The sequence below is a fragment of the Flavobacterium sp. genome (genome assembly GCF_027484205.1).
In the GTDB taxonomy this organism is placed as follows: Bacteria; Bacteroidota; Bacteroidia; order Flavobacteriales; family Flavobacteriaceae; genus Flavobacterium.
This window is the reverse complement of the sequence record NZ_JAIXUB010000026.1, coordinates 285830-389676: the sequence shown is the minus strand read 5'-3', so window position 1 is coordinate 389676 and position 103847 is coordinate 285830. Positions and strand designations below refer to the sequence as shown.

Annotated in this window: 112 protein-coding genes; 40 read left to right on the top strand and 72 right to left on the bottom strand. The window is 30.7% G+C overall.

Features of this window, described 5'->3' with window-relative positions; translation table 11 throughout:
• Positions 1 to 207: 207 nt before the first annotated feature.
• From Q0049_RS15780 to Q0049_RS15745, 8 genes are all read right to left on the bottom strand, one after another.
• On the bottom strand, positions 208 to 1065 hold the full coding sequence (locus Q0049_RS15780) for a TerC family protein (protein WP_298121920.1): 858 nt from the start codon (positions 1063 to 1065) through the stop codon (positions 208 to 210).
• Between the two features lie 41 nt (positions 1066 to 1106).
• A complete protein-coding gene (locus Q0049_RS15775) occupies positions 1107 to 1493 on the bottom strand; it encodes a DNA topoisomerase IV (RefSeq protein ID WP_298121918.1) in 387 nt (128 codons plus the stop codon).
• A 9-nt stretch (positions 1494 to 1502) separates the two neighbouring features.
• Positions 1503 to 2078 carry a DUF1572 family protein gene (locus Q0049_RS15770; RefSeq protein WP_298121915.1) on the bottom strand — a complete coding sequence of 192 codons (576 nt, stop codon included), beginning with the start codon at positions 2076 to 2078 and terminating at the stop codon, positions 1503 to 1505.
• Positions 2065 to 2292: a DUF6095 family protein gene (locus Q0049_RS15765; protein ID WP_298121912.1), complete on the bottom strand. Its 228-nt coding sequence runs from the start codon at positions 2290 to 2292 to the stop codon at positions 2065 to 2067. The genes Q0049_RS15770 and Q0049_RS15765 overlap by 14 nt, the downstream gene beginning before the upstream one ends.
• A gap of 1 nt (position 2293) precedes the next feature.
• Positions 2294 to 2752, bottom strand: a complete 459-nt coding sequence (locus Q0049_RS15760) for a hypothetical protein (RefSeq protein ID WP_298121910.1) — start codon at positions 2750 to 2752, stop codon at positions 2294 to 2296.
• 295 nt (positions 2753 to 3047) lie between these two features.
• Positions 3048 to 3860, bottom strand: coding sequence for an N-acetylmuramic acid 6-phosphate etherase (gene murQ / locus Q0049_RS15755; protein ID WP_298121907.1), 813 nt, complete (start codon positions 3858 to 3860; stop codon positions 3048 to 3050).
• A gap of 77 nt (positions 3861 to 3937) precedes the next feature.
• Positions 3938 to 4645, bottom strand: a complete 708-nt coding sequence (locus tag Q0049_RS15750) for a ZIP family metal transporter (protein ID WP_298121904.1) — start codon at positions 4643 to 4645, stop codon at positions 3938 to 3940.
• A gap of 79 nt (positions 4646 to 4724) precedes the next feature.
• Entirely contained in the window at positions 4725 to 5486 is a 762-nt protein-coding gene (locus Q0049_RS15745) for a class I SAM-dependent methyltransferase (RefSeq protein ID WP_298121902.1), read from the bottom strand.
• A 138-nt stretch (positions 5487 to 5624) separates the two neighbouring features.
• On the opposite strand from Q0049_RS15745, the gene Q0049_RS15740 reads away from it, so the two are divergent.
• Positions 5625 to 6821, top strand: coding sequence for a THUMP domain-containing protein (locus Q0049_RS15740; protein ID WP_298121899.1), 1197 nt, complete (start codon positions 5625 to 5627; stop codon positions 6819 to 6821).
• 62 nt (positions 6822 to 6883) lie between these two features.
• Positions 6884 to 7117 carry a hypothetical protein gene (locus Q0049_RS15735; RefSeq protein ID WP_298121896.1) on the top strand — a complete coding sequence of 78 codons (234 nt, stop codon included), beginning with the start codon at positions 6884 to 6886 and terminating at the stop codon, positions 7115 to 7117.
• Here Q0049_RS15735 and Q0049_RS15730 read toward each other — a convergent pair whose 3' ends face one another.
• From Q0049_RS15730 to rlmD, 3 genes are all read right to left on the bottom strand, one after another.
• On the bottom strand, positions 7118 to 7849 hold the full coding sequence (locus tag Q0049_RS15730) for a DUF6048 family protein (RefSeq protein ID WP_298121892.1): 732 nt from the start codon (positions 7847 to 7849) through the stop codon (positions 7118 to 7120).
• Entirely contained in the window at positions 7830 to 8318 is a 489-nt protein-coding gene (locus Q0049_RS15725) for a DUF6452 family protein (protein WP_298121889.1), read from the bottom strand. Before Q0049_RS15725 ends, Q0049_RS15730 begins: the two co-directional genes overlap by 20 nt.
• 65 nt (positions 8319 to 8383) lie before the next feature.
• On the bottom strand, positions 8384 to 9799 hold the full coding sequence (gene rlmD / locus Q0049_RS15720) for a 23S rRNA (uracil(1939)-C(5))-methyltransferase RlmD (RefSeq protein WP_298121887.1): 1416 nt from the start codon (positions 9797 to 9799) through the stop codon (positions 8384 to 8386).
• A 330-nt stretch (positions 9800 to 10129) separates the two neighbouring features.
• Between rlmD and tnpA the strand changes: the two genes are divergently transcribed.
• The 7 genes from tnpA (at position 10130) to Q0049_RS15685 (ending at position 15277) form a co-directional block, all read left to right on the top strand.
• Complete coding sequence (tnpA, locus tag Q0049_RS15715; protein WP_298121885.1) at positions 10130 to 10591, top strand: IS200/IS605 family transposase; 462 nt, start codon at positions 10130 to 10132, stop codon at positions 10589 to 10591.
• Positions 10592 to 10788: 197 nt separating this feature from the next.
• Positions 10789 to 11082, top strand: coding sequence for a hypothetical protein (locus Q0049_RS15710; RefSeq protein ID WP_298121882.1), 294 nt, complete (start codon positions 10789 to 10791; stop codon positions 11080 to 11082).
• Between the two features lie 13 nt (positions 11083 to 11095).
• Positions 11096 to 11641, top strand: coding sequence for a DUF1697 domain-containing protein (locus Q0049_RS15705; RefSeq protein WP_298121880.1), 546 nt, complete (start codon positions 11096 to 11098; stop codon positions 11639 to 11641).
• 408 nt (positions 11642 to 12049) lie between these two features.
• Complete coding sequence (locus tag Q0049_RS15700) at positions 12050 to 12460, top strand: OsmC family protein (protein ID WP_298121877.1); 411 nt, start codon at positions 12050 to 12052, stop codon at positions 12458 to 12460.
• Positions 12461 to 12588: 128 nt separating this feature from the next.
• Positions 12589 to 13290, top strand: coding sequence for a DUF1003 domain-containing protein (locus tag Q0049_RS15695; RefSeq protein ID WP_298121875.1), 702 nt, complete (start codon positions 12589 to 12591; stop codon positions 13288 to 13290).
• Between the two features lie 208 nt (positions 13291 to 13498).
• Complete coding sequence (gene rocD, locus Q0049_RS15690) at positions 13499 to 14779, top strand: ornithine--oxo-acid transaminase (RefSeq protein WP_298121873.1); 1281 nt, start codon at positions 13499 to 13501, stop codon at positions 14777 to 14779.
• A gap of 39 nt (positions 14780 to 14818) precedes the next feature.
• Positions 14819 to 15277: a hypothetical protein gene (locus Q0049_RS15685; protein WP_298121872.1), complete on the top strand. Its 459-nt coding sequence runs from the start codon at positions 14819 to 14821 to the stop codon at positions 15275 to 15277.
• 73 nt (positions 15278 to 15350) lie between these two features.
• On the opposite strand, the gene Q0049_RS15680 is transcribed toward Q0049_RS15685, so the two are convergent.
• Both Q0049_RS15680 and Q0049_RS15675 read right to left on the bottom strand, forming a co-directional pair.
• A complete protein-coding gene (locus Q0049_RS15680; protein ID WP_298121869.1) occupies positions 15351 to 15683 on the bottom strand; it encodes a CCC motif membrane protein in 333 nt (110 codons plus the stop codon).
• A gap of 17 nt (positions 15684 to 15700) precedes the next feature.
• Positions 15701 to 15982, bottom strand: a complete 282-nt coding sequence (locus tag Q0049_RS15675) for a DUF2752 domain-containing protein (protein WP_298121866.1) — start codon at positions 15980 to 15982, stop codon at positions 15701 to 15703.
• Between the two features lie 94 nt (positions 15983 to 16076).
• On the opposite strand from Q0049_RS15675, the gene Q0049_RS15670 reads away from it, so the two are divergent.
• Positions 16077 to 16253 carry a hypothetical protein gene (locus Q0049_RS15670; protein WP_298121864.1) on the top strand — a complete coding sequence of 59 codons (177 nt, stop codon included), beginning with the start codon at positions 16077 to 16079 and terminating at the stop codon, positions 16251 to 16253.
• Positions 16240 to 16803 carry a Smr/MutS family protein gene (locus Q0049_RS15665; RefSeq protein ID WP_298121861.1) on the top strand — a complete coding sequence of 188 codons (564 nt, stop codon included), beginning with the start codon at positions 16240 to 16242 and terminating at the stop codon, positions 16801 to 16803. Before Q0049_RS15670 ends, Q0049_RS15665 begins: the two co-directional genes overlap by 14 nt.
• A gap of 108 nt (positions 16804 to 16911) precedes the next feature.
• On the opposite strand, the gene Q0049_RS15660 is transcribed toward Q0049_RS15665, so the two are convergent.
• Positions 16912 to 17868 carry a hypothetical protein gene (locus Q0049_RS15660; protein ID WP_298121859.1) on the bottom strand — a complete coding sequence of 319 codons (957 nt, stop codon included), beginning with the start codon at positions 17866 to 17868 and terminating at the stop codon, positions 16912 to 16914.
• An 88-nt stretch (positions 17869 to 17956) separates the two neighbouring features.
• Here Q0049_RS15660 and Q0049_RS15655 point away from each other — a divergent pair, with 88 nt between their 5' ends.
• Both Q0049_RS15655 and Q0049_RS15650 read left to right on the top strand, forming a co-directional pair.
• Positions 17957 to 19078: a cysteine desulfurase family protein gene (locus Q0049_RS15655; protein WP_298121858.1), complete on the top strand. Its 1122-nt coding sequence runs from the start codon at positions 17957 to 17959 to the stop codon at positions 19076 to 19078.
• 111 nt (positions 19079 to 19189) lie between these two features.
• Positions 19190 to 19618, top strand: a complete 429-nt coding sequence (locus Q0049_RS15650; RefSeq protein WP_298121856.1) for a hypothetical protein — start codon at positions 19190 to 19192, stop codon at positions 19616 to 19618.
• Between the two features lie 50 nt (positions 19619 to 19668).
• Here the strand turns inward: Q0049_RS15650 and Q0049_RS15645 are convergent, their stop codons facing one another.
• The 7 genes from Q0049_RS15645 to Q0049_RS15615 all read right to left on the bottom strand — a co-directional run bounded on the left by Q0049_RS15645 (position 19669) and on the right by Q0049_RS15615 (position 24813).
• A complete protein-coding gene (locus tag Q0049_RS15645) occupies positions 19669 to 20772 on the bottom strand; it encodes a peptidylprolyl isomerase (protein WP_298121853.1) in 1104 nt (367 codons plus the stop codon).
• A gap of 29 nt (positions 20773 to 20801) precedes the next feature.
• Positions 20802 to 21917 carry a peptidylprolyl isomerase gene (locus tag Q0049_RS15640; protein ID WP_298121851.1) on the bottom strand — a complete coding sequence of 372 codons (1116 nt, stop codon included), beginning with the start codon at positions 21915 to 21917 and terminating at the stop codon, positions 20802 to 20804.
• A gap of 8 nt (positions 21918 to 21925) precedes the next feature.
• Positions 21926 to 22480: a gliding motility-associated peptidyl-prolyl isomerase GldI gene (gldI, locus tag Q0049_RS15635; RefSeq protein ID WP_298121848.1), complete on the bottom strand. Its 555-nt coding sequence runs from the start codon at positions 22478 to 22480 to the stop codon at positions 21926 to 21928.
• A 2-nt stretch (positions 22481 to 22482) separates the two neighbouring features.
• A complete protein-coding gene (locus tag Q0049_RS15630; protein WP_298121846.1) occupies positions 22483 to 23487 on the bottom strand; it encodes a bifunctional oligoribonuclease/PAP phosphatase NrnA in 1005 nt (334 codons plus the stop codon).
• Positions 23488 to 23582: 95 nt separating this feature from the next.
• Positions 23583 to 23750, bottom strand: coding sequence for a hypothetical protein (locus Q0049_RS15625; protein ID WP_298121843.1), 168 nt, complete (start codon positions 23748 to 23750; stop codon positions 23583 to 23585).
• 14 nt (positions 23751 to 23764) lie between these two features.
• Positions 23765 to 24136: a fluoride efflux transporter CrcB gene (crcB, locus tag Q0049_RS15620; protein WP_298121841.1), complete on the bottom strand. Its 372-nt coding sequence runs from the start codon at positions 24134 to 24136 to the stop codon at positions 23765 to 23767.
• On the bottom strand, positions 24136 to 24813 hold the full coding sequence (locus Q0049_RS15615) for a DUF805 domain-containing protein (protein ID WP_298121840.1): 678 nt from the start codon (positions 24811 to 24813) through the stop codon (positions 24136 to 24138). Before Q0049_RS15615 ends, crcB begins: the two co-directional genes overlap by 1 nt.
• Positions 24814 to 24922: 109 nt before the next feature.
• Between Q0049_RS15615 and guaA the strand changes: the two genes are divergently transcribed.
• From guaA to yidC, 6 genes are all read left to right on the top strand, one after another.
• Positions 24923 to 26452 carry a glutamine-hydrolyzing GMP synthase gene (gene guaA / locus Q0049_RS15610; protein ID WP_298121837.1) on the top strand — a complete coding sequence of 510 codons (1530 nt, stop codon included), beginning with the start codon at positions 24923 to 24925 and terminating at the stop codon, positions 26450 to 26452.
• An 87-nt stretch (positions 26453 to 26539) separates the two neighbouring features.
• Positions 26540 to 28717: a LysM peptidoglycan-binding domain-containing protein gene (locus Q0049_RS15605; protein ID WP_298121835.1), complete on the top strand. Its 2178-nt coding sequence runs from the start codon at positions 26540 to 26542 to the stop codon at positions 28715 to 28717.
• Positions 28717 to 29121 (top strand): OsmC family protein, encoded by a 405-nt coding sequence (locus Q0049_RS15600; protein WP_298121833.1) that lies wholly within the window; start codon positions 28717 to 28719, stop codon positions 29119 to 29121. The genes Q0049_RS15605 and Q0049_RS15600 overlap by 1 nt, the downstream gene beginning before the upstream one ends.
• Positions 29122 to 29281: 160 nt before the next feature.
• Positions 29282 to 29512, top strand: coding sequence for a DUF3820 family protein (locus Q0049_RS15595; RefSeq protein WP_298121830.1), 231 nt, complete (start codon positions 29282 to 29284; stop codon positions 29510 to 29512).
• Positions 29513 to 29707: 195 nt separating this feature from the next.
• Entirely contained in the window at positions 29708 to 31318 is a 1611-nt protein-coding gene (locus Q0049_RS15590; protein ID WP_298121826.1) for a CTP synthase, read from the top strand.
• Between the two features lie 312 nt (positions 31319 to 31630).
• Entirely contained in the window at positions 31631 to 33523 is a 1893-nt protein-coding gene (yidC, locus tag Q0049_RS15585; RefSeq protein ID WP_298121823.1) for a membrane protein insertase YidC, read from the top strand.
• Positions 33524 to 33846: 323 nt separating this feature from the next.
• Here the strand turns inward: yidC and Q0049_RS15580 are convergent, their stop codons facing one another.
• A complete protein-coding gene (locus Q0049_RS15580; protein ID WP_298121821.1) occupies positions 33847 to 34836 on the bottom strand; it encodes a fasciclin domain-containing protein in 990 nt (329 codons plus the stop codon).
• Positions 34837 to 34963: 127 nt separating this feature from the next.
• Positions 34964 to 35905, bottom strand: coding sequence for a fasciclin domain-containing protein (locus Q0049_RS15575; RefSeq protein WP_298121818.1), 942 nt, complete (start codon positions 35903 to 35905; stop codon positions 34964 to 34966).
• Positions 35906 to 36177: 272 nt separating this feature from the next.
• Between Q0049_RS15575 and Q0049_RS15570 the strand changes: the two genes are divergently transcribed.
• From Q0049_RS15570 to pafA, 6 genes are all read left to right on the top strand, one after another.
• Complete coding sequence (locus Q0049_RS15570; RefSeq protein ID WP_298121816.1) at positions 36178 to 36885, top strand: hypothetical protein; 708 nt, start codon at positions 36178 to 36180, stop codon at positions 36883 to 36885.
• Between the two features lie 100 nt (positions 36886 to 36985).
• Complete coding sequence (gene mnmA, locus Q0049_RS15565; protein ID WP_298121814.1) at positions 36986 to 38173, top strand: tRNA 2-thiouridine(34) synthase MnmA; 1188 nt, start codon at positions 36986 to 36988, stop codon at positions 38171 to 38173.
• Positions 38174 to 38228: 55 nt separating this feature from the next.
• Positions 38229 to 39860, top strand: a complete 1632-nt coding sequence (locus Q0049_RS15560) for a S8 family serine peptidase (RefSeq protein WP_298121812.1) — start codon at positions 38229 to 38231, stop codon at positions 39858 to 39860.
• Positions 39861 to 39882: 22 nt separating this feature from the next.
• Positions 39883 to 40821: a nitronate monooxygenase gene (locus Q0049_RS15555; RefSeq protein WP_298121809.1), complete on the top strand. Its 939-nt coding sequence runs from the start codon at positions 39883 to 39885 to the stop codon at positions 40819 to 40821.
• Between the two features lie 28 nt (positions 40822 to 40849).
• Positions 40850 to 41335 carry a hypothetical protein gene (locus tag Q0049_RS15550; RefSeq protein WP_298121806.1) on the top strand — a complete coding sequence of 162 codons (486 nt, stop codon included), beginning with the start codon at positions 40850 to 40852 and terminating at the stop codon, positions 41333 to 41335.
• Between the two features lie 124 nt (positions 41336 to 41459).
• The gene (gene pafA / locus Q0049_RS15545; protein WP_298121803.1) at positions 41460 to 43076 is read left to right on the top strand and encodes an alkaline phosphatase PafA; all 1617 of its coding nucleotides are present in this window, start codon (positions 41460 to 41462) and stop codon (positions 43074 to 43076) included.
• A 55-nt stretch (positions 43077 to 43131) separates the two neighbouring features.
• Here pafA and lysA read toward each other — a convergent pair whose 3' ends face one another.
• The gene (lysA, locus tag Q0049_RS15540) at positions 43132 to 44337 is read right to left on the bottom strand and encodes a diaminopimelate decarboxylase (RefSeq protein ID WP_298121801.1); all 1206 of its coding nucleotides are present in this window, start codon (positions 44335 to 44337) and stop codon (positions 43132 to 43134) included.
• 420 nt (positions 44338 to 44757) lie between these two features.
• Between lysA and sucC the strand changes: the two genes are divergently transcribed.
• Positions 44758 to 45951: an ADP-forming succinate--CoA ligase subunit beta gene (gene sucC, locus Q0049_RS15535; protein WP_298121798.1), complete on the top strand. Its 1194-nt coding sequence runs from the start codon at positions 44758 to 44760 to the stop codon at positions 45949 to 45951.
• Between the two features lie 75 nt (positions 45952 to 46026).
• On the opposite strand, the gene Q0049_RS15530 is transcribed toward sucC, so the two are convergent.
• From Q0049_RS15530 to Q0049_RS15520, 3 genes are all read right to left on the bottom strand, one after another.
• The gene (locus Q0049_RS15530) at positions 46027 to 46221 is read right to left on the bottom strand and encodes a DUF2892 domain-containing protein (RefSeq protein WP_298121795.1); all 195 of its coding nucleotides are present in this window, start codon (positions 46219 to 46221) and stop codon (positions 46027 to 46029) included.
• A 96-nt stretch (positions 46222 to 46317) separates the two neighbouring features.
• On the bottom strand, positions 46318 to 46758 hold the full coding sequence (locus Q0049_RS15525) for a DUF1456 family protein (RefSeq protein ID WP_298121792.1): 441 nt from the start codon (positions 46756 to 46758) through the stop codon (positions 46318 to 46320).
• Positions 46759 to 46818: 60 nt separating this feature from the next.
• Positions 46819 to 47628, bottom strand: coding sequence for an alpha/beta hydrolase-fold protein (locus tag Q0049_RS15520; RefSeq protein WP_298121934.1), 810 nt, complete (start codon positions 47626 to 47628; stop codon positions 46819 to 46821).
• Between the two features lie 53 nt (positions 47629 to 47681).
• Here Q0049_RS15520 and Q0049_RS15515 point away from each other — a divergent pair, with 53 nt between their 5' ends.
• Positions 47682 to 48083, top strand: coding sequence for an excinuclease ABC subunit B (locus Q0049_RS15515; protein WP_298121790.1), 402 nt, complete (start codon positions 47682 to 47684; stop codon positions 48081 to 48083).
• 176 nt (positions 48084 to 48259) lie between these two features.
• On the opposite strand, the gene Q0049_RS15510 is transcribed toward Q0049_RS15515, so the two are convergent.
• The 22 genes from Q0049_RS15510 to Q0049_RS15405 form a co-directional block, all read right to left on the bottom strand.
• Positions 48260 to 48991 carry a M949_RS01915 family surface polysaccharide biosynthesis protein gene (locus Q0049_RS15510; protein ID WP_298121789.1) on the bottom strand — a complete coding sequence of 244 codons (732 nt, stop codon included), beginning with the start codon at positions 48989 to 48991 and terminating at the stop codon, positions 48260 to 48262.
• A 111-nt stretch (positions 48992 to 49102) separates the two neighbouring features.
• Positions 49103 to 49633 carry a hypothetical protein gene (locus tag Q0049_RS15505; RefSeq protein ID WP_298121786.1) on the bottom strand — a complete coding sequence of 177 codons (531 nt, stop codon included), beginning with the start codon at positions 49631 to 49633 and terminating at the stop codon, positions 49103 to 49105.
• A gap of 214 nt (positions 49634 to 49847) precedes the next feature.
• The gene (locus tag Q0049_RS15500; protein ID WP_298121784.1) at positions 49848 to 50309 is read right to left on the bottom strand and encodes a hypothetical protein; all 462 of its coding nucleotides are present in this window, start codon (positions 50307 to 50309) and stop codon (positions 49848 to 49850) included.
• Between the two features lie 153 nt (positions 50310 to 50462).
• Positions 50463 to 51704 carry a S41 family peptidase gene (locus tag Q0049_RS15495; protein ID WP_298121782.1) on the bottom strand — a complete coding sequence of 414 codons (1242 nt, stop codon included), beginning with the start codon at positions 51702 to 51704 and terminating at the stop codon, positions 50463 to 50465.
• 620 nt (positions 51705 to 52324) lie between these two features.
• Positions 52325 to 52681 (bottom strand): helix-turn-helix transcriptional regulator, encoded by a 357-nt coding sequence (locus Q0049_RS15490; protein ID WP_298121780.1) that lies wholly within the window; start codon positions 52679 to 52681, stop codon positions 52325 to 52327.
• 450 nt (positions 52682 to 53131) lie between these two features.
• Positions 53132 to 53902: a hypothetical protein gene (locus Q0049_RS15485; protein ID WP_298121778.1), complete on the bottom strand. Its 771-nt coding sequence runs from the start codon at positions 53900 to 53902 to the stop codon at positions 53132 to 53134.
• Between the two features lie 190 nt (positions 53903 to 54092).
• On the bottom strand, positions 54093 to 54395 hold the full coding sequence (locus Q0049_RS15480) for a hypothetical protein (RefSeq protein ID WP_298121775.1): 303 nt from the start codon (positions 54393 to 54395) through the stop codon (positions 54093 to 54095).
• Between the two features lie 191 nt (positions 54396 to 54586).
• Positions 54587 to 55378 carry a hypothetical protein gene (locus Q0049_RS15475; RefSeq protein WP_298121774.1) on the bottom strand — a complete coding sequence of 264 codons (792 nt, stop codon included), beginning with the start codon at positions 55376 to 55378 and terminating at the stop codon, positions 54587 to 54589.
• 153 nt (positions 55379 to 55531) lie between these two features.
• Positions 55532 to 56146 (bottom strand): hypothetical protein, encoded by a 615-nt coding sequence (locus Q0049_RS15470; RefSeq protein ID WP_298121771.1) that lies wholly within the window; start codon positions 56144 to 56146, stop codon positions 55532 to 55534.
• A gap of 155 nt (positions 56147 to 56301) precedes the next feature.
• Complete coding sequence (locus Q0049_RS15465) at positions 56302 to 56937, bottom strand: hypothetical protein (protein WP_298121770.1); 636 nt, start codon at positions 56935 to 56937, stop codon at positions 56302 to 56304.
• A 166-nt stretch (positions 56938 to 57103) separates the two neighbouring features.
• Positions 57104 to 57625 carry a hypothetical protein gene (locus tag Q0049_RS15460; protein WP_298121768.1) on the bottom strand — a complete coding sequence of 174 codons (522 nt, stop codon included), beginning with the start codon at positions 57623 to 57625 and terminating at the stop codon, positions 57104 to 57106.
• Positions 57626 to 57642: 17 nt separating this feature from the next.
• Complete coding sequence (locus Q0049_RS15455; RefSeq protein ID WP_298121766.1) at positions 57643 to 58263, bottom strand: hypothetical protein; 621 nt, start codon at positions 58261 to 58263, stop codon at positions 57643 to 57645.
• A 156-nt stretch (positions 58264 to 58419) separates the two neighbouring features.
• Positions 58420 to 59106, bottom strand: coding sequence for a DUF2695 domain-containing protein (locus Q0049_RS15450; protein WP_298121763.1), 687 nt, complete (start codon positions 59104 to 59106; stop codon positions 58420 to 58422).
• Between the two features lie 154 nt (positions 59107 to 59260).
• A complete protein-coding gene (locus tag Q0049_RS15445; RefSeq protein WP_298121761.1) occupies positions 59261 to 59680 on the bottom strand; it encodes a hypothetical protein in 420 nt (139 codons plus the stop codon).
• Between the two features lie 180 nt (positions 59681 to 59860).
• Entirely contained in the window at positions 59861 to 60466 is a 606-nt protein-coding gene (locus Q0049_RS15440) for a hypothetical protein (protein WP_298121758.1), read from the bottom strand.
• Positions 60467 to 60619: 153 nt separating this feature from the next.
• Positions 60620 to 61972, bottom strand: a complete 1353-nt coding sequence (locus Q0049_RS15435) for a hypothetical protein (RefSeq protein WP_298121756.1) — start codon at positions 61970 to 61972, stop codon at positions 60620 to 60622.
• Positions 61973 to 62124: 152 nt separating this feature from the next.
• The gene (locus Q0049_RS15430; protein WP_298121754.1) at positions 62125 to 62889 is read right to left on the bottom strand and encodes a hypothetical protein; all 765 of its coding nucleotides are present in this window, start codon (positions 62887 to 62889) and stop codon (positions 62125 to 62127) included.
• Between the two features lie 20 nt (positions 62890 to 62909).
• Complete coding sequence (locus tag Q0049_RS15425) at positions 62910 to 63674, bottom strand: hypothetical protein (protein WP_298121752.1); 765 nt, start codon at positions 63672 to 63674, stop codon at positions 62910 to 62912.
• Between the two features lie 2 nt (positions 63675 to 63676).
• Positions 63677 to 63835 carry a hypothetical protein gene (locus tag Q0049_RS15420; protein ID WP_298121750.1) on the bottom strand — a complete coding sequence of 53 codons (159 nt, stop codon included), beginning with the start codon at positions 63833 to 63835 and terminating at the stop codon, positions 63677 to 63679.
• Between the two features lie 35 nt (positions 63836 to 63870).
• The gene (locus tag Q0049_RS15415; RefSeq protein WP_298121748.1) at positions 63871 to 64443 is read right to left on the bottom strand and encodes a hypothetical protein; all 573 of its coding nucleotides are present in this window, start codon (positions 64441 to 64443) and stop codon (positions 63871 to 63873) included.
• A gap of 8 nt (positions 64444 to 64451) precedes the next feature.
• On the bottom strand, positions 64452 to 65696 hold the full coding sequence (locus Q0049_RS15410) for an OmpA family protein (RefSeq protein WP_298121745.1): 1245 nt from the start codon (positions 65694 to 65696) through the stop codon (positions 64452 to 64454).
• Between the two features lie 132 nt (positions 65697 to 65828).
• The gene (locus Q0049_RS15405; RefSeq protein ID WP_298121742.1) at positions 65829 to 68612 is read right to left on the bottom strand and encodes a response regulator; all 2784 of its coding nucleotides are present in this window, start codon (positions 68610 to 68612) and stop codon (positions 65829 to 65831) included.
• A gap of 327 nt (positions 68613 to 68939) precedes the next feature.
• Here Q0049_RS15405 and Q0049_RS15400 point away from each other — a divergent pair, with 327 nt between their 5' ends.
• Entirely contained in the window at positions 68940 to 69365 is a 426-nt protein-coding gene (locus Q0049_RS15400) for an Hsp20/alpha crystallin family protein (protein WP_298121738.1), read from the top strand.
• A gap of 159 nt (positions 69366 to 69524) precedes the next feature.
• Here the strand turns inward: Q0049_RS15400 and uvrB are convergent, their stop codons facing one another.
• The 4 genes from uvrB to rlmF are packed head-to-tail and all read right to left on the bottom strand — an operon-like array spanning position 69525 to position 73074.
• On the bottom strand, positions 69525 to 71513 hold the full coding sequence (gene uvrB, locus Q0049_RS15395; protein WP_298121735.1) for an excinuclease ABC subunit UvrB: 1989 nt from the start codon (positions 71511 to 71513) through the stop codon (positions 69525 to 69527).
• Positions 71514 to 71516: 3 nt separating this feature from the next.
• Positions 71517 to 71813 carry a type II toxin-antitoxin system RelE/ParE family toxin gene (locus tag Q0049_RS15390; RefSeq protein WP_298121732.1) on the bottom strand — a complete coding sequence of 99 codons (297 nt, stop codon included), beginning with the start codon at positions 71811 to 71813 and terminating at the stop codon, positions 71517 to 71519.
• Positions 71798 to 72028 carry a hypothetical protein gene (locus Q0049_RS15385; RefSeq protein WP_298121729.1) on the bottom strand — a complete coding sequence of 77 codons (231 nt, stop codon included), beginning with the start codon at positions 72026 to 72028 and terminating at the stop codon, positions 71798 to 71800. The genes Q0049_RS15390 and Q0049_RS15385 overlap by 16 nt, the downstream gene beginning before the upstream one ends.
• Positions 72029 to 72066: 38 nt before the next feature.
• Entirely contained in the window at positions 72067 to 73074 is a 1008-nt protein-coding gene (rlmF, locus tag Q0049_RS15380; RefSeq protein ID WP_298121724.1) for a 23S rRNA (adenine(1618)-N(6))-methyltransferase RlmF, read from the bottom strand.
• Positions 73075 to 73235: 161 nt separating this feature from the next.
• Here rlmF and Q0049_RS15375 point away from each other — a divergent pair, with 161 nt between their 5' ends.
• Positions 73236 to 74003: an alpha/beta hydrolase gene (locus tag Q0049_RS15375; protein WP_298121722.1), complete on the top strand. Its 768-nt coding sequence runs from the start codon at positions 73236 to 73238 to the stop codon at positions 74001 to 74003.
• A 2-nt stretch (positions 74004 to 74005) separates the two neighbouring features.
• Here Q0049_RS15375 and Q0049_RS15370 read toward each other — a convergent pair whose 3' ends face one another.
• Genes Q0049_RS15370 through Q0049_RS15355 form a run of 4 tightly spaced genes read right to left on the bottom strand, consistent with a single transcriptional unit; the run spans position 74006 to position 80260 of the window.
• A complete protein-coding gene (locus Q0049_RS15370) occupies positions 74006 to 74668 on the bottom strand; it encodes a thiamine diphosphokinase (protein ID WP_298121719.1) in 663 nt (220 codons plus the stop codon).
• Complete coding sequence (locus Q0049_RS15365; protein WP_298121716.1) at positions 74668 to 77016, bottom strand: T9SS type B sorting domain-containing protein; 2349 nt, start codon at positions 77014 to 77016, stop codon at positions 74668 to 74670. Before Q0049_RS15365 ends, Q0049_RS15370 begins: the two co-directional genes overlap by 1 nt.
• A 41-nt stretch (positions 77017 to 77057) precedes the next feature.
• Entirely contained in the window at positions 77058 to 77882 is an 825-nt protein-coding gene (locus Q0049_RS15360) for a DUF4249 domain-containing protein (protein WP_298121713.1), read from the bottom strand.
• 5 nt (positions 77883 to 77887) lie between these two features.
• Entirely contained in the window at positions 77888 to 80260 is a 2373-nt protein-coding gene (locus tag Q0049_RS15355) for a TonB-dependent receptor (protein ID WP_298121710.1), read from the bottom strand.
• A 135-nt stretch (positions 80261 to 80395) separates the two neighbouring features.
• Between Q0049_RS15355 and Q0049_RS15350 the strand changes: the two genes are divergently transcribed.
• Positions 80396 to 81088 (top strand): hypothetical protein, encoded by a 693-nt coding sequence (locus Q0049_RS15350; RefSeq protein ID WP_298121707.1) that lies wholly within the window; start codon positions 80396 to 80398, stop codon positions 81086 to 81088.
• Positions 81089 to 81135: 47 nt separating this feature from the next.
• On the opposite strand, the gene Q0049_RS15345 is transcribed toward Q0049_RS15350, so the two are convergent.
• The 5 genes from Q0049_RS15345 to Q0049_RS15325 form a co-directional block, all read right to left on the bottom strand.
• Positions 81136 to 82359: an NADP-dependent isocitrate dehydrogenase gene (locus Q0049_RS15345; RefSeq protein WP_298121704.1), complete on the bottom strand. Its 1224-nt coding sequence runs from the start codon at positions 82357 to 82359 to the stop codon at positions 81136 to 81138.
• A gap of 225 nt (positions 82360 to 82584) precedes the next feature.
• Positions 82585 to 82941: a 50S ribosomal protein L19 gene (gene rplS, locus Q0049_RS15340; RefSeq protein ID WP_298121702.1), complete on the bottom strand. Its 357-nt coding sequence runs from the start codon at positions 82939 to 82941 to the stop codon at positions 82585 to 82587.
• Positions 82942 to 83151: 210 nt separating this feature from the next.
• Positions 83152 to 83829, bottom strand: coding sequence for a tRNA (guanosine(37)-N1)-methyltransferase TrmD (gene trmD, locus Q0049_RS15335; RefSeq protein WP_298121699.1), 678 nt, complete (start codon positions 83827 to 83829; stop codon positions 83152 to 83154).
• A 16-nt stretch (positions 83830 to 83845) separates the two neighbouring features.
• Positions 83846 to 84643 (bottom strand): bifunctional 2-polyprenyl-6-hydroxyphenol methylase/3-demethylubiquinol 3-O-methyltransferase UbiG, encoded by a 798-nt coding sequence (locus Q0049_RS15330; RefSeq protein WP_298121696.1) that lies wholly within the window; start codon positions 84641 to 84643, stop codon positions 83846 to 83848.
• A gap of 10 nt (positions 84644 to 84653) precedes the next feature.
• Positions 84654 to 85097, bottom strand: coding sequence for a DUF1569 domain-containing protein (locus Q0049_RS15325; protein ID WP_298121693.1), 444 nt, complete (start codon positions 85095 to 85097; stop codon positions 84654 to 84656).
• A gap of 89 nt (positions 85098 to 85186) precedes the next feature.
• On the opposite strand from Q0049_RS15325, the gene Q0049_RS15320 reads away from it, so the two are divergent.
• From Q0049_RS15320 to Q0049_RS15310, 3 genes are all read left to right on the top strand, one after another.
• Positions 85187 to 86119, top strand: coding sequence for a peptidylprolyl isomerase (locus Q0049_RS15320; RefSeq protein WP_298121690.1), 933 nt, complete (start codon positions 85187 to 85189; stop codon positions 86117 to 86119).
• A gap of 91 nt (positions 86120 to 86210) precedes the next feature.
• Positions 86211 to 86492 (top strand): cytochrome c, encoded by a 282-nt coding sequence (locus Q0049_RS15315; protein WP_298121688.1) that lies wholly within the window; start codon positions 86211 to 86213, stop codon positions 86490 to 86492.
• A 77-nt stretch (positions 86493 to 86569) separates the two neighbouring features.
• Positions 86570 to 87124 (top strand): hypothetical protein, encoded by a 555-nt coding sequence (locus tag Q0049_RS15310; RefSeq protein WP_298121685.1) that lies wholly within the window; start codon positions 86570 to 86572, stop codon positions 87122 to 87124.
• 24 nt (positions 87125 to 87148) lie between these two features.
• Here the strand turns inward: Q0049_RS15310 and Q0049_RS15305 are convergent, their stop codons facing one another.
• Positions 87149 to 88420, bottom strand: a complete 1272-nt coding sequence (locus Q0049_RS15305) for a glucose-1-phosphate adenylyltransferase (RefSeq protein ID WP_298121682.1) — start codon at positions 88418 to 88420, stop codon at positions 87149 to 87151.
• Positions 88421 to 88432: 12 nt separating this feature from the next.
• Positions 88433 to 89659 (bottom strand): glycogen synthase, encoded by a 1227-nt coding sequence (gene glgA, locus Q0049_RS15300; RefSeq protein ID WP_298121681.1) that lies wholly within the window; start codon positions 89657 to 89659, stop codon positions 88433 to 88435.
• A 117-nt stretch (positions 89660 to 89776) separates the two neighbouring features.
• Here glgA and Q0049_RS15295 point away from each other — a divergent pair, with 117 nt between their 5' ends.
• On the top strand, positions 89777 to 90112 hold the full coding sequence (locus Q0049_RS15295) for a tRNA-binding protein (RefSeq protein WP_298121678.1): 336 nt from the start codon (positions 89777 to 89779) through the stop codon (positions 90110 to 90112).
• Here Q0049_RS15295 and Q0049_RS15290 read toward each other — a convergent pair.
• The 3 genes from Q0049_RS15290 to Q0049_RS15280 all read right to left on the bottom strand — a co-directional run bounded on the left by Q0049_RS15290 (position 90109) and on the right by Q0049_RS15280 (position 92587).
• Positions 90109 to 90324, bottom strand: a complete 216-nt coding sequence (locus Q0049_RS15290) for a hypothetical protein (RefSeq protein WP_298121676.1) — start codon at positions 90322 to 90324, stop codon at positions 90109 to 90111. The two genes, Q0049_RS15295 and Q0049_RS15290, sit on opposite strands and share 4 nt — an antisense overlap.
• Before the next feature lie 56 nt (positions 90325 to 90380).
• Positions 90381 to 90761 carry a PUR family DNA/RNA-binding protein gene (locus Q0049_RS15285; protein WP_298121673.1) on the bottom strand — a complete coding sequence of 127 codons (381 nt, stop codon included), beginning with the start codon at positions 90759 to 90761 and terminating at the stop codon, positions 90381 to 90383.
• 68 nt (positions 90762 to 90829) lie between these two features.
• Positions 90830 to 92587, bottom strand: coding sequence for an ABC transporter ATP-binding protein (locus tag Q0049_RS15280; protein WP_298121670.1), 1758 nt, complete (start codon positions 92585 to 92587; stop codon positions 90830 to 90832).
• Positions 92588 to 92781: 194 nt separating this feature from the next.
• Here Q0049_RS15280 and Q0049_RS15275 point away from each other — a divergent pair, with 194 nt between their 5' ends.
• The 4 genes from Q0049_RS15275 (at position 92782) to yajC (ending at position 95730) form a co-directional block, all read left to right on the top strand.
• Entirely contained in the window at positions 92782 to 93885 is a 1104-nt protein-coding gene (locus tag Q0049_RS15275) for a Glu/Leu/Phe/Val dehydrogenase (RefSeq protein WP_298121667.1), read from the top strand.
• 84 nt (positions 93886 to 93969) lie between these two features.
• Complete coding sequence (gene nusB, locus Q0049_RS15270) at positions 93970 to 94908, top strand: transcription antitermination factor NusB (protein ID WP_298121664.1); 939 nt, start codon at positions 93970 to 93972, stop codon at positions 94906 to 94908.
• Between the two features lie 18 nt (positions 94909 to 94926).
• Entirely contained in the window at positions 94927 to 95442 is a 516-nt protein-coding gene (locus tag Q0049_RS15265) for a DUF1573 domain-containing protein (protein WP_298121661.1), read from the top strand.
• Between the two features lie 12 nt (positions 95443 to 95454).
• The gene (gene yajC / locus Q0049_RS15260) at positions 95455 to 95730 is read left to right on the top strand and encodes a preprotein translocase subunit YajC (protein WP_298121658.1); all 276 of its coding nucleotides are present in this window, start codon (positions 95455 to 95457) and stop codon (positions 95728 to 95730) included.
• A gap of 73 nt (positions 95731 to 95803) precedes the next feature.
• On the opposite strand, the gene Q0049_RS15255 is transcribed toward yajC, so the two are convergent.
• Together Q0049_RS15255 and pepT are read right to left on the bottom strand one after the other, a co-directional pair.
• Complete coding sequence (locus Q0049_RS15255) at positions 95804 to 96379, bottom strand: DUF1801 domain-containing protein (protein ID WP_298121655.1); 576 nt, start codon at positions 96377 to 96379, stop codon at positions 95804 to 95806.
• 11 nt (positions 96380 to 96390) lie between these two features.
• Positions 96391 to 97644 carry a peptidase T gene (pepT, locus tag Q0049_RS15250; protein WP_298121652.1) on the bottom strand — a complete coding sequence of 418 codons (1254 nt, stop codon included), beginning with the start codon at positions 97642 to 97644 and terminating at the stop codon, positions 96391 to 96393.
• Between the two features lie 93 nt (positions 97645 to 97737).
• On the opposite strand from pepT, the gene Q0049_RS15245 reads away from it, so the two are divergent.
• On the top strand, positions 97738 to 98775 hold the full coding sequence (locus tag Q0049_RS15245) for a quinone-dependent dihydroorotate dehydrogenase (protein WP_298121649.1): 1038 nt from the start codon (positions 97738 to 97740) through the stop codon (positions 98773 to 98775).
• Here Q0049_RS15245 and Q0049_RS15240 read toward each other — a convergent pair.
• Both Q0049_RS15240 and Q0049_RS15235 read right to left on the bottom strand, forming a co-directional pair.
• The gene (locus Q0049_RS15240) at positions 98758 to 99468 is read right to left on the bottom strand and encodes a DUF3307 domain-containing protein (RefSeq protein ID WP_298121646.1); all 711 of its coding nucleotides are present in this window, start codon (positions 99466 to 99468) and stop codon (positions 98758 to 98760) included. The genes Q0049_RS15245 and Q0049_RS15240 overlap by 18 nt on opposite strands.
• The gene (locus Q0049_RS15235; protein ID WP_298121643.1) at positions 99465 to 100076 is read right to left on the bottom strand and encodes a SatD family protein; all 612 of its coding nucleotides are present in this window, start codon (positions 100074 to 100076) and stop codon (positions 99465 to 99467) included. Before Q0049_RS15235 ends, Q0049_RS15240 begins: the two co-directional genes overlap by 4 nt.
• Positions 100077 to 100285: 209 nt before the next feature.
• Here Q0049_RS15235 and Q0049_RS15230 point away from each other — a divergent pair, with 209 nt between their 5' ends.
• Positions 100286 to 101149, top strand: a complete 864-nt coding sequence (locus Q0049_RS15230) for a hydroxymethylglutaryl-CoA lyase (protein ID WP_298121642.1) — start codon at positions 100286 to 100288, stop codon at positions 101147 to 101149.
• 98 nt (positions 101150 to 101247) lie between these two features.
• On the opposite strand, the gene Q0049_RS15225 is transcribed toward Q0049_RS15230, so the two are convergent.
• A complete protein-coding gene (locus Q0049_RS15225) occupies positions 101248 to 103740 on the bottom strand; it encodes a cation-translocating P-type ATPase (protein ID WP_298121640.1) in 2493 nt (830 codons plus the stop codon).
• Positions 103741 to 103847 lie beyond the last annotated feature (107 nt).

The following is a 103847-nucleotide window of genomic DNA, read 5'->3' as shown; positions in this document are numbered from 1 at the left end:
TTGAATAATGCTTCTTTAAAACTAGTTCTACACATTCTAATTTAAATGTGTAATCATACTTAACTTTTCTTTCCATAAAAAATGCCCCAAATAGTGTCTAACTTTTTGGGGCATGTTCACTGAGGCTCTCGAAGTGACCATTTTTTTATTGTAATGGACGGCAGGAATAGGGTTTTGTGATAAATCCCGAACCATTCGTTCCTGAAATTAATTAGTAATATCAGTATCTTCTAGTTTTTTATCAATGATTTTATTGTTGTGTAATTGAACAGGTTTTTTGCTGCTTTTCTTCATTTTTAAGTTCAAGAATTCTACAAATAGTGAGAAGAAAATGGCAAAATATAGATACCCTTTTGGAATACTATGTACTTCTACGTCATTACCAAATTTGAAGTTTGCTAAATGTGAACCTTCTGCTAAAAGCATTACTCCAATTAAGATTAAGAAGGATAATCCAAGTATTTGTATGGTTGGATGCTCATTTACAAATTTAGAAACTGGTCCAGCAAAGGCAAGCATCACTACAATAGAAAGTACAATAGCAAGAATCATGATTTCGATAGCGCCAGCAGGTCCAAAACCTTTTGGTGGTTCAGCAGAACTTACTAAACCAATTGCTGTTAAAATACTATCGAAAGAGAAAACGATGTTTAATAATGCAATTTGAATGATTGCTGATGACAAACTGTTGCTTGCTTTTCCGTTTGTTGCTTCTTCTTCACCTTCTAATTTATGGTGAATTTCAGAAACTGATTTGTATAATAAAAATAAACCTCCACCAAAGATGATTAAACTTTGTCCTGATATTCCTCCTGAGAAAAATCCTAAGTCAAAATCAAAAAATGATTCTTTCAAACTCATTACCCATGTGATTCCGAAAAGTAAAATGATACGAAAAACCATGGCTAATAATAGTCCAATTCTTCTTGCTTTTGGTTGGTCTTCGGCTCTTAATTTTCCTGATACAATTGATAAAAACACGATGTTATCGATACCAAGAATGATTTCTAAAAAGGTTAAAGTTAAAAGTGCAATAAGTGCATCTGTGGTAAATAATACTTCCATTGGTTAGTATAAAAAATTAATGTTAAAGTGGTTTTACGGAATTAATCGATTTTTGTTACAGTTCCTTGTTGTTTTTTTGCTTCGCCAACAAAAGAATATTCAAAGATATAGGTTTTGTCTTTGGTACTCAAAATTTTCATGGATATTGCTTTTTTCTCTTGCATGTTTTTTGGGTGTAATTTTTGCAAAATAAATTCACAATCGTTAACCCATCGAACAGAAGCTGTGTCTGTTTTTCCGTTGAACGTTTCTATTTGAAGTTTTTCAGTTCTTTCAAAAGTTGAGGTTTGTTTTTTGCCATCAATTTCCTGTGAAAATTCAAATTTTCCGGTTTTAAAATCAGTACAATTACGTTCTTGTTTATCGCAAGAAATTAAAAACAGTAGAATTAAAATATTGGATATTGTTAGTTGTATGTTCAATTTCATTGGTGTTCTTTATTGTAGTTTCTTTAATTCATCGTCAGTAAAATGCTTTAATGTTCGCTCTCTAGAAAATTTATCAGCATTATAACTTGTTGATTTATTTTTAGGAATTGACAAACTTGTCCATTCACTATTTTTCAACATTTTTGCATAGAAAACAATTTGTCCAATGTGATATGGATAATGCGCTAATTGTCTGTTTATGGCATCTAATACAGATTGTCCTTCGTTTCTTATGTATATTATTTTTTCTAAATCGTCAGGTTTTAATTCATTTATTGCATTGAAAAAGCAAGCCCAACCGGCGTTCCAAGTTTGTAAAAGTGCTTCGCGGGTTGCTGTAGATTCTACAAATTCTGCGTCACGATTGCGCCATTCTTTTTCACCATCAGTAGTTAAAAAATCAGTCCATCGTGAAAGCATGTTTCCCGACATATGATTGACGATAGTACTTATAGAGTTGGTATCTTCATTTGTACAATAGAACAATTGACTTTCTTCCAATTGTTCCATGGCTTTTTCAGCAATGGTCTTGTAATAAAGCATTTGCTTTTTGACGCTTTCTAAATAGGAATTATTTATTGTCATTAAATAATGCGTTAGTCATTGTTTTTATTCCTTTAAAGGCTAAAAATACTGAAAGAATACAAATGGCACAACCTATTGTTAATACCAAATAATGCCAATTAGTATGTTTGTTCATAAAAGCATTATACATGACACTTGGTCCAATAAACATTAAGGGTAATGCACCAAATAAATATTTCACTCCTTTTGATAAAAGCTCTTTATTGGTTGCCATTTTAGAATTTTATTTGAATTCCAAATCCTTTTTGATTTGAAATCGCATTGAACTCGAAGTTGTCATTGAAACCTGTTTTCTTTACACCTTCGTTATATAATTCAATTCCTTGTCGCATTTTTTTATTTTTCCCAGATAAAATAGGAATAGAAACAACAATTAAACCAGCACCAATATAAGTTCCAGCGCCAGGATAATCTTCATCAGAAACTAATCCTTTTACTAAATCACCCACAGTGAAAGCAATTCCGAGTCCTAATAATAATGTTCCAGTAGATTCTTTACTTTTTCCTTTTTTGAATAATGCTAATGCTTGCGGATTTGTAGCTAATTTTTCTCTGGTTTCGCGACTTGAAATTTGTTGTCCGTCAACAAAATAACGTCCTCCTTTTATTTCAATTTCCTGAGAGAAAGAAACGGTTGAGAAGAGAATTACAATTAAAAAAAATAGTTTTTTCATAGTATAGTTTTTTGGTTTTTAGCTACTTTGTATTTGTAAACCATGGCAAAAATGAATCCTGCAATGGTATGTGTCATAATAATGTATAAAAATAGGAATATTTTTTTTAATCTATATTCATCGTGCAAGAATATCTTATAATTTGAATAAAAAATAATATAAAAATAAATTGCAATGAGTAAAGCATTGACAATCGTGTAAACAAGAATGTGTTTCCATTTTCTTAGTATAAAGACACTTACAATCCACAAAACGGGAATTAATAACAGAAGAAGATATAGAATATAAATTCCCATTATTTTTTGAAACCATCAACGGCTTTTCTAACGCTACCAAATTCTTTTAACAGTTGGCTTGCCTTTTCATAATCTACAGGAATTTCGCTCATAATCATTTTTACGCCTCTATCTACTAATTTGTCATTGCTCAATTGCATATCCACCATTTTGTTGCCTTTTACTTTTCCTAGTTGGATCATGGTTGCCGTTGAAATCATGTTTAATACTAATTTCTGTGCCGTTCCAGCTTTCATTCTTGAACTTCCGGTAACAAATTCGGGACCAACTACAACAACTATTGGGAAAGTAGTAGTTATTGCTAACGGACTTCCTTCATTGCAAGTAATGCAACCTGTGATTATATTATTTTCATTGCATTTTTTCAAACCTTCAATTACATAAGGTGTTGTTCCTGAAGCGGCAATTCCAATAACAACGTCGTTTTCTGAAATATTTTGTTCTTGCAAATCAATCCAAGCTTGTGTCGTATTATCTTCTGCATTTTCAACTGCTTTTCTAATAGCTTTATCGCCACCAGCAATAATTCCGTTAACCAAATCAAATGGAACACCAAATGTTGGAGGACATTCTGAAGCATCAACAATTCCTAATCGTCCAGAAGTTCCTGCGCCAATGTAAAATAGTCTTCCGCCAAGTTTCATTTTTTCAACTACTTTAGTAACTAAAGTTTCAATTTGTGGCAACGCTTTTTCAACTGCTAGCGGAACGGTTTTGTCTTCGTTATTGATATTAGACAACAATTCTGAAACAGACATTTTTTCTAAATGTTCGTATTTGGAAGATTGTTCGGTGGTTTTAGTGAAGTTCATTTTCTTGCTCGCAAAGGCGCAAAGGCGCAAAGATTAATAAAATTTCTTTTGTCAAATGTAAAAATAAAACTTTGGAATTACATAAAATAAGCCAAAACAATCCCCAAAACAATTACAGATAATTTTGCCAAATTGAATTTGTGTCCTTCGCTACTTTCAAAAATTATGGTTGAGGAAATGTGAAATAAAATACCAATAACAATTCCTGATATTTGTGTATAATAGTTTGTCAAAAACGAAAGATTTTCGGCTACAAAAGTTCCCAAAGGTGTCATAAAGGCAAAGACCAACATGAAAAACAAAATGGCTTTTTTATCCAATTGTGCATTACTGAAAAAGGTTGTCAAAATAATCGCAATTGGAAAATGATGAATCGCAATTCCGTAGGCCAAATGGTTGTGATTGCTAATAGGCATTCCTTCTAAAAGGGCATGTAAACACAAACTGAAAAATAATAACCACGGAATATGAAGCATTTTGTCATGTCCATGAACATGACCGTGTTCGGCACCTTTTGAAAAATATTCTAAAATAATTTGGAACACAATTCCTATCATAATAAAGATTCCAATAGTAGCTTGACCATGTTCGTGTCCTTCATGACTATGTAAATTAGCTTCATAAACTTCAGGAAGCAAATGCATTACGGTTAATGAAAGTAAAAATGCACCACTAAAAGCTAAAAGTAATTTTAAGTTTTTCTTGCTTTTAGGTTTCAAAAATAAAGCAACAATGTAACCTAAAATTACGGCTAATAAAGGTAAAATGTAAATTGGATAATTCATCAATGAAGTTTATGTTCAATATCTATTCTCTATATTCTTTTTTTGTCATCCTGTCCCGAAACTTCAGGAGTCGAAGGACTTACTTAAAAATCATAATTAATCGTTCACTTGTATTCTTGTGAAATTTTTTCAATTTATAATCTCCAAAAGTATCTAAAAGATAAATTCCAGCTTCATCCATCATGTTTTGAAAATCTTCTAAAGCCAATGCTTTTACTTTTTCTGTATAATGATATTTTTTGTTATTGTCTTCAAAATCAATTTCTTTGATGATATGATTATCGGCAACATATCTTTTAATATGAAAATCAATTCCGTCAACAGTTTTAATTTCCTCAGGAACTAAATTTGGAATTACCTGATGTACATTCATGAAATCAATCACAGCAAATCCATATTCGGTAAGACTTTCTTTAATAGCAATTAATGTTTTAAGATTGTCTTCATCGTTTTCAAAATAACCAAAACTTGTAAACAAATTAAAGATAGCATCAAATTTATCTTCAAATGTTTCTCGCATGTCGTGCACTTTGAAATGCAGCGTTGCATTCTCGTTTTTATTGGCTTCAGCGATGCTGTTTTCTGATAAATCGGCACCAAGAACATCATAACCTAATTGATTTAAATAAATCGAATGACGTCCTTTTCCACAAGCTAAATCTAAAACTTTTGCTTTTTCAGGTAAGTTTAAATAATGTGTCAAATTATCCATGAAAATCTGTGCTTCACGGTAATTTCTATCTTTATAAAGAATATGATAGTATGGTGTATCAAACCAAGAAGCGAACCAAGAAGATTGCTGATTGTTGATTTGAGAATGTTGATTTGAGATTTCTGACATTAATTCTTGTTCATAAAATTCCTAGCGTGCAAATTTAGTGTATTTTTGCAGAAGTTATTCCACATTTGGAATTTAGTTAATTATTGAAATTGTAATTGTCCCGACAATTAGGAATTGCAATTGACATTGATATTGAAAATGGAAAATTTTAAAATGATTGCCAAAACCTTTTTTGGTTTTGAAGAAATATTAGCTCAAGAATTACGTGTTTTAGGTGCACAAGATGTTGAAATTGGTACCAGAATGGTTAGCTTTAAAGGTGATAAAGGTTTTATGTATAAAGCCAATTTATCATTGCGAACGGCGCTGAAAATATTAAAACCCATTTATTATTTCAGAGCAAAAACGGATGCTTTATTATACAAAGGAATTCAAGGAATCGATTGGAGTTCGTATTTGAATGCCAATCAAACTTTTGTAATTGATACCACAATTCATTCTGATTTTTTCAAACATTCCCAATTTGTTTCACAGAAAGCAAAAGACGCTATTGTAGATCAATTTCGTGAAAAAACTGGAGTTCGACCAAGTATTGACAAAGAGTTTCCTGATTTAAGAATCAATATTCACATTGATAAAGACCAAGTTTCGGTTGCTTTAGATACTTCAGGAAATTCGTTGCATCAAAGAGGTTACAGAACGGCAACGAATATTGCACCAATAAACGAAGTTCTTGCAGCAGGAATGTTATTGCTATCTGGTTGGGAAGGAAAAACCGATTTTCTTGATCCAATGTGTGGTTCAGGAACAATATTAATTGAAGCAGGAATGATTGCTTGTAATATTCCAGCAAATATCAACAGAAAAGAGTTTGCTTTCGAAAAATGGAACGATTGGGACAACGATTTATTTGATAATATTATTGACGCTTTAATGAAACGAACTCGTGAATTTCATTACACTATAAAAGGTTATGATAAAGCGCCAAGTGCTGTTCATAAAGCAATCGATAATGTCAAAAATGCCAATCTTGATGATTACATAATTATAGAGCAACAAAATTTCTTTGATACTAAAAAAGAAACTTCTGGACCATTACAAATGGTTTTCAATCCACCTTATGGCGAACGTTTAGATATTGATTTAGAACGTTTTTATAGAGAAATGGGCGATACCATGAAACAAAACTATCCTGGAACTCATGCTTGGTTTATCACGGCAAATCTTGAAGCATTGAAATACGTTGGATTAAAACCTTCAAGAAAAATCAAACTCTTCAACGGAAGTTTAGAAGCACGATTGGTAAAATATGAAATGTATGAAGGAAGTAAAAGGACAAAATTTGCTTCGCCTGTTCGCCATGACGGCTCGGGTCAGGTTTCAGAAGAAAGTTAGCAGGTTTCAGATTACAACTTTACATTATACATTTTTACAAAAATACAATATACAATTTTTCAATGAGTAAAAAAACAAAATCATTTATATACAACATGCTAAGTTTTGCAGCGTTCTTTTTGCCGTTGCAAGTTGCTGTTTCAGCATTTACAAATCTAAAAGGAATGTGGGTTTTAGTTGTTGCTTTTATAATTGCAACCATTTTAGCTCCAAAATTTCAAGCCATCAGAACTAAAGAAGGAGAAAAATTGTTCATGAAAGTTATTTTCGTAAAAGGAGTGAAGGAGATAAATTAATTACTTCTTCTTTTTTTCCTTCTTTTCTTTAGCTTTTACAGTCGATTTATACAATGGTAAAAAGTAGGAAACCGTATAATTAAATCCTACACCAAAATCACCATCATAAGTTCTATTAAAACCTGGAATGTAAAGATTATCAAAATTATTTGGTTTTTTATTTGAAAACAAACGATTGACTCTCAAGCTAAAACCTACATAAACATTATTAAAAACCTCTGCTTTTACACCAGCAACAACTTCCATCCATTGAGCAGTTAATCCATTGAATTCTTCACCCGAAACAATTTCTGGAGCTTCATCAAAATATTGATTTGGATTATAAACTTCATAACTATTCAACGTTTGGCTAAATGAACTAAAACCATAACGTAAACCAACGTAAATCATGTTTTCCATTCCAAGCCAATTTTCATAAGCATTGTAGTCAAAACCTGCTTTTATGTACGTTCCGTTTGTTGTAAAATTCAATTGTGTATCGTCAACTGTTTTCTTTTCGTTTCCAATTTCGGCAGCAATATAGTGTTTACGCGTCAGTCGATAATCTCCAACTAATTCCAATCCACGGTAATCTTTATCATAGAAAGAACGCGTCAATTTGAACAAATCTGCTCCAAATCGAATACCATAACGTTCTGTTTTTGGCTTAACAGTATCTGTTTTTGCGACTTCTTGAGCCATTCCCGAAAATGAAATCAGGACTAGTAAAAAACTAAAAGTATATTTTAACATGAACTTCATTTTCGTTGTCAATTGTAGTTGTTTCTATATCAATATCTTTAATCCATTGGTTAGCAACCGAAACCGCATCCGATGCTACAAATGGATTAGTACTTGCTAATTCAAAAACTGTTTTATAACCACATGCTCTTGAAACATAAATATCCTCACGTGAGTAATTAATTTCAATCAAATCTTCATTTGCAAAAGTGGTATCCGTGCTGTTGATAGTAAATGAATATTTAGTTTGGTCAGCAGTAATTCGCAACGGAATTGAAAGTTTATTTCCAGTGAAAACAATTAAAGAATCTGTTTCGCCATCGGCAATAACTTTCATATTACTAACACTTCGTAATTCTGTTCTATCGTCGTTATTATAAAACTCAATAACTAATTTCGATGTTGTGTCTTCTGCACAAATATCATCCTTCTCACAACTTAAAAGTGAAAACAGAACCAATAATAAAAATATCTTTTTCATAAATTTTAATTTCAAAAAATCAACAGAATAAAAATCACTTCCAACTTCCATCTACTAACTTCCAACTATTTTAATTCCAAAAGTACAACATTTTCCACGTGATGCGTTTGCGGAAACATATCAACAGGTCGCACACGTGTCACTTTATACATTTCATCCATCAAAGCCAAATCTCTTGCTTGTGTAGCCGAGTTACAACTCACGTAAACAATTTTCGGAGCACCAGTTTTTAATAACATTTCTACAACGTCTTTGTGCATTCCGTCTCTTGGTGGATCGGTGATGATAACATCTGGTTTGCCGTGTTGCGCTATAAAATCGTCATTGAAAACGTTTTTCATGTCGCCAACATAAAACTCACAATTGGTAATTTCGTTGCGTTTGGCATTTTCTTTAGCATCAGCAATCGCTTCTGGAACGGCTTCTACACCAATTACTTTTTTTGCTTTTTTAGAAACAAACTGCGCAATAGTTCCTGTTCCTGTGTACAAATCATAAACGACTTCATTTCCAGATAATTCTGCAAAATCTCTTGTTATTTTGTATAATTCATACGCTTGGTCCGAATTGGTTTGGTAGAATGATTTAGCGTTGATACTAAATTTCAAACCTTCCATTTCTTCTAAAATGTAATCTCTACCTTTATATAGTTTAATATCTTGGTCGTAAAGTGTGTCGTTAGCTTTGCTATTGATTACATATTGTAACGAAGTAATTTGTGGGAATTTCTCATGAATAAAATCCATCATCAACTCACGATTGGCTTTGTCGTCTTCAAAAAACTGAATCAAAACCATAATCTCGCCAGTCGAAGCGGTTCTAATCATTAAAGTACGCAACAAACCTTCATGATTTCTCGCATTGAAGAACGTCATTCCGTTTTTATCGGCAAATTCTTTTATTGAATTTCTAATATCATTGGATGGATCTTCTTGCAACCAGCATTTTTCAATGTCTAAAATTTTGTCCCACATTTTCGGAACGTGAAAACCTAAAGCGTTTTTCTTGCTCAAATTTTCCTCACTCGATTGAATCTGACTTTCGGTCAACCAACGCGTATCCGAAAATCCGAATTCCATTTTGTTTCTGTAGAACAATTGTTTTTCTGAACCTAAAATAGGTTCAAACTCAGGTAAATCGATTTTACCAATGCGTTTTAGGTTATTGAAGACTTCATTATTTTTGTAAAACAATTGTTGTTCATACTTCATGTTTTGCCATTTGCAACCGCCACAAGCACCAAAATGTTCACAAACTGGTTCTATACGATGCTCAGAAAATGAGTGAAATTTTATCGCTTTTCCTTCAAAATACGATTTACGTTTCTTGAATGTTTGCACATCCACCACATCGCCAGGCACAACGTTAGGTATAAATATTACTTGTCCTTCAGGAGCTTTTGCTACCGAAACACCTTTGGCACCAGCATCAAGCACGGTAACGTTTTCAAATATAATTCTGTCTGTCTTCTTTTTTCCCATGAGGCAAAAATAATGTATTGGTTTGTTTTTTGGATTGGGTTTGGGAAAAATTTTGCAAAATGCGAAAAACCGTAATCGCTACAAGTTTTAATTTTATAAATTTGAGGAAAATAGAAAGGATATGATTTTTAAATTATTAGCGATTAACAAAATCCCGTTAGGGATAAAATTTCGGTAGAAAAATATTATTCATCGCAAGCAAAAAAATAAAAGAACATCAATAAAAGGATTTTTATAGTTTAGCCATTCCTCAAATCCCGTTAGGGATTAAATTTCGGTAGAAAAATATAATTCAATAACACACAAAGTCCCGTAGGGACGATATTAAATATGGCAAATACCTACACACAAATACATGTTCAATTTGTTTTTGCAGTAAAATTCCGTAACGGACTAATTCATGCTTCTTTCAAAGAGGAATTATATCAATATATTTCAGGTATTATTAAAGCAAACAATCATAAATTATTAGCCATTAATGGAATGCCCGATCATTTGCATATTTTTACAGGAATGCGACCAACACAATCAATTTCTGATTTATTGCAAGATATTAAAGGCAGTTCTTCCAAATGGATAAATGAAAAGAAATTTTTAAAAGTTAAATTTGAATGGCAAGAAGGATATGGAGCTTTCTCTTATTCTAAATCACATGTTAATAATGTTATTGAATACATTCAAAATCAAGAGAATCATCATAAGAAAGAATCATTTAACGAAGAATATTTGAAATTTTTAAAAGTCTTTGAAATAGATTATGATGAACGTTATGTTTTTAAAGAGCCAATCTAAATATCATCCCTACGGGATTTTTTTTCTAGGAAGTTACTTTTTTACCCAAATTTTATCCCTACGGGATTCTAAAAACATTTTATAGATTAACTATGTTCATTTCATTGGGTATAGAAAAATATAAATATCAAAATGAAGTCTACACTTTCCTAAAGAAATTTAGGGTATGCGTAAAAAAAAATACTAGCATTTACAAAATGAAAGTTAACGTGTACGGAAGGAAAGTTAGCACCAGCGGAAAGAAAGCCAACGTATGCGGAAAGAAAATAAGTATACAAGGAATGAGAACTAATGTTTGCGGAAGGAAAATAAGTACCTATGGAAAGAAAACTAACGTATGCGGAAAGACAATAATTGCCTACGGAAAGAAAATTAAAATATGCGGAAGAAAAATAAGTGCCTACGGAAAGAAAACTAACGTATGTAGAATGTTGTTTAGTAGCTTTAACACAATAATCCTTCACCACATTTTAGAAACAGTATCTTTATAGTTATCTTTACACCATGAAACACCTAGCATTACTTCGCGGCATTAACGTCTCAGGACACAACATGATAAAAATGGAAGCGCTCAAAACTACGTTAGAAGCCATTGGGTTTACTAATGTGGTTACGTATATTCAAAGTGGTAATGTGTTTGTTGAAACTGAGGAGGAAAGCGGTTTTGGAGTGGGTTTCAAAATCAAACAAGAAATCTTCAAAACATTTGGTCACGAAGTTCCAGTGATTGTAATTGGTAAAAATGATTTGGAGTTGTGTTTTAAAAACAATCCTTTTTTGAAACAAAAAGACGTTGATATTAAAAAGTTGTACGTAGCTTTTATTTCCAAAGAATTGTCAAGTTCAGCCATAAACGAATTAAAAATCAGCCAATTCAAACCCGATGAAGCTGTAATCGATGGCAACAGAATTTTCATAAAATACGATATCGGCGCAGGAAAAACACGTTTAGACCAAAAATACATCGAGAAAAAACTAAACGTCACAGCAACCATTAGAAATTGGAACACCGTTACAAAGTTGTTGGAAATGTATGAAGGAGATGTTTAAAAGTTGTTTTAGCAAATTATTAATTTGCATAACTATGAAATCTATGTAAAGCGAAGCAACTTTATTCACAATCCAAATCCTATGATTCTATGTGGTTAAAAAAAATGAAATAACAAGAAATTAGAATACAGTTACAAAGTTGTTGAAAATGTATGAAGGAGAAGTTTAAAAATTTAAGGGTTTAAGAGTTTAAAAGTTGTTTTGGCAAACTATTGATTTGCATAACTATGGAATCTATGTAAAGCGAAGCAACTTTATTCACAATCCAAATCCTATGATTCTATGTGGTTAAAAATGTATAATATGTTTAAAGTAAAAACCTATAATCATATTAGAAATAACAATAATTATATAACATACAAGTCGGTATGATTTTCTAATTTTGAAGAAATTTTAAAAGAAAATATCATGAAAAGAAATGCAACAGCCCAATGGCAAGGTTCAGTAAAAGAAGGAAAAGGTACGCTTACTACACAAAGTACAACATTAAATAATACACAATATTCATTCAATTCACGTTTTGAAGATGGCATTGGAACGAATCCAGAAGAGTTAGTTGCTGCGGCACATGCTGGTTGCTTTACCATGCAATTGTCAGCATTTTTAACAGAAGAAGGTTTTACTGTAGAAAATCTTCAAACAAAATGTGATATTAATTTAGTGACAGGTACAATTGTAAGTTCGCATTTAACAGTAGAAGCAAAAATTCCAGGAATTTCTAATGAAGATTTTCAAGCATTAGTTACTAAAGCAGAGAAAAATTGTCCAATTTCGAAGTTGTTCAACACAGAAATTACATCAACAGCTACTTTAGTTTAATTGATTTAAAAAATTAATAGAAACCTCATTTCTTTATTGAAGTGAGGTTTTTTGTTTTTAAAATAGCGTAAATTAGCAAGAAATTAAATAGCGATACTCATCGGAACGCTAAAATAAATCGTACATTTATGAAAGATAAACCAACATTTACTAGCGCCATTTCAGGATTAGAATTTCCAGAGAAAGACAAAGTTTCTGGCAAGACGATTCGTTTTGCGATTTTAAATTTAATTAGAGAAGAACATCCCGATTTTGATGCAAATCAATTTATCGCTGATAGCGAACTGAATATTTATCGTGAAAAATACATTTCTAAATTTTTACAAACCGAAGTAGGTGAATTATCGGATTTGCATAAAAAAGTGATCAAATCTTTAGGAAGTGATAAGTCAATAGTTAAAAAAGTAGAAGACGAAATTGATAATCGAACTTTCGGACAAGTTGTAGCAGATAAAGTGGCCGATTTTGGGGGAAGTTGGACGTTTATTATTTCGTTTTTTATCTTTATTATGATTTGGATTGCATCCAATGTTTACTTATTGATGAACAAAGGATTCGATCCTTATCCGTTTATTTTGTTGAATTTGATTTTGTCCTGTTTGGCAGCACTACAAGCTCCAGTAATCATGATGAGTCAAAACCGTCAGGAAGAGAAAGACCGAGAACGTGCCAAAAAAGATTACATGATCAATTTAAAATCAGAGCTCGAAATTAGAATGTTAGACGAAAAACTAGACCATTTAATTATGCACCAACAACAAGAATTGATAGAAATTCAAAAAGTGCAAATCGAAATGATGAATGATATTTTAGAAAAGATAAAAAAATAGTTTGATGTTGTTTAAAATTGTTTAATTTACTTTAAAGTTGTTCGTGAGTTGGAAGTAACAATATTAAACTCCTAAACATCAAAACTTTTAAACTAAAATTTTACCTTTGTAAAAATTATGGATGATTTCTCTCCACAAGAAGGAATTGATATTTTACAATAGCCCATAACGATTCCGATGCTTCGGAATGGGTAAAAAATTAAAAATTATGTCAGTTTTAGAAAAAATCAGCTCTGAAGAAATTATTTCGTTAGAAAATAAATACGGAGCACACAATTATCATCCGCTACCAGTGGTTTTGAGTAGAGGTGAAGGTGTTTATGTTTGGGATGTTGAAGGAAAAAAGTATTACGATTTTCTTTCGGCTTATTCTGCAGTAAATCAAGGACATTGTCATCCGAAAATTATTGGCGCAATGGTGCAACAAGCACAAACGTTAACATTAACTTCTCGTGCTTTTTACAACGATAAACTGGGAGTTTACGAAGAATACATCACAAAATACTTCGGATTTGATAAAGTACTTCCAATGAATACAGGTGCTGAAGCAGTAGAAACAGCTTTGAAACTTTGTAGAAAATGGGCGTATGAGAAGAAAGGAATTCATGAAAACGAAGCACAAATTATTGTTTGTGACGGAAATTTCCACGGAAGAACTACGACTATCATTTCGTTTTCAAATGATGAAAATGCAAGAAAGAATTTCGGACCTTATACAGCAGGATTTATCAAAATTCCTTACGATGACATCGAAGCTTTAGAAAACGCGCTTAAATCGTCTAAAAACATCGCAGGTTTTCTTGTAGAACCTATTCAAGGTGAAGCCGGAGTTTATAATCCAGCAGAAGATTATTTGGCGAAAGCTAAAGCGCTTTGTGCTGCTAACAATGTTTTGTTTATTGCTGATGAGGTTCAAACCGGAATTGCAAGAACAGGTTCGATATTGGCAGTTTGTGGAAATTGTACTTGCGAAAACGCCTGCGAAAAACAAGCGACTTATGTTGCTCCAGATATTTTAATTCTTGGTAAAGCACTTTCTGGTGGCGCTTATCCAGTTTCGGCGGTTTTGGCTAATGACCACATTATGAATGTAATCAAACCTGGTCAACACGGTTCTACTTTTGGTGGAAACCCTATTGCTGGCGCAGTTGCTATTGCAGCTTTAGAAGTGGTTAATGATGAAAATTTATCTCAAAATGCACGTCGTTTAGGAAAAATCTTCAGAGAAAAAATAGGTGAGTTTGTAAAAACATCAAATATTGCAACGTTAGTGCGTGGAAAAGGATTGTTGAATGCCATTGTAATCAATGATACTGAAGAAAGTGATACGGCTTGGAATATTTGTATGACATTACGCGATAACGGATTATTGGCTAAGCCAACTCACGGAAATATCATTCGTTTTGCTCCACCATTAGTAATGAATGAAGAACAATTATTAGATTGTATATCGATTATTATCAGTACATTAAAACAATTTGAGAAGTAAATTTTTAACCAACCAATAAACAAAAACAATTATTTTTTTATGGAAAACCAAAACAATTTACATTTAAACGAACAAGCAGTTGGAGCTTTGAGAGAAAGTGCCAAATGGTCCTACTTTTTATCCATTTTAGGATTTATTGGAGTAGGATTTTTGGTTATTGCAGCATTTTTTATTGGTACGATAATGTCACTGACACCAAATAATCCATATGGACAAGGTGGTCCTTTAGAAATGATGAAAGGATTCTTATCATTTTTTTACATCATTATTGCTCTACTTTATTTCTTTCCGATTTTGTATTTATATCGTTATGCAAGTGGAATGAAACAAGGTTTGTTGATGTCAAATAGCGATACAGTTTCTAATGCATTGGTTAATTTAAAATCACACCATAAATTTCTTGGAATAACAGCAATTGTGGTAATCTCTTTATATTTTTTAATCTTTATTGTAGCCATTATTGCAGGTGTTGCTTTTGCCGGAAGTGCAGCAATGTAATTTAGATATGCTAAATAAAAAAAAACCGTCTCGTTTTAAACAAGACGGTTTTTTTATGAATGATTGATGATTATTACATTCCTTGTAATTGTTTTATTTTTTCTTGCATTAGAGCAGGATCTTGTAAAGCGTCTAATCCGAAATAAGATATAATCCATATGAAATAAACTAAAGAAACTACATTAATTACTACACCAATAATAGCTAAAATTCTACCAACATTTAGATTTTGGTAGTTACTAAATTTCTCAGGTGATGCTTTGTATAATTCCATATCTTTTTTTGCTAATACAAGCGCAATTATGCCAAGTATTAATCCAACGAGTCCATAACAACAACAGGTTAAAATTGAAACAATTCCAAGAACGAGTACCGCAGTAGCATTAGGTAATTTTTGATTTTCCATTTTTTAGTTTTTATTGATTAGTATATAAATTTCATTTTGTAAACATATGAGATAATCATAACCATTGCATTTATCAAAGCTAATGTTATAACAATTTTTTGATAATTTCTTTTTTTGTCAAAAATAAAAAGTAAAATCGACAGACCAAGAAGTAGTGTTGTATAAATAGCAGGAAACATTTTAAATGCTTCGCTAAAGTTTCCTTGAAGTAATAAATTTAATGAGCGCTGTGTACCGCATCCGATACAATCTATTCCGAAAGTTTGCTTAAACATACAAGGTAACATATGTTCTTCCATTTTTTATTTTTTTACTCTTACAAGTTTACAAATATTTTTTAAAATAACGATAACTGATTTTAGTTTTCTACTTTTGAAATCTTAAAAAAGAAGTATGAGAAAATTATTTTATCTTTTAATAATGATAGCTTTTGTAGTTGCATTTTATAATCAGCGTCAAGAAAAACCTAATGTAATTATTACTGTAATTGCAGTTGTAATTTTTATGTTTGGAATGATGAAATTGAGTTCAAAAATAGATAGTAAAAATAAAGGAAATGATGAGCAATAAATTTGAAATAGGAGATAGGGTTTCGGTTTTAGATGATGCGATTGATGGAGTAGTGGTGAAGGTCGAAAAAGACAATATTACCATCGAAACTACGGACAAATTTTTGATGACATTTTTTGTCAATGAATTGATTAAAACTAACATTACCAATAATTTAGATTACTTTAATAAAAGTGATAGTTTATCTAAAAAAGAAATGGATTTAAAACCAACAAGAAAGCAAATTGAACTCCAAAAAAAGCTTGAAAAAGTAGAAAGAGGTGTTCCAGAATTTGATTTGCATATTGAAAAATTAGTTAAAAATAAGAACGGTTTATCTAATTTTGATATCCTAACTTTGCAGATGGAAACTGCAAAAAGACATGTAGATTTTGCTATAAAAAATCGCATTCCTAAGATCGTTTTTATACATGGTGTTGGTGAAGGAATTCTAAAAGCGGAACTTGATTTTATGCTTAAACGATATGAAAATATTTCGTTTCAAGATGCCAATTATCAAAAATATGGTTTGGGTGCAACCGAAGTTTATTTTAAACAAAACCCAAAATAATTCATGAAATTAGTCCAAAAAAAATCCTGTTTTACGTTTTTGTAAAACAGGATTTTTATTAAATCTTACTCTGTAATTTTCTATTTTTTAAAAAACTGAATCGTTATTTTAGTTAATAAACGTTCCATAAATGTAATCATCACCAAGATAAAATTCGGCATTTCCTCTCTTTAAGGTTACTTTTTTCAAGTGAATGGTATATTCAATATTTGGTGTTACTTCGGTTGCAATTACTTCAATTTCGCCACTTACACCACTAACTCCATCAACTGCATTCCACTCTTCAGATAATACTGGAGTTGTTGGAAATGGAGAAGTGCAAAAATAACTTGCAGATAAAGCTGTTTCAAATAACTTATATGTTACTTTATTTGTAGCGCTGATTGGCTTAATATTTGGGCTTAAAGTTCCTGTGAAAAATGAAGAATCTAAGTTTAAAACTAAAGATTCTTTTCCGCTAAAATTGTAGACTTCATTGCTTGAGTCACATTTTAGGGCATTAGCAACATTGAATGCAAACGGTAAAGAAGAATTTATGATTCTATCACCAAATACGTATGTTTCATACAATTGTTCAACACCATTAGGCTTTAAAAAAGTCACATTTTTAAATTCAATATAATAGGTATAACCAGTAATTTTAGTTGCATTTCCAGCTGTTGAGGTTGTATTTGGAACTACATTTGCTGTAGTAGTAATTTCAATGGTTCCAGATGTTGCAACCCATTCTTCAATTACACTAGGAGTTGAAAGTGGAATAGTTGCACAAATATTTCCTGTAGCAACTTCACCAGAATAGGCACGATAAATTACTCTATTTGTTGTATTGTTAATTGTAATAACTGTTGGATCTCCTTCATCTGAAACTTCATTGGTGAAAAAGTTTTCAGAGTTTTCGATTTGAATTAGTAAAGCTTCGTTGTCTTTGATTTTGTATAAAATATCGTTTTGATCGCAATAAGAAGCGGTTACATCTTCAAAATTGATATCTTCAATAGTAATATCACCATCGTCACAACCATTTAAAGTTAGCATTAAGGCAAATAATCCAATTATTTTTTTCATTTTTATAATATTTTAAGCAAAAATAGAAATTTTACGTATTAATTATTCTATTTATATTTTAATTAACGAAGAGTTTTATCTTTGTAGCATGAATAAGATATATTTAGATAACGCCGCAACAACTCCACTTCGTCAGGAAGTTATCGACGAAATGATGCTTGTTTTAAAAGAAAACTTTGGAAATCCATCATCAACACATAGTTTTGGTAGAAGTGCTAAAACCGTTTTAGAAACCTCTAGAAAATCAATCGCTAAACGAATTGGCGCCAATGCTCAAGAAATTATTTTTACTTCATCAGCTACAGAAGCGACGAATTGGATTTTAAAAAATGCCGTTTCAGAATTAAAAGTGGAACGAATTATTACAAGTAAAGTAGAACATCATGCTACTCTTTATACAGTTAAAAATCTTCAAAAAGAATATGGAATTGAAGTTGATTTTGTATCAATTTTAGAATGTGGTTCAGTAGATGTTACACATTTAGTTGACTTACTCTCTAAAGGTGGAAAAACTTTAGTGACTTTAATGCATGTAAACAATGAAATTGGGTCGGTTTTAGATATTGAAAAAGTAGGGCGAATTTGTCATCAACATCACGCCTTATTTCATTGTGATACAGTTCAATCTATAGGAAAAACGGAAATTAATTTACAAGAACTTCCAGTTGATTTTATTGTAGCAAGTGCACATAAATTTCATGGGCCAAAAGGAGCAGGATTTGCATATGTAAAAAAAGGAATCATTATGCAGCCGATGTTTTATGGTGGCGAACAAGAAAAAGGTCTTCGTGCTGGTACAGAAGCAGTGCATCAAATTGCAGGAATGGCAAAAGCATTGGAGTTGTCTTATGACTTTTTAACCTCAGAACGTTCTTGTATTTCTGATTTAAAAGAATATTGCCAAAAACAATTAGTAGCTAATTTTCCTGATATTAAAATTAACGGGAAAGATACTTTCTATAATATTTTGAATGTTTTATTACCATTTTCAGAAGATAAAACTGCTATGATTTTATTCAATTTAGATATGAAAGGAATCGCTGTTTCAAGAGGAAGTGCTTGCCAAAGCGGAAGCGTAAAACCTTCACACGTTTTAGCAGAAATTCTAACAGAAGATGATATTAACAAACCTAGTTTAAGAATTTCTTTCAGTCATTATAATACTAAAGAAGATATTGATAGCTTGATTGATGGTTTGAAAGGAATTTAGTTATCAGTATTTAGTGTTCAGTTACCAGTTTACAGATAATAGTGTTTTAGATAGCAGTTTGTCACACTGAGCGCAGTCGAAGTGCCTTAATAAATTATAAAAGAATACAAAATGAAACTAAACCCTAAAAACGGAATTGATCTACTTCTTTTCGGAATGAAACAAAAGGATGTTATTACTCTTTATGGTTCACCAGATAAGCAATTTGAAGATGAAGATAAGAATATAATTTTCTTATACAATCAACACAAATTCCGATTGACTTTTTACGAAGATGAAGATTTTAAATTGGGTTACATTATTTCTTCCAATCCAAATTTAACTTTGTTAGAACATTCAATTATTGGTAAAAATGTAAAAGAAATAAAAACAATATTACCTTTCAAATCGTGGGAAGAAGAGAGTTTCGACTCAACAGAAAATCATTTTAATGAAAGTAATTGGCTAACATTGCAATCAGAATTTGATGAAATCATCCGAGTAGAAATAGGAGCAATCATCAACAATAATGATGAGTTTGAATGGAAGTTTAAAAAATAAAGCATAAAAAAAATCCCAATTTCAATAAGTGAAAATTGGGATTTGTTTTTTTATTGTTGATTGATTTTGATTAGTTCAACTTCAAAAATTAAATCAGCATTTGGAGGAATAACACCGCCAGCACCTCTTTCGCCATAAGCTAATTTTGAAGGAATTAAGAATTTATATTTTGAACCTTCTGTCATTAATTGAACACCTTCAGTCCAACCAGGAATTACTTGGTTTAAACCAAAATCAATTGGTTGACCTCTTTGAACACTGCTGTCAAAAACTTTTCCATCAAGCAAACTTCCTGTGTAATGAACTTTTACATTGCTTGTAGCTACTGGTTTTGCTCCGCTACCTTCTTTTAAAACGACATATTTTAAACCAGTTGCAGTTGTTGTAGCTTTTTCAAATTCTTTTAACGCTAAGGCATTTGCAGCGGCTTTTGCAGCAGCTTCTTTTTGTTCTTCTATAGCTTTATTTGTAAAGTAATCTGCAAAAACTTTTACAGCATCAAATTTTTTAGCTTCAGCACCTTTTCTAGTGATAGTAATAGCATTAATTTCGTCATTTTGCTCAATTGCATTTACAACTTCCATTCCTGTTACTACAATTCCAAAAACAGTGTGTTTTCCGTCTAACCAAGGTGTTTCTTTATGAGTAATAAAAAATTGAGAACCATTAGTTTTTGGACCTGAATTTGCCATCGACAATATTCCACCTTTATGATGCTTTAAGTCAGTGATTTCATCTTTAAAAGCATAACCTGGACCACCAGAACCATTTCCATCAGGATCACCACCTTGAATCATAAAATCCTTAATAACTCTATGAAATTTTAATCCATTATAGAATTTTTTTCCTTTATATTTTTCAGCAACTTGAGGATTTGTTCCTTCTGCGAGCGAAATAAAATTAGCTACAGTTACAGGTGTTTTTTTATACTCTAATTGAATAAGAATTTTTCCTTTATTTGTTTCAACTTCTGCAAAAATCCCTTCATTTGAATTTACAACTGGTAATAAGGATAAAGTTGGTTTTGCCTCTGCAACAGACGATGTTCCTGCAACTTTAGTTTTGACAGGCGATTTTGATTTAGTTGTTTTCTTAGTTTGAGCATTTGCAATGGTTAAACCCAAGAATAGCAAACATAAAAATTTTAATTTCATTTGTTATAATTTTAGTTTTGATTAATAATTTATTTTTTTTCAAACATTTCTAATTCAAATATAATATTAGCATTTGGCGGGATAACATTACCTGCGCCATTTTCACCATAAGCAAGATTTGATGGAATGAAAAATACTGCTTTATCACCAATATTCATTTTTGATAATCCTTCTTCAAATCCAGGAATCATGCCACCTTTTGAACCTGCTTTGAAGGGCATTTTAGCATATCCATTTTGCATTTCTCTTTGTTCGTTATATTTTCCAAATGCTTTTGCAACTGATACAACGTTTGTGTCAAACAGCGTGCCATCTTCTAAAAATCCTGCGTAATTTAAAAAAACATCAGTACCATTTGCAGGTTTTTTTCCACTTCCTTTTGATGTAATTTTAAAAATTAATCCTGTAGGAGATTTTGTTGCACTAGCTTTTGTGTCAGCAAAGAAAGCTAATTTATCTGCAATAACCTGCTGAAATTGTTCATTGAATTTTTTTTGAGCTTCGGCATCAATGGCAGCTTGTTTCTTTTGTTTTTCAGATTCCACTTTGAAGTAATCACTAAAAACTTTTACTGCATCAAACTTTTTCACATCTTCTCCTTTACGGATGATTTTTATCGAATTGATAGCATCGTCTTGCGCAATAGCATTGACAACTTCCATTCCGTTTTCAATTACTTTTCCAAAAATAGTATGCAAACCATTTAACCATGGCGTTTCCTTGTGCGTGATAAAAAACTGACTGCTATTTGTTCCAGGTCCAGAATTTGCCATAGCTAATAATCCACCTTTGTCAAATTTTAAATCGGTAATTTCATCTTTAAATTTATAGCCACAATCGCCTGAACCGTTTCCAAGTGGATCACCACCTTGAATCATAAAATCAGCGATAACTCTGTGAAATTTTAATCCGTCAAAAAAGGGCTTGTTTTTTAAATTTTCCGTAACAAATGGATTTGTACCTTCTGCAAGCGAAACAAAATTTGCTACAGTAATCGGTGCTTTTTTATAATCTAACTCTAATAAAATGGTACCTTTTGAAGTTTCAATTTCGGCATATAAACCGTCTTTTAAGTTTTTATGTTCGTCTTTACATGATGTAAAAACAGTTGATAATGCAATTAATAAAACAATAATTCTTTTCATTTTAATACTTATTTTTTGTTTTCAGGTTTAAAATCGTTTAAGGTTACAGTACAAATTAATGGTTCATTAGTTCCAATTTTTTTATTATCACCATGATAACCATAGGCCATGTGTGATGGAAACAAGAAAGTTACTTTTTCAGTTTTACGCATTAATTTAATTCCGTTGCGTAATCCCATCATAATATTTTGTTTGTCAACAGCATAAGTTTGAGGTTTCAACTCTGTTTGTGAGTAAATAATAGTTCCGTTGATATCTTTTACTTCATAATCAAAAAAAGCAATGTCTCCTTTTTTTGGTCGCAAAGTATCTTTATCATTCTTGATTTCATAATGATACCAATATCCTTTTTGTGAAGCGATATATTTAATTTCAGGATTACTTTTTATGATGGAATCAATTTGCTTTTCTTCTCCTTTTATAAGTTTTTTATTTCGATCTACCGATTCTTTCATGAAAGTTCCTGAGGAATGCGAAATTGGATTTCTTGCTTGTGGTTCTTTACAACTAATAAGAGTTAAAAGCAAAGCAAAAATGAATAAGTAGGATTTAATATTTTTCATAATTATAGTGTAAGTTTTGAAACAATATGTTCAAATTTTTTAATTGTATTTGCTAATGAATCATACGATTTTCCTCCAGCTGCATTGATGTGTCCGCCACCACTGAAATGTTCTCTAGCAAACTGATTGACATCAAAATCTCCTTGAGAACGAAACGAAATTTTAATAATATTTTCATCTCGATGCTCAATGAAAATGGCTGCAAAAACAATGCCTTTTATGGTCAAGCCATAATTTACAATGCCTTCAGTATCACCTTTTACATAATTAAATTCGTCCAATTCTTTTTGCGAAAGCGAAATGTAAGAAGTTTTCTTATCAAAAAGTACTTTCATATTTTGTAAAGCTCTTCCCAATAACTGCAATCTGTCATAAGAATTGTTATCGAAAAGTAAATTTGGAATTTCCGTATTTTCAACACCTAAATCAATAAATTCTGCTACAATTCTATGTGTTGTTCCAGTTGTTTTTGGGAATCTAAAACCACCAGAATCAGTTAGAATTCCAGTGTACAAACAAGTTGCAATAGTTTTATCAATAAGGGATTTTTGATTTAAATAACTAATGAAATTATAAATCATTTCACATGTAGAACCAAAAGAAGTATCTGAATAAGTGAACGTTGCATACGAATCTGGCAATTGATGGTGATCAATCATAATCATTGGAGCTGAAAGTTTACTTAAAACTTGTTCCATTTCGCCAGTTCTGTGCAAAGCATTAAAATCTAAAGTAAATACCAGTTCCGCTTCATTAAGAATTTGAGTACAATTAATTCTATCATTTTCATACACCAGAACAGTTTCTGAAGAAGGCAACCATGCAAGAAATTCAGGAAATTCATTAGGTGCAATAACAACAGGTTGATGGTTTAATTTTAATAAAAAATGATATAAACCAAGTGTCGAACCCATGGCATCACCATCTGGACTTCGGTGTGGAATAATGGCAATTTTCTTTGGAGAAGCCAATAACTCTTGAATGGCTAAAATGTCTTTTTCGTTCATAGGTTGCGAAAATACTAAAAATTAACACAATCACTATATAGATTAACACAGAATTTAATGTTTACTTTTTTTGAAAAATCTAAATTTAATTAGAATTAATGACGTGAACCTTTCCAAGTTCCACCATATTTATAGTTTTCCAATTTTTGAGATTTCTCGCAACACGATTTGCATACAAAAATCCACGTTTTTCCTTTTTCAATTTGAATTCGGAACAATATTGATTCTTCTATTTTGCACAAGTCACAAATTTTGGTTTTCATTATAATATTTTGGATTACTTAGAAACAAAAAGTCCTAACCAAACTGCAAATATTCCCAGCAAAACGCTTAAAGCAATATATCCAAAAGCTAATAGCGAATTATTGTTTTGAAACAAAGTATAATTTTCAAATCCAAAAGTAGAAAAAGTGGTATATCCGCCACAAAACCCTGTGATGAGAAACCATTTTAAATTGCTATTAGCCAAGTTGTTTTTTTCTAATATTCCAATCAATAAACCAATTAAAAAACATCCCAAAACATTAGTAATAATGGTTGCCAATGGAAAATGATTTGACCAATATTTATTGACAAAAACTGCTGTTAAGTAGCGCAAAACACTACCAATTGCTCCACCAATTGCAATATAAAGAATGGTTTTAAACATTAAAACTGAAAATAACTTGAATTCGTTGCAATAGCTTTTACAAATTCGTAAAATTCAAATAGCATATATCCAACGGAACAAATAAGTAGGATGATTTTCCATTTATGATTTCTAACGGATAAGGATAGAAATATTGGTAAAAACATCCATACAATTGTATTGAATACATTAAAATACTTATAAAATGGATTTTCATAAAATCGTTCTGATGAACCTATAATGATTGACCAGATGATTTTGCTTAAAAACATCCAAAGTAAATATCCAATAAGAATAGATGTTGAAGTTTTGCTATCTTGAATAAATTCAGCAATATCTGAATTTACAGGTTTATCACCATAATCGTTTTCCTCGTCTTCACTTTCTGTACAATATAAAGCAATAAGATAGAGACCAGCTAAAGGAATTAAAGCTAAAAATAAATAGCTGCCACTTTTTCCTACGTCGTGTAATCGTCTTACAGCTATTGAAAGTGAAGGAATGATGCTAAATAAGAAATAAAAAATGTAAAGTGGACCAACTAAATGTCCTTCAAAATTAATTTTAAGTAATAAATCAAGGCAAAAGAAAAATAATGCAAACATTAAATTAAATAAAACAAACATCCAATATTCTGTGCGACTTGCACGATCATCAAAGTTGGCATAATTTCTAATTGCGTGGAAATACCATTTCATAGTTTAGGTTTTATATTGTTTTCAAAAGTAATGAAAATTATTTACCAAATAAAACTACAATTTATCAAAACCACTTTTTATTTTCTCCTAAAAAATAGTACTTTTGCGCATGCAACACAACGTACTTATTTTAGATTTCGGTTCGCAATACACACAACTTATTGCACGCCGCGTTCGCGAATTAAATATATTCTGCGAAATTTTCCCTTACAATAATTATCCAACAGATTTATCGTCTTACAAAGCGGTTATTCTTGGCGGAAGCCCTTACTCGGTGCGCTCAGAAGATGCTTTACAAATCGATTTATCCGAAATTAGAGGTAAATTGCCTTTGCTTGCCGTATGTTACGGAGCACAATATTTAGCTCATTTTTCTGGTGGAGAAGTAGCAGCTTCCAATATTAGAGAATATGGAAGAGCAAATTTGACTTATATTAAGGAAGACGAAGTTTTCTTCGAAAATGTAAACCTCAATTCACAAGTTTGGATGAGCCACAGTGACACCATTAAACATTTACCAACCAACGGTGTCAAACTAGCAAGTACAAACGATGTTGAAAATGCAGCTTACAAAATTGAAGGCGAAACTACGTATGCTATTCAGTTTCACCCAGAAGTTTATCATTCGACTGATGGTAAACAAATGCTTGAAAATTTCTTAGTTAAAATCGCAGAAGTTCCTCAAAATTTTACGCCTAATGCTTTTGTTGACGATTGCGTTAAAGATTTACGTGAGAAAGTAGGAAATGATAAAGTGGTTTTAGGGCTTTCAGGTGGAGTAGATTCTACTGTAGCAGCAGTTTTATTAAATAAAGCTATTGGTAAAAACCTTTACTGTATCTTCGTTAACAATGGTTTATTACGTAAAAATGAATTTGAAAACGTACTTCATCAATACAAAGACATGGGCTTAAATGTAAAAGGCGTTGATGCTTCGGCACGTTTTTTGGAAGCATTAGCTGGAGTTGATGATCCAGAAACGAAACGTAAAATCATAGGAAATGCTTTTATAGAAGTTTTTGACGATGAAGCTCACAAAATTGAAGATGTTACATGGTTAGCGCAAGGAACGATTTATCCAGATGTTATTGAGTCGGTTTCAGTAAAAGGTCCAAGTGCTACTATTAAATCGCATCATAATGTAGGCGGTTTGCCCGATTTTATGAAATTGAAAATTGTAGAACCACTACGAATGTTGTTTAAAGATGAAGTGAGAAGAGTTGGAGCAACTTTAGGAATCGATCCTGAATTGTTAGGAAGGCATCCGTTTCCTGGTCCAGGATTATCAATTAGAATATTAGGTGATATTACACCAGAAAAAGTACGTATCTTGCAAGAAGTTGATGCTGTGTTTATTAACGGATTAAAAGAACACGGATTATATGATACAGTATGGCAAGCAGGAGCAATTTTGCTACCAGTAAATAGTGTAGGAGTAATGGGTGATGAGCGTACTTATGAAAAAGTAGTAGCTCTTCGCGCAGTTGAATCTACAGACGGAATGACGGCTGATTGGGTACATTTACCGTATGAGTTTTTGATGAAAATTTCAAACGAAATTATTAATAAAGTGAAAGGTGTAAATAGAGTAGTGTATGACATTAGTTCAAAACCACCAGCAACTATTGAATGGGAATAGAAAAGTTGGCAGTGTTCAGTTTACAGTTTTCAGAACTGATTATGCTTAATGAAACTTAATTTCTGAATGGTTTAAAATATAAAAAATATGTTTAAAAGAGTAATTTATATAACTGTATTGGTTTTTGCGGCTTCTGTTTTTGGACAGAATTACGTAAAACATACGGTTCTTGAAGGCGAAACAATTCAAACAATTGCTCAAAAATATAAGGTTACTCCTTATGATATATATAAATTAAATCCAGATTCACAAAGTGGAATTAAACCTAGTTCAGTAGTTTTGATTCCAAAAACTGTTGAGAAATCTAATTCAAAAATAGAAGAAAAACCTGTGATTGCTGAAGTAGCAGAAGTAAAGAAAACAGAAGAAAAAGTAAAAGAATATAAGCAAAAACCTTCTGAAATCAATGCAAAATACCATACTGTTGCTCAAGGAGATAATTTGTATTCTATTTCAAAAAAGTATGATGTTTCAGTGGAAGAATTGGAAAAAAACAATCCTGATGCAGTAAATGGTTTGAAAATTGACCAAAAAATAATCATCAAAAAAGGAATTCAAAAAGGAAATGCTAATTCAAAAGTAGTTTTTGCAAAAACACACGAAGTACAAGCTAAAGAAACTTTATATAACATTTCAAAAGAATACAAAGTTTCAATAGAAGATTTAGAAGAAGAAAATCCATTTTTAAAAGTGGATGGTTTGCAACCAGGACAAAAACTAACAATTCCAACGGGAAAGAAAAATTATCTTACTCAGGCTAAAACTCCTCTACTTCATGAGGTACAACCTAAAGAAACAAAATACGGAATTGCAACAAAATATGGAATTACAGTTGAAGAATTAGAAAAACAAAATCCTGAAGTTGTTGAAAATCTTCCAATTGGATACAAGTTGAAAATTTTTAGAAATACCAATAAACCAGAGGTTTCTGTAAAAGAAAAAGTAGGAGAAGTTGTTGAAGAAGAAAGACCAAAATTTGAAACTCCTAAAGCAACAAATCTTCTTGATTATACTGTAAAATCAGGCGAGACAATGTATAGTTTGACACGCCAGTTTGCATTGTCTGAACTTACTTTGACCAATTTGAATCCAGATTTAAAAAATGGTGTAAGAGAAGGAATGGTTTTAAAAGTTCCTGCAAACCTCTCTTTTGCGAAGGAAGTTAAAAATAATTTCAAAGATTTAACTAAAACTGTATCTAAGCAGAATAAAAAAGAATTGGTTTTATTTTTACCATTTAATGCTTCTAAAATCCAAAGTGACACACTGACTTCCATTGGTGAACGTTTGAAAAAAGATAAATTTCTAAATATGACACTTGATTTTTATTCAGGTGCTTTAATGGCAATTGATTCGGCTAAAGTTTTAGGAATCAATATGGATGTCAAAATTTATGATTCAGAAGAAACAAAAAATACAACTAATGCACTGAATGTAATTTCAGAGAATGATTTTTCAAAAACCAATGCTGTTATTGGTCCATTTTATCAAGTCAATGTCGAAAAAGTAGCAGCTGCGTTGGAGTCTAAAAATATTCCTGTAATTTCTCCATTGTCGAAGGAAGAAGGCAAGTCTTATTCTAATTTATATCAAACGGTTCCAAGTACAGAAGCTGTAAAAAGTGCCATGTTTGAATACATGAGAGCTAAAAACGGAAATGTTATTGCTGCAATTGATGCTAAAAAGAACTCGGTTAGAGATTATATTAAAGAGTTTCATAGTGATACAAAAATTGTTGGTCTAACAGATAAAGGTTCCATTGTTGCAGATAGTATCAAAAAACTTTTTGTGAAAGATAAAATGAATTATGTAGTTATGGCTTCTGAGTCAACTCAAACTATTCTTTCAATTACTTCTGTTTTGCAAAATGCTATGAAAGATTTTCAAGTGCAATTAGTTATTCTTGAACCGAATGAAACTTTAGATTTTGAAGAAATTCCATTATCAAGATTAACAAAATTAAAAATGGCTTATCCATCAGCTACAAAAGAAAATGATTCCGATTTAGCTTCAAAATTTGAACATGCATACAAAAAGAAAAATAAAGTAATTCCAAATCAATATGCTACTCGTGGTTTTGATGTAACATTTGATACGATGTTACGATTAGCACAAGATAAATCCTTTGAAGAAACTCTTGACATTGCTACGGAACAAGTAGAAAGTAAATTTGATTATAATAAAAAAGTAACATCAGGTTATGTAAATGACGGAATTTATATTTTGTATTACGATACTGATTTAACCATAAAACAAGCACAATAATGGCAACTTCCAAAGTAACTTATTTAGGAGATTTACGAACTTCTTCCATTCATTTGCAATCAGGTTCAGAAATTATTTCAGATGCACCAATTGACAACAATGGAAAAGGAGAAGCATTTTCTCCAACAGATACTGTTGCTAATGGTTTAGCGAGTTGCATGTTTACCGTTATGGGAATAAAAGCACGTGATTTAGAAGTAGATTTTTCAAATTCAACTGCAGAAGTAACCAAAATCATGGGAACAGAACCAAGAAGAATCACCGAAATTCATATTACTTTCAATATGAACTTAGTTGCTGATGACAAAACTAAAACGATATTGGAAAGAACCGCAATGACCTGCCCAGTTTTCTATAGTTTACATCCAGATATTAAGAAAGAAATTGTTTTTAATTGGAAATAAATAGGTATCGAGTTGAAAGTTTCGAGTTTAAGATTTTGTGAATTTCAATTAATAAAAAGAAATTGAATTAATGAGAAATTGAATGTTATCTTAAAATAATATAAATAATTTCAAAACAATTAAAACTCGTAACACGTAACCCGAAACTTTCAACTTTTCAATGGACGACCAACAAAAATCCTTAATCAAACTAGCACACACCAAAATGCCTTTCGGGAAATACGAAGGCAAATATTTGATTGACTTACCAGAATATTATTTAGTTTGGATACACAACAATCGTTTGCCAAATGGACAGCTTGGAGAACAACTCAAACTCGTTTATGAACTCAAATTAAACGGTTTAGAAGAGTTAATTCGAAACATTAAAAAGCAATATCCAAAACCATAGTTTTTCCATTTATTATTTGTTTATAATTGTCAATTATCCATTGTTAATTATCAATTAATAATCGTATTTTTGCATCGTTTTTTACAAGAAACATAACAACAACAACAACAACAACAACAACAAATTTACCCTGAGCATGTCGAAGGGCAACACAACAATTAAGGACAACTAGATAGTTGACCTAAAAAAAAAACAATGAATCAAACGAAATACATTTTTGTTACTGGCGGTGTGACTTCTTCTTTGGGTAAAGGAATTATCGCAGCATCTTTGGCAAAATTATTACAAGCACGAGGTTACCGAACTACTATTCAAAAATTTGATCCTTATCTAAATGTCGATCCAGGAACCATGAATCCTTATGAACATGGCGAATGTTATGTAACCGATGATGGCGCAGAAACCGATTTAGATTTAGGTCATTACGAACGATTTTTAAACGTTCCAACATCACAAGCAAACAATGTAACTACAGGAAGAGTTTATCTTTCGGTTATAGAAAAAGAACGTCGCGGTGAGTTTCTTGGAAAAACTGTTCAAGTGGTTCCTCACATCACTAACGAAATTAAAGAACGCATGCAATTACTTGGTAATTCAGGCGATTTTGATATTATAATTACTGAAATTGGTGGTACTGTTGGTGATATTGAATCACTTCCTTATATCGAATCGGTTCGTCAATTAGTTTGGGAATTGGGTGAAAGTAACGGAATAGTAATTCATTTAACTTTAGTGCCATATTTAGCTGCAGCTGGTGAATTAAAAACCAAACCAACGCAACATTCAGTAAAAACATTGATGGAAAGCGGTATCAAAGCCGATATTTTAGTTTGTAGAACCGAGCACGAATTGTCTGATGAAATTCGTCAAAAACTAGCTCTGTTTTGTAATGTAAAACGCGAAGCTGTTATTCAATCCATCGACGCTTCAACAATATATGAAGTTCCTTTGTTGATGCTTGAAGAAGGTTTGGATGTTGTTGCTCTAAAAAAATTAGATTTACCTCAAAAAAATACACCAGATTTAGAAAACTGGAATACCTTTTTACACCGATTAAAAAATCCAAAACATACTATAAATGTTGGATTAATTGGGAAATATGTAGAATTACAAGATTCATATAAATCGATTTTAGAAGCATTTATTCACGCTGGTGCGTCTAATGAAACTAAAGTAAACATTATCAGTATTCATTCAGAATACATTGATAAAGATAATATTGCAGAAAAATTCAACGGAATTGACGGAATTCTTGTTGCTCCTGGTTTTGGAGAAAGAGGCATCGAAGGTAAAATTGAAGCTGTTCGTTACGCACGTGAAAATAATTTACCGTTTTTCGGAATCTGTTTAGGAATGCAAATGGCTGTTATCGAATATTCTAGAACTATTTTAGGATTATCCGATGCTAATTCTACCGAAATGAATCCAAACACAACTAATCCAGTTATCGACTTGATGGAAGAACAAAAAACCATCACAGATAAAGGAGGAACAATGCGTTTAGGTTCGTGGAAATGTGATTTGAAAGAGGGAACTTTGGCACATCAAATTTATTGTAAAACACAAATTTCAGAACGTCATCGTCATCGATATGAGTACAATAATAAGTACGCTTCCGAATTAGAAAAAGCAGGTTTAATAAGCTCCGGAATCAATCCAGATACAGGTTTGGTTGAAATTGTAGAGATTCAAAATCATCCGTTTTTCATCGGTGTGCAATACCATCCAGAGTACAAAAGTACCGTTGCAAATCCACAGCCAATTTTTGTTAGCTTTGTGGCCGCAATGGTAAAAAATAAAAAATAGATTAGCTTTCTTAATTTAGGAGCGAATCAGTAGTAATTTTGGTTATCCATTTTCCTGCTTTCCTCTCGTCCAAAAAGACGAGATCCAATCAGGGCTAGTTTGCCAACTAAAGGTTACTAAAATAAAGTTTCATAAAAACTTTATTTATAAATATGAAATCGCCATAAATAACAGTTTGCGAATGCAAACACCAATCAAAGCGATACCATATGTTACCTTTGAAAAATATTATTTGAACATATGAAACAAAGAAGTCAACACAACGACTAACTTAAATATTAATTAACGAACTCTAATAAAGTTCAATGCATTATGGAAGAAAAGAAGTTTGACAAAAATTCGATTATTGGTTTTGCCCTAATCTTTGGGATTATCATGTGGATGTTTTACAATAGTCAAAAGACAGCACAAGAAGAACAAGCCCAAAAAATCAAGCAGGAAAAAATTGATAAAGCTAAAAAAGCTAAAGAAGTTGCAACTAAACAAGTTTTACAAACGGTTGTAGATACCACAGTTAGCGATACAGTTAAACTTCAAAAATTAGCTGGAGCTTTAGGAAGTTTTGCTTATTCTGCAACATTGCCATCAGCAAAAGAAAGTTTCACAACTATTGAAAACGAATTGCTGACTTTAAAAATTGCTAATAAAGGTGGATATATCGTTGAAGCAGTTCTAAAAAACTATAAGAAATTCGAAAAAAATTCAGGACAATTAGTAGAGTTAATTAAAAATAATAACGCTAATTTCAATCTTGAACTTCAAACTAAAGACAATCGAGTTCTAAATACTAAAGATTTATTTTTTGAACCAACGTTAACTAAAAACGGAAACGATCAAATCCTTTCTATGAAGTTAAAATCGGGTGAAAATGAGTTTTTAGAATACAAATACGTTTTGAAAGCTAACGATTACATGTTAGATTTTGACGTTCGTTCTCAAGGATTAAGCAAAGTCTTAAATACTTCAAAAGCAGCTGATTTACAGTGGGATTTAAAAACCTATCGCAATGAGAAAAGTATTTCTTATGAAAACCGTTATGCAGAAATCTATTTTGAAAACGACGGAAAAGTTGATTATGCAGGAACAGGACAACAAGAAGATGAAATTTTAGAAAAAGCAACATTTATTGCTTACAAGCAACATTTTTTTAGTTCGATTTTGTTGTCTCAAACACCGATTGAGAACGTAAAAGTAAGCTCAACAAACCTTGTTAGAGATGAAAAAATTGATACTGTTTATACAAAACAATTTAAATCAATAATGCCTTTAGCATTTAAAAATGGTGAGTTAGATTACAAAATGAATTGGTATTATGGTCCAACGGATTATAAAATATTAAATAAATACGAAAAAAATATTGAAGACATTGTTCCATTGGGTTGGGGAATCTTTGGTTGGATAAACAAATTAATTTTCATTCCACTTTTCGGTTTCTTGAGTTCATTCATGGGATTAGGAATTGCAATTATTTTATTTACAATTATTATCAAAATTGCAATGTCACCTATTACTTTCAAATCTTTCTTGTCACAAGCAAAAATGAAAGTATTGCGTCCAGAAATTACTGAATTAGGAGAAAAATTTGCAAAAGATCCAATGAAAAAGCAACAAGAAACAATGAAATTGTACAACAAAGCAGGAGTAAATCCAATGGCAGGTTGTATTCCGGCATTGATTCAGTTGCCGTTTATGTATGCTTCTTTCCAGTTTTTCCCTTCAGCAATTGAGTTAAGACAAAAAGGATTCTTGTGGGCTGAAGATTTATCATCATTTGACCAAATTTTCAAATTGCCATTCAACATTCCATTATATGGAGATCACGTGAGTTTGTTTCCAATATTAGCAGCAATAGCTATTTTCTTCTATATGAAAATGACTTCAGGCGATCAAGCCATGGCACAACCACAACAAGAAGGTATGCCAGATATGGGTAAAATTATGAAAATCATGATTTATCTTTCTCCAATCATGATGTTAATTTTCTTCAATAGTTATGGTTCAGGATTGAGTTTGTATAACTTTATTTCTAACTTAATCACAATAGGAATTATGTTAGTTATTAAGAAATACTTTATTGATAGCGATAAAATTCATGCACAAATTCAAGAGAATAAAGCAAAACCAAAGACAGAAAGTAAGTTCCAAAAGAAAATGAGAGAAATGATGGAACAAGCCGAAGCACAAAAGAAATTGAATAAAAAATAGTTAAAACATAGTATTCAAAAATGCCTAATTATAATTCATAATTAGGCATTTTTATTTGATAGTAAGCATAACTTAGCTTTTAATAACTAAATCATGGATTTTAAAATCTTTTCTAATCAGTAATCTTTTTCAAAGTTTCATTTTGCTATTGTGAAATATTTCCAATCGTTAAAATCAACCCTATATTATTTAACTTCACAATCATTTAGATGTTGTGAATTAATTTATATACTTCAATTTTCTAATAGGTGTTTCAAATTATTAAACATAAAAAAATCCTCAATTTAATAATTGAGGATTTATATAAAATATAGTTTTGTTTTTTATAGTGTAGGTTGTAAAACTCTACTAACACCATGAATAACGCCATTTGAACATTGTATGTCAGCAGCAAAAACGCTTCCTTTATTTTCTTCTTGGTCAACAACTTTAGCACCACCAACTAAGTCAATAGATACATTTTGAGCAGGAGTTGTGTAAGTTGCAAAAGATTGATCTTGCAATAAACCTGTAGATAAATTATTTCCTGCAACCACGTGATATCGCAACACTGTTGAAACTTGAGAAGCTGTAGCACCAACTGCAAAACCTGTTCCTGTTGTTGCTGCAGTAAAAGCAGTATTAGCTGGAGCAAATAAAGTTAGTGGAGAAGCATTAGTAGTCAAAGTATTTAACACAGCACTTTGATCACCAAAAGATCCTGAAGTACTCGTTAAAACAGTTTCTAATGTATTAAATGCATTGTTTGCTTTTACGTGATCAATAATAGTAGGTAATGTTACAACATCATCTACAATATGAAGAATACCGTTGTTTAATTTAATGTTAGACCAACCTAATTGCTCTGATACTGTTGATTTTCCATTTAAAGTAACCAATGCATCAGCAATATTAATGTGCATACTTAAAGTGTTAGTTGCAGAAGCAGTGCCTTTACCTAAAGTTTTAACATAACCATTTGCTGGCAAAGATTGTAAACTATATTCACTTCCAATAACGTGATTTAATAATATTTGAGTTAAAACAGAAGTTTCAACATCTTCAATACTAGCATAACCATTTGCGTCTAAGTATAATGTAAATGCTTCATCTGTTGGAGCAAAAACAGTGTAAGTTCCTTCAGTGTAAAGAGTATTTGTTAAATCCGTTTTTTCTAATGCTGCAAATAAAATAGATAGATTTGGATTTTGAGCCACATACTCAGCTACTGTTTTATCATTTGAATTCAGCGTTTTATCAACGTCATCACATGACGAGAATAAAATTGCAAAAACAGCAATAAAACTCATTAATTTAACATAGGTTGTTTTCATAAATTTATTTATTTGGGATTTTTGTTTTAAAAATTGTTAGCAAATTTATAAAAATAAACTATTAAATGGATTTTTTTAATAAAAAAAAGCCCACATTTTCATGTGAGCTTTTTAGGAGTGTTTAAAACTAGTTAAATGCTGGTAATAATACACCATCAATAGCATGTATTACACCGTTTGAACATTGAACATCAGTTAAAATAATATTTTTATTTGTAGTTGTTCCAGCATCATTAATAGCAGTTCCAGTAATGGTAAATCCTTCACCTTGTAAAGTTTGTATATTTCCTGATGGAATTGCATTAGCAAGAACATTCGCTCCACCAACAACATGGTAAGTTAAAACTTGAGTTCTTAAATCACTAGTTGCTAAGCCAGTATATACACCCAAAACAGCTGGTGTAAAAGCAGAATTCACAGGTGCAAAAACTGTAAAAGGAGAACTTGCTGTTCCATTTAATGTAGAAACTAATCCTTGCGCAGATAATAATTCAACTAACTGTGAAAAGTTACTATTAGCTAATGCATGTGTTACAACTGTTGGTAAACCAATAACTTCGTCAACAATGTGCACAACACCATTAGAAGCCTCAACATCTGCTGTTACAACTTCTGCACCACCGTTTAAAGTTACAACAGTTGTTGCTCCACTTCCGGTAACTCCAATATGCATACTTAAGGTGTTAGTTGCAGAAGCTGCACCTTTACCTAAAGTCTTTACATACATATTATTTGAAAGTGCAGAAGAAAGATTTTTTCCGTTAACAACATGATTTAACAATAGTTCTCTTAATGCAGGAACTCCACTTGCAGGTAAGTTTGCAATTGCATCTTCATCATAGCCTGCTTCAATAAAAGCGTCATTTGTTGGAGCAAAAACGGTGTAATTCCCAGTTTTTAATGTTTCTACTAAACCTGCTTTATCCAAAGCTTTTACTAATAAAGATAAATCTTCTGTTCTTGAAGCAATTCCAGAAATTGAATTGTCTGTTTTTTTGTCATCATCACTGCATGATGTGAAAAGTACTGCAAATACTGCAATAAACCCAAATAAGCTTAATTTTTTCATAGTTTTGTGTTTTAATGTTTTTGCTAAATTATATCTTTTTTGTTTAACTTTTTATCTAAATTATTAAACAATGTAAAGTTTATGTAATTTTTAACTTTATTGTTTAATATTATATTCTTATGATTTTCAGTGTTTAAGGCGTTTTTAATTAAGTAAATATAAATTATGATTAAACAAAACTTAATGTACTTTTGTCAGTACAATATCTAAAAGTAGATTACGTTTATTATTTTGGAATTATTTTTGTAAATAGATTTATTAAAACAAAGTATATGAAGTATTTTTTTATGTTATTTTTTATAACCTTTTCAAATTTTGCTCAAGAAATTAATAAACTTGATGATAAAGGTTTAAAGCATGGTTTGTGGAAAGGTGTTTATGAAGAATCAAAAAGACCACGATATGAAGGAACTTTTGAACATGGAAAGGAAACAGGATTATTTAAATTTTTTGATGACACAAAAGCAGGAACAGTAATTGCAACAAGAGATTTTAATGTAAAAGAGAATTCTTGTTATACAATATTCTATAATCAAAGAGGTTCAAAAGTAAGCGAAGGAAAACTTGTAAATAAAGTTCATGAAGGTGAATGGAAGTATTATCATTTTGAATCACCTAATATTATGACTCTTGAAAATTATAAAAATGGAAAACTCGATGGAGTTAGAAAAGTATTTTATAAAGACAATACCATTGCTGAGGAAACGACATATAAAGATGGTTTGAAAGAAGGAATTTATAAAAAATATGCTGAAAATGGAGTTGTACTTGAAGAAATAAATTATAAAAAAGATGTTTTTGAAGGATTATCTACTTTTAGAAATGCCAAAAATGAAGTTGTTTCAAAAGGTAATTATGTAAAAGGTAAAAAAGAAGGCAATTGGCAATTCCTTAAAAATGGAAAATTAGTAACTGAAAACATGAGTAAACCAAAACAGCGAAAATTTGTAAAAAAGCCAATCACTCAAGAACCAAAATAGGAATAATAGAAATAAGTTACAGAAGTATATGTTTTAGCGATTGAAACATATACTTTTTTTATTTTTAAAAATGTAAATTTGCATTTCAAAAAAAAATAAAATGAAACGTGTTGTCGTTGGACTTTCTGGTGGTGTAGATTCAAGTGTTGCTGCTTATCTTTTAAAAGAGCAAGGTTATGAAGTAATTGGACTTTTTATGAAAAATTGGCACGATGATTCAGTAACAATTTCAAATGAATGTCCATGGTTAGAAGACAGTAACGATGCGCTTTTAGTTGCAGAAAAACTCGGAATTCCTTTTCAAACGGTTGATTTAAGTGAGCAATACAAAGAAAAAATTGTTGACTACATGTTCAAAGAATATGAAAATGGAAGAACTCCTAATCCTGATGTTTTATGCAACAGAGAAATAAAATTTGATGTTTTTATGAAAATTGCTCTTTCACTTGGAGCTGATTTTGTTGCAACAGGACATTATTGTAGAAAAGGTGAAATCATGGTTGACGGAAAGCCAGTATATCAATTACTTTCTGGTAAAGATGACAATAAAGATCAATCGTATTTTCTTTGTCAATTATCGCAAGAACAATTATCAAAATCACTATTTCCAATTGGTGAATTAACAAAACCTCAAGTTCGTGAAATAGCAATGAAACTTGATTTAGTAACTGCTGAAAAGAAAGATTCACAAGGTTTATGTTTCATTGGTAAAGTTCGTTTACCTGAATTTTTGCAACAACAACTTCAGCCAAAAGAAGGTCTAATTTATGAAGTTTCTGCTGCTGATGAAGTTTATAGTAAAGTAAAACCAACATTCAATTCGATTGAAGAGGAATTAGTTTATGAATCAACACCAATCAAATATATTCCTGATAATGGAAAAGTAGTTGGAAAACATCAAGGAGCACATTATTTTACAATTGGGCAACGAAAAGGATTAAACGTTGGTGGAACAAAAGAAGCACTTTTCATTATTGCAACTGATGTAAAAACCAATTCAATATACACAGGACAAGGCAGTAATCATCAGGGCTTGTTTAGAAAAGCTTTGAAAGTACAATCAGATGAAATTCATTGGATTAGAGAAGATTTAAAACTTCAAAATGGTCAATCAATGGAAGTCATTGCAAGAATTCGTTACCGACAAGAATTACAAAATGCGACACTACATCAATTTGAAAGTGGTTTATATGTTGCATTTGAAAATCCGCAATCTGCAATAACTGAAGGTCAATTTGTTGCTTTTTATAATGATGAAGAATTAATTGGTTCAGGAGTAATATCCTAAGTAAAGTTTTGTATTATTTTTTTCGTATTTTTGATAACTCCAAATTTTAAATGTTATGAAAAAAACACTACTCATTTTTTTATTATTAGTTTCGTTTTCAGGATTTTCTCAAGAAGATGCATGGGTTTATTTTATAGATAAACCAAATTCAGCAACCTTTTTAAGTAATCCATTATCAATGCTCACTCAAAGAGCATTAGACAGACGAACAGCTCAAGGAATTGCATTGAATGTTAATGACGTTCCAATTCATCAGCCTTACATAGATCAAATTACGACTGCTACAGGAATTACAGTAAAAGCAAAATCAAAATGGTTGAATTGTCTTCACATTAGAGGAACAGTTGCAAATATTAATGCATTAACATCACTTTCATTTGTTGATCATATTACTTTTGCAAATGATGCCTTGAACACCGCAGGAAGAATTTCTCAACCTAAAAGCGCAAGCAAAAATCAGTTGGTTAATAAAAATATGGATGTAGAAACCACATTTTTATATGGAAATTCTGCCAATCAAATTCAAATGCTTAACGGACATTTATTGCACCAAGCTAGCTATACAGGAACGGGAAAAATCATTGCTGTTTTAGATTCAGGATTTATAAATGTGAACACTGCATCACCTTTTCAACGTCTTTTTGATAATAATTCAATTCTTGGTGGTTATAATTATGTGAGTCAAAGTGCCGATGTTTACAGTTTACATAATCATGGTACTATGGTTTTATCTTGCATGGGTGGATATGTTGAAAATCAATTGGTTGGAACTGCTCCTGATGCTAAATATTATTTATTTGTAACAGAAGATGTAATTTCAGAAAATCCTGTTGAAGAAAGCTATTGGGTTGAAGCCGCAGAAGAAGCCGATAGACTTGGTGTTGATATAATCACTTCATCATTAGGATATTATGAGTATGATAATTCATTTTATAGTCATAATTATGATGATTTTACCGGAAATAATGCATTTGCTTCAAAAGGAGCGAACATTGCTTTCAGTAAAGGAATTATCGTTTTAGCAAGTGCCGGAAATTCAGGAGGAAGTCCTTCGCCTTTAGATCGTGTTGGTGTTCCAGCAGAAGCAACTAATGTTTTAGCAATTGGAGCAGTTCAGGCAAACGAAGTATATGCCAGTTTTAGTTCGATTGGTCCATCTTTTGATGGAAGAATCAAACCTGATATTATGGCTCAAGGTCAAGCTTCTGTGCTTGCAAATACCTCAGGAAATGTTGTTACAGCTAGTGGAACTTCCTTTTCTTGTCCAATAACTTCAGGAGTTGTGGCATGTTTGTGGCAAGCACTTCCAAGTTTGACAAATCAACAAATCGTTACCCTTATTAAACAATCTGCAGATAAATTCACAACTCCAAATGCACAATATGGTTACGGAATTCCTGATTTTCAAGCTGCATTGAATGCTGGTTTGCTTTCTGTAGAAAATTTTCCTTCTAATGAAATTTTTGTTTACCCAAATCCAACTGAGAATCTAATAACCTTTACATTTTCTAATTTGATTAATGGTGCAAAAATTCAAATTTACAATGCTTTAGGTCAAAGTGTTTTAGAAAAAGATGATATGAATTCTATCGCTACAATTTCATTAGAACAATTAAATTCAGGAGTTTATTTTTATAAAGTAACTACGTCAAATAAAGAGTTTACGGGAAAAATCATAAAAAAATAATACTGAATAATTTCAGCAGAAAATGAATAGAATTACCCAACTTTTCAATATAAAATACCCAATTATTCAAGGCGGAATGATTTGGAATTCAGGTTACAAATTAGCAAGTGCAGTGAGTAATGCTGGAGGTTTAGGTTTAATTGGCGCAGGTTCTATGTATCCTGATGTTTTGAGAGAACACATTCAAAAATGCAAAAAAGCAACTGATAAACCTTTTGGAGTAAATGTTCCAATGTTGTATCCAAATATTGAAGAAATAATCCAGATTATTATTGAAGAAGGAGTAAAGATTGTTTTTACCTCTGCTGGAAATCCCAAGACATGGACTTCTTTTTTGAAAGAAAAAGGAATTACTGTTGTTCATGTAGTTAGTAGTTCTAAATTTGCTTTAAAAGCGCAAGAAGCTGGTGTTGATGCAGTTGTTGCTGAAGGATTTGAAGCTGGCGGACATAATGGAAGAGAGGAAACTACTACATTAACTTTAATTCCAATGGTAAAGGAAAATATTTCAATTCCACTAATTGCGGCTGGAGGAATTGCTACTGGTCGTGGAATGTTAGCTGCAATGGTACTTGGTGCTGATGGTGTTCAAATGGGTAGTCGTTTTGTTGCTTCAACAGAAAGTTCTGCACATGATAATTTCAAAAAAACGGTTATTGAAACAGGCGAAGGTGAAACCCAATTGACCTTAAAGGAATTAGCTCCAGTACGTTTGATTAAAAATAAGTTTTACAATGATGTTCAAGAGTTGTATGCAAAATGTCCTACGAAAGAAGATTTAGAAAATTTATTAGGAAAACGTAGAGCAAAACGAGGCATGTTTGAAGGCGATTTAGTGGAAGGCGAACTAGAAATAGGTCAAATAGCTGGACTAATTCATGATATCAAACCTGTTGAAACCATTATAAAAGAAATTGTTGAAGAGTTTGAAATGGCTAAGAAAGATGTAATTTTAATGTAGAAATTATTATATTTTCTAAAAAAAGAGTATGAAAAAATTAATTGTATTACTTGTAATAATGTTTATTTCTTCTTGTAATAATGATGATAAACCAACAGCCGCAAATTTAGATGCAAGTGTTTCAATCTATCTAAAAGATTTAGAAAATAAAAACTTGATAAATACTTCTAATTTTTTATCTGAGAATTATAGAATTTATCATTTGATTGATGGAGTTTCAACAGAAGTTTATGATACTAATATGGATAACCCAAGAGGTTTCTTTATCAATTATGAGACTTCACCTATTTGTATGGCACTAACTCTTAATCATTCAGAAAACGAACAATTTCCTATTACCTATGTAAAATGGAATGAAACAGACACAGATACTTTAAAAGCGCAATTTGATAGAGGAAGTGAAAACAATGTTGACTATGTGGTGTGCCAAAAGCTATGGTTAAACGACGAATTAGTATGGGATGTAATTACTCCTGATGGAATTACAGGCAGAGAAATTACTATTGTAAAATAAATAAGTTATCGAAATATAAAAAAGGCAAAGAAAACTCTTTGCCTTTTTTTATTTAATCATTTCTTCAACTTATTTTTAATACATTTAGTTAAAGAATACTTACTTTTGCACAAATTATTCTTCTATGAAAAAGTTGTTACTTTTAGTTTTTCTTTCTTTTATATCATTAAAAATTCAATCGCAAGAACGTCCAAAATTAGTGGTAGGAATTGTTGTCGATCAAATGAAAATGGAATATTTATATCGATTTGAAAGTGATTTTTCTGAAAATGGTTTCAAACGATTGATGAACAAAGGTTATACTTTTCATAACGCACATTATAATTATATGCCAACTTACACTGCGCCAGGACATGCTTCTGTTTATACAGGAACAACACCGTCAATGCACGGAATTGTGGGTAACGAATGGTTTCACAGAACTTTAAAAAAAGAAGTTTATTGTACAGATGATGCAACAGTTTCAACATTAGTTCCTGGAACAGAAACCGAAGGGAAAATGTCTCCAAGAAATTTACAAAGCACTACTATTACAGACGAATTGAAATTGGCTACTAATTTTAAAGGAAAAGTTATTGGAATTAGTATTAAAGATAGAGGTGCCATTCTTCCAGCAGGACATTTTGCTGATTGGGCATTTTGGTACACAAAAACTGGCGAATTTATTTCGAGCTCTTACTATGGTGAAAAACTTCCTTCTTGGGCTGATGATTTTAATAAAGAAAAAAATTACATCACTTATGCTAATAAAGGTTGGGGTTTATTAAAGCCAATTTCAACTTACAATGAAAGTCTTCCAGATGACAATCCTTATGAAGGAAAATTGTATAAAAAAACACCTTTCTTTCCTTATAATATGAAGGAAATGCTTGAAAATAATGATCCTGGTGTTTTAAGAGTTAGTCCTTATGGAAACAATCTAGTTTGCGATTTTGCCAAAAGAGCTATCGAAAAAGAAGCATTAGGTAAAGATGAAATTACTGATTTTCTTGCTATTAGTTTTTCTTCTACAGATTATATTGGTCACAATTTTGGACCTCGTTCTATTGAAATTCAAGATACTTATTTACGATTAGATGAAACTATTGCGGAGTTCTTAAATTATTTAGATGCAACCGTAGGTAAAGATAATTACTTGGTTTTCTTAACTGCGGATCATGCTGGTGCAGAAAATGTTACGCATTTAAAAGACAATAAATATCAAGTTAACAATATCAATTATAAAAACGTTTCGAGCGATTTGAAAGAGTTTTCAAAAGCTACTTTTGGTGAAGATTTAATTTTAAAGTATGACAGCTTCAATGTGTTTTTTGATAAAGATTTAATAAAATCTAAAGCGTTAGATTTTATTAAGGTAAAACAATCATTCAAAGATTTTCTTTACACAAAAGAATATGTAAAACGTGTTTATACTGAAGAAGAAATTTTAGCCTCTTCACCAAATGATGAATTGCTTGGATTTATTTCAAAAGGATTTGATCCAACTCAAAACGGTGAATTGTATTTTGTTTACAAACCAGGTTACATGGAATATGGAATAACAGGAACAACACATGGTTCGCCATATTCTTATGATACTCACGTTCCTGTAATTTTTTATGGTTGGCACATTAAAAATGGAGCTTCACATGATAAAAAAGTGATTACTCAAATTGCTCCAACTGTATCACAATTACTCAAAATTACGATGCCAAACAGTACAAAAAGCGAAGTTTTAACCGAACTGTTTACTAAAAAATAGTAATAAAAAATCCACTAAATTTTAGTGGATTTTTTATTAAAAATATTTTGTTTGGTTAGATTTCAACTTCAACCTGATTTTTAATCAAATCTTCAAAAGTTTCTCTTTTACTTATTAAATGACCTTTTCCATCTTTCCATAAAACTTCGGCTGGTTTAAAACGCGAGTTATAGTTGGATGACATAGAAAAACAATAAGCTCCAGCATTCTTGAAGCATAAAATATCACCTTCTTTTATTTCGGCAATTCTTCTGTTGTTAGCAAAAGTATCGGTTTCGCAGATGTAGCCTACAACGGTGTAAAAACGTTCTTTTCCTTTTGGGTTAGAAATATTTTCAATCATGTGTTGCGAACCATAAAACATTGGTCGGATTAAATGATTAAAACCACTGTCAATTCCTGCAAAAACCGTTGAGGTTGTTTGTTTTACGACATTTACTTTAGCTAAGAAAAATCCAGCTTCACTCACCAAGAATTTTCCAGGTTCGAAAGCTAAAGTCAACGTTCTTCCATATTCTTTTTCGAAAGCTAAAAAACGTTTGGTTAGTTTTTTACCTAATTCTTCAATGTTAGTTTCAATATCGCCTTTTTTGTACGGCACTTTGAAACCTGAACCAAAATCTAGAAAATCCAGTTCTTTAAATTGTTTAGCAGCATCAAACAGAATTTCGGCAGCATAAAGGAAAACTTCGATATCTAAAATATCGGAACCTGTGTGCATGTGAATTCCGTTGATGTGCATTCCTGTATTTTCAACGATTCTCAAAACATGTGGAATTTGATAAATTGAAATACCAAATTTACTATCTATATGTCCAACAGAAATATTTTCGTTTCCACCAGCCATAACGTGCGGATTGATCCGAATGCAAACAGGAACTTTTGGATATTTTGCTCCAAAATGTTCTAAAACCGAAAGATTATCAATATTGATTTGAACGCCTAATTTTGCAACTTCTTCAATTTCTTCAAATGAAACGCCATTTGGTGTAAAAATAATTTTATCAGGAGTGAAACCAGCATGTAAACCCAGTTGCACTTCTTGAAAAGAAACGGTGTCTAAACCAGAACCGCATTTCTTTAGCAACTTCAAAATCGAAATGTTTGACAAAGCTTTCATCGCATAATTAATTCGTAGGTTTTCCACCTTTGAAAATGCAGCTGTCAAACGGTTATACTGATGCTCAATGGTTGTAGCGTCGTAAACGTACAACGGACTGCCAAATTCCTCGGCAAGCGTAAGTAACTCTTTTGGTTGCATGATTTTTTATTTTAAAAGTTTAAAAGTTTATGTGATTAAAAGTTTACTATCAAGTATTTTCAACTTTTAATTGTTAACTTTTGCAAAGATAGTTTATCAAATATGGATTTCAAACTGATTCGTTATTTCTACGAAATTGTTATTTTTTGTACTGATTTTTTTTCAATACCATAACAAACTAGCCCTGATAGAAGCGGTATCTTTTACACCTGTCAGGTTTTTGAAACCTGACAGGTGTAAAAATATAGCGAATAGCAGGAAAATGGACAACAAGAATTCTCAAACCTTTCGCTTCAAAACTTATTATAGCTGTTGATGAAAATAAACTAAAATAAAGTTACTAAATTGATATACATTTCTTTTAGGTTTCATTCTATTTAATTACTTTTGTCAAACTTTTTAAACGACAAACTAATACTTATGAATATACACGAATATCAAGGTAAAGAAATTCTAGCAAAATACGGTGTACGCGTTCAACGTGGAATTGTTGCTAATAATCCTGTAGAAGCTGTTGCTGCTGCAAAACAATTGACTACTGAAACTGGTACGCAATGGTATGTTATCAAAGCTCAAATTCACGCAGGTGGAAGAGGAAAAGGTGGCGGTGTTAAGTTGGCTAAAAACTTAGAACAAGTAACTGAAATTTCTGAGAAAATCATAGGAATGCAATTGATTACGCCGCAAACTCCACCAGAAGGAAAAACGGTTCACAAAGTTTTGATTGCTGAAGATGTGTATTATCCAGGTGAAAGTGAAACTTCTGAATTCTATATGTCAGTTCTTTTAAACAGAGCTACAGGAAGAAACATGATTATGTATTCTACTGAAGGTGGAATGGATATTGAAGAAGTTGCAGAACACACACCTCATTTAATTTTTACTGAAGAAATTGATCCACAAGTAGGATTACAAGGTTTTCAAGCAAGAAGAGTTGCTTTTAACTTAGGTCTTTCTGGAAATGCTTTTAAAGAAATGGTGAAATTTGTTGACTCATTGTACAATGCTTACATTGGTTCTGATGCGTCAATGTTTGAAATTAATCCAGTTTTAAAAACATCTGATAATAAAATAATGGCAGTTGATGCCAAAGTAAATATTGATGATAACGCATTATACCGTCAGCCGAAATATGCTGAAATGCGTGACGTTAGAGAAGAAAATCCAATTGAAGTTGAAGCTAAAGAAGCAGGATTAAACTATGTTGACCTTGACGGAACTGTAGGTTGTATGGTAAACGGAGCAGGATTAGCAATGGCAACAATGGATTTAATTAAATATGCAGGTTTTGAACCAGCAAATTTCTTAGACGTTGGTGGAACAGCTGATGCAAAACGTGTGGAATTAGCTTTTAGAATTATCTTAAAAGATCCAAACGTAAAAGCAATTTTGATTAACATCTTTGGTGGAATCGTTCGTTGTGATCGTGTTGCTCAAGGAGTTGTTGATGCTTACAAAAATATGGGTGACGCAATCAAAGTGCCAATCATCGTAAGATTACAAGGAACAAATGCAGAAATTGCAAAAGAATTAATCGATAATTCAGGTATGCCAATTTTATCTGCTGTTCAATTTCAAGAAGCTGCTGACCAAGTTCAGAAAGCACTTTCATAAGTTAGAAATACGAAGTACGATATACGAAGTAAAAATCCCGAGTTTAATGCTCGGGATTTTTTTGTTTAGTACTTTTTATTTTTTTATCGAACAAGTATTGATTCCTAATAAAGTATATAACGGACAGAAATTTACTAAACTTGTTAGGGCAAAAACCGTTGCTGCTACGACAGCTACGATTCCTAAAATTCCAGTAATTGTTCCGTTGTAGAATAAGAAAGCTAACACTGCAGCAATAATCAATCGGATTATTTTATCTGCTGTACCCATATTTTTTTTTCATAACTAATTGTTTAGTTGATTATTATATGATAAAGGTACGCTTTATAAAATAAATACTTTGTTACATAAGTTACATATCTATATTTAATCCTTTTTATTCTTACCGTTTTTGTATTGTACTTTTTCTACAATTTCAACTCTCTTTACCGGTTTTTTAGCAGCAAATTTAGGTTTAGATGCTGGATTTTTCTTAAAATCGCCTGGCTTAAACTCTTTTTTTGGAGCAGTTCCTTCTGGTTTTTTAAATTCTTTTGGTTGTGCTTCTTTTTTGTGAATTGCAATGACATCCATAGGATTCTTCGGATTTTCTTTTGTTCCACGCAAGTGAATTACTAATCCGTTTAGGAAATTACGCAATACTTGGTCGCCACATTCCACAAATTTTGGATGATCAGCATTTCTAAAGAAATTACCAATTTCACCTTTAGACATTCTGAAATCTACTAATTTTAAGATTTCTTCTATTTGGTCATCACGAAGCATTAATGCTACACGTAGTTTTTTGAAAATATCGTTGTTGTTCATTTTTTACTTTATTAAATATTTTGTTTTATTCTTCCAACTTCCAACTTCAGTCTTCCAGCTTTAGAACAGCCAAAGATACGCTTTTTTGAAACCTTCGCGCCATAATTTTTCGTTGTGTTGTCCGCCTTTGACTATAATCTTTTTGTTTAAGTTTTTACAATGGCAACGTTTGCTATCAATTTCAAATTCCATATTATCTAAATCGCGAACCATATCGTCATCGCCTTCATTGTCGCCACAGAGAAAATAGATTTTGGTTTTAAAATTTTTTGCTTTTCGCATCAGTTCAAAAATTTCTTTTCTGTTGAACCAAAAAGAAGGCGAGAAGCAACCTACTTTTCCAAAGATTTTAGGATATTTTAATGCTCCATAAAAAGAGACCAATCCGCCTAAAGAACTTCCAAAAAGAGCTGTGTTATTTGCATTTGTTTTGGTTTTGTAGTTTTTGTCAACGTAAGGTTTCAGTGTTTGAACAATAAAATCTAAGTAATTATCAGCATTTCCGCCACCGTATTTTTCGTGCTTGAAAGGCGTTAGTTCTTCCATACGTTTTTCGTTGCCGTGTTCGATTCCGATGACGATTACTTGTGCCGAAATGCTGTCTAAAGTTTCATCAACATTCCATTCACCAACGTAGGATGTTTTGGCATCAAATAGGTTTTGACCGTCGTGCATGTAAATGACAGGGTATTTTTTCTTTGAATTACTATCATAGTTTTTTGGTAAATACACCCAAATTTTCTTCGTCGTATTTAATTGTGGTGCTTCTATTAAAAAAGACGAAACTTGCTTGCTGGCTGTGCTATTTTGAGCATTTGAACTGCAAAAAATGACTCCAAATAAAAAGGTTAAAATGAATTTCAAGCGAATTAATTTTTAGAATTTAACAAATAATTATATTTTAGCTAAAAATAATCATTTTGATGAACACTAAGGAACAAAAATTAAGTTTATTAGCAGACATGATTGCGTTTGCAATTGTTGATGGAGAATTGCACGATAGAGAATACATGTTTCTTTCGATAATTGCTATAGAACTTGGCGTAAGCAAAGACGAGTTGAAACAACTTTTTCATGAAGAAAACCGAAGTGAAATCATTAAAAGTGAGTTTGAACGCATTCAGCAGTTTTATAGATTGGCACTTTTGATGCATTGCGATGGCGTTTTGCACGAAAGAGAACAAATTAAAATCCACGAAATTGGCATCAATATGGGATTGAATCCGTTTGCAATCAAGCGAGTATTGAAAGCAATGGAAAAATCGCCTACACGAATGGTTTCGCCCGATTATTTATTGGAAGTTTTTCAAGAGCAGCATAATTAACTTGATTTCAATATATAACAGTCAAATAAACAGATATTTTTTTTACACGAATTGCACGAATTTACACAAATTGAATATAAGTAGTAAGATTACTATTCGTGTAAATTCGTGTAATTTGTGTCTAAATTTTTAAAGCTTATTTAGAACTCAATTTAATTAATTTTTTTATTTCTTTTTTAATAAAATCTCTCGTTTTCACATTTGTGAGTGTTCCAACGTTTTTGTAAAAAGTCTAAGAAAAGTGGCGTTGTTTTTAAGTTTTCGCTTGCTTCAAATTTGCCTCCAGAAGGTGTTTTTGTTTCGCAAAATAGCATCGTTGAACCTCTCAAAGCGTACTTGGTGTTGTCTTCATATAGGATGATTTTCATTTCACCTGGATCCATTCCGCCACGGCAAATAAGTACATAAGGTATAGCAATTTCTGCAATTCCGTCCTTATCTAAATCGGTTATTGTGGTTGCTTTTGGAATAAAACCAGTGAACCAATCTACACCATAACACTTATTAAAATCATACATTCTCCAAACGCGACTGAACTCACTTTCGGAATTGCTTTTTCGGAATAAGTACGTGTATAGTTCTGATTTGTCTTGTAAAGTAAAATCGGATTGATTGGTTTCATATTCTTTCCATTTGAATTCACCAGTAACGGTTTGGATAAGTATATTTTCACCTAAAGCGTCGGTCCATTTTAAAGCTTCTACAACGGTTCCTTTAAACTCTAGATATTTTGGAATGTCATCATAATAAAGCGAATCAATTTTTAATGATTTCTCTGAATTTGTCTTATCCCAAATACTCAACCAAACATCTGGTTCTAGGTTTTTAAATTTCTCTATATGATTTTTCGTTTGACCATTTGAAAAAGTAAAAACAAAAAGTAGAAAAAGTATAAAGGTTTTTTTCATGGGATTGCTACTTAAGAATTTGTGTTTAAGGTTAAGATGAATCAATACTATGAATTTATAAACAAATTTGATGATATCATTTCTTGAAAAAACTGTTATGAGATGACTTTATTAGTAATTAATTTTAAAGCGCCCACTCATTACGTTTGTACCAAAACGAACGTTTGTAAATTTGATTAGAATTATATTTGGAGATTTTTCAATAAATATCTTTTGATTCTCCTGAGCGTAAACAGATTGTGTTTCATCATTGGTAAAGCATTCAGCAATCACATCATTTGAATTAATTTCTATTAAAGAACCATTAACAGTGGTATGATTTCCTGAGTTGGTTTCTGCAGCAGTTATAAATCGCAAGTGTAGAGAATTGGAAAAATCAGGACTATTGAAATTTGGAAGATATATTTGATCCGGATCAATTATATTTACCATATCGTACACGGTAACAGTATTTCCTGTTTGTGGTGCGAAAGTAAAACCTCCGCCATTAAAATATATATTAACACCAGCTTGGTTTGTTAGTGACTGTTTAACACCATTGATAGTTAAAAAATTTTCTTGTGATTGATTAGATTCATCACTACTACATCCAACAAAAAGCATGGTTAATAAAATTACTTTGACTAAATATAGATATCTCATTATGTTTATTTTATTAAATTTTGAATAGTACTATTTCAATTTAGAATTTGTTAAGTTTTTAGATTGCATCTCCTCTTGTTGAGGTTTGTAAGAAACACTTTTTGGATCATAGTATAGCTTCACAAATATAAACAAAACTATAAATTAAAAACCTTTTTTGATTTTGAATGAATCTCGTGCTTTGCCATTTCTTGTAATGGCAGTAAGCAACAGTTTATATAATAAATTCATAATACCTATTTTCAATCGCTTTTAAATCTTTTTCAATGTTTTCAATTGTCCAATCCCATTCATCTCCGGGAACCCAATTTCCACTTGCGGACATTGATAGATTACGTATAAAGTAATCAAACGATTCAGTATTTAGAGTGTCTTCTAATCCAAAATAATGAATTCTGTCATGTAATGTTTTAGTTTCCAATTTATTATTTATCCACCTATTTATAAGTAAAACTAATTTTTCTTTTTTTGATAATTTTTCTTTTTCAGTTATACCGAATGCAGGATATAAATATTCTAATATATCTGCTCTTGTAGGTTTGTAAAGGTTTGTTATTTTTATGATAAAATCATTTTGGTCTGTTGATTCAAGAATATTGATTATTTCATGAGGTAAATTTTCTGGATAAATTTCTCCAATTTCGAATTCAACAAATATTTGTTTTAATGTCTTCATTTTAAATTATTGATAAAGTCTGTGGCTTCAAGAGGTGGTTATAAACCAAGACCAAACCTTCACGAATATAAACAAACCTTTAAATTAAAGACCTTTCTGATTTCAAATGAATCTCGTGCCTAGCCATATTTTGTGACGGTTGATGTGATTTTTTTATTGTTTAATTAATTTTATTACTTGTTCTATCCAATTATTTTCTTTTAGATAAATATCTGGTTTTAAGCCCTCTTTGTCTACTGAAAAATTTGTATCAAGCCATAATTGTCGATTTGTAGGCAATTGAATTTTTATTGTTGAAAAATTTGTTTTGTAGGTTACCACATTACCATAATCCATCATTCCGCCTGAATTTGTTCCCATAACCAATACTTTATCACTTTGTTTTGCCAGAATTGTAAATAGTTCTCCACTACTTACTGTGTTTTCGTTTATTAATAATGCTATTTTCAAAGGATTAATTTTGACATTATCGAGTTTTATAGTGTCTGTTTGTGTTCCGCTTTCATTATAAAGTTCGCCATAATGAGATTTCATTTTATTCATTCTTTCATCGAGTTCTTTTTTTGTTTTAGAATCAGCATTTTCATAGTATTCGGCAATAAACTGATACCATTTTTCGAAATTAGATTGAGTCATTCGCATCTCTGAATTATAATTTAAAATTGGTTTTGTATAGATATAATCTAACAATTGTAAACCAATACTATAATCTCCACCGCTATTATTTCTCAAATCTAATATCCAAAAAGGTGTATTTTCTAATTTAGTCTTATATTTTTTTAATAAATATTCTGTTTGCTCATAGGCGTTATTTTCAAATGATGGAAACTTCCAAATTGCTACATTGTCTTTAAAATTTAAACTTGGAGCATATCTGTCTTTTGACATTTCATATTCCGTTATGTCTCTTTTTGTTTTTACGATTGGAAATAATTTTTCATAAAAAACGATATCGAAATCTAGAATGTTGTCTACTATTTTAACATCATGCTCTGAAAAATCAGTCTTGTCGCCTTCATAGAAAGTACCTAAATATTTCTGGTTAATTTTCTTAATTGTTAATTTAACTTCTCCTTCTTTCCAATTTTCATTTTGGGTTTTAATTATTGTAGCGTAGTAAAGGTTTGGTTTTGCTTGTGTTATTGCAAGTTTGTAACTTGAGTTTTCATAAATTCCTTCGATAGGATCAAGTTTTTTGTTTTTTTTAAAATAATCGGTCAATTGATTTTCTGTTAAACCTGTATGTAGAATTTCAATTTTTTTATTTTCTGAATTAGAATTTATATTTGATTTTGGTTTATTATATTTAATCCTCAAGTGCTTATCTTGAAAAAATGAAATCCAATTTTGTAATTGTTTAGCACAAATACTATCATTAGTTATTTCTTTTGACATTAAATAATGGTTAGATGTCCAATTGTCATATTCAACAAGATTTTTTGAGTTTACTTTATCAAACCACCCAGCATAATTATCTTGTACAATTTGTCTTGTTTGTAAAAAAATACTATCGCATTTACAACTTTGTGCGAAAGAGGTTTTTGCTAACATGAGGAGTAAAATAATCAGATGTTTTCTCATAAATAATAATTAGTTTTAAATATGTTGACTTTGAGTTATATTAGCTTACAATTGGTATGAAAGGCTAAAATTATCATCCTAATATTTCTAAATAAGGAATTATTAGTGCTACAATATGAATTATTTTACTCAAATCTACAAAACTAAAATTTATCTAACAATGAAATTGTGTTTTTATCTTCTAATAGCAATGTAATTAGTTCCGTCGCTTTACATCACGTAGTGTTAGCTTTAATGTGTTCTGAATTTATTGATTAAAATCAAAAACGCAAAGTCATGAGATATTTGCCCAGCTTCTGGAAACTCTTTGCGAAGCATGGGGAATTTCTTTTAAAGATTACGTATTCGTTTTTGATTATTTAATTGAGATGGAATAGTAAGCGTATGCTTAGTGATAGCATGGAACTTTTGTTAACTGTAGTATTTTATAACGATTACTTTTCGTCAATTTCTTTTGTTAGCTTGTTAGAAATTTCCTTTAACTGTTGATAGGGAAGACTAAAGAGTGTTTTTTTTAAATCTGTTTTAGTTTCTGTATTAGCAATTAATTTATTAAGTGGATTGTTTGGGGCAATTGTCTTACCGCTGTCAGGTTTCCACATAAGTAAGTCGTTAGGTTCGCATAATAATATTTCACATAATAGCTCGATGTGATCTAATCTGAAGACTCTTGTTTTACTATTTAAAAGACTGTTTGCCGTATGAGAAGTGAATCCGTTTTTAACAAGAAAGGAGTAGGGTTTTTCTATACCTCTAGTGGTAAAAATTGGTCTAAGGTTGAGTGATAACATATTGATGTTGTTAAAAATTAAAAGTATGTTGCTAAAATATGAAATTAAGTAATTAAAAATTAAAAGTTAGTTATAAAAAACACAAAATAATTATCTAATAATACAAAATATATAGTAAAAAACTAAAAGTATATTATTAAAAATTATAATTTAATAGTAAAAAAATAAAAATAGTTTGTTAAAAGTACAAAGTAATTTACTAAAAATTAAAAATAGGTAAGGAGTTTTTTAAAATTTGTTTGAAGAAGTATATACTATCTTGAGACTGGCGATAGTGTTTTGCTTAACATTATATCGTTTTACATTTGTTGTTGCTGCAAACATTGAGCGAAATAAAACTAAGGATTTTCTTTGAAAGATAGAATTGTAGCCACCAGATTATTTTCCACGAAGACTAAATAGCAAGCGCATGACTTGCAATAGGCGTAAACGGTTGTTAATAGCAGTCAATTATATCAGTCCTATATCAATAGATTTTTTAATAAGTTCAATCGCATTGTTTGCATTAAATCTTACTTTTAATCTATTAATTACTTTTTCAAGATATGAAGAACTCATTTTTAATGAAGCGGCAATTTCGGACTGACTTATTCCGTTTGAGAGCATTTTTAAAATTTGGATATCATGCTCAGATATTGGCCCTATCGTTTCACCTTGTAAATCAAAATCAGAGACATTCCCAACCTTTTGTATTTTTTTTAAATACTCGATATCAGATTTAAGTTCTAAAAGAACTTTGTCCGATTCAGAAACAAATGAATTCTTGTCTTTAATAATTGTCAAAAAAGTCGGAAGAATTGCTTTTACAGGAGAGATAAGAGTTTCGGTTAATGCTTTGGTTATACTGTCTTGCAGAATTTTTCCCCAATCTGGAATATTTTTATTGTAGATAATTACTCGCAAAGCGCGTAAATCAAAAGGAACATCTTCAAGTCTCTCAGAGAGTAATATTACGGGCTTCCCAGACGCATGTGCTAAACCTAATTCATAAAACACATTTGCATTTTGTTCAGTTAAATCTGCTAAAATGATTTTAGACTTTTGAATTGCTTCCCAAATATCATTAATGATTGTTCCAGGAGTATAAATATCATCAGCTCTTAAAGGTTTTAGATTTGCCTCATCAATTGCGGGCTTGTATATTTTCAAATAATAGTCTTCAAAATATCCTCTAAAAGGCATTATTGTAAAACAAAAATTTTTATTATCGAGATTATTCATTTTTTGCTCTTTTTTGATTGCTTATAATGTTCCAATGCTTGCTGTCTGCAGCTTCAAGCACTGACCTAAACAAAACTACGGAATTAATTTGAAAGATAAAATTTTAGTAGCCAGCATATTGTCTATAAAAACAAAATAGCAAGTGCAAGCCTAGCAATTTTTGAAATTGTTGTTGTGAACAGTTTTATTTTTATGGATTAATCTTCACATCAAATGCAACTACATTATAAATTTCGTTCTGACTTATCATTTTCCAAAAATTATTTTTAACTGACAGTTTAGGTCTTCTTTTTATTAATTCAAGTTGTTCTTTTTCTTCCAATGACCATATTTCAACTCCTTTTAAATACCTTGGCATTTCTACATATGTCATTCCTTGAAATTCAACAACAATATTTTCATTATCAAGTCCTTTAAATCTTAAAATAGAATGTCCTAAATCAAATGATTCAAGTATTAGGTTTTCTGGGGTTTTATAAATCAAGCCTTTCATTTGATGGATTTCATTTTGATATAAATTCAGAGGGTTTAAAATTTTACATAACGTTCCATTGCTTGCGGTTTGTTATCGCAGCAAAAAACTGATCAAAACAAAACTACGACTTTCCTTTGAAGTTTTAAATATTAAAAATAAATAATGAGTGTGTGATCGGCAATTGTATGGAACTAGTTTTGCTAGCAATACTATTTTAAATTAAACGACAAATTTGCATAATCATTTTCTGTGTCAATCAATTTATCATCTACTTGTCTAAATGAATTATAACAATGAATATTAAAAGAATATTCTGTTTCGTATTTTTTTCCAGCGATGTCGTGATATGATATATTTAATTTAGGAATTGGAAAATCATCAAACTCTTCAAAATTAAACCTTTTGCATTTTTCACTAAACATCTTATTCTTAGCCATAACATAATCCATATGCATATTTGTTATGCATATTGGAATTGATGTCGGTTTAAAGTTTTGTTGTAAACTTTCAGGTTTTATAAAATCAATCTTTTTATTATTTCCAATATCATCACAACTGTATGAGCTAAAATAAATATTATCAAAAATTATAACGATTGATTTGTCTTCTTTATCGTTTCTAAAATTAAATTTTGAGTCTAAATTGCATATTATTTTTGCAGCTTTAACGTAATCAAAAGTCCATTCATAATTTATGTTACTCGCTACACCATATCCAATATTTTCGAAGAAAAATTGTGCAGATACTGAATAACCTTTTCTACTATCTTCTCTTACGGGCTCATATAAATTGTGTAAATAATATAAATATAATGACTTCATTTCTGAATGTGGATTTCCTTTAACGGAAAGAGAAAATTCGTTGAAATATAGTTTTGGCTGATACATCGCGCGCCTTTGTTTTATAACTTCTTTTAAAGCAAATAAAGCAATTATACTAGAAATGAAAGTTCCAATTCCAGCAAAAATGTCAACATAAAAATTAATTTCGGTAGAGCTCATAAATATTACTTATAACGTTTCTCAGCAACAAAAAGTGGCGATGAACCAAGATCAAGCCTTCACAAATATAACCAAAACTTCAACTTAATAACTTTTCCCGATTTTAAATGAATCTCGTGCTTTGCCATATCTTGTAACGTCTGTTGGGAATAGTTATTTGCTTGAAAACTCAATTTTATCATTATCTAAATCAATATTTCCCTCGTAAATACTACCTCTTAGAATTAGTTTTGGCGGACCATTTAAAGAATATCCGCATTCAAAATATTTTTTTAAAGATAAATACAAAATGACGTTTTTTGGATTTATATCCTCGATGTTTTTAGGGAAATTTTCTATGGAGTTATTTCCTGATACATAACAAATATAGTTTACAAACTTTGATTCTGAAGCATGTCCTTTTCCAGAATTAATGTTCTGAAATTCAAAAATTCCTGATGTATTTGATTTTTCAATTTCTATAAGTGGTGCTAAGATTTTTTTTGGAATTTTATCTGATATTTCTTGATAGCTTGAAAATGGCATCGGCGAGCGTAAACTCAATTTTAAAATTATATCATCAGGTTTTATTCTTTTATTAACCTGACAAATTATAAAGCTAGAAAATAGGATGAAAGTGAAACATATAACTAAAAATGACCAACCTTTCCAGTTTAGATTTCTATTTTCCCTTCCTTTTTTTAAATTACAAAAAGCTGGAATTAAACCAATTATAATTCCAAAAATAATATTTATGATTTCTTTATTCTCAAATAAAAATTCTGTCATATTTCTAATTTTTTTAATATTGTCACCAACGTTGCGGCTTCAAGAAGTGGCGATAAACCAAGACCAAGCATTTACAAATATAACTAAAACTTTAAATTAGAAACTTTTTTTGATTTTGAATAAAGACAGTGCTGAGTCATTTTTTGAAACGTCAGTTAGCGGAAGTTTTTTATTATTCGCTTTAAAAGATTTTCTTTTGGAGGTTTTATTTCTTGAAAATAATTAGGGTTAATTTTATTTATATCTTCTCCGTCATAACTTATTCGATATTCAACTTCATTTGAGTCAATCATTTTAATATACTCATCACAAAAAATAAAATTTTCTGTACCTTGATAAGAAATAAAATGGTCCATTCCACTGAAACTCCATTTATCATTTCCATTTATATCTATTCTTGCAACTTCAAGCTCATCATAAATTATTAAATCATTTTCGTATAATTTAAAAGATATAATGTCTGTAAAACTTTTCTTTTGCCAATTTAGCATAAAGTTTCCTTTATCAAATGAAAGTAAAATACCGTCAAATGAAATAATTATTGAATTTTCAAGAATTAAATATTTCTCCAATAAAATATAGGTATTCGAATCGAAAAATATTCCAAATATATTAATTGACTTTATGAGTTTTCTGTCGAAACTAAAAAGTGAAATTTTTACTTTTGTTGGATAATTTATGTCAATATTTTCTGAATGATTGCTATAAAACGAATCTGAAGAAGAAAATATTTTTTCATCTTCAATTTTCTCAAAAATTAAAATTTTATCATTCATATCTATTTCATTCATAGGTTTTACGGTGTTACTTGAAAATTTCAGCTAACGGTTCTCGGCTTCATGTCTGTTGCTGCTGCAAGCACGAACCAAACAAAACTTTTAATTAATAACCTTTCCAATTTCTGATAAATCCCATACTTGCCATTTCGTGAAACCGCTGTTGGCAGATCGGTTTTCTTTATCTTTCTATTATTTTTGCTTTCAATATTTCTTCCAAATCTTTTATGCTTTTTTTACTTTCTGCTTTGAAACCAAACGAAACCATGACAATGCCAACAATAAGCATAAAAAAAGGAATAAACATAAATAAACCACCTTCGGAATTTAATCCGTTTTTAAAAATTATGCCATATGATGTAGCCAAGCAACCAATTAAAACTCCGCCTAACCAAATTATCATAAAAACTTTTACAAATTCAACAAGGTTCATTTTTACGCTTATTTTTGAACCATTAAAATCATTTTGAATTTCGCCATTTATTATTGGTAGAAATGAGTTTCTGTAGTTTATAGCTCTTTTAATTTCAAATGAATTATTATATATTTTACCAATATAAGGTTTGGAATAAGAATGATTAATTGCACCAAAACCAAAAGATTTTTCAGCTTCAATTTCATTTTGTAGATGTGCTAAAAGTTCTTCTTTAGTTAATGTAGAATGATAAACTAATTTTTCAAAAGGTAATAATTTTTTAATCATCTGTTTTTAAGTTGTTTTTATTCGATTAAATCATTTACTATTAAATTCAAATCCTTTAAACGCTTTTTAATTTCGGATGATTTTTCTTCGATACCTTTTGATGTAAAATGTAAATTCTCGAAAAGTAAATTGTTTGGCTGAACTAATATTTCTGTATAAGAAACTTCACTTGAGAATGATTCTATATTCTTTGTTAAAGTTTCACCATTTTTAAATTCAAAAGTTCCTTTTAGATTATTCCATACAGTTGTTAATTTACATTTATCAGATGCAAAATTAATTGTAGCCATTCCTAAACCACAAAATTCTTGTCCAACAGCTAGATGCTTCTTTAAATTTGAACAAGCTCCAATTTTTGTCATTATAAATTCCGCATTTGATATTTTTTGGTTTTTCCTTATTTCTAATGACATCCCAGTATTATATTTCACCGAAAATGAATTTATCCAAACAGTCAATTCAATTTCATTACAGTTTCCATCAAAATACTCATCAAAAGCATGACATAAAACTTCAAAAGGTAAAGCATCAAGTGAGTTTTCAGAAAAACACTTCTCAAAATACATTTTTGGTCTCATTCTAACATGTTCTCCAGCTTCAAGTGCTCGAATACTATCTTCTGTATATTTTTCTTTCATGTTTTTTACAATTACTCTCAACGTTTAAGGCTTCAAGAAGTTTGGGACTAAATTAAGCCCATTATTCGGATTAGTCAAATCTTCCAAATACAAAACCAACTTCAAATTAAGCCAAATTCCCAAATTGCTTGTAGCGTGTGTTAGCCGTAGTTTATATTACCTAAATATTATTTTATGTATTTTTAAATCAATTTTGGTTCCGCTAATTCCTCTTATTTCCATAAAATGTGTTCCCATAGGTTTTTCGATTTCAATTTTTTCAATTCTCGATAAGTAATATTCAGCATCTCTTTCCGAAAATTTTGATAAAGACTCTAATTTCAAATCTCTAATTCTTTTTGCAAATTCTTTTCCATTCGTAGGTGAGATCTCTTTAACAATTCCAATTTCAGAGGGCAATTCAGATTCAGTTCCGTTAAAAAAGTGCATACTTTTCCGAACTCTCTTTTTTGGCTTAAATCCAAAAGGGGCAGGAATTAATAATTCTCCATTTTTAGTGTAGTTATTATCGTTGTATTCCGAACTGGAAAATAATGCTTTCGTATAAATTTTATTTTCAGTCTGTTGAAAATTTAGAGGTGTTTTGAAGGGGTTTTTATAGTCTATTTCGTTATTCCCTGATTCTATTTCTAAACTACAATTTTCGGGTAAATTCATTATTACTTCGCAATCACAAAATCCACCATTAGATTCCAAAACGTCAATTAAGTCAGCCTTATTAATTCCGTTTTTTTCAGCCCAATCAAAAGCATTTTTCAATGAATGGTCACATCCAATTTTTTCAATTCGGTTTTCTATAAATACACAAAGTTCGGTTACTTGATTTTCTGTTAATACGGTCATTTTCTTAAATTATGGCTAACGTTTCGCTTTAAGAAGTGGCGATGAACCAAGGCCATTCCTTCACAAATATAAACAAAACTTTAAATTAATAACTTTTTTTGATTTTGAATAAAGGCAGTGTAGCGTCACTTCTTCAGACCGTTGTTGGTGGCTGTTATTTTTGCGTGAAATATTCAACCACTTCTTTATCTTCGACAACAATATGGTCTGTAATATGAAATACTTCGCTTATCCAAGGATGTTTTAACGCATCTTTTCTGTCCAATATTTTTCCGAGTAAACTTTGTTTCCATGGCGACTCTTCTTTATTGATTAGTCCGATTTGAAAATTGTCTTTATTCGTCCAAATTCTAAATGGAAATGAGAATCTATTTTTCGGTTCTTCATCAGTTCCCCAATCTCCAATACTAATTATTCCAGTTGCAATTTTTTCTTCGTGATCTTTGGTGAACTTTATATAATAAATTGCAAATGCGTCATTATCTTTATAGACAAATCTTGTAAGTTTAGTAGTTTCTTTTCCACAACATTCGCAAGTTTCTATATTCGGTTTTTCAAATTCTATTTTAATCATGATTTTTTTTGAGCAGGATTTTCAATATAATAGCCACTAACGTTTCGCGGCTTGCTTTCAGTGGCGTTAATTAATCACTGACCATTACAAATATAAACAAAACTTTAAATTAAAAACCTTTCCGATTTCAAATAAATCCCGAGCCAAGCCATTGAAGCAAACCGCTGTTGTGTGCAGTGCTTATTCATCAGTTCCTTTTTCCCATATTTCGAATAATTCTTTTTTTGTTTTGAATTTATATTCTGTTTTATAAACTTTTAGAGTTTCATTATCAGGAAAATCTACACTCATTTTTTTCAATTCTATTTCAGCTTTTTTCAAATCGCCTTTTGCTTCCAAAGCTGTTAAATATTCCATTCTCAAATTAAATTCATTATTTTGATTAGGTTCAAGGAATAAGTTTTGATAGTCTAAAATTGCTTGGTCATAGTATTTTTCAGCTTCAACTTTTTCTCCACTCAATTCTAAATATAAACCTCTTTGAATTTTCCAATATGGTTGTTTCGAACGCAATTGAATCATCTTTTCGTTATTTTTTAATAATCCTTTGATGTCCTTTTTGTATGCTAAAAATGTACTTTTAGCCTCATATGCTCCAAAATTTTCATCATCAATTTTAATTGCTTGATTTATTAAGACTAAGCAACTGTCAACTTTAACTTTTTTATCAAGTTTTGATTCCCAAAAAAAGGTATTAGCTTTTTTAACTAATTCTTTAGATTCTTTTTTTTGTCCTTTACAAGAAACAATTGATAGTAAAATAGTTAAAATTAGTGCTTTTTTCATTTTTTAAGATTTTTTTTGCATTGCTCACAACTATTAAATAGGCGCTACTTTATAGCGCCAATACGCCCAAATCTGGAATGATTAGCGCTACTAGATAGCGTATTTTATTCAAATATATGAAACTAAAATTTATCGTACAAAGAAAGTACGGTTTTATCTTCCAATGACAATCCAGTTGGTTCCATCGCTTTGTACCATGTAGCGTTGGTTGGCGTTTAGTGTTGTTATGGTAGCATTTGTGACATCATCGTAAATGCCACCGCCAGAAGTTGAAAAGGTTTTTGAGGTAATTCCGTTGCTTCCTATGATGATGAACACTTTTCCTAAATTAGCAACAGCATCGGGCAATCGAACATTGGTTATACCATTAAAAACTCTTACCGTATATTCGGTTAATGGCACGTTGTAAATGCCGCCACCACTTGTTACTGTATAAGGTTTTACATTTGGGTCAACCCAAGTAGGATATGCGCCAGCACCATTACTAGACAATACTTCACCAAGATTTCCCGCAGTATTGTTAGGCATCAATGAACCTGAAAATTTTACGCTTCCTGATACATCTAATTTTTCAGTTGGATTAGTTTCGCCAATACCAATTTTTCCCAGAAAAGCATCGTTCATATTGGTTCCGTAAATTTGGTTTCCAATGGAAAGTTGGTTGCTACCATTAGGATTTGGAACTTGCGCTTGATTTCCAATTCCGATATTGTTATCGCCAGAAACACTATTGTTCAATGCAAAATAACCCAATGCTGTGTTGCCACTACCTGTGGAAAAATAGAGTGAACCAACACCATAAGCTGAATTTTGGCTTCCAATTGTATTTGTAATTAATGCATTAGTTCCGAAGGCACAGTTTTGAAATCCTGAGATGTTTCCTCTCAAAGCTAAATCGCCAAAGGCAGCATTGCTTTCGCCAGTTAGATTTTCGTAAAGTGTTAAATTTCCAACTGAAGTATTAAAATTTCCTGTAGTATTTTTATACATTGCACTATATCCAATGCTCACATTATAACCGCCGTTTGTATTGCTGAATAAGGAAGAAGCTCCAAATCCAATATTATACAAACCGACAGAGGCAGGATTTAATGAGTTTATTCCGAAGGAAGTATTTGTGGTATTAATTAATCCTGCTCTTGTATTATTTCTTCTGAAAACTACATTTGAATTGTCTGTTGTTCCAATGAAGTTTGTTGCTGGATTTATTCCTGCATTTCCAGTTAAATTCCATCCTGATGATGCCGAAAAAGTGGTCCAAGTTGTTCCGTTGTAATACCAAAAACCACTCACAACGTTGGTTTGGAAAATTAATAAACCTGTTGCAGGTGAAACGATTGCTAATTTTTGCGCTTCGGTCATTCTTGGAATTAATAAACCACTATTTGAGGATGTTATATCGAGCATGGAACTTGCATTTGGACTCGTTGTTCCAATTCCTACTTGCGAGAATGCCACCATCTGGGTTAACAAAATTGTTATTGTAAAAAGTATAATTTTTCTCATGAAAACCTTTTTGTATGTAAAATACTAATACAACAAATTAGAAATCGAAAACCCTACCTTATCGAATTCCTTTTTTTTAGAAATCTGAAAAACAAAAAAGTGTATTCTAAAAAATAAATAGAATACACTTTTAAAAAAACAACCAAACTCAATTATCGTTCTTCATAAATAACATCAATTTCTAGAATTGTTGTTGCCGTACTTTGATATCTTACATTTTCAATTTTGTTGTTGTCATTTCTAGTTGTAATGGAGTTTAACGTTGTTGTTCCGCTAGAAATGGACGTAATTTCTTTATTTGAAAACACTTGTAATGAGAAAAGACTGTTGTCAAAAAGTGCCATCACAATTAATGGAACAATGTTTTTATTGTTTTTAAAAATGCCATTGTTGTTGTTTCGAGCTACTGTAGTATTTTGCCCAGAATAAAATAATTCTGTTAGATTGTTTGAATTATCGATGGTTATTTCTGTAAAAACATCGGAAACAGATTCAATAAGACCAGTATATTTTTTTTCGTTATTATCGTAAGTAAAATTGATAATCCACGGATCAATCGATGGTTCAAAAGGTGTAATAATTGTTTTTGAAAGTTTTCCATCAGTGTAAGTGAAATCCATATCAATTTCATCTGTTAATCCAAATGTGGTGTAGGTAGAATGTATTTTAGTAATTACATTTTGAGAATTGTAAGTAATTGTTTTTTCAATCGTTCCACCAAGTTGAGAAATGGTATAACCCGAAATTCTATTTTTTGAATCATATTCAAACGTTATGGATTGATTGTCATCAGGCGAAGTTGGATAATTAGATTCAATTGTTTTTACATAATATTCTTTACTATCGTCGTCGTTGCTGCATGAAATGGTTAGAAATGCCATTGCAACTAGTAAAAGTGCTGTGAATTTAGTTTTCATGATTTATGTTTTAAGGTTTTTTATCGGTTTTCGTAGGTTACATCCATACTAAAAATGGAACTTGAACTGTTTGAGTAATCAATTTGTGTGATTAAATTGTTTTCATCTCTTGTAGTCGTCGCATACAATGTGGTCGTTGCTGCTTCAATGGAAGAAATTTCCTTATTAGCAAATAGTTGAAGTAAATATCTAGTGGTACTTTCTGAAGAGAAAAAATGCGTTAGAAGTAGCGGAACATTATTTTTAGTATTTTTAAAAAGTCCTGAGTTGGCATTATACGACATCACACTATTTTCTGAACCTACAACAAATTGTTTGATGTTTTCATTTGCATCTATTCTGATTTCAATTACATAGCCATCGCTATCATTGCCTAAATATTTATTTTGTGCTTCATCATAAGTAAAATCCATAGAATAATTTATGATTCCAGTTTCGTCAGCGATTTCTAATTTAGCTAATTTTCCATCGGTATAACTGTAAATAAAACTCGTTAATTGAGAAGCACTTGCGCTGGTTGATGTTCTATTTATTTTAGTAATTAATCCGCTTGAATTATAAATTATATCGTGAGAAATACTTCCGCTAGATTTTGTTATGGTATAATTAAAGATTCTCTTTTTACTATTATAAACAAAGTCAATGGTTTGATTTGCACTTGGTGTTGCTGAAGAAGTAGATACAATTTTCTTTACGTATGCTTCTTTCTTTTCATCGTCATTACTGCAAGAACTAAATGTAAATAGTACTGCGAGAAGAAATAATTGTAATGTTTTTGTTTTCATGATTAGTTTTTTTTGAAAGTTGTTTTTTTTATCAATTTATTTTGGTGAATGATACTCAATTCATAATCGCCTTTTTCCAAATGATTTATATTCAAATAGATTGATTTTGAAGGAAGTTCTTCTACTTTGCCTACATATTTTGTCTTTTTTTTATTTGACATTGAACAAGAGTTAGAAAAATTATTTTTTTCAATAATTAATTCATTTGAATGAAATTGAACGAAACATCACCAGCAAAATAAGATGTTGCAATGTTCGTTGGGTAGTTTTGTGCTGTACCTGAAACCCATTTATAATTGTCAATTTTGATATTTCCAGAAGTGATAGGATAACTTACATCTGAATTGTCAGCTCTTCTGTGATTGTACCAATCGTTTGAGTTCATTGTGATAGCATATTGATGGTTTGCTTCTAGTTCTAAATCAGCAATATCAATGCTTTGTTCACTGTTTGCTGAAGTTATATTTAACGTTTCTGATCTCATTACTGTTGTTGTTACTTTGTCCCAAATTGTAACTCTAACGGCATTATTTACATCGGGAATTTTAACTTTTAAAGCAGTGATTTTTCCTTTTACAAGTGGCGTAAATTCTATTCCAAATTCATAATTACCTCCATCAATTGTGCTGTCAGTGGTTCCTGAAAATTGTGAGGTTGTTAAAAATCCATCTAGAAAGTTTTCTTCAGTATAGTTTCTTTCATCGTCTTTTGAACATGATGATAATGTAATTCCAATTATTAGAATTGCTTTTAAAAAATGATTTTTCATGATATTATTTATTTAATGATTTTAAATTCTACTCTTCGGTTTTGTTTTTTACCTTCATCAGATTTATTTTCGGCAATTGGTTCGGTTTCTCCTTTGCCATTTGTTGTCATTCTTGATTTTTCAATTCCAAAATTTGATGCTAGATAGTTTTTAACGCTTTCTGCTCTTTGTTCAGAAAGTTTTTGATTGTCAGTTTCTTTTCCATCGCTATCGGTATGACCAGTAATTGAAATTTTAGTTTTTGGATTTTCTTTTAATGCAGTTGCTAACTCTTCTAAAACTGTTGCACTTGACGACTTAATAGTGGCTTTGTTTGTATCAAATAAAATTTCATTTGTAGAAAAACTTCCTGTTTCAATTAGTTTGTGTCTTGTGTCTTCTCCTGCGACAGCTAATCGAAGATTTGAGATGTAATATTTATCTTTTTTCTCATAATATCCGTGTGTAAAAAAGACAATACTGTTGTAGTTTGCATCTTGAAAAGCATTAGGTAAGTCCCAAACTTTTTCACCATTTACATACATTCGTAGTCTGTTGTTTTGTCTCCAAAACTGAATTTTAGCCGTGTTTTGATTGTTGTTGTAGCTGTTTAATTCTACATTATTATTCATCAATTCTGAGCCATCAGCAATCACTCTAAATCCTGAACCACCAACAATTTCTGTTCCTGCAAGTTGCGGATGAAGACTTAAAATGATGCCTTCTTTTCCGCTTTGAAATTCTTTCCATTGGGTGTAATCGTTTTTCTTTTTTGTTTCAATAAACCCAATTTTAAAAGCAGTTGAATAGAAAGAGAAATCATCTGCAGAATATAAATCAAATTCAAAAGTGAAATTTTCAGGAAGTTTTTTGATATGATTTGGAGTATAATTTCCATTGTCATTAAGTTGTAGCCATTTTGTTTTATCATCAGAAAAATTAACTACTTCACCACTGCTGTTTGTGGACCAATTGACAGGAAAATCTCCAATAACATCTTGCGAAAAATCTTCAGTTGCTAAAACTTTTGTTCCAGATTCAAAATCTTTTGCTGTTTTTATGGATTTATTTTTTTTATCCTTTTTTGAAGATTTACTTTTTGGATTTAAAACTTTATCAACCGTTTTATCTGTAGTTTTTTCAGCTTTTTGTTCTACTTTTCTTTCTACCGTTCTTTTGGCAGCATCTTCTGCCTTTTTTGCTAGTTTGTCAAGAAATTGTGCATTGCCAATGGTTGAAAATAACAATGCAAATAATAGTAATTGTGTTTTCATGATTTTGATGTTTTGATTGTACGAAGCAAAATTGTACATAACAAAACAAAAACGATGAAACTATTGTATCAGTAGATTGGACAAATGTAACAGAACGTTACACGTCAATAAAATCAATGCTTTACGAAGGAATTATTTATTTTTTTCTTGATATTCAGATGGCGTGCAATTGTATTTTTCTTTGAAGCAACGAATAAAATAAGAAGTGTCGTTAAAGCCAACAGCATAAATTATTTCTGCAATAGTTCCATTTCCTTTTTTGAGTAATTCTGTGGCAACTTTTAATCGTTCGTTTCTCAAAAATTCTGTTGCAGAAACTCCAAGTAGTGATTTTAGTTTACGATGCAATTGCATTCGGCTCATTCCAACAGCAGTTGCAAAATCTTCTGAACTGAATTCGGAATTTGATAATTCTTTGTCTAAAATAACTTGCAGTTTTTCTATAAATTTTTCATCAACCGAGTTAATTACAATATCAACAGGTCGCAAAACTAATTCTTGACTGTAACGTTGATGTAGTTTTTTACGTTCGGCAATCAATTGGTTAACAGTTTCTTTTACAATTTCGTTGTTAAATGGTTTGGTTAAATAGGCATCGGCTGTACTTTTTAAACCTTCAAGGTGTGCCTCGTCGGTTGTTTTTGCCGTTAGCAAGATTACAGGAATAAACGATGTAAGTTCGTTATTTTTGATTTGTTTGGTAAATTCAAATCCATCCATTTTTGGCATCATCACATCGCTGATTATGCAATCTGGAATATCTTTTTTGGCAATTTTTAATGCTTGTTCGCCATCTTCAGCTTCCAGAATTTGATATTTATTTTTAAAAATATCTTTCAAAACTATTCTAACATCTTGATTGTCATCAACTATTAATAAAATGGGAAGTTCCGTTTCATTGCTACTTTCTTCTGAAATAATTGCTTTAAGAACTTCTTTTGTAACTACTATAGCATTTTCATTTACTTTTTCTAATGGCAATGAAATTGCAAAACTCAAAATACCATTTTCAGCATTAGTTTCAATTATTCCTTTATATAGTTCAACCAGTTCTTTTACCAATGCTAATCCGATACCAACGCCTTGATGATTTTCTTTTTTCTGATAAAAACGTTCAAAAAGTTTTGGTAAATCTTCTCTTTTAATTTCCGAACCCGAATTGGAAACAATAAACTGCAATTGATTGTTTTCTATTTTAGATTCAAAAGTAACTTTTTCATTCTCATTTGTATATTTGATTGCATTTGAAAGTAAATTACTTACGATTTTCTCTATTACATCTTTATCAAAATGATGATTTTCTTGATTTTTTTCGATTGTTGAAGTAAATGCAAGCTTGTTTTCTTTTGCTTGAAAAGTGAATGAATCAACTAATGAATTCAAAAATGTAGCTATATTTCCTTCTTTTAAAATAAGCTGTAATTTTCCACTATCAAGTTTGGAAAGTTCTAAAAGCTGATCGACTAAATTTAGCATTCTATTGGAATTTTTATCAATCAAATCCAATTTGTTTTTATGGTTTTCATTTGTAATTTCTGCTTGTAAACTTTGCACAGGACTTTTTATCAATGTCAGTGGTGTTCTAAATTCATGCGAAATGTTAGCAAAAAATCTCGATTTTAATTCGTTTAGTTCTTTCAGTTTTTGCGCTGTTTTTATTTTGTTGCGATAACCATAAAACAGAAATGCTCCTAAAGCAAGAAGCAATGCAACAATGCTCAAATAAATATAGTTTTGTTTTGTTGTTACTTCAGAAAGAAATTTTATTTCTTGTTCTTTCTTTTCTGTTTGGTATTTAGTTTCAAGTGAAGTCGTTAAATTGCGATTTTCTTTTTCTATTAAATCTTCTCTTAAATTATAAGCATCTTTTAAATAGATATTGGCTTCTTCATGTTTCCCAATTTCTGAGTAGCATCTTGATAAATTGAATATTAAACGTTCGAAAGCATCTATATCAGTAAGATTTATAGATTCATATATTTTTTTTGCTTCTTGCAAATTATTTATTGCTGAGTTGAATTCTTTGGTTTTTTTTCTTTGAAAACTTCCATAGTAGGCAAGTGCTCTTGCAAGTTCTAAATTGTCTTCTTTTTGTCTTAAATAGGTAATTCTTTTTATTTGTTCTTTGTTTGCGTTTGGAATATCATCAATACCAATGTAATAAGAAGTGTAGAGCAAGAAAATTTGGGACATATTTCTTACATCATCTTTTTTAGAATAATAGTTATAGGCTTTGTCAATATATTCCTTTGATTCTTGATGTTTTTCTTGAAGTTCACTAATGTCTGCTAAATAGGTATAAATTAGATTAATCATTTCTTCCGATTTGATTTCTTTGGCTATTTTCAGAGCTTCTAATAATAATTTTTCGGCTTCTAAAGTGGTTTCTTTACTAAATTTTTGACGAATAATTTCGGAACGTTGAATGATAGCATAAATAGTTGTCTTGTTTTTTATTTTGTATTTTTTTGATATGGAATCTACTTTTAGAAATTCAGGAAAAGCGTCTGCCCAATCATTATTTAAATATGAAACCTGCCCTTTTGAATATAAAGTTTCAATCAGTAAGATTTTATTTTTGCTTTTATCAGCTATATTTTTTGCAATGGAAAAATAATCAGTAGAGTCTTTTTTTATAGTCGTATTTAATAATCTGAATAATTGAAGTGATGACTTAACCATCAAGGAATCTATTCCTTTTTGTTTATTGAATTGAAATGCTTTTTTTGCGTAAAAATAAGCACTATCAACGTTGAGGTTTTTACGATATACATCTGCTAATTCATATTGTAATATTGCTTTTTTTTCATTTGATGTTGCAAGTTTAATCTCATTTCTTAATGTTTTGATTGTTTTATTTTGAGAGTAATTTGTAATGGTAAAAAAAAGCAAGAATAGTAAAAGTAATTTTTTCATTTTATTACAATTTATAAAAGTAAAGTTATACAATTTTACTTAAATAAAAGTTATTGTAATAAAACTATCGTAACAAAATGATGTTACAAATAAAATATAAAATGCTGTAATAGTGTGTTTTAGTTTATTGGAATTGACTAAGTAGTAAATTATAGCATTGATTTATACTACAAACTGAAAATTCGTCAGTTAAAATAGTCTTAAAAACGTCAAAATTTCAGTTTAAAGTATTCATTATCAGTCAAAATGACTTGTTTTTTGTATTGGTATACAATTTGTTTTTTGGAAGAACATAACTAATAAATGTTTAATTTAAAATATAAAATTATGAACTTAATTAAAAGAAACACAGTACCATTTCCATCAATTATCGATGAATTATTAAAACCAGATTGGTTAGGAGGAATTCAAAATTTTAATACCAATGTACCAGCGGTAAATATCAAAGAAACCGATACAAGTTTCGGAATAGAATTAGCTGCTCCAGGAAAGAAAAAAGAGGATTTCAATATCGAAATTGATCACAATGTGCTTACCATTTCATCTGAAAGTAAATTAGAAAAAGAGGAATCAGAAGGAAAATATACCAGAAGAGAATTTAGTTATTCGTCTTTTAGAAGAGCGTTTACTTTACCAGAAACAGTAAATACTGAAAATATTAATGCTACTTATGAAAATGGTGTTTTGTATGTGGCATTGCCTAAAAAAGAAGAAGCGCTTCCAAAACCAAAACGTTTAATAGAAATTGGTTAATTAATTGTTGGTTTGAATGAAAAAACGCAACCTTAAAAAGTTGCGTTTTTTTATTAAAAGGTCTTCACTTCAATAAACTCAGCGCAAGCTGGCTCAGACTGACAATTGTATATCGATTTGTATTTAGTTTGAAAACAATTTATAAATAATGAATTGTTTTTATAATTTCTCTTGCAGTGACTTAATTTCATCGCGGTATTTTGCTGCTTGCATAAAATCTAATTCTTTTGCTGCTTTTTCCATAGCTTTTTTAGCTTCACGGATTTTCTTTTCAATTTCGGGTTTCGATAAGTATAAACTTTCGGGTTCGGCAGCTTTTAAAACTTGATTCTCATAGTATTGTGTAGAAACCGAATTTCCTGCTAAAGCACTTCCTAAACTTTTATTTAACGCTTGTGGTTCAACTCCATGTTTGGTATTGTAATTCATTTGTTTTTCACGACGATAATTCGTTTCATCAATGGTTTTTTGCATGGATGCCGTAATTTTATCACCATACATAATGGCTTTTCCATTTACGTTTCGAGCTGCACGACCAACAGTTTGCGTAAGCGAACGATGACTTCTTAAAAATCCTTCTTTGTCAGCATCCAAAATCGCAACTAAAGAAACTTCGGGTAAATCTAGACCTTCACGAAGTAAGTTAACACCAATCAATACATCAAACAAACCTTTACGTAAATCTTGCATGATTTCAACACGTTCTAAAGTGTCAACATCTGAATGAATGTAACGACAACGAATGGCAACTTTAGTTAGATATTTGGTCAATTCTTCCGCCATTCTTTTAGTTAAAGTGGTCACTAAAACACGTTCGTCAACTTCGCATCGTTGTTGAATTTCTTCAATTAAATCGTCAATTTGATTCAAACTCGGACGCACTTCTATAATTGGATCTAACAAACCAGTAGGACGAATGACTTGCTCTACATAAATTCCTTCTGATTTTTGTAATTCATAATCCGCTGGAGTTGCTGAAACATAAATTACTTGGTTTTGCATCGATTCAAATTCCTCAAATTTCAATGGACGATTGTCCATTGCCGCAGGAAGACGGAAACCATATTCAACCAAATTCTCTTTTCGGCTTCTATCGCCACCATACATGGCATGAACTTGCGAAATTGTCACGTGACTTTCATCAACAACCATCAAGAAATCGTCTGGAAAATAATCTAACAAACAGAATGGTCGTGTTCCTGGAAGTCTTCTATCCAAATAACGTGAATAATTTTCAATACCTGAACAATAACCTAATTCGCGAATCATTTCTAAATCGAAATTGGTACGTTCTTCTAATCGTTTTGCTTCTAAATGTTTGCCAATTTCTTTAAAATAATCGACTTGTTTTACCAAATCTTGTTGAATATCCCAAATGGCTGCTTGTAAAACATCGGGTGAAGTCACAAACATATTCGCTGGATAAATATTTAGCTTTTCGTATTTTTCTAAAACTTGAGAACTTCTAGCATCAAAAGCTTCGATTTCTTCAATTTCATCACCAAAAAAGTGAATTCTAAAAGGTTCGTCACCATAACTTGGGAAGATTTCGACAGTATCTCCTTTAATTCTAAAATTTCCTGGAGTGAATTCGGCTTCGGTTCTTGAATATAAACTTTGTACTAATCTGTGTAATAATTTGGTACGAGAAATTACTTGATTTTTTTCTATAGAAACTACATTTTTCTGAAATTCTACTGGATTTCCAATTCCGTAAAGGCAAGAAACAGAAGAAATTACAATAATATCGCGACGACCAGAAAGTAGGGCAGAAGTAGTGCTTAAACGAAGTTTTTCTAGCTCTTCATTTATGGACAAATCTTTTTCAATATACGTTCCAGTTACAGGAATGAACGCTTCTGGTTGGTAATAATCATAGTAAGAAACGAAATATTGCACCGAGTTATTTGGAAAAAACTGTTTGAATTCTGAATACAATTGCGCAGCCAATGTTTTGTTGTGTGCTAAAACTAACGTTGGTTTTTCTACATTCTGAATTACATTAGCAACGGTAAATGTCTTTCCCGAACCAGTAACTCCTAATAGAGTTTGGTATTTTTCGTCATTAAGAATTCCGTTTGAAAGTTTTTCAATGGCTTGAGGCTGATCGCCTGTAGGTTCGTATGCGGAGATTACTTGGAATTTCATTTATTATAATTTCAATCTATTAGGGTTTTGTCTTGCATCCCAAACGGATAAAACGATAATGTGATTTTCATTTAGTTCATAGTAAATAATATGATTTTCAATGATTAATCCTCTAACATTTATTAAATCTGTTTTTTTAACAATTTCTGGTTGAAGCATTAAAAGGTTTAATTCAGATTGTATTTTTTTGTATAGGTTTTGTGAATACGTTTTACTTTTGTTTCTAAAACTATAAAATTCTAAAATATATTTTAATTCAGATTTTGCAGCTTCTGTCCATACAATTACTCTTTTAGCCATGCTTCAATTTCTTCGTTGACTTGGTCATTTGTATAGTAATTTCCTTCTAAATAGTCTTTTTGAGATTTTTTTATAACTTTCTTTTGTGAATTAGTTAAAACAATAATGTTCTCAGTACTTGATTCTACCAAAGTATTAAGTGCAGTCAAAATCTTTTTGTCATTTATAAGATCTATTCTTGATTTCAATATGTTTTTTAACTCAATCGTAGTCATTGTAAATAGTTTTATACAAATTTAAACAAAAAGATTTATCAAACTGTAAACTTCCATTCTTTCTGTTGTTTTTCGCTTAAGAAAGTCCACGCTACAAAACGACTTATTTTTTGTCCTTGAGCCATTTCTATGGTTTTAATTTCAACTGCTCCAACTTTATTTAGAGTTTTGTAAATACTTTTTAAATTTTCTTTTTTTGAAACTAAGGTAGTAAACCAAAAAACTTGTAATGGATATTTTACACTTTCGTAAATCATTTGAGTGATGAAACCAATTTCGCCACCATTGCACCAAAGTTCGGCGTTTTGACCACCAAAATTTAGTATAGGTTTAGCTTCGCTCAATTCGGCTTTGCCTCGGGTGGAAGATTTTACGTCTTCCAAATTATTTACTTTTCTTAAAGATGCTTTTGTTGCTTCTTCTTGCGATGCATGAAATGGCGGATTACAGATTGTAAAAGCAAATTTATCTTCGGGAAGGATAATATTTTTGAAAATAAATCTTGGTTCTACCTGCAATTGCAAACTGATACTTTCTATCAGCTGTGGATTTTTAGCGATGATTTTTTTGCAATTTTGAATTGCATTTTCATCAATATCAGTTCCTACAAAACTCCATTGGTACTCGTGATTTCCTATTATTGGATATATGCAATTTGCTCCAATGCCAACATCTAGACCAATTATATTTTCTCCTACTGGAATGATTTTGTTATTAGAATTTGCTAATAAATCGGCTAAATAGTATATGTAATCAGCTCTTCCAGGAATTGGCGGACATAAATAATTTTTGGGAATGTCCCAATATTGAATGCCATAATTAGAAATAAGAAGGGCTTTGTTTAATGCTTTTACCGCTTCAGGATTTGCAAAATCAATAGTTTGTTTCGCTTTTTCGCTATTGCTCGGTTCGACATTGTGTTCATTGACGAAAATATAATTTTTTAAAATAGGATAATTGTAAATTAATTTTTCAAAATCGTATCTAAATCTATGAGGATTTCTAGGATGTAATGTGGTTTTTTCGGGTATAATTTTGTTCTTCATTTTGTCATTTCTCTATATCAAATATAGAAAAAATATGTTACTTTTATAAGATAAAAATAATAAAAATAGTCATGAAGAAAATCAAATTTAGAAAGCGGTATATTCTCTACTTTGTTATGATTTCCTATTTGATTATTTGTCAATCTTGCATGAAAATGCGAATGAGTAGTACAAAAACGAAAACATTTTTTGCAACTTCAAAAATTGAGTTTATTGATTCTATTGTCAAGTTAGACGAACACAGCGTTCATTATATTCAAACAGGTAAAAAAGACAATCCAACTTTATTTTTTATTCATGGTTCGCCTGGAAGTTGGGATGCATACAAAGAATATTTAAAAGATACTTTGTTGTTGAAAAAGTACAGAATGATTGCTATTGATAGACCAGGATTTGGATATAGTGATTTTGGAACTGCTGAAAATTTAAAAGTTCAATCAGAGATTATATTTGATTTTATTAAAAAAGTTGATAATAATAAACCAATTATTCTTGTTGGTCATTCTATGGGTGGACCAGTTGTAACCAAATTAGCAGAAAATCATCCAAACAAGTACCAATGTATAGTTATTATTTCTGGTTCGATTGATCCAAAAGCTGAAAACCCTGAAATTTGGAGACCTTTTATTATGAAAAAACCACTACGATATTTAATTCCAGGTGCTTTACGACCATCAAACGATGAATTGTGGTGGCTTAAAAAAGATTTGAATATAATGAAACCTAATTTAAAAAATATTGTTTCTAATGTTGTAGTTATTCACGGAACGAAAGATAGATTAGTTCCTTATTCTAATATGTCATTTATTCAAAAGGAGTTTGTAAATGCAAAGAAAGTGGATACATTATCAATTAAAAATGCCGACCATTTTATTCCATGGACACATTACAAAATTATTCGTGATGCCTTGTTAGATATTAAACTTTAATTTTAATCAAAACATTCCATCAACAACAAATCTCCGTTAGAATGTTCTATTTTTACTATTCCATCTGCTGTTACATGGTTACTACTTCCTGTTCTGTAACCAATGGTAAGTTCTTCATTTTGTAATGGATAGAAAAGATTTTGAGTAGTAATTCCGCTTACTTTTCCAATTGGGATTAAAGAAATAGGAGTGTCTTTAGTGTACCATTTTTCAAATTTATTAGGTAATAAAAATATTTTTGAATGGTCGTCAAGAATTACAATTTTAAGTTTATTGCGATAACCCACAATGTTGGTTATGTTGGTAATGGTATGATCAGCACGTTTTCCTGTTGCCCAAACTACATTTACGGCTTTATGACCTTTTTCGATTAAATAATCGAAGGCTTTTTCTAAATCGGTTTTGTCTTGATTTGGTGTGTGAACAATTTCAAGTGGAAACTGTTTTTCTTTATAAATTTCGGGATTGAAATTATCATCAAAATCGCCTAGCAACACATCAATTTTTATGTCCAATTGCAAAACTCTATCAATAGCGTTGTCTAAAACTACAACTATGGGCGACCATTCGAGTAATTGTCCTAAAAGTTCATAACTACATGATGCTCCGTTTGCAATAATTAACGCAGGTTCTTGATCGTCGCGAACTATGTGATGAGATGACATTATCTTATTAAACTAAAATGACCTTTAATTTCTTCTCCATTATTTTGTTTGGCAACAAACCAATAATCTGAGGATGGCATTTTTATCCCATTGTAAGTTCCGTCCCAACCCGCAGTATTTTGATTAAAATGATAAATTAGTTTACCAAATCTGTCAAAAATTAAAATTTGTTTGATATCTAAAAAACGACCAGTAAATTTCCAATAATCATTTATGCCATCATCATTTGGGGTAAAGAAATTTGGATATCCAATCACAGAAAATTCATCGGAAACAGTTCCACAACCTTTCGTGTCTTTTACATAAATAATGTGTTCACCAGGAATTAAATCATAGAAAATATTGCTAGTTTGATAAGTACCTGATTCATTATCTAAAGAATAAACATAATTTCCTGAACCTAATGGATTTACAACAAGGTTATAATTTCCAATACTTCCTTCAATAGTGTAATTTAATGTTGCAATTTCAGAATTTGTAACAGTAATCGTTCTAGTTGAGGTGCAACCAAAACTGTCAGTTACATCAACAGTATATATTCCAGCTGTGTTAACTAAAATAGATTGTGAAGTTTCTCCTGTTGACCAAAGAAAGTCAAAATTTGAAGCTGCTCCACTATTTCCAGCGCTCAAACTTATTTTTGAAGGAAAAGTATTTAAACAATAGAAAACTTCTACATCTGGAAGTAGTTGAGGATTGTCATTAACAATTAAATTAAAATTTGTAATATCAAAACAATCATCACCATTAATAGGTTGGATTCTAGCATAAACAGTTTGTGGGTTACTGATATTGGTATAATTAGTAGCTAATGGATTTTCATTATTGAAAGCATCATCATAATTTAAAAAATAGCTCACAGAATAGTCCGATGCTGATTGAGAACCTAACACTTCACTATTTTTATCAGAAAGTATAAATTCTGAAAAATCTGTAGTACCACAAGAAATAAAGTTTGCGGGTTGAAATGCTGTTGGCGAATCTAAAATGGTAATATTTTTAGTGTAAGTTTTAGAAGTAGTTGTGGTTATTATTGTCAAATTCACTTCATAAACACCTGCACTCGTAAAAACATGAGTCGGATTTGCAAGTGTAGATACATTTGAAGACGAACTTGCATCACCAAAATTCCATGAAATGGAAACAATATTCTCTATTTCAGGAATGTTAAATTGTGTTGCATTTCCTGTACAGTAATTACTCGATGTAAAGCTTTGATCTAAATATGAAGTTATAAACGAAGGCAAACCATAATAACAAGTATTTGTGCCAAGGTTGACTGCGGTTAAATTGACATTACACCCAATTCCAACAGTATTTGGATTATTAATTACACCCAAAGAACTTGTGTTGTTTCTGCCAATATAAATTTTTTGATTAGGAGCTAATTGAAGCGCAGTAATGATTCCTTCTTGAAAATTATCAAAATCAAATTGCGCAATTAAAGTTTTAGATGCATTAATTGTTGAGTCATTGAGACTTTCGATATTATATTGAAATAACTCTGATTTGAAATTATCTAAATCAATATTTGAGACATAAAGTAATTTATTGTTAGAAGAAAATTCAACACCATAACCACCAATGTAATCAGTATTCAGTGGAGAAGTTGAAATTAATGAAAGTTGTCCTGTTAAATTATTAAAGTTAAAAAGCTGCATAACACTTCCTACACCTGAATTAACAGAAGCAACATATTTTCCGTCTGGTGAAGACTTCATATAACCTAAAGTTCGTTGAGTGTCACTTGAAATTGAAACACCAACACTAGAAATAACCGCAGGATTTATGCCTGTTGGCGTGATTTGATAACTCAAAAATTGGTTATTACCATATCGATGAGCGATTACCCAAAAATTAATTCCATTGTCGTGCTTTGCAACGGTTATTTTTTCTAAAGTAGGAGTAGCTAATAAAACATTTTTTGTAGTAACATCACCTAAACCACCATCGAGAGTTAAATCAATTACGCTATAATTTAAACCATTAGTTTTACCAAGTTCATCAACTGTAAAAACGTAAAATAAATTTGTATTTCCTGGATTTGGTACAATGATAGCAGATTGTGTACTAGATGGATCTCCAAGTAAACCTGTTCCATTTGGCATAATTGCATGATCTTTATTCCAAATTTTAACTCCATCGGTATAAAAAAGCAAACCGCCATTTTCATCACATAAAGTTGCACAACCTTCATTAGTATCAATTTGGCCATCATTTAAAACAACAGGAGTTGTACCAGAATTGAAACTAATTCCAGCTTTATCTCCAAAATACCATATACCGGCAGGACTTTGAGAAAATGAATAAAACGATAGTAATAAAAACAAATAAAGAACTCTCTTCATGCAATTTTTTTAAACAAATATAAGGTTTTTAGTGATGAAACCTATTCTACAACGTAATTTCTAGTGTCAATTTCACTCAAATTGAAATAACCTAATGGATAATTTTTTGAATTTGTCTGATTTACAATATTTCCTTTTAAAGTTGCTGGCGGAGTTGCAAAAGGACTTCCACCGGAACTTCCTGCAATATTGATAAGTTTATTCATGTAGTTATAATAACGTTCATTAATTCCTTGCAAACTCATAAATAACTCATCTTCAGATTCTAGTTTTTCATTTGAATAAAATCCAAACATTTCATTTCCTTGAAAAAACTCGTCTTTAATAGCACCATATTCAGGAAAAGTAAAATCACTTTTTTTGAAACCAATAAGGTAAAAATTATCTTCCAATCCATTGTCTTGATAGAAAAATTTAATTTGAATTTCATCACCACTAATTCCTTGAACACTTTTCTGCTCAATACTTTCAATTTCTGGAGTGGCTAAAAGTTTTTCGGTAGAAGTATAAGTGTTCCCATCAACAACTACTGTTAAAGTATAATTTTCATTAATAATTGGTTGAAAGGTTGAACAATTATAAGTTCCTGAAGTTGTTGATTCTTCAAAGTTGAAAATTGTTCCAACACTGTTTGTAATAAAAACAGTTGCGCCTGAAACTGGAGGTATAGTTTCATTAAAATAGTCAGTTGTTGTAGAAAGTTTTATTGTTTGTTCATTTCCAAGTGTTCCTTTTTGCCATTTTATTGAGGCATCAATAACTAATTTTGGTTCTGAAGAATTGACATTTACATCAACAACATCTTCACAACTTATTTGAAAAATTGCTAGGATGAAAACGAAAAGTAGGCGAATTATATTTTTCATGATAATTAAAATTTAAAATTATAAGAAACTGATGGTACTAAACCAAAGATAGATAATCTGATGGCTTCATTATTTCCAGAATCTTGGTTTTGACGAAAACTTATTGAGGCGGCATTTTTTCTTCCATAAAGGTTATAAATACTGAAAACCCATTCACCTTTCCATTTCTTTTTCTCACTTTGTTTTGGAGTTAATGTTGCTGAAACATCTAAATGATGATACAACGGTAAATTATTTTCATTACGTAATCCATAACTCGGAATGGTTATTCCTTGATAAACATATTGTCCATTTGGATAGGTAACTGGTTGACCAGTTTGAAGAACAAAATTAGCTCCAAAATTCCATTTTTTATTTAATTTATAGGAACTTGTTACCGCTAAATTATGCATTTTATCATAGGCAGAACGATACCAATTTCCATTGTTAATTCCGCTTTCAGCAGCAGTTCTTCCCGGAGTTTTTTGTTCAGAACGTGATAGAGTATAGGATATCCAACCGTTAAATTTTCCTGTGTTTTTTCTAAAGAGGATTTCTAAACCATAAGATCGCATTTCTCCATTTAAAATGACTTGCTCAATGGCTTCATTAGCAATTAAATCGGCACCATCAATATAGTCCATTCGGTTTTTAATTTTTTTATAAAAACTTTCAATTTCTATGGAGTATTCATCATTTTTTATATTTGAAAAATAACCAATAGCTACTTGATCTGCGATTTGAGGTTTAATGAAATTATCACTAGGTGTCCAAACATCAAGTGGAGTAGGCGAAGCAGTATTTGAAACCAATTGTAAATATTGTATCATTCGATTATAACTTGCTTTTACAGATTTATTTTCTCCTAATTCGTATGCAATTGAAAATCTTGGTTCTAAGTTATTAAAGTTGGCAATAGTTTTATTTTTTCCAAAATATTCAGTTCCAATTGGCGTAGCTTTTTCATAAATTCCTAATTCTGAATTGAATGTAACAGATTGATTATCGGTATAAATGTTTTGAGTAAAAGAACCTAATCTATAAAATAAACTATATCTCAAACCATATTCAACGTTTAATTTTTCTGATATTTTTTGTTCAGCACCAAGATAAAATGAAGGTTCAAATGCAAATTTCTTTTCTAATTGACGATAATTTATTCCTGAATCGCTTCTAGAAGGCTCAATTGTTCCTGGGTTGAAATCGTAATAAATGGCATTTGCTCCATAATTCAATTTGATTTTGTCTGATAAATAATGTTTGAAATCATATTTTAGATTATAATTTTTAATTCCTGAATCCCAATTGAATCCTACAAAATCTAGATTTAAACCATAATAATAATCACTATAAATCATGGATAAATTTGAAAATAATTTATCGGAAAACAAGTGATTCCAACGCAAGTTTAAAGTGGAGTTTCCATAAGTATTTACAAAACTTTCGCTTAAACTAAAAACATCTCTGCCAAAGTAACCTGAAAGATATAAACTGTTATTTTTATCAATTTTATAATTTAATTTAGTGTTCAAATCATAGAAATATGCAGAATTCTTATTGTTAGATAGTTTCAAAAATAAATGTGCATACGAACCTCGACCTGCAACAATAAACGAACCTTTATCTTTTACAATTGGGCCTTCAGCGATTAATCTGCTGGAAATTAATCCAATTCCACCATTCATATGAAAATTTTTACTGTTTCCATCTTTTTGGTAAATATCTAAAACAGATGATGCTCTTCCACCAAATCGAGAAGGAATTCCACCTTTATATAATTTCAAATCCTTTATAGCATCAGGATTAAATACAGAGAAAAAACCAAATAAATGCGATGAATTATAAATGGTAGCCTCGTCAAGTAATATTAAGTTTTGATCAGCTCCACCACCACGAACATTAAAACCCGATTGACCTTCGCCAGCATTGGTCACACCAGGAAGGAATAAAATAGACTTTATTATATCTACTTCTCCAAGAACAACAGGCATTTGTTTTATGGTATTTATAGATAATTTATTGACACTCATTTCTGGTTTTCGAGTGTTGGTTTTTGTCTTTTCTGTGATGATTACCTCTTCAATTAAATTTTCACTTTCTGTTAAACTAAAATTTTTTGAAACATTTTCTGTAAGTGAAATTTTTTCATCAACTATTTCGTAACCTACATAACTGATATTTAACTCATAATCTCCTTTTGGGAGTGTTATGGAATAAAAACCATATTCATTTGATGACGTAAAATTTTTTGTTCCTTTTACTAAAATATTTACTCCTATTAAAGTTTCATTATTTTTTGCGTCAGAAATAGTTCCGCTGATTGTAAATTTATCTTGAGCAAATCCTGAAATTGACCCTATCAAAATGAAAATGTAAATAATGTATTTGTTTAAAGGCATAATTTTTGATTTTGTTTTGCAAATTTGACCATTTAATTTTTAATATTACATACATAAAATGTTAATGTATGGTTAACTATAAAACGTTTTTAAATTGATTTTAAATACTTTTACAACAGAATTTTATAACAAGACATGAGAGCAATTATTTTAATTTGTATTTTATTCTTTTCCTTCAATGGATTTTCACAATTTGAGAATTCAAAAAAAGGAATTCGTTTTGCTCCAACAAAAAAGAAAGAAGCACCACCTAAACCATTAGATGAAAAAACTTCACCTGCTGTCATTAAATATGAAAGTAGTATTGGTGAAAAGAAAGATGATAATTTAGGATATTCTATACTTCCAAAAAAAGAAGTTAAAGGAATTATGGAAGAGGAAGTTTCAACAGTTAGAAAATCGTCTGAGTTATATACTGAAAAGCTACAAACAAAAATGTCGCAAGAAGGAATTTCTAAAGAGATTGTAAATAGTGATGTTTTTCTTGGAGAGTATACAGTTTATACTAAACAAATTGCAATTTCTGCAAGAGATTATAGTGCAATTGATGGCGATTTAGTAAGAATTTGGGTCAATGGCGAAATGGTTACAAAACAAATTAGTTTAGAATCGGGTTATCAAAAATTTGATTATGTTTTGCAAGAAGGATTGAATATCATTCAAATAGAAGCATTAAATATTGGACTTTCTTTCCCTAATACAGGACAATTTACTTTTGTAGATGGAAATGGAAAACGAATCACGGAACAATTTTGGGGTTTGAATGAAGGTTATCGTGCTATCATTAAGGTATATAAAATGAAAGGTTTAACCGAAGAAAAGAAATAAAAAAATCCGACATTAAGTCGGATTTTTTGTTTTAAAATTATTGAGAATTAGCTTAATTTCTTATCTAAGTTTTCTTTAATTGCAGCAAGGAAATTTTCGGTTGTTAAATAATCAGCATTGGTTAGACCTTCTGGTTTTACTAACATTGCTAAGTCTTTAGTCATTTTTCCGCTTTCTACAGTTTCAACACAAACTTCTTCAAGCTTGTTACAGAAATTAATTAATTCTTGATTTCCGTCTAATTTTCCTCTGTGTTCTAAACCTCTTGTCCATGCAAAGATTGATGCAATTGGGTTTGTTGAAGTTGCTTTTCCTTGTTGGTGTTGACGATAATGGCGAGTCACAGTTCCGTGTGCAGCTTCTGCTTCAACTGTTTTTCCATCTGGAGTAACAAGAACAGAAGTCATTAATCCTAATGAACCAAATCCTTGAGCAACAGTATCAGATTGAACGTCACCATCATAGTTTTTACAAGCCCAAACAAATCCACCATTCCATTTCATTGCAGATGCAACCATGTCGTCAATAAGTCTGTGTTCGTAAGTCATTCCATTTGCTTCAAAATCAGCTTTGTAATGTTGTTGATACACTTCTTCAAAAATATCTTTAAATCTTCCGTCGTAAGCTTTTAAAATGGTATTTTTTGTAGAAAGATATAAAGGCCATTTTTTAGTTAAAGCCATTTGAAATGATGAGTGTGCAAATCCATAAATGCTTTCATCAGTATTATACATTGACATGGCAACTCCATCACCTTTAAAGTCATAAACTTTCCATTCGGTAGTTTCACCAGCTTCATTTGTGAAAGACATAGTTAAAGTTCCTTTTCCTTTGATAACTTTATCTGTTGCTTTGTATTGATCACCAAAAGCGTGACGTCCAATAACGATTGGTTTTGTCCAACCTTGTACATATCTTGGAACATTGCTCATAATAATTGGTTCGCGGAAAACAGTTCCACCAACAATATTACGGATAGTTCCATTTGGAGATTTCCACATTTCAGAAAGGTTAAATTCTTTTACACGTTCTTCATCAGGAGTAATAGTAGCACATTTTATACCTACATTGTATTTTTTAATTGCTTCTGCAGAGTCAATTGTGATTTGGTCTTTTGTAGCTTCTCTACTTTCAATACCTAAATCATAGTATTTGATATCTAAATCTAAATAAGGAAGAATTAATTGCTCTTTAATAAAGCTCCAAATAATTCGAGTCATTTCATCGCCATCCAATTCTACTACTGGATTGGCTACTTTAATTTTTACCATATTGTATAAGGTTTTGCTGTTTGTTTTTATAAAAATTCGCGGAAACAAATATAAGAATAAGTAGTTAATTTTATTGTAGTTGAGTGACGAAATCGATTGAATTATTAAATTGATATTTAAAAGAACTTTAATTATGAATTTGATAATTTAAGGATGGGTTTTTTGCATAAAAAAAATCCTTTCGTTTTGAAGGAAAGGATTTTTTTATTGTTTCTAAAGAAAGAATTAGTTTTTGTATCTTCTCTCTTTGATTTTTGCTTTTTTACCAGTAAGTTCTCTGAAGTAGTAAATTCTTGCTCTTCTAACTTTACCTCTTTGATTCACTTCAACTTTTTGTAAAGCTGGCATGTTAACTGGGAAGATACGCTCTACACCAACTGAACCTGACATTTTACGAATTGTAAATGTTTCAGTAACTCCTGAACCTTTTCTTTGAATTACAACTCCTTTAAAAAACTGAGTTCTTGTTTTTTCACCCTCTTTAATTTCGTAGTAAACTGTGATTGTATCACCAGCTCCAAACGCAGGGAAATCATTTTTTGTTGATAATTCGTTATTAACGAAATCTACTAAATTTGCCATTTTTAATGCTAATTATGGTTTAAAAATCTGAGCAACATTCACGGTTTTCGCCAGAGGTTGGTCAAATGTGGGTGCAAAGATAACTAAAAAATCTAAAGTTGCAAACCTATTTTTGGAAAAAGAAAAAAGAGGCAAGAAGCAAGAAATCAGCTAGTTAAATTCCAATTTTTTAAAAGAAGTATCTTTCTTCTTTTTTCTTCGCTCTTTTCTCTAGTCTTCAAGTAAATCAGGACGACGATTTTTTGTGTGCTCAAATGCCATGTCTTCACGCCATTTGTCAATTTTAGCAAAGTGTCCGCTAGTTAAAACTTCAGGAACTTTCCATCCTTTATAATCTGCTGGACGTGTGTAAATTGGTCCTGAAAGCAATCCATCTTGAAAACTATCAGTTAAAGCAGAAGTTTCATCTGATAAAACTCCGGGAATTAATCTGATAATGGCATCACAAAATACAATGGCTCCAATTTCACCACCACTCAAAACATAATCACCAATAGAAATTTCTTTAGTAATAAAATGATCACGAACTCGTTGATCAACACCTTTATAATGTCCACAAAGAATAATTATATTTTTATACATCGATGCGGTATTAGCCATTTTTTGATTTAATGTTTCACCATCAGGCGACATATAAATGATTTCGTCGTAAGTTCTTTCACTTTTCAAATGCGTAATACAAGCATCAATAGGTTGAATCGTCATTACCATTCCTGCGCCACCACCAAACGGATAATCGTCTACTGATTTTTGTTTGTTAGTTGTATAATCTCTTAAATTGTGAAAATGAACTTCTACTAATCCTTTATCAATGGCACGTTTCATAATGGATGCTTCAAAAGGACTTCGAAGTAAATCTGGTAAAATGGTAATAATATCTATTCGCATTTTGCAAAGATAAATATTATTTTTTACTTGCTTTTATAGAATACACCATTGGAATTTTATTGCCAAAATGTTTTATTCGGAATTTATTTGGTTCAAATTCTTCCGTTTGATTAAAACAATTATAAGGAGAGTAATCATATTCATTGAAACAATTAATCTCTAATCCATTATTAATTAATGAATTTAATAGTTCAGATGTTGGGTGATTCCAGGTTGTTGTTTGTGTTGAAATTTCAGCTTCTTTATCAGCATACGTTCCTTCTTCATTTTCAATAATTGGTTCAACATTGAAATAGTTATAGAAAACTTCCTTAAAATCATTGTCATACATCCAAACAACAGGATGAAAATCAGCCATTATAAATTTTCCTTCTGGTTTTAAAAAATGTGAAATGACTTTCGCCCATTTATCTAAATCTGGAAACCAACCAATTGTTCCATAACTAGTAAAAACAACATCAAACTTTTCATCAATATAGTTTGGTGTGTCATATATATCACAACAAACAAAACTGGTATCAAGATTTAATTTTGATGCAAATTCACGTGCTCTTTCAATAGCTTTATCAGATAAATCAACACCTGTTGCTTTTGCACCCATTCTAGAAAATGTCATCGTATCTTGGCCAAAATGACATTGTAAATGTAAGATACTTTTTCCTTTTATATTGCCAAGTAATTCCAGTTCAATCGAATTTAGTGTAGATTTTCCATCCAAAAAGCCTTGCATATCATAAAACTCAGAGGTAATATGAACATCGGTTTTATTATTCCAAGTTTGCTTATTGATTTTTATATAATCATTTTCTTTCATATCCTAATTTTTAAACACCAAATTGTCTTAAATGATGGTCAACATGTTTCCACATTAATTTGTCCCAATCTTCAGATGACATTTTTCCCCAAAAAGGATGGTTTGTTAATTTAATTGAGTTTTCACCTTCAGCAAAACGACTAAAATTTTTGATTAATTCATTTCTTGATGATTCAAAATCGTATTTGTCGGTAAAAATAAATTCTTTTGCAGTAGGACTATTTTTTTTAAATTCAGAATTAAAAATTTTATTTTTAATCATCTTTCCTAAAAACTTCATCAAAAAATTGACTTTGATTTCATTTTCACCAAAAGCTACAATAACGGCTTTATTTGTATGTTTTAGCATTTGGTCAACAGTCATTTTTCCCCAAACGGCTTTACTTTCAAAAGTTAATTTATTAATTCTTGAAATGATAACATCATTATCTGTTTTGTTATAAATAGAACTCATTTTTATGTTTTTGGTTAGTCAAAAATACAATTTTATTAATAATCAATAATATTATTTTACCTTTGCACTTTAAATAAAAATACATTAGAATGGAAAATGGAATATATGCTAAATTTAATACCTCTAAAGGTTCAATTTTAGTAAAATTAACGCACGATTTAACACCAGGAACAGTTGGAAACTTTGTAGGATTAGCTGAAGGTCAGTTAGAAAATACAGCTAAGCCAATGGGAAAACCGTATTATGACGGATTAAAATTTCATAGAGTAATTCCAGATTTTATGATTCAAGGTGGTTGCCCACAAGGAATTGGAACTGGTGATGGAGGTTATAAGTTTGACGATGAATTTCATCCAAGTTTGAAACATGATAGACCTGGAGTTTTATCTATGGCAAATGCTGGTCCAGGAACAAATGGAACTCAATTTTTTATAACACACGTTCCTACATCATGGTTAGATGGAAAACACACCGTTTTTGGTCATGTTGTTGAAGGTCAAGATGTGGTTGATGCTGTTGCTCAAGGTGATTTAATTGACTCTTTAGAAATTGTTAGAGTAGGAGAAGAAGCTGAAAAATGGAATGCTATTGAAGCTTTTAGAACGTTTGAAGGTTCTAGATTGAAAAGAATTGAAGAGGCTAAAAAGCAAGCTGAAGAAGCTATGGAAAAATTAGCTGCTGGTTTTGATAAAACAGAAAGTGGTTTGAGATATAAAATCATCCAAAAAGGAAATGGTAAAAAAGCAGAAGCAGGAAAAACAGTTTCTGTTCATTATACTGGACAATTGGAAAATGGTAAAACATTTGATTCATCTTATCCAAGAAAAAAACCAATTGAGTTTCCTTTAGGAAAAGGGCACGTTATTGAGGGTTGGGATGAAGGAATTCAATTGTTAGAAGTTGGTGATAAAGCACGTTTTGTAATTCCATCTTATTTAGGTTATGGAACCTCTGGTGCTGGTGGAGTTATTCCTCCAAATGCAACTTTAGTTTTTGACGTTGAACTTATGGACGTTAAGTAAATAGTGTAAATTAAATGTAAAAAAACAATCCCGATAGATTTTCTGTTGGGATTTTTTTTATATTTACTTTAGCAAAACCAATAATAAAAAAATGAAAACAAAAATTCTTGTCATGGCATTTTTAGGAATAATGATTTATTCTTGTTCGCCAAAAGTAGTTCCATCAACAGAACCAAAAAAAGTTGAGCTTTCTGCAGAATTAGCTGAAGGTAAAAGTTTGTATGAAAATAATTGTGCAAAATGCCATGATCTTTATAAACCAAAAGATTTTAATGCTGAACAATGGAAGCCCATCATGTTAAGAATGCAGAAAAAAGCTAAAATCTCTGATGAGCAAAGAGAGAAAATATATAGTTATGTAACTGCAAATTAAAAATCAATCCGTCTTTTGGCGGATTTTTTTATTGGAATAGTTTTTGAGTTATTATCTTTGAACATTATTTACTTTCAATGCGTTATTTAATTTTATTTTTATTAGCCACTTTATCAATTCAGGCACAAGATATGAGTCAGGCACAACATTGTGGTTATGACTTTACCTCTTATTTAGTTTTGAATGTTCATGAAGAAGGAGTAAAGCAAAACATCAAAGGTTTAAAATTGTCATTAGTAGATTCAAATGGAAATGAATTGATAAATGTCAATAATAAATACAGTTGGAAAAATGAGAATAAGCCCTTAATTTTTTCATTCAATTATAAAATTGACGAAGAAGTAAAATCTGAGATTCCTGCCGAGAATAAAAAAGAGCGATGGTTTTTTCCTTATGCCAAAGACAACTATTTTCTATCAATAATTAATACTTTTCCCGCTGATGAAGTCAAAGTAAAAATTGAAGACATCGATGGAAAAGAAAACGGAGGTTTATTTGAAACTCAAATTGTTGATTTAGGTTTTTTTGATATGTTTGTTTTATGCACCAATCAAGCACAAGACTATGTGGTTCAATTTGGCAGAAAAGCCAATAAACCATTAGAGGTAATCCTCAAGAAAGCAACTAAATAAAACAAAAAATTAGATTTTATCCCTTTATATTGTAAATCCGTCGGGCAAAGTCACTCCTTTTTTTACTACTATAATTCCGTCTTTTATAGTATATAAATCTGTGTTAGCATCTTTCAAATGTTTTCCTCCGTTGAGTTTTACATCATTACCAATTTTACAATTTTTATCTACAATAGTGTTGTTAATAAAACAACGTTCACCAATACCTATATTCACAATATTATTATAAACATTGTGACTTATTTCGTCTAAATTTTGATAATAATCATTACCCATCAAATAAGAATTTGTAATAATAGAATCGCGATTTATTCTTGTTCGAATTCCAATTACGGAATGTTCAATTTTAGTTCCATTGATGATACAACCTTCGGCAATAATTGACTTATCAACGGTTGTTCCGCCTGTAATTTTTGATGGAGGTAAAACTCTGGCACGTGTGTAAATTTTACCCGAATTATCAAATAAATTAAACTTCGGAATATCATCTGTCAATCCTAAATTAGCTTCAAAGAACGAATCAATATTTCCAATATCGGTCCAATATCCTTCATATTGATAACTCAATATCTTTTGTTTTCCGATGGCTTGAGGAATGATTTCTTTTCCAAAATCTTTTGTTTCTTGGTTCGACATCAATTCAATCAATAAATTTCTGTTGAAAATGTAAATTCCCATCGAAGCTAAGTAATGTTTTCCTTCCGCTTTAGATTCTTCGCTAACTTCCGAAGTCCACTCTGGCAACAAACTAACATTTGGTTTTTCAATAAATGATGTAATAAAGTTCTCAGAATCGGTTTTTAAAATTCCAAATTCAGGAGCTTCTTTTGCAGTAACAGGTAAGGTTGCAATTGAAATATCGGCACCACTTTCTTGATGCGCTTTAATCATCTCGTTAAAATTCATTTGATACAATTGGTCACCAGATAAAATCAAAGCATAATCAAATTCGTGATTTAAAAAATGATTCATACATTGTCTAACAGCATCAGCAGTTCCTTGAAACCAAGTTGGATTGTCTGGCGTTTGTTCAGCCGCTAAAATATCTACAAAAGCAGTGCTAAAGTGACTAAAATGGTAGGTGTTTTTGATGTGTTGATTTAAAGAAGCCGAATTAAATTGCGTTAATACAAACATTCTCTTAATGTCAGAATTAATACAATTTGAAATAGGAATATCAACCAATCGGTATTTTCCAGCAATCGGAACTGCTGGTTTTGAACGACTTTCTGTTAATGGAGATAATCTTGAACCTTGTCCGCCACCTAAAATAATAGCTAATGTACTTTTTTTCATCTTTATTAGTATTTATGCTTTTTCTTTTTCAAATTTTGATATTACTTCTTCGTAATAGTTGTAGGTAGTTTTTGCTATAGATTCCCAACTAAATTTCTCTAAAACTCTTTTTCTTCCGGCTTTTCCCATATTTTTTGCAAGCGTTTCGTCTTCTAATAATAAATTAATTTTTGAAGCAAAATTCCTTTGAAATTCTTCTGGATTTTTTGGATTAAAATCAGTTCTTGAAACACTTTCTAGCGGAATTAAATAACCTGTTTCTCCTTCTGTTATAATTTCTGGAATTCCACCAACGGCACTTCCTACAACTGGAGTTTCACACGATAAAGCTTCGAGATTGATAATACCAAAAGGTTCGTACAAGGATGGACAAGCAAAAACTCTTGCGTGGCTATATAATACTTTAACTTTCTCTCTTGGAAGCATTTCAGAAATCAAAATAATTCCGTCACGTTGCGATTTTAATTCGGCTATCAGATTTTCGGTTTCTTTTGCTATTTCGTCAGTATCTGGTGCGCCAGCACATAAAACAATTTGACAATTTTTATTGAAATATTTTGCAGCCGAAATCAACTGCGAAATCCCTTTTTGACGAGTAATTCTTCCGACAAAAAGCACAAACGGAATTTCAGGATTGACACCAAATTCTACTAACAAATTATTGTCAAATGTTGGTTTGTAAAATTCAGGATCGATCCCATTATGTATTACTGTAACTTTTTCAGGATTAATTCCATAAGCTTCCACAACATCGGTTTTCATTTGTTCACTAACAGCAATTACGCCATCTGCGGTATTGTATGCATGATTTTCAATCCAACGTGAAAGAAAATAACCATTTCCTAGTTGTTCTACTTTCCATGGTCGATGCGTTTCTAAACTGTGTGTTGTTAAGATCAATGGAACTTGCAATAATTCTCTCGAAAAAATTCCTGCTAAGTGTGTGTACCAAGTATGACAATGAATTACGTCGGCTTGTAATGTATGTTGCGACATTTCTACATTTTTACTCAAATTATGGAACATTTTGATGTGCGGATTGCTAGCATCTTCCATTTTTGTTAGTGAAGAATTTATTCCAACAATGTTCATGGTGTCTTTTTCTTCCAATTGATTTCCAAAACATCGAACTTCCACTTGCCCTAGTTTTGACAACTCTTGGCTTAAAAAATCGATGTGTACACCTGCACCACCATATATATTAGGTGGAAACTCATTGGAAAAAAGGGCTATTTTCATACAAGTAAAATAATCATAATTTATGAATTATAAAGTTAGGGAATTTATTTTATCAATTCGTTTTTTAACTTATATAAAAACTATACAATTTGTATTTTTGTAAATAAATACAATTTTATGGAACCTATAACTTGGAATGATTTTGAAAAAGTTGAAATGCGCGTAGGAACAATTATTGAAGCAAATGATTTTCCCGAAGCCAGAAAACCAGCTTATCAATTGACAATAGATTTTGGTTCAGAAATTGGAATTAAAAAATCGTCTGCACAAATAACAAAACGCTATTCAAAAGAAGATTTAATTGGCAAACAAATCATAGCAGTATTGAATTTTCCTAAGAAACAAATTGGAAAATTTATGAGTGAATGTTTGGTTTTAGGTGCTGTAAATGAGGATGAAGTCGTCCTTTTATCTTCCGATTTAAAAGTAGAAAACGGTTTGAGAATCGCTTAGTTTTGCTTTCTACGTTTATTTGCCATGTATATATTAAAAATGGAAAGTAGAATAAATAATATTGGAACAATATAAAATTTATTTCTTTCATCACCAGAGTTTTCAGCTTCTATTTGACGGTAGTTTGCATAGATAATGTACAACCAAAAAACAATACTAATCGAATTGAAAACAAAGGCGTATTTATTTAAAAAAGCTAGAAATTTTTGCATAGTTTGGGAAATTAAAAACTCCAAAAATCTTTAAACTTTTGGAGTTTGTTATTCATTTAGATATCATCAAAATCAATATCTGTAAAACTTGATGTTTTTGGTTCTTCTTCACCTTCTGTTTTTTCGGTAAAATATTCTTTCTTGAAATCTTTTTGGTGTCTTTCAGAAATTACTTCTTCACCTTTATTATTTAAAACAAACGAAGTCATTTCGTCTAGAATTTCTTTGAAAGCGGTAAAATCTTCTTTGTACAAATAAATTTTATGCTTTTTAAAGTGAAATGATCCATCTTCTTCAGTAAATTTTTTACTTTCAGTAATGGTAATGTAGTAGTCATCAGCTTTTGTAGCTCTTACATCAAAGAAATAAGTTCTTCTTCCTGCTCTTAATACTTTAGAAAAAATTTCGTCTTTTTCTAACATGTCATGTTCTCTCATATTCGTTCTATCAATTAGTGTAGTTTTTCTTTTACGAAAATGATAAAAAAAATGTTACGATGCAAGAATTATTCTACTTCTTTTTCAGAAAGTTGTTTATAATAGAGTTCTTTATAATATCCTTCTTGGTTTACTAATTGATTATGAGAACCTTGTTGAATGATTTTTCCTTCTTCTAAAATAATTATTAAGTCAGCATTTTTTGCCGATGAAACTCTGTGACTGACAATTATTGTCGTTTTATTTTTAGAAATTTCTAATAAATTATTCAAAATTTGTTCTTCCGTTTCTGTATCAACCGCTGAAAGACAATCGTCAAAAAGAAGAATTTCAGGGTTTTTTATAATCGCTCTTGCAATAGAAACACGTTGTTTTTGTCCACCAGAAAGTGTAATTCCTCTTTCTCCAAGAATGGTTTCATATTGTTGGTTGAACTGAATGATATTATCGTGAACTACTGATTTTCTTGCTGCTTCAAATACTTCTTCGTCAGTTGCATTTTCTTTTCCAAATTTGATATTATTCTTTATGGAATCTGAAAACAAGAAGGCGTCTTGAGGAACAATCCCAATACTATTTCTTAAATCATATAGATTCAATTCTGCTAAAGGAATTCCGTCCATTAAAATTTTTCCAATTTTTACATCGTGCATTCTTGTAATTAAGGTAAGAATGCTCGATTTTCCTGAACCTGTTTTACCTAAAATTGCGAGCGTTTGTCCTTTTGCAACTTTAAAGGAAACATCTTTCAAAGCTTCAATATTAGTATCATCATAGGTAAAACTCACATTTTTAAATTCAATTTCACCTTTAATTACAGAATGATTTGGATTAGTGTTTTTGATTTCTGGTTCCACTTTTAAGAACTCGTTCAATCTTTTTTGCGATGCCTCAGCTTCTTGAACTAACGATGAAACCCAACCAATTGTGGCAACAGGCCAAGTTAGCATATTGACATATAAAATAAATTCGGCAATTTTTCCAATGCTATCAATTTCGCCATTGATGTACATCATTCCTCCAAAATAAATCACCACCAAGTTACTCACACCTATCAAAGTCACCATCAACGGTCCAAAAAAGGATTGAACATTAGCCAAACTCATACTTTTTGATTTACTTTCTTTAGCTAAATCAATAATATTGTTTTGATGTTGTTTCTCTAAACCATAAGCTTTTATAACTCTTATTCCCGAAAAAACTTCTTGTGTATAACTCGAAATTTTTGATAAATATTGCTGAAAAATAGTACTTCGTTTGTTGATTTCAACACTCAATTTGAAAATAATAAACGATAAAACAGGCAAGGGAAGAAGCGTATATAATGTTAATCTTGGCGAAACATTATACATATATATAATTACAATTGTAAAGGTAATTAAAGTATTTATGGTGTACATAACTGCCGGACCAACATACATTCGCACTTTAGCAACATCTTCACTAATTCTACTCATTAAATCACCAGTACGATTTTGTTTGTAAAAATTCTGATCTAAAACTTCATAATGCTTAAAAACTTCATTTTTCAAATCAAATTCTACATGACGTGACATCACAATTAAGGTTTGACGCATCAAGAAAGTTAAAATACCAGCGATAATCGTAGTTCCAATAATAAGTAATACATTTTCAATAAGTTGATTTTTAATTATGTCGTTACTTGCATTAGTTTTATGAAAATCTTCAATGGCTTTAAATGATTTACTAATCAATTTTGGAGTAAATAATCTAAAGATTTGCGCAACAATTGTAATGATAATACCTAATAAAAAACGGTATTTATATTTGATAAAATATTTATTTAAATATTGTAATTCTTTCATTTTAAATTATAAATTGTTTGTAGAATTATTTCTACTATTGTTAAAAAAATAGAAATAATTTAATTTTAAAATATTCATTTAAAATTTATTTTATTAACAATATGCTAATTAAAACTAAATTTCATGAATTATTTTGAATAAAAAGTTAAATTTGCGATGACTTATTGATAAAGTCGCAACCCAAATATATTTTTATGACTACAGAAATCACAACTCCAAAAGAGCTTCAAAAAATGGATCCGGTCTTCGGACAACTATCATTTGATAATCACGAGCAAATTGTTTTTTGCAATGACAAAGATACAGGATTAAAAGCAATAATAGGCATTCATAATTCAGTTTTAGGACCAGCTTTAGGTGGAACTAGAATGTGGAAGTATGCAAACGAATGGGAAGCATTAAACGATGTTTTGCGTCTTTCAAGAGGAATGACATACAAATCTGCAATCACTGGTTTAAATCTTGGTGGTGGAAAAGCTGTTATTATTGGTGATGCCAAAACTGAAAAAACTCCAGAAATGATGCGCAAATTTGGTGAGTTTGTTCATTCATTATCAGGTAGATATATCACTGCTGAAGATGTAGGAATGGTAACTGCAGATATGGATACTGTTCGTGATGTAACTCCATACGTAACAGGAATTTCTGAATCTCGTGGTGGTTCTGGTAATCCTTCTCCAGTAACTGCCTATGGTGTTTACATGGGAATGAAAGCTGCTGCTAAATATCAGTTTGGTTCTGATAAATTAGACGGAAAAAAAGTGTTAGTTCAAGGAATTGGACACGTTGGTGAAACTTTAGTTGATTATTTAACTAAAGAAGGAGCTTTAGTTCAAATTTCAGATATTAATGAGGGAAGACTTGAAGAAGTTAGCAAAAAATATGGCGCTTCAATTTATACAGGAAGCGATTTATATACAGCAGATGTTGATATTTATGCACCTTGCGCACTTGGAGCAACTATCAACGACGACACAATTTACAAGATAAATGCTAAAGTAATTGCTGGAGCAGCAAACAATCAGTTGGCAAATGAAAACGTTCACGGACCAATTTTGTTAGAAAGAGGTATCGTTTATGCACCAGATTTCTTAATTAATGCAGGTGGAATTATTAATGTTTATGCAGAAATTGCTCATTATGACAAAGCCGAATCAATTCGTAGAACTGAAAATATCTACAATACTACTTTAGAGATTTTTGATTATGCTAAAGCAAATAATTTGACGCCACAAAAAGCGGCAATGGCTATAGCAGAAAATAGAATTGAACAAAGAAAAAAAGAAAACGCTAAATAAGTAGCGATTGAAAAAAATAGTTTTATTTTTGCAAAGCGAAAGAGCAATTTCTTTCGCTTTGTTAATTTTTAAAAGTTCTTATCCGTGTTAAACAGAAGACATATTCGAGTAAAAGTGATGCAAACTATCTATGCAATGCATCAAAGTGGTTCAGATAATCTTGAAAAACAAGAAAAATTCTTAACAGCTAGTTTAGAAAATATTCTAGATTTGTACCTAATCATGTTGACAACTCTGACGGAAATTAGAAAAAAAGAAATTGATTACATTGAAATTTCTAAGAAAAAGCATCTTGCTACCGCTGAAGAACGAAACCCTAATTTGCGTTTTATAAATAATTCTGTGTTACTAGCTTTGGAAGAAAGTAATTCCTTAAGTATTGCTATTGAGGATAGAAAAATTAACAATTGGAGTATTAATGACGATACTATATTAATGCTTCTTCAAGCTGTGAAACAAAGTGATTTATATTTGAATTACATGGATAAAAAGAGCGTAACTTTTGAAGAAGAACGTTTTTTTATAGCCGATTTATTTTCTGAAGTAATTGCTCCAAATGAAAAATTATACTCTTATTTAGAAGATTTTAAGTTGACTTGGGTTGATGATATTCCAGTTGTTAATACTGAAATATTGAAACAGTTAAAAAAGTTTTCTAAAGACGAGGATTTTAGAATTTCTAAGTTATATAAAGATATTGAAGATAGAGATTTTGCAGCTACACTCTATAGAAAAACAGTTTTGAACGAAGACAAATTGGCAAAAGAGTTTATCGATAAAACACCTAATTGGGACATTGAAAGAATTGCTGAATTAGATACAATAATTTTAAAAATGGCAATTTGTGAGTTTTTAAATTTTCCATCTATTCCATTAAAAGTAACTATCAATGAATATTTAGAACTTGCAAAAGAATATTCTACACCAAAAAGTAGTGTTTTTATTAACGGAATTTTAGATAATTTAGTGAAGCAATTTCAAACTGAAAATAGAATAAAAAAAATAGGAAGAGGTTTATTATAAAATTTAATTTAAAATTATATGAGAAAAATTGTTTATGTTATTTCTGCATTAATTGTTCTTTCGTCATGCAATAAAAAAGAAGAACAACAAACTGGACCAACGTCAATAGAACAAACGATGAAGCCAATTCCAACGGACGAAAAGGCACCAAAATATGTTCCAAAAGGCGATTTAACTGAAATGACTTTTGATAAAACGGAACATGATTTTGGAATTATTAATCATCCTGATAAAGTAAATTATAGTTTCAAATTTACAAATACTGGTGATAAGGATTTAATTATCTCAAAAGCTGTTGGTTCATGTGGATGTACTGTTCCTGAATATCCAAAAGAACCAATTAAACCAGGTGAAAACGGTAAAATTAAAGTTATTTTTAATAGCGCAGGAAAAAATGGAGAACAGCACAAAACGGTAACATTACTTGCAAATACAAAAAATGGTACTGAAAAACTTCATATTAAAGCTATGATAAAAGGAGGAAGAGAAAAGAAAAAAAGAACACCAAAACCTAATTTAAATTTACCAAACTAAAAAAAATATATTATGGATAAAGCAATGCAGTTTTTACCTTACGTCTTAATGTTTGTGGTTTTATATATGTTTATGATTTTACCACAACAAAAAAGAGCTAAAAAGGAAAAAGAATTTGAAAATTCACTTAAAGTAGGAGATAAAATCATTACTAAAAGTGGTCTTCACGGAAAAATATCTGAATTAGCAGAAACAACAATTGTAATCGAAACAATGTCTGGAAAATTGAAAATGGAGCGTTCTGCAATTTCTATGGAAATGAGCGCAGCCTTGAACAAGAAAGCATAATTACAATTAGTATAAAATAAAAAATCCCAAATTCTAAATTTTTAGAGTTTGGGATTTTTATTTTCAGATAATTTTATCGGTATTTATCATTCAAACCAATATTTTGTAGAATCATAGGTTTGATTTTTTCAAAACGAGTAATCTTAGTTTTTTCTTGTTTTGCAGTTTCGATGTATTCTAAAAATTCATTTTGTTTTGATAGTGTAAAGTTTTCAAAAGCTATTGAAAGTTCTTTATCAGATTTTAATTCAGTATCTAAAAAAGGACAAATTATTCTCTCTTTTTTAGTTGGTTTTATTGATTTACCTTCTTTTTCGTTCTCTATTGCTTCATTTATATAAGTTAGAATTTGATTTTCGTTAATATCATTTTTTGAAGAAAATCGCCATTGACGAAGCGATTTTGTAACTCCTTCATTGGCATTGACTAAAATATTAAGTTCATCTTTTAGAAAAACTCCATTAAAAAACCAAATCGTAAAAAAGCTTTTAAAACCACCAATTCCAACGACATTTTTATTGTTTACTGTGTATACAATTCCACCCCATTTTGTAGTTTCAACAAGTTCTGTTTTGTTTATTATGGATTTTAAAATTTCTAATTCGTCTTCCCATAAATCATTACTATTCCAGCTTTTTTTTTCTTCCATTTTAAATTAAACTATTTCTTAGAAAAATCTGTAGAAGCAGTTAATTCAGCAATTTTTACAATAACATCAACCGCTTTTTGCATACTTTCAACTGGAACATATTCATACTTTCCATGAAAATTATGTCCACCGGCAAAAATATTCGGGCAAGGTAAACCCATATAGGATAATCTTGAACCATCAGTTCCACCACGAATTGGTTTTATGAGTGGTTTGATGCCTAGTTGTTTCATCGCTTTTTCTGCTAAATCAACAATATACATCATTGGTTCCACTTTTTCTTTCATGTTGTAGTATTGGTCTTTTATTTCTAGAACACAAATGTCTTCGCCAAATTGTTTAGCATATTTCTTATTGATTTTTGAAATAATTTTTTCAACTTTCTTTTTGCGTTTTTCAAATTTTTTCATGCTATGATCACGAATAATCAACTCTAGTTTAGTGTCTTCTAAACTGCCTAAAATTTGAGTTACATGATAAAAACCTTCATAATCTTGAGTCTCTTGTGGAATTTCATTTTTAGGAAGTTTGCTAATAAATTTATTTGCAATAAGCATTGAGTTAATCATTTTTCCTTTCGCATATCCTGGATGGACGCTTTTTCCTTTAAAAGTTATTTTGGCTCCAGCTGCATTAAAGTTTTCATATTCTAATTCACCAATCTGACTTCCATCCATCGTGTATGCCCATTTTGCTCCAAATTTTTCTACATCAAAAATATCGGCACCACGACCAATTTCTTCATCTGGAGTAAATCCAACTCTAATTTTACCATGTTTAATTTCAGGATGTTGCACTAAATATTCCATAGCTGTAACAATTTCTGTCAATCCAGCTTTGTCATCAGCACCAAGAAGTGTTAAACCATTCGTTGTGATTAAAGTTTGTCCTTTATAAAGTAATAAATCTTTAAAGTAACTTGGTGAAAGAATGATGTTATGTTCTTTATTCAAAACAATATCACCACCATCATAGTTTTCAATAATTTGAGGTTTTACGTCTTTTCCAGTAAAATCTGGTGAAGTATCATAATGAGAGACAAATCCAATTGTTGGAACTTCATGATCAACGTTACTTGGTAGTGTTCCCATCACATAACCATTTTCATCAATGCTTACTTCGGTTAAACCAATATTGTTAAGTTCTTTCACTAATAAATTTGCTAAAACTAATTGCTTTTCTGTACTAGGAGTTGTATTTGAATTGGCATCAGATTCTGTATCGATAATGACATAACTGATAAAACGATCAATAATATTTTGCATGATTTTAATTGAATTTAATTAAGCAAATATACAAATTCAATACATTATATATTCTTCAATTTATTTACTTTTGCAAAACACAACTACAACAAAATGTACAAATTACTAATTCGTCCAATCCTTTTTCAATTTGATCCTGAAAAAGTTCACTATTTTACCTTTTCTTTAATCCGATTTTTATCTAAAATTCCAGGATTCTCCTCACTTTTCAAATCATTATATTTAGTAAACGACAAACGATTAGAAACCGAAGTTTTTGGTTTAAAATTTCCAAATCCTGTTGGATTAGCTGCAGGTTTCGATAAAAATGCAGTTTTGTACAAAGAACTTTCCAACTTCGGTTTCGGATTTATTGAAATTGGTACGTTAACGCCAGTCGGACAAGAAGGAAATCCTAAAAAAAGATTATTCCGATTAAAAGAAGATTCGGCAATTATTAACAGAATGGGTTTTAATAATGGTGGCGTTCAAGAAGCTGTTGAAAGATTAAAGAAGAATAAAGATGTTTTGATTGGTGGAAACATTGGTAAAAATAAGCTTACGCCAAATGAAAATGCCACTCAAGATTACGAAATTTGCTTCGAAGCACTTTTCGATTATGTAGATTATTTTGTAGTGAATGTAAGTTCGCCAAACACACCAAATCTTCGTGAATTGCAAGATAAAAAGCCATTGACAGAACTTTTAACAACACTTCAAAATAGGAATTTGGCTATTCATACTGAGCGTAGTCGAAGTGCTAAACCAATTCTTCTTAAAATTGCTCCAGATTTAACTGATTCTCAACTTTTAGATATTATTGATATTGTAAACGAAACCAAAATTGCAGGTGTAATTGCGACTAATACAACGCTTTCAAGAGAAGGTTTGCTATCTGAAAATAAATCAGAAACTGGCGGATTATCTGGAAAACCATTGACGAATCGTTCTACAGAAGTCATTCGATTTTTATCTGAGAAAAGTAATAAATCATTTCCAATTATTGGTGTTGGCGGAATTCATTCTGCTCAAGATGCCATCGAAAAATTAGAGGCTGGTGCAAGTTTAATCCAACTTTACACTGGTTTTATTTATGAAGGTCCAAAATTAGTGAAGGAAATAAATAAGGCAATTTTAAAGAAAAAATCCTAAACCTGCTTGTACTAAAAGTCCAATCAACAAAGCTATTCCGAAACTTAATAATGTTCCAATTAGGACATATTCGGTAAGTTTTCGGTCTTTTGCTTCTTTCAAATCTCCAAATCGGAAGATTGATTTTGCAGCTAATAAAAAACCAATAGCTTCAAAATGACCTGTTAAAATAAAGCAGAACACAAAAAGGCGTTCTAAAATTCCAATATAATTTCCGGCATTTTGTAGTGAATCATCATTAGTTTTATTCTCAGGTGTCCAAATAGAAATGATATTTTTAATGATTATTGAGGTTGGTTTTGTCAATAAAATGAAACCTGTAATGGTAATCCAAAATTGATTTCCAAAACTTGTAAAATCTATTGTAGTATTGTTATAAATTAATGTAACTGCAATAATAACAAGTAAATGCAAAATTTGATCTACAGAAAACCATAGTCGTTGTGTCTTTTTATTCTGAAAATATAACTTCAAAAAATCTATAAAGCCATGTATAATCGCTAAACCCAAAGCAAACCAAACAAATGTTGTTTTGCCAACTAACAACCAAGCTAAAATGAAATGTAAAAGTGTGTGTAAATACAGGTAAACACTGCGATGTTTCTTAGTTTCTTTATCAATAACCCAAGAAGTTGGTTGCAATAAAAAATCACCGATTAAATGTGCTAAAAGCAATTTTACAAATACAATCATATTTCAAGTGATTTTATTTTTTTTCTAAAATAACGATCTACTTGCATCATCAATTCATAATTAGAACGTTTTTGTCTTCGGCTTACCGCTGCTTGATTTATTCCTAATTTTACTCCAATTTCTTCTTGAGAAAGTGTTGGATTTTGAATAGCAACCAAAACAAATTCAGCTGATTGTTGTAGCCAATGATCCATAAAGGACAGGCTTAAATTTAGCATTAAATTCAATTCTTCGTCAAATTCAGCATTTCCAGAATTGATGGCTAAATTGATTTTTTGCTTTTTTAAAGTTTCAAATGTTTCTCCAGAACGAATAAAAGCACTTCCATTACTTTCAGTAATTTTTCTTGCTTTATGTGTTTTATCTCCAAATCCTAAACTCATTCTAACATCTAAATCGATGGATTTAAAAAAAGCTTTAATTTGAAAAGCAATTGTTAAAGCGTCTTCTATAGTCTTGATTTCCAGTTGAAACTCATCACCACGATAGATTTCCCAATCGTTTGGAGATTTTCCAATCGATTGGAATATAGCTTTTAAGTCATCCATCCATTTTTTAGAAGGAACTTTTCTTGAGTTGATAATATCGCCTGTAAGTATCACAATCATAAGTCAAATGTAATAAATATTTTTAATAAAACAACAATTATTACCAAAATACGTAATAATTCAATTTATTACCGATTTACGTAATATTTGTAATTATTACCAAAATACGTAATATTTTAAATTATTACCAAAAAGTGTAATAATTAAATTTTACTTCTTTATAAAAAACGATTTCGTAAAAACGATTTCTTTAGTATCTTTGACAACAAATGGAGAAAATAAAAATCATAGAATGTCCACGTGATGCCATGCAAGGCATAAAACCTTTCATTCCAACGGAACGAAAAGCGGATTATATTCAGGCCTTACTTCGTGTTGGCTTTGATACAATTGATTTTGGAAGTTTTGTTTCACCAAAAGCCATTCCGCAAATGATTGATACGGCTGAGGTTTTAGCGCAACTTGATTTGTCGCAAACGAAAAGTAAATTACTTGCCATTATTGCTAACACACAAGGTGCTGAATTAGCTTCGGTTCATAAAGAAATACAGTATTTAGGGTTTCCATTTTCGATTTCAGAGAATTTCCAAATGCGAAATACCCACAAAACCATTGCTGAAAGCTTAGTCACTTTACAAGAGATTTTGAACATTGCAGATAAGTCCAATAAAGAAGTAGTAACCTATATTTCAATGGGTTTTGGTAATCCTTATGGTGATCCATGGAATGTAGAAATAGTAGGCGAGTGGACCGAAAAATTAGCCAATATGGGTGTGAAAATTTTATCCCTTTCTGATACTATTGGAAGTTCAACACCAGAAGTTATAGATTATCTGTTTTCGAATTTAATTCCAAAATATCCAAACATCGAATTTGGAGCACATTTGCACACCACTCCAGACAAATGGCACGAAAAGATTGATGCGGCTTACAAAGCAGGTTGTCGTCGTTATGATGGAGCAATTCAAGGTTTTGGAGGTTGTCCAATGGCAAAAGACGATTTAACAGGCAACATGCCAACTGAGAAAATGTTGTCTTATTTTACCCAACAAAAAGCCGATACCAATACTAGCCCAATGAGTTTTGAAAGCGCTTACAACGTGGCTTCAAGATTATTTGGTGAGTTTCATTAAGAAATTTTTAGTTGTCAGTTCTCAGTTTTCGGTTTTCAGTTATTTGTAATTCGTGTAATTTCAAAGTAATCTAATTCGTGAAATTCGTGTCCAAAAAATCAACATCTTTTAAACAACTTATAAAACTCAATCCATATTACTGAAACAAAGGCAATCAAAATACTAAATCCAATTTGTTTATAATCAACCATTTCAAACAAAAAGAATTTAGAAAAGATTGGCACAAAAAGTAGGAGTGAAGTGAGAATTAGTGTTACTCCAACAATCATCAAAACCAAATTATTTTTATAATAAATTGTTGTAAAAATTGAATAATAAAACGAGCGATTTTCCAAAGTAAGAAAAATGTTTGAAGCAATCAATGTCAAGAAAATAGAGGTTCGTGTGTAGCTTTCCGTAAAATCATTTTGAACACAATATTGGTACATAAACAATAAGCCTAGAGTAATTATCAATCCTTGAATAATACTAATTGTAATCTCTTTTAAATTAAAAAAAGTAGTAGTCAAAGGTCTTGGTTTTTGGAGCATTAAATTGCGTTCCATAGGTTCGTTTTCATAAATGATGGAACAAGTTGGACCCATGATTATTTCCAAAAAGATAATATGTACTGGTGTAAAGATGTTAGGATATATCCAACCCAATGCTAATGGAATAAACACAATCATTATAATTGGAATATGAATAGAAATTATATATTGAATAGCTTTTTTCAGGTTTACATAAATCTTTCTTCCCATGGCGATAGCGTCGGTCATTTTTGCAAAATCGTCATCAATCAAAATTAGATTAGCAGCTTGCTTTGCAATTTCGGTTCCTTTTTTACCCATTGCAATTCCAATATGCGCCGATTTTAAAGCTGGACCATCATTTACACCATCACCAGTCATGGCTACAATTTGATTATTATCTTTTAATGCTTGAATAATTTTCAACTTAGCTTCGGGAAACATTCGTGTAAAAATAGCAGTTTCCATCACTTTTACTTTCAATGTTGCTTCGTCCATCGTCATTAATTCATCACCATTCAAAATTTTATCGGCATCTTTAAAACCAATTTGTTTAGCAATGGTTGAAGTGGTTTGAGCATTATCTCCAGTAACTATTTTTAATTGAATTCCGGCATCATAAAACGTTTGAAATACTTCTTGAATATTAGCTTTTGGTGGATCATAAAAGGCAACTAGACCTTGAAAAGTAAATTTAAATTCTTGTTGTGTTTTTGGATAATTTGTTCCAGAAAAATCGGTTACTCCAACACCTAGAACACGATAACCTTCATTTGTCATCTTTTCCATGGCCAACAAAATCTTTTGTTTCTCGATTTCTGACAAATGACTTACTTCAATAATTGCTTCTGGTGCGCCTTTAGTTGCGATGATTTTTTTACCATTGGAATCTTCAAAAACATGTGTCATCATAGGAGGTTTTCCACCCAAAGGATATTCGTGAACCAATTTGAAATTTGGTCGTTCATCAACCGATTGTAATTTTGCGTAAGCTTCATGAATGGCAATTTCCATGGCGTCAAACGGAATCGGTTCACTCGACCACATCGCATAATTTAAAACTTCTTCAGCTTCAGGACTTATTTTTTCTTTTGTATCAATAATAGCATCCGTTTTGAAAACATACAATTGAGCCAAACTCATTTTATTCTCCGTAATTGTTCCCGTTTTGTCAGTACAAATTACGGTGGCGCTTCCCAAAGTTTCGACCGTTTTAGTTTGTTTAGTAATGATTCCCATTTTCATTAATCGCCACGCTCCAAGTGCCATAAATGAAGCAAAAGCGACTGGAATTTCTTCAGGAATTACACTCATGGCAATGGTTAAAGCTTTCAATAAACTATCTAAAACAACTTTTGAATGATAATAGTTTATTGCCCAAACAATTATGAAAATAACTAAACCAATGACCGACATTTTAGTTACAAAATTGTTGATTTGTATTTGTAATGGTGTTTTTTCTTCTACGATTGTTGCAATGCTTTTACCAATTTTACCCAGATTAGTTTGATTACCAATAGCAATAACTTCACAAATTGCTAAACCAGTAGCGACTGTTGTTCCTTGATAAATAGTTTTGTTTTCAGAAGTTTCATTTTTAAAAATCGATAAGGATTCGCCAGTCAAAATAGATTCATTAACCGAAAAATCATTCGATTGGACAATAATTGCATCAGCAGGAATAAACGTTCCTTCTTCCACTTGAATGAAATCTCCAAGGACAATATCTTCACTCGGAATTTCAATTAATTCATTATTTCGTATGACTTTGCTTTTCGGTTGTGACAGTTTTTTTAAAGTTTCGATAGCATTTCTACTACGTGCTTCTTGAAAGAGAGAAATTGCAGCCACTAAAAATATGGCTACCGTCATAAAAATTCCATCACCATAATCGCCAGAAATGTAGTAAATACTTGCAGCTGCTACCAATAATAAAAACATTGGTTCTTTAACCATTTCTAATAAAGACATCAAAAAATGATTTTTTTCTTGATGTTCTAATGAATTGGTGCCGTTTTTAGCTCTTGAGGAAGTAACTTCATCATTTGATAGTCCTGAAATTTTATCTTTGGAATCTGTCATAAAAATGAATTAAGAAGTTATACTAAGTTAATCATTTTTATTGGATTAAAATCATTTCTAAGGGATATAAATTTTAGATTTTGAAAAAACTTCTGACTTCCAACTTC

Coding starts and splice junctions, on each gene's coding strand:
- sucC (WP_298121798.1), top strand. CDS start 44,758: ATGAATATACACGAATATCAAGGTAAAGAAATTCTAGCAAAATACGGT.
- Q0049_RS15530 (WP_298121795.1), bottom strand. CDS start 46,221: ATGGGTACAGCAGATAAAATAATCCGATTGATTATTGCTGCAGTGTTA.
- Q0049_RS15500 (WP_298121784.1), bottom strand. CDS start 50,309: ATGAAGACATTAAAACAAATATTTGTTGAATTCGAAATTGGAGAAATT.
- Q0049_RS15775 (WP_298121918.1), bottom strand. CDS start 1,493: ATGAAATTGAACATACAACTAACAATATCCAATATTTTAATTCTACTG.
- tnpA (WP_298121885.1), top strand. CDS start 10,130: ATGGCAAATACCTACACACAAATACATGTTCAATTTGTTTTTGCAGTA.
- Q0049_RS15255 (WP_298121655.1), bottom strand. CDS start 96,379: ATGGAAGAAAAAAAAAGCTGGAATAGTAATGATTTATGGGAAGACGAA.
- Q0049_RS15460 (WP_298121768.1), bottom strand. CDS start 57,625: ATGATTAAAAAATTATTACCTTTTGAAAAATTAGTTTATCATTCTACA.
- glgA (WP_298121681.1), bottom strand. CDS start 89,659: ATGAAAATAGCCCTTTTTTCCAATGAGTTTCCACCTAATATATATGGT.
- Q0049_RS15700 (WP_298121877.1), top strand. CDS start 12,050: ATGAAAAGAAATGCAACAGCCCAATGGCAAGGTTCAGTAAAAGAAGGA.
- Q0049_RS15560 (WP_298121812.1), top strand. CDS start 38,229: ATGAAAAAAACACTACTCATTTTTTTATTATTAGTTTCGTTTTCAGGA.
- Q0049_RS15710 (WP_298121882.1), top strand. CDS start 10,789: ATGAAAGTTAACGTGTACGGAAGGAAAGTTAGCACCAGCGGAAAGAAA.
- Q0049_RS15225 (WP_298121640.1), bottom strand. CDS start 103,740: ATGACAGATTCCAAAGATAAAATTTCAGGACTATCAAATGATGAAGTT.
- Q0049_RS15440 (WP_298121758.1), bottom strand. CDS start 60,466: ATGAAAAAAGCACTAATTTTAACTATTTTACTATCAATTGTTTCTTGT.
- Q0049_RS15725 (WP_298121889.1), bottom strand. CDS start 8,318: ATGAAAAAGATATTTTTATTATTGGTTCTGTTTTCACTTTTAAGTTGT.
- uvrB (WP_298121735.1), bottom strand. CDS start 71,513: ATGAAATTCCAAGTAATCTCCGCATACGAACCTACAGGCGATCAGCCT.
- Q0049_RS15495 (WP_298121782.1), bottom strand. CDS start 51,704: ATGTCAAAAGAAATAACTAATGATAGTATTTGTGCTAAACAATTACAA.
- Q0049_RS15245 (WP_298121649.1), top strand. CDS start 97,738: ATGTACAAATTACTAATTCGTCCAATCCTTTTTCAATTTGATCCTGAA.
- Q0049_RS15375 (WP_298121722.1), top strand. CDS start 73,236: ATGAGTAGTACAAAAACGAAAACATTTTTTGCAACTTCAAAAATTGAG.
- Q0049_RS15280 (WP_298121670.1), bottom strand. CDS start 92,587: ATGAAAGAATTACAATATTTAAATAAATATTTTATCAAATATAAATAC.
- rocD (WP_298121873.1), top strand. CDS start 13,499: ATGTCAGTTTTAGAAAAAATCAGCTCTGAAGAAATTATTTCGTTAGAA.
- yajC (WP_298121658.1), top strand. CDS start 95,455: ATGGATAAAGCAATGCAGTTTTTACCTTACGTCTTAATGTTTGTGGTT.
- Q0049_RS15490 (WP_298121780.1), bottom strand. CDS start 52,681: ATGTTATCACTCAACCTTAGACCAATTTTTACCACTAGAGGTATAGAA.
- Q0049_RS15740 (WP_298121899.1), top strand. CDS start 5,625: ATGGAAAATTTTAAAATGATTGCCAAAACCTTTTTTGGTTTTGAAGAA.
- Q0049_RS15320 (WP_298121690.1), top strand. CDS start 85,187: ATGGAAAATGGAATATATGCTAAATTTAATACCTCTAAAGGTTCAATT.
- Q0049_RS15360 (WP_298121713.1), bottom strand. CDS start 77,882: ATGAAAAATATAATTCGCCTACTTTTCGTTTTCATCCTAGCAATTTTT.
- Q0049_RS15750 (WP_298121904.1), bottom strand. CDS start 4,645: ATGAATTATCCAATTTACATTTTACCTTTATTAGCCGTAATTTTAGGT.
- Q0049_RS15735 (WP_298121896.1), top strand. CDS start 6,884: ATGAGTAAAAAAACAAAATCATTTATATACAACATGCTAAGTTTTGCA.
- Q0049_RS15765 (WP_298121912.1), bottom strand. CDS start 2,292: ATGGCAACCAATAAAGAGCTTTTATCAAAAGGAGTGAAATATTTATTT.
- lysA (WP_298121801.1), bottom strand. CDS start 44,337: ATGCAACCAAAAGAGTTACTTACGCTTGCCGAGGAATTTGGCAGTCCG.
- Q0049_RS15425 (WP_298121752.1), bottom strand. CDS start 63,674: ATGAAAACAAAAACATTACAATTATTTCTTCTCGCAGTACTATTTACA.
- Q0049_RS15730 (WP_298121892.1), bottom strand. CDS start 7,849: ATGTTAAAATATACTTTTAGTTTTTTACTAGTCCTGATTTCATTTTCG.
- Q0049_RS15695 (WP_298121875.1), top strand. CDS start 12,589: ATGAAAGATAAACCAACATTTACTAGCGCCATTTCAGGATTAGAATTT.
- Q0049_RS15415 (WP_298121748.1), bottom strand. CDS start 64,443: ATGAAAAATCATTTTTTAAAAGCAATTCTAATAATTGGAATTACATTA.
- Q0049_RS15640 (WP_298121851.1), bottom strand. CDS start 21,917: ATGAAAAGAATTATTGTTTTATTAATTGCATTATCAACTGTTTTTACA.
- Q0049_RS15630 (WP_298121846.1), bottom strand. CDS start 23,487: ATGAACGAAAAAGACATTTTAGCCATTCAAGAGTTATTGGCTTCTCCA.
- Q0049_RS15685 (WP_298121872.1), top strand. CDS start 14,819: ATGGAAAACCAAAACAATTTACATTTAAACGAACAAGCAGTTGGAGCT.
- crcB (WP_298121841.1), bottom strand. CDS start 24,136: ATGTTTAAAACCATTCTTTATATTGCAATTGGTGGAGCAATTGGTAGT.
- Q0049_RS15675 (WP_298121866.1), bottom strand. CDS start 15,982: ATGGAAGAACATATGTTACCTTGTATGTTTAAGCAAACTTTCGGAATA.
- Q0049_RS15670 (WP_298121864.1), top strand. CDS start 16,077: ATGAGAAAATTATTTTATCTTTTAATAATGATAGCTTTTGTAGTTGCA.
- Q0049_RS15230 (WP_298121642.1), top strand. CDS start 100,286: ATGGAGAAAATAAAAATCATAGAATGTCCACGTGATGCCATGCAAGGC.
- Q0049_RS15525 (WP_298121792.1), bottom strand. CDS start 46,758: ATGAACAACAACGATATTTTCAAAAAACTACGTGTAGCATTAATGCTT.
- Q0049_RS15370 (WP_298121719.1), bottom strand. CDS start 74,668: ATGTCATCTCATCACATAGTTCGCGACGATCAAGAACCTGCGTTAATT.
- Q0049_RS15275 (WP_298121667.1), top strand. CDS start 92,782: ATGACTACAGAAATCACAACTCCAAAAGAGCTTCAAAAAATGGATCCG.
- Q0049_RS15310 (WP_298121685.1), top strand. CDS start 86,570: ATGCGTTATTTAATTTTATTTTTATTAGCCACTTTATCAATTCAGGCA.
- Q0049_RS15645 (WP_298121853.1), bottom strand. CDS start 20,772: ATGAAATTAAAATTTTTATGTTTGCTATTCTTGGGTTTAACCATTGCA.
- Q0049_RS15435 (WP_298121756.1), bottom strand. CDS start 61,972: ATGAGAAAAATTATACTTTTTACAATAACAATTTTGTTAACCCAGATG.
- Q0049_RS15455 (WP_298121766.1), bottom strand. CDS start 58,263: ATGAAAGAAAAATATACAGAAGATAGTATTCGAGCACTTGAAGCTGGA.
- Q0049_RS15350 (WP_298121707.1), top strand. CDS start 80,396: ATGAGAGCAATTATTTTAATTTGTATTTTATTCTTTTCCTTCAATGGA.
- Q0049_RS15420 (WP_298121750.1), bottom strand. CDS start 63,835: ATGTCAAATAAAAAAAAGACAAAATATGTAGGCAAAGTAGAAGAACTT.
- Q0049_RS15315 (WP_298121688.1), top strand. CDS start 86,211: ATGAAAACAAAAATTCTTGTCATGGCATTTTTAGGAATAATGATTTAT.
- murQ (WP_298121907.1), bottom strand. CDS start 3,860: ATGAACTTCACTAAAACCACCGAACAATCTTCCAAATACGAACATTTA.
- Q0049_RS15570 (WP_298121816.1), top strand. CDS start 36,178: ATGAAGTATTTTTTTATGTTATTTTTTATAACCTTTTCAAATTTTGCT.
- Q0049_RS15650 (WP_298121856.1), top strand. CDS start 19,190: ATGAAACTAAACCCTAAAAACGGAATTGATCTACTTCTTTTCGGAATG.
- Q0049_RS15235 (WP_298121643.1), bottom strand. CDS start 100,076: ATGATTGTGATACTTACAGGCGATATTATCAACTCAAGAAAAGTTCCT.
- Q0049_RS15470 (WP_298121771.1), bottom strand. CDS start 56,146: ATGACAGAATTTTTATTTGAGAATAAAGAAATCATAAATATTATTTTT.
- Q0049_RS15290 (WP_298121676.1), bottom strand. CDS start 90,324: ATGCAAAAATTTCTAGCTTTTTTAAATAAATACGCCTTTGTTTTCAAT.
- Q0049_RS15265 (WP_298121661.1), top strand. CDS start 94,927: ATGAGAAAAATTGTTTATGTTATTTCTGCATTAATTGTTCTTTCGTCA.
- Q0049_RS15465 (WP_298121770.1), bottom strand. CDS start 56,937: ATGAATGAAATAGATATGAATGATAAAATTTTAATTTTTGAGAAAATT.
- Q0049_RS15780 (WP_298121920.1), bottom strand. CDS start 1,065: ATGGAAGTATTATTTACCACAGATGCACTTATTGCACTTTTAACTTTA.
- Q0049_RS15580 (WP_298121821.1), bottom strand. CDS start 34,836: ATGAAAACAACCTATGTTAAATTAATGAGTTTTATTGCTGTTTTTGCA.
- Q0049_RS15355 (WP_298121710.1), bottom strand. CDS start 80,260: ATGCCTTTAAACAAATACATTATTTACATTTTCATTTTGATAGGGTCA.
- rlmD (WP_298121887.1), bottom strand. CDS start 9,799: ATGGGAAAAAAGAAGACAGACAGAATTATATTTGAAAACGTTACCGTG.
- pafA (WP_298121803.1), top strand. CDS start 41,460: ATGAAAAAGTTGTTACTTTTAGTTTTTCTTTCTTTTATATCATTAAAA.
- Q0049_RS15600 (WP_298121833.1), top strand. CDS start 28,717: ATGGCAACTTCCAAAGTAACTTATTTAGGAGATTTACGAACTTCTTCC.
- Q0049_RS15305 (WP_298121682.1), bottom strand. CDS start 88,420: ATGAAAAAAAGTACATTAGCTATTATTTTAGGTGGCGGACAAGGTTCA.
- Q0049_RS15405 (WP_298121742.1), bottom strand. CDS start 68,612: ATGAAAAAATTACTTTTACTATTCTTGCTTTTTTTTACCATTACAAAT.
- Q0049_RS15450 (WP_298121763.1), bottom strand. CDS start 59,106: ATGACCGTATTAACAGAAAATCAAGTAACCGAACTTTGTGTATTTATA.
- Q0049_RS15705 (WP_298121880.1), top strand. CDS start 11,096: ATGAAACACCTAGCATTACTTCGCGGCATTAACGTCTCAGGACACAAC.
- Q0049_RS15330 (WP_298121696.1), bottom strand. CDS start 84,643: ATGAAAGAAAATGATTATATAAAAATCAATAAGCAAACTTGGAATAAT.
- guaA (WP_298121837.1), top strand. CDS start 24,923: ATGCAACACAACGTACTTATTTTAGATTTCGGTTCGCAATACACACAA.
- Q0049_RS15505 (WP_298121786.1), bottom strand. CDS start 49,633: ATGAGATATCTATATTTAGTCAAAGTAATTTTATTAACCATGCTTTTT.
- Q0049_RS15745 (WP_298121902.1), bottom strand. CDS start 5,486: ATGTCAGAAATCTCAAATCAACATTCTCAAATCAACAATCAGCAATCT.
- Q0049_RS15605 (WP_298121835.1), top strand. CDS start 26,540: ATGTTTAAAAGAGTAATTTATATAACTGTATTGGTTTTTGCGGCTTCT.
- Q0049_RS15475 (WP_298121774.1), bottom strand. CDS start 55,378: ATGAGCTCTACCGAAATTAATTTTTATGTTGACATTTTTGCTGGAATT.
- gldI (WP_298121848.1), bottom strand. CDS start 22,480: ATGAAAAATATTAAATCCTACTTATTCATTTTTGCTTTGCTTTTAACT.
- Q0049_RS15660 (WP_298121859.1), bottom strand. CDS start 17,868: ATGAAAAAAATAATTGGATTATTTGCCTTAATGCTAACTTTAAATGGT.
- Q0049_RS15430 (WP_298121754.1), bottom strand. CDS start 62,889: ATGAAAACTAAATTCACAGCACTTTTACTAGTTGCAATGGCATTTCTA.
- Q0049_RS15385 (WP_298121729.1), bottom strand. CDS start 72,028: ATGACTACGATTGAGTTAAAAAACATATTGAAATCAAGAATAGATCTT.
- Q0049_RS15615 (WP_298121840.1), bottom strand. CDS start 24,813: ATGAAATGGTATTTCCACGCAATTAGAAATTATGCCAACTTTGATGAT.
- Q0049_RS15555 (WP_298121809.1), top strand. CDS start 39,883: ATGAATAGAATTACCCAACTTTTCAATATAAAATACCCAATTATTCAA.
- Q0049_RS15345 (WP_298121704.1), bottom strand. CDS start 82,359: ATGGTAAAAATTAAAGTAGCCAATCCAGTAGTAGAATTGGATGGCGAT.
- Q0049_RS15655 (WP_298121858.1), top strand. CDS start 17,957: ATGAATAAGATATATTTAGATAACGCCGCAACAACTCCACTTCGTCAG.
- Q0049_RS15240 (WP_298121646.1), bottom strand. CDS start 99,468: ATGATTGTATTTGTAAAATTGCTTTTAGCACATTTAATCGGTGATTTT.
- Q0049_RS15625 (WP_298121843.1), bottom strand. CDS start 23,750: ATGAAAACCAAAATTTGTGACTTGTGCAAAATAGAAGAATCAATATTG.
- Q0049_RS15295 (WP_298121678.1), top strand. CDS start 89,777: ATGGAACCTATAACTTGGAATGATTTTGAAAAAGTTGAAATGCGCGTA.
- Q0049_RS15445 (WP_298121761.1), bottom strand. CDS start 59,680: ATGATTAAAATAGAATTTGAAAAACCGAATATAGAAACTTGCGAATGT.
- Q0049_RS15550 (WP_298121806.1), top strand. CDS start 40,850: ATGAAAAAATTAATTGTATTACTTGTAATAATGTTTATTTCTTCTTGT.
- Q0049_RS15595 (WP_298121830.1), top strand. CDS start 29,282: ATGGACGACCAACAAAAATCCTTAATCAAACTAGCACACACCAAAATG.
- pepT (WP_298121652.1), bottom strand. CDS start 97,644: ATGCAAAATATTATTGATCGTTTTATCAGTTATGTCATTATCGATACA.
- rplS (WP_298121702.1), bottom strand. CDS start 82,941: ATGGCAAATTTAGTAGATTTCGTTAATAACGAATTATCAACAAAAAAT.
- Q0049_RS15365 (WP_298121716.1), bottom strand. CDS start 77,016: ATGAAGAGAGTTCTTTATTTGTTTTTATTACTATCGTTTTATTCATTT.
- Q0049_RS15680 (WP_298121869.1), bottom strand. CDS start 15,683: ATGGAAAATCAAAAATTACCTAATGCTACTGCGGTACTCGTTCTTGGA.
- Q0049_RS15400 (WP_298121738.1), top strand. CDS start 68,940: ATGAACTTAATTAAAAGAAACACAGTACCATTTCCATCAATTATCGAT.
- Q0049_RS15770 (WP_298121915.1), bottom strand. CDS start 2,078: ATGACAATAAATAATTCCTATTTAGAAAGCGTCAAAAAGCAAATGCTT.
- Q0049_RS15510 (WP_298121789.1), bottom strand. CDS start 48,991: ATGAAAAAAACCTTTATACTTTTTCTACTTTTTGTTTTTACTTTTTCA.
- Q0049_RS15515 (WP_298121790.1), top strand. CDS start 47,682: ATGAACACTAAGGAACAAAAATTAAGTTTATTAGCAGACATGATTGCG.
- yidC (WP_298121823.1), top strand. CDS start 31,631: ATGGAAGAAAAGAAGTTTGACAAAAATTCGATTATTGGTTTTGCCCTA.
- Q0049_RS15480 (WP_298121775.1), bottom strand. CDS start 54,395: ATGAAAGGCTTGATTTATAAAACCCCAGAAAACCTAATACTTGAATCA.
- Q0049_RS15575 (WP_298121818.1), bottom strand. CDS start 35,905: ATGAAAAAATTAAGCTTATTTGGGTTTATTGCAGTATTTGCAGTACTT.
- Q0049_RS15590 (WP_298121826.1), top strand. CDS start 29,708: ATGAATCAAACGAAATACATTTTTGTTACTGGCGGTGTGACTTCTTCT.
- Q0049_RS15485 (WP_298121778.1), bottom strand. CDS start 53,902: ATGAATAATCTCGATAATAAAAATTTTTGTTTTACAATAATGCCTTTT.
- Q0049_RS15390 (WP_298121732.1), bottom strand. CDS start 71,813: ATGGCTAAAAGAGTAATTGTATGGACAGAAGCTGCAAAATCTGAATTA.
- Q0049_RS15285 (WP_298121673.1), bottom strand. CDS start 90,761: ATGAGAGAACATGACATGTTAGAAAAAGACGAAATTTTTTCTAAAGTA.
- Q0049_RS15760 (WP_298121910.1), bottom strand. CDS start 2,752: ATGAAAAAACTATTTTTTTTAATTGTAATTCTCTTCTCAACCGTTTCT.
- mnmA (WP_298121814.1), top strand. CDS start 36,986: ATGAAACGTGTTGTCGTTGGACTTTCTGGTGGTGTAGATTCAAGTGTT.
- Q0049_RS15325 (WP_298121693.1), bottom strand. CDS start 85,097: ATGAGTTCTATTTATAACAAAACAGATAATGATGTTATCATTTCAAGA.
- trmD (WP_298121699.1), bottom strand. CDS start 83,829: ATGCGAATAGATATTATTACCATTTTACCAGATTTACTTCGAAGTCCT.
- rlmF (WP_298121724.1), bottom strand. CDS start 73,074: ATGAAGAACAAAATTATACCCGAAAAAACCACATTACATCCTAGAAAT.
- Q0049_RS15665 (WP_298121861.1), top strand. CDS start 16,240: ATGATGAGCAATAAATTTGAAATAGGAGATAGGGTTTCGGTTTTAGAT.
- Q0049_RS15410 (WP_298121745.1), bottom strand. CDS start 65,696: ATGAAAACACAATTACTATTATTTGCATTGTTATTTTCAACCATTGGC.